Source organism: Actinoallomurus sp. NBC_01490, from assembly GCF_036227085.1.
Taxonomy (GTDB): domain Bacteria; phylum Actinomycetota; class Actinomycetes; order Streptosporangiales; family Streptosporangiaceae; genus Actinoallomurus; species Actinoallomurus oryzae.
The window spans coordinates 1470966-1583419 of sequence record NZ_CP109433.1; the positions used below are offsets into that span (position 1 = coordinate 1470966).

Below are 112454 nucleotides of genomic sequence, written 5' to 3' on the forward strand. Positions count from 1 at the left end.
CATCACCACGATCCCGCTGGTGCTGCTGTTCCTGCTCGCCACCAAGCAGATCGTCGCCGGCCTCACGGCAGGCATGACGAAGTAGCCCGGATGCCTACCGGGGCCCCGGGCGTAGTCCGTCGAGGATGAGCTGGGCGATATGTGCTGAGCGTTCGCGGCTCGTCTCCGCGCCGGCGTGGCGGATCGCGGCGAAGGCGCCGGCGACCAGTGCCATCACCTCGTCGACGGTGAGGTCGTCCCGTACGACGCCGGCCGCGTGCGCGCGATCCAGCAGGTCGGCGACCTGGCGGGTGAGGTCCGCCGCGACCTCCGGGGCGGCGGTGCGCAGGTCGAACTCGGCGGCCACGAGCGCGCTCTTCACCGCGACGTTCTCGGCGCCGCTGGACATCATCCGGGACAGCAGCGTGAACAGGGCTGCGGGATCACCGGTGGCGGCGAGCACTTCCGCCTCCGCCACCAACTGCTTCAACTGATCGGTCGCGACGGCGAGATACAGCGCTTCCTTGGCCGGAAAGTGCCGGTGGACGGTGCCGGGGCCGACGCCCGCGTGGCGGGCGATCTCATCCAGCGAGACACCCAGGCCCTCGGTCGCGAACAGCCGCTGCGCGGTCCGCAGGACCCGCTCGCGATTGCGGCGCGCGTCGGCGCGCAGCCTGCGGTCGCTCCGCTGGGTTGCCGGCTTCGCCGGTGTGGGATCGGGCGGTTGGCTGGACATCTCGTCCCTAGCATAACCGGGGCGCCGCACCGTATGCTTCGTGTAACCGGGGCGGCGCACCGCTTATGGCATGGCGTCGCTCTTCCTGACTCGGCCCGCGGGCCACGAGGAGACACGCCGATGACTACACGCGGGGACGCCGGCGACCTGGTGCGCCAGATGCAGGAGTGCTTCAACAACCGGCAGTTCGACAAGGGCGCCGACCTGCACACGCCCGACTTCTTCAGCCATCCGCTCGGCGCCACCGGATTCGAGGCGGGCAAGGAGGCCTGGCGCATGCTCGTTGCCCGGCATCCCGACATACGCGTCGTCGCCCAGGACATCCTGGTCGACGGCGACAAGGCCGCCGTCCGCTCGACTTTCGAGGGCATCGCGATGCCGGACGGTGACGCGCAGCCCATGCTGTTCGAGATCTTCCGCATCGACGATGGCCGGTTCGCGGAGATGTGGGGCGCCACCACGGGATTCCCCGCCTCGGCCAGCCCTGAGGAAGTGCTCGACTAGCCGGGGAGCTCAGGCGCCTCGTCGCTTGCGCGGGGAGATGGTGTAGCTGAAGGAGATCACGAAGTCGATCGCGAGCACGAGTCCCCAGGGGACCATCACCGACCACGGTTTCAGAGCGCGGTGAAGGTCACCGACGAGCAGCGTGAAGATGCCCAGGACGGCCGCTGCCACGACGTAGGCGAGGAGATGGCGAAGCCATTGGCCGCGTTCGTAGGCCGCGTGGGCCCGTCCGGTCCTGGGTGCCTTCGCGGGTGCGGGGCCGCCTGCGAAGCGATGGGCGAACCGCTGGTCGGCCCAGCGGATCATCTGGTGGCCGAAGGCGAGCGAGACGCCGATGTAGATCGCGGCCAGGCCGTGCACGGGTGATGCGGGTGCGCCGCTCCGCAGGTCGATGACCGAGGCCGCGAGCAGGACCACGTCGACCATTGGGACGCTGACCAGCAGGATGTTGCTGAGCCGCCGGGCGCGAAGGAGATAGCGGGTCGCGAGCCCGGCCACCAGCAGCGCCCAGAACCCGATCTCGCATCCAACGATCAGGAAGATCACGACGTCCCTTATTTCGCACGGCCGTACGAAAACGAAAATAACACGGCTGTGCGATAATGGCCAGATGCCGAAGATCGTGGACCACGAGGCGCGCCGGCTGGAGCTCGCCGACGCCGTCGGCCGCGTCATCGCCCGGGAGGGGGTGAACGAGGTCTCGATCCGCTCGGTCGCCGCCGAGGCCGGCTGGTCGTCCGGCGCGCTGCGGCACTACTTCACCACCCGCGCCGAGCTGCTGGCGTTCGCCTGCGAGCAGGTGGTACAGCGGGTCACGACCCGGATCGCCGGCCTGAGGCATACCGGCACCATCCATCAGGCGGTCCGCGACACGCTGCTGGAGACCATGCCGATCGACGCGCGGCGTCACACCGAGGCCGCCATCGCCTTCGCGTTCCTGGCGCTGGGCCTGAGCGATCCGCACCTGGGCGAGGTCCAGCGCACCCACTTCGACGGCATGTACGGGCTCTGTCTTCAGCTCATCGAGGGCCTGGACTCCGAGGGCCTTCTGGCCCCCCACACCGCCTCGACCGAACTCCTCGCCCGGCGCCTGCACGCCCTCGTCGACGGCCTGTCCATCCAGCGGCTGGCCGGCCACCTGCCCCCAGAGAGCATGGTCACCCAACTCGACGCCTACCTGGCCGAAATCACCCTGGGCGCCGGCGAGACCCGCGGATGAGATCCGCACTCCCGCGAGGAGGATCTCGGAGCGGTGGTGTTCAGTCGCCTGCCGCGCCGCTGGGTGTCTTGCTGACGAGTTTCCAGCCGTGTCCGCTGCATCCGTCCTGGAGCGGCGGAAACCGGTGTCCCTTCACGTCGGTCGACCACTGATGGCCACAGTCGGAGTCGCACTCATAGATGCCGCTGACCGGCACGACCTGGCCCGGTTGGAAAACGTCGCCTTCGCTGACCTGCTGGTTCGTCATGCCGGGGTGCTACCCGATCAAGTAGGCGACATGCGTCACCCGGATCTCGCGAGCCTGAGACCGCGGCCGGGTGTGCCACCATCGTGCCCGTGACCTTGGAGATTCCGGGTGATGAGCGGATTTTCGCCCTCCACGAGAAGCATGCGCCCACGAAGGAGGCGTTCGAGCTCGTTCACACCCACTGCCAGATCGTGTGCCGGATCGCCGAACAGCTCCTCGGCCGCGCGGGCGACGGCATCGACGCCGATCTGGTGCGGGCGGGCTGCCTGCTGCACGACATCGGCGTCTACCGCCTCTACGACGGTACGGGCGAGCTCGACCACGCGGCGTACATCCGCCATGGGGTGCTCGGCCACGAACTCCTCGCCGAGGGGGGATTCTCCGAGGCGATCTGCCGGTTCTGCTCGTGCCACACGGGCGTGGGCCTCGGCCCCGGAGACGTACGGCGTCAGCGTCTCCCGCTGCCGGCCGGGGACTACCGGGCGAGGTCGCGCGAGGAGCGGCTGGTGATGTACGCGGACAAGTTCCACAGCAAGAGCAGCCCGCCGACCTTCGTCAGCGCCGACACGTACGCCGTGGACGTCCGCCGCTTCGGCGCGGACAAGGTGGCGGTCTTCGCCGCGATGCGCGAGGAGTTCGGTGAGCCGGACCTGGCGGCGCTCCGTGCGGCGTACGGCCACGCACTACGGTAGGGAACGCTCGGCCGGGCGCCGTCCGACGCCGACCGGCGCGACTGGCTGCGGACCGGCGGCAGCGCGAGTGGACCGAGCGGCGCCGGGCGAACCCTCCAGAGGACCAGTGCCGCATCAAGCGGCGTTCGCTGACGCCCCGCGTTATCCGCCGGCCTCCTGGCGAACGGCCTCAATGCCCGCCAGCACGATGTGCAGGCCGTACTCGAAATTGTCGTCGCTGTCGACGGCGTGGAGCTCCTTCGTCACGCTTGCCGTCAGGGGATACCGGGTTTCGTCGATGGTCATCGCCTGCGCATAGGGGTTGGGGCCCTCGTAGTTCTCGCCCGTGCGCGCCTGTTGCTCGATCGTGAAGCCCACGACGTAGTGCAGGACGGCGGGGAACGCGCGGGCCGCCTCGGTGGCCGAGAAACCGGCGTCGGTGAGCGTACGCAGAACCAGTTCGAACGTGCGCCCGATGGACGGACCCGTCGAGTAGGACCCGGCGGTGACCCTGGCGCCGTCGCGGTAGCGAAGCATCGCGTCGCGCATTCTGCGTGCGAGGCCGGCGATCCATTGCTGCCAGGTCTCGTTTCGGCCGGGGCCTTCGACGCCGTCGGCCGCCTCGGCCGTGATCAGCCCGGCCATCAGGTCGAGCAGCTCGTGCTTGTTCTTGACGTGCCAGTAGAGCGTGGGCGCCTGGACGTCCAGTTCCTTGGCGACCATCCGCATGGTCAGGCCGTCGAGGCCCACGTCGTTCAGCAGCCGCAGACCGGCCCGGGCGATCAGGTCGGGAGTGATGGGCACGATTGACACTCTAGCATCGTTAGAGCTATATCTAACGACGTTCGAGATTCCTCTAATATTGTTAGGGAGTGATCATGGAGGACGTGGTCATCGCCGGCGCCGGCCCAACCGGCCTGATGCTGGCGTGCGAGCTGCGGCTGGCCGGGGTGGACGTGCTCGTGCTCGAAAGGCTCACCGAGCCCACGCGTGACTCGAGGGCGGGCGGGCTGCATCCGCGGTCGCTGGAAGTGCTCGACCAGCGGGGGATGCTCGACCCGTTCCTGGCCGAGGGGCGTCCGCTGCCGGGTACGCGCTTCGCCGGGCTGCCGCTCGACCTGTCGGGGCTGCCGACCCGGTATCCGTTCCTGTTGGTGATCGTTCAGCGCCGGATCGAGCGGCTGCTCGAGGCTCGCGCCCGGGAGCTGGGCGTGCGGATTCGCCGCGGGGTCGAGGTGACGGGCCTACGCCCAGGGCCGGCGGCGCCGGCCGCGGAGCCGGTCGTGGTCGAGACCACGGCCGGGCCCGTGGAGGCGCGTTATCTGGTCGGTTGTGACGGCGGCCGCAGTGTGGTGCGCCGGCTGGCGGGCATCGACTTTCCGGGCACGCCCGCGACCACCACGTCGATTCTCGGGGACGTCGAACTGGCCGACCCGCCCGCGGAGCAGTTCTTGCTCCAGCGAACGCCGCGGGGGAACTTCTCGGTGCTCGGCTTCGAGGAGGGGTGGCGGCGGCTGATCGTGGACGAGGCCGGGACGACCGTCGGTGACTCGACGGCCATCGGCTTCGAAGATCTGCGGGCGATGTTCGTCCGGGTGGCGGGCACCGATTTCGGAATGCACAGTCCACGGTGGATCTCGCGATTCACCGACGTCGCGCGGCAGGCGGCGTGCTATCGCTCCGGGCGTGTGCTGCTGGCCGGGGACGCGGCGCACGTCCACTCGCCGGCCGGGGGTCAGGGGCTGAACACCGGGCTGCAGGACGCGTTCAACCTCGGCTGGAAGCTGGCGCTCGTCGTGCGGGGGAGTGCCGATGAGGAGTTGCTCGACACGTACCACGAAGAGCGGCACCCCGTGGGCGCTCGGGTGCTGTCGAACACGCGCGCGCAGGGCGCGTTGAGCGCACCCGGCGTGCATGTGGATGCGCTTCGCGCGCACGTGGCCGACATCCTCGCGACGCCGGATGCGAACCGGAAGATCGCCATGATGATCACGGGGCTGGACATCTCCTATGGACTCGGACCGCGCGTACCCGACCGGGACCTGCCCGACGGGACGCGGCTGTTCGAGCACCTTCGCACCGGCCGCCCGATCTTGGCCGATGTCGCAGGCGAGCCTGTGGACAGCTGCCTTGTGAGCGAGCTCAAGGGATCGGGAGAACCGCTGCTGATCAGGCCCGACGGGCACCCGGCCTGGACGGGGTCGCTGGGCCGGGAAGCGTTGTCCACAGCCCTGCGACCCTGGCGTTGACATCGTTCGACCGGAGCACAAGAGACAGCCCGGGAACCCGCCCGTAGGGGGTTCCCGGGCTGTCCCCGGGGCCGCCGGGAGCCGGTGATCCTCCCGGCGGCCGGTCCGAGGGCGGCGACGACTAACAGCGGAAGACGGCCGCCTTGTTGTCGAAGCCGTTGTTGGCGAAGTTCTTGTCCTCCGGTTTTGGCTTCGCGTGATGAATCTCGTCGCTCTGCTCTTGCGTGTACGGCACGTCGTAGAGAATGACGCCGCAGGGCGTGGTGTTCTTCATCGAGCTCGCGCCATTGGCGGTCTTGCGCTTCGTGCCCTGCCCGTGGTTGCACGCCAGATCCCTGTCGTACCTGGAGCGGTTGTCCGCGGGTGTCGCGACGACCGAGCGCATGACGGAGTCCTTTCGCCTGGGGAGGCAGGAAGGGTGGCGCATTAAATAAACGTTATACATGTCGGTTATGTAAACGGCAACCACCCTGGTCCACGGCGTACGGCCACGCCCCGACGGTGGGGTGTGGCCGTACGGAACGGATCGCGCGTCAGCGAGCCGGGGGCAGCGGGGGAGCGCCCTTGGTGCCGGGCATGACCTTGGAGCAGTGAACGCCCTTGGGCAGCGGTCCGATCTTCACGGTGCCCTTGCCGTCCACGGTCGCCTTGGTGACCAGGGCGCCGGGCGGAGCCTTGCGCGGCTGCACGATCTTCCCGGGCTTCCCCAGGGGCTTTCCGGGCAGCTTCACGCGCGCCTCGTGCTTGACGCGCTTTCCGGCCTCGCCGCCGATGATGACCTTCCCCGGCTTGCCCGCGTCCGTCTTTCCGCCGGCCTTTCCGCCGGCCTTTTCGCCGACGCAGACGATGGCGATCGGGCCCTTCGCCTTCGCCGTGGCGGGGGCGGACGAGGTGGCCGGGGAGGCGCCCGCGGCGTACGCGGAGCCGGCCAGCCCGGTGAGTGCGATGCCGCCGGCCAGGACGCCGACGGCGATGATCCTTTTCCTCATGGTTCCTCCGGAAGGGAGTCGATCAGGACGCTCCGGAGTCTCGCGGCGGGGAGCTGAAGTCACGATGAGTGCGCTCTCAGACCGTCTTCATGGTGGCTTTAGGTACGGCCGGTCACGCTGGGCCGGTGCGGATACTCGTGGTGGAGGACGAGCGGCGCCTCGCCGAACTCCTGAAGGACGGTCTGGCCGATGAGGGGTTCGCGGTGGACCTCGCCTACGACGGCCGGGAAGGGCTGTGGCTGGCCACCGAGAACCCGTACGACGTGATCGTCCTCGACGTGATGCTGCCGCGGCTGAGCGGCGACGAGGTCTGCCGCCGGCTCCGCGAGGCCGGCATCTGGACGCCCATCCTCATGCTGACCGCCAAGGACACCGTGCAGGACGAGGCGCGGGCGCTCGACAACGGTGCGGACGACTTCCTCGGCAAGCCCTTCGCGTACGTGGTCCTGCTCGCCCGGCTGCGTGCGCTGCTCCGGCGCGGGGCACGTGAACGCCCGGCCGTGCTCACGGTGGGGGACCTCCAGGTCGACCCGGCGGGGCTGCGCTGTCGCCGGGGGAACGTCCCGATCACGCTGACGCCGAAGGAGTTCGCCGTGCTGCACGGCCTGGCGCGCCGGGCCGGCGAGGTGGTGTCCAAGACCGAGCTGCTGTCGATGGCCTGGGACTTCGCCTACGACGGCGACTCCAACATCATCGAGGTCTACGTGAGTGCCCTGCGGCGCAAGATAGACAAGCCGTTCGGGCGCAGCTCTCTCGTCACCGTACGGGGCGCGGGCTACCGGCTGGAGGCCTGACGATGCGACGTCCCCGGTGGATCCGCCCGCCGCGACTGGGCGGTGTACGGCTGCGCGCGACGGTGGCCGCGGTGCTGACCGTGGCCGTGGCGCTGGGCCTGGCCTCGGCGGTCCTGCTCCTGGCCCTGCGGCACTCCCTGGAGGACAGCGCCCGCGCCGAGGCGGCGGCCAAGGCCAAGGCCATGGCCGCCATGGTGAAGGTCGGGCCGCCCGCCGAGCGCGACGCACCGGGAGGGCCCGTGGGCGGTGACACCCTCGACGTCCAGGTGCTCACCAAGGCGCAGAGCCCGAGCTGGAAGACCGGATCCGGCTACGTCGTGGCCGGCGAGCAGGTGGCCACCAAGGGCGGGACGGTGGTGATCCAGGGCCGGTCCTCGCTGGCGCCGACCCAGCAGGCGATCACGACGCTGTGGCATCTGCTGCTGCCCGGCATTCCGGCGTTGCTCCTGCTCGTGGCGCTGCTGACCTGGTTCGCGGTGAGCCGCGCGCTGCGGCCGGTCTCGGCGATCCGCGCGAAGATGGCCGACATCACCGCACACGACCTGCACCAACGGGTCCCCGAGCCCGCCACCCGTGACGAGGTCGCGGCGCTGGCCCGTACGGTGAACGCCACCCTGGACCGGCTGCGGACCGCCGTCGAACAGCACAAACGGTTCGTCGCGGACGCCGCGCACGAGCTGCGCAGCCCGCTGGCGGTGCTCCGCGCCCGGCTGGAGCTGACCGGCCACCGCGTCGGCGCTTCGGAGCTGGCCGGCCAGGCGCTGACCGACGTCGAACGCATCCAGACGCTGACCGACGACCTGCTCCTGCTCGCCCGCCTCGACGCGGGCGAACCACTGCGCGAGCAGGAGGTCGACCTCGGTCAGGTGGCGGCCGAGGAGGCGGCGCGGACCCGCCCGCGGCCCGACGTGACGGTGACGCTGGACATCGCCACCGACGTGCTCGTCCACGGCTCCGGCGACCAGCTGCGGCGGCTGGTGGCCAACCTCGTGGACAACGCCGTACGGCACGCCGCGACCGCCGTCACGGTCCGTCTCGCCGAGGACGGCGACCGCGCCGTCCTGGAGGTCACCGACGACGGCCCCGGCATCCCGCCCGAACACCGCGAGGTCGTCTTCGACCGCTTCACCCGCCTCGACGAGGCCCGCGACCGGGACCGCGGCGGTTCCGGCCTCGGCCTGGCGATCGCCCGCGACATCGCCGTCGCCCACCGAGGCTCGCTGTCGGTCGCCACGACACCGGAGGACGAACCGGGCGCGTGCCTGCGCGCCGTCCTCCCGGTCGGTGCTCCCGGCTGACCGGCGTACGCCGTCGTCGCGCGGAAATTCGATGGCAGCCGGCCCGTCGAGGCCGTTACGCTCCGTGCATTATTGCCGGTCATGAGCGAAGTGGGTCATTTATGCCTGGTTCTAGGTATATGCCCCCGAATCGGGGGTAACGGCGGACGCGGTGCCGCATTTCTCCTCGGTCGGGGCTCGCCGGTACCGCGGCGGGTCCTCGACCGCGCCGGCGCGATCACGCCGGTAGTGCCGACCCGCGGAAAGAGCGGAGCGAACGCAGGGGGAAGTGATGAAGGCCATGACGTCGTCGGCCGCGATCCGTACCCGTGAGGACGAGACCACCGGCACGCCGCCGCGCACCACGAGGCGCGGCACGGTTCCGCCGTCCCGCGCGGCACGGCCCACCACGACGCCGACCGACGGCACGAGCACCGGCACTGTTCGCGAGCGGGCCGCTGGTTCCGGCGCGGCGGTCACGTCCCGGGCGGCGGTGTCGCGCGGCACGTCGCGACGGAGCACGCGGCACCGTGGCCTTCCTCCGTCCCGTACGGTGCGGCCGGTCACGGCTCCCGCCCGCGCCGTTCGTCCCGCTCGTTCCGGCGCGGCGCCGTTCGCCCTGCTGGTCGTGGGGCTGCTCGGCGGGGCGCTGGTCGGTCTCCTCCTGCTGAACACCGTGCTCGCCCAGCAGTCGTTCGAGCGCAGTGAGCTCCAGCAGGAGAACCAGCGGCTCGAGGAGCGCAAGCAGGCTCTCCAGGAGGACATCGCACGCGAGAGCAGCCCCGAGGTCCTCCACGCCAAGGCACGGCGCCTGGGCATGCGCGACACCGGCGACCAGGTCCTCACGGACCCGCGCACGGGCCGCTGACCGGCGGCGTCCTCGGGCGTGCGGACGGCGTTCCGCGCGCCCGGGGACCGGGGCTCAGGCGGACGCGGCCTCGATGATGGAGCGGACGCGAGCCGGGGTGGTCACCGAGCGGGTGGTCTCCGGCGGGTACAGCGCGCCGCCCATGTAGATGCCGGGCGCCTGGAAGCGGGTCCGCGACCGTACGGTCTCGCTCGCGGTGAAGTGGAGCTCTCGCGCGCCGGTCTGCGCGGCCACCCGGGCGGCGGTGCGTTCGTTGATGCCGCCCGCCGGCAGGACGATGATCCGGTCCGCCGCCTTCTCCACCAGCCGGGCGATCAGGTCGGCGCCCTCCAGGGCGGACGGTGCCGCGCCCGAGGTCAGCAGCCGGTCGACGCCCAGCGCGACGACGTCCTCGAACGCCGCCTCCGGGTCGTGCGTCACGTCGAACGCCCGGTGGAACGTCACGCTGAGCGGCCGGGCCGCCGCGACGAGGCGCGCGCACAGCTCCGTGTCGATCTCGGCGTCCTCGGTCAGCGCGCCGATGACCACGCCGTCGGCGCCGGCCGCCTTGGCCACCTCGATGTCGCGGAGCATCACCTCGGCCTCGGCGGGGCTGAAGATGAAGTCTCCGCCCCGCGGACGGATGATCACGTGGACGCGGAGGCGGCCCGCCGCGACGGCCACGGCCTGCTCGATCATGCCCTGGCTCGGGGTGATTCCGCCCTCGAACAGGGCGGCGCAGAGCTCCACCCGGTCGGCGCCGGCCTCCGCCGCGGCGGCGACGCCGTCGGCGGACTCCAGGCAGATCTCGTAGCGCATGGGTTCCTCTCGGATCGGTGTGGTCGTGGGGCCTCCTTCGGCGGCCCCACGACCACGGTGCTGTGTTTTCTGGTTCCCTCGCTGCGCTCGCTCACAGGAGTTCGGGCGTCAGGTCCGGGTCGGCCATGTCGGAGTCGAACGGGAAGAGCGGCCGCCGTACGCCGTGGTGCCCGAGGCGCAGCAGGTCCTGGTCGACGCCGCCCGGGGTGAGCGCGAGCAGCCAGTCCGCCGCGAGGTCGTACAGCTCCGGCTCGAGGTAGCCGATCTTGACGATGACCACGTCGGTGTCGGCCGGCGACAGGCCGAGGGCGGTGAAGTCGGAGATCACGTGGTACGGCTTGCGCCGGCTGGTCAGGATGACGTGCAGCCCGCCGGTCCTGATCACCGCGATGTCGCCGCCGACCGGGTCGCCCGGCAGCAGGGAGTGCACCGTGCCCGCGACGGCGACCGGCCCGGAGGGACCCGCGTCGATCCGGCCGCCGGCCCGCACCATCACCTCGGCGCCCTCGCCCGCGGCGAACGCCGCCGCGACCGCCTCGGGGTCGACGATGCTCGCGTAGATCGCGCTGGCCTTGCCGAGGCGCAGCTCCTCCACGACGAGCAGCCGGCTCAGCGTCCAGGACACGTCGCCGGCGCCGCCGGCGGTCGGGTTGTCGCCGGAGTCGCTGATCAGGAACGGCCGGGCGTCGCCGGCGAGCGCGGTCGTCAGGCACTCGTCGAGCGTGCCGGTCGGCGCCACGAACGCGAAGTCGTCGCGGGCCTGCCAGTACGCCTCGGCCAGCTCGCGCGCCTGCGCGGTGATGACCTCCTCGTCGTCGCCGGTCACGACCACGGCGGCGCGGCACCGGGGCTCGTCGGCCCAGGCGTAGCCGACCCAGATCGCCGCGTCGACGACGCCGGGCAGCGCCTCCACGGCCGGGATCCGGCCGTACAGGCTCTTGGCCGGTTCGACGCGGGTGCTGGTCTTCTCCCCGGGCAGCAGCACCGGGACCTGCACCCATGCCTTCCGCGGACGCCCGCCGTCGTGGAGGCGCTCGACCAGGTTGTACGCCGCGCGCTCGCGCGACTCCCAGGCGTCCTCGTGCGGGGCCATCCGGTAGCAGGTGATCAGGTCGACGGTCTCCGCCAGCTCGCGCGACACGTTGCCGTGGAGGTCCATCGAGGCGGAGATCAGCGTGTCCGGGCCGACGGCCTCGCGGATCACGGCCGCCAGCCGGGCCTCGGCGTCGGTGCGCCCGACGACGCTCATCGCACCGTGGATGTCGAAGAACAGGCCGTGGAGCGGGCCCGCCGCCTTGGCACGTTCCACGATCTCGGCCTCGAGCGCGTCGTACACCTCGGGCTCGACCGCGCCGCCGGGCAGCGACACGGCGTGCAGGAGCGGCACCCACTCGACGCCCGTCGTCCACGGCGCGCCCATCCACTTGTAGCGGGCGAGCAGGGCGTCGCCCCGCGTGACGGTGAAGTCCGCCAGGTGGGTGCGGTGCGGGGAGAAGGTACTCGACTCGATCGCGATGCCGGCGATGCCGATCCGCAGTGCTGTCACGGGAGATTCCTAACGGGGACGGCCAGGCCCTGGTCGATGAGGCGTCGGCCGATGCCGAGCAGGCCGGCGTCGGGTCCGGCGACGCTCTCCCCGATCTGCAGTTCCTGGGTGGTGAGCGGCAGGCAGCGTTCGTAAAGCGCGCCGCGCGCGGCGGCGACGAACAGGTCGCAGGTCGCCAGCGCGCCGCTGAGGATCACCGCCTGCGGGTTGAAGAAGTTGACGATGGTGACGAGGACCTCGCCGAGCTGGCGGCCGGCGAAGCGCAGCGTCGTGTTGACCGTCGGGTTGCCGTCGCGCGCCAGGCGTACGAGGTCGGCGGTGGTGGCGATGTCGACGCCGTCGGCGCGTACGGCGGCGACCAGGGCCGCTCCGCTGGAGATGGTCTCCAGGCAGCCGAAGTTGCCGCAGTTGCAGGGGCGGTCGCCGCCGGCCGGCACGCGGTTGTGGCTGACGTCGCCGGCGACGCCACGGGCACCGCGGTGCAGGCGGCCGTCGTTGACGAGCGCGGCGCCGAGCCCGGTGCCCGCCTTGACGAAGACGAAGTCGCGCAGCTCGGGGCCGCGTACGACCGCCTCGCCCATCGCCATGAGGTTCGCGTCGTTGTCCACGACGAGCGGCGCCTGGTAGTACTCGGCGAGCCGGCGCCGTACGGAGAAGCCGTTCCAGCCGTGCATCCGGGAGGAGCCGACCACCACTCCGTCGGAGTCGACCGGGCCGGGCAGGCCGATGCCCATGCCGAGCACCGGGCGTCCGGCCGCGAGCTCGGCGAGCGCGTCGGTGACCTGCGCGAGGATCGGCTCGGGCCCGGCCGTGATGTCGATCTCCAGGTCCTGGATCGCCTCCGGCCGTCCGGCGCGGTCCATGGTGGCGATCCTCGCGTGGTGACCGCCGAGGTCGGCGGCCAGGATGACGCCGTCGCCGGCGCGGACGCTCAGCAGCCGGGGCCGGCGCCCGCCGCGCGAGCGGCCCTCGCCGGACTCCTCCAGCAGGCCCGCGTCGAGGAGTTCCTGGACGTAGGAGGACACGGTCGAGGGCGCCAGGCCGAGCAGACGCGACAGGTCCGCTCGTGACGTGGCCTGGCCGGACGCCACCAGGCCCATGATCTGCGCGGCCGACATGGTGGCTCCTTCACTGCAAGTGATCACGGTTGCGGCGGCAACACTAGCGACCGAGGCCGATCGAACTAAGTCTGATACTTGGTTCGGGAACGAAGGTTGATGCGGAAACTTGGCTGGACCATAGCAAGCCGGCGCGGATGAGTCCACCGTCGATGCCCCGTAACACGGCGGTAATCAGCGGGTTTGTCCCGATCTTGGCCGGACACTTAATTCGTTCAAGGCTTGTCTTCGTTCGATACGGGCATGTATCGTCGCCGCCAACATCCCGCCGAAAACGGTGGAAGTCCCCCATGGAGCACCGATGAAGAGACCCCTGACGCTGGCGGTGTTCGGCGCGGCCGTGGCCTTGCTGGCCGCCGGCTGTTCCTCCGGCGGAGGAGGATCGTCCGCGAGCGGTGGCACCCCCCAGCAGGGCGGGTCGGTCACCTTCGCGATGCCCCCGAACGCCACGCCGAACTGGATCTTCCCGATCGGCACGCCGGGCCACCTCGCCTCGTTCAACGGCGCCATCCGGCAGGAGGTCTTCCTGCCGCTGTACGCCTACGACGGCTACAGCGGCACCGTCGCCCTGGACGAGAAGGCGAGCGCCGCCAAGGCGCCGGTCTACTCCAACGGCGGCAAGACGGTCGACATCAAGTTGAACCCCCTGACGTGGGCGAACGGCCAGAAGGTCAGCAGCCGCGACGTGGAGTTCTGGTTCAACCTGGTCAAGGCGAACAAGTCGCAGTGGGGCAACTACAGCGCCGGTGACATCCCCGACAACGTCGCCAGGTTCGAGACGGTGAGCGACACGGAGTTCAAGCTCCACCTCACCAAGGCCTACAACCCGGACTGGTTCACCGCGAACCAGCTGACCTACGTCACGCCGATCCCCCAGTCGGTCTGGGACGTCGAGAGCAAGGGCGGCAAGGTCGGGGACTACGACCGCACCACCGACGGCGCCAAGAAGGTCTTCAAGTACCTGACCGGCGAGGCGGGCAAGCTGTCGGAGTACGCGAACAACCCGCTGTGGAAGGCGGCGAACGGGCCGTTCACGGTGAAGGAGTTCACCACCACCGGCCAGGTCACGCTCGCCAAGAACCCCAAGTACACCGGCCCCGACCCGGCCCACCTGGACAGCGTGACGTTCAAGCCGTTCACCTCCGCGGACGCCGAGCTGAACGTCCTGCGGTCGGGCGGCGTCGACTACGGCTACATGCCGGCGCTGGCCACCAGCCAGCAGAAGTCGATCGAGAACCTCGGCTACCAGGTGAAGCCCTGGGCCGGCTGGGCGGTCACCTACATCCCGTACAACTTCAACAACCCGGCCATGGGCGCGGTGTTCAAGCAGCTGTACATCCGCCAGGCCGTACAGATGTCGATCGACCAGACGACGATCGCCCGGGTCATCTGGCACAACCAGAGCGTTCCCGGCTACGGGCCGGTGCCGCAGACGCCGGTGTCGAAGTACCTGTCGGCGACGCAGAAGACCAACCCGTACCCGTTCGACCTGAACAAGGCCAAGGCGCTGCTGACCTCGCACGGCTGGACGATCCAGAACGGCGTGGCCACGTGCGCGCAGGCGGGCTCCGGCGCGAACCAGTGCGGCGACGGCGTCAAGGCGGGCACACGGCTGAACCTGACCATCGACAGCCAGAGCGGCAGCACCGAGACCGACAACATGATGCAGGAGGTCCAGTCCTCCCTGTCGAAGATCGGCATCAAGCTGTCGATCAAGTCGGAGCCGCTGAACTCGGTGCTCGACCACACGGCGCAGTGCAAGCCGAGCCAGTCGTCCTGCTCGTGGCAGCTCTCCTTCTTCGGCACGGCGGGCAGCTGGTACTTCCCGGCGTACCCGAGCGGTGAGCAGATCTTCGGCAGCACCGGCAGCTCGAACCTCGGCAGCTACTCGGACCCGACGGTCGACGACCTGATCAAGAAGTCGACCAGCTCGTCGGACCCGGCAGCGATGCAGAACTACGACGCGTACGTGACCAAGAACCTGCCGGTCATCTGGATGCCGAACCCGGCCTACCAGGTGTCCGCGATCAAGAACAACCTGCGCGGCGTCGTCCAGGACCCGCTCGTCTTCATCCAGCCGCAGCGCTGGTACCTGGCGAAATGAGACCGGCCCGGGGCGGTGGCGGACCGCCGTCCCGGGCCCACCACTTCCCGGCGGAGGCATCCCGTTGACGCGCTTCCTGCTCAAGCGGATCGGGCAGGCGGTCGTGGTCATCTTCTTCGTGACCGTGATCGTCTTCCTGCTGCTGCACTCGGTGCCGGGCGGCCCGGCCCACGGCATTCTCGGCCCGAAGGCCAGCCCCCAGGCGATCGCGGAGTTCAACCGCGAGCACGGCTTCGACAAGTCGCTGGTCCAGCAGTACTGGGCCTACCTCAGTGAGCTGTTCCACGGCGACCTGGGCGAGTCGTACACGCTCAACCAGTCCGTCGCCTCGCTGATCGGCCAGCGGATCCCCAAGACGCTCGTGCTCACCGGCCTGTCCACGCTGGTCGCGCTCGTGGTGGCGATCCCGCTGGGCGTGTGGCAGGCGCGGCGCCGCAAGGGCCTGGCCGACTACGCCGTCACGACCGTGGTGTTCGTCGGGTACGCCACCCCGGTCTTCTTCCTCGCGCTGGTGCTGGTCATCGTCTTCACCCAGAAGACCCAGCTGCTGCCGCCGCAGGCGCCGCAGACGCAGTCGATCGGCGGTCTGTTCGCCGACTCGCGGGCGCTGATCCTGCCCGTGCTCGCCGGGGCGATCGCGACGATCGCGGCGTTCAGCCGGTACATGCGCTCGGCCGTGCTGGACAACCTCGCCGAGGACTACGTACGGACCGCGCGCGCCAAGGGCGCCTCGGAGCGGCGCGTCGTGTGGCTGCACATCATGCGCAACTCCCTGACGCCGATCGTCGCGATGCTCGGCTACTACCTGCCGGTGCTGTTCTCCGGCGCGCTGGTGATCGAGTCGGTGTTCAACTACCCCGGCATGGGGCTGCTGTTCTGGAACGCCGCGCAGACCTCGGACTATCCGATCCTGCTCGGCGCGGTGCTCGTCATCGCCCTGGCCACGGTCATCGGGTCACTGCTCGCCGACATCGTCCAGGCGCTCATCGACCCGCGGGTGAGAGGAACGATCAAATGAGCGAGCGGAGCGAGCGAATCAAAGAACACGCGCGCCTGGTCTCTCCTCCGACGAAGGAGGTCTCATGAGCGAACGCAGTGAGCGAATCGGCGACACAGCGCCCATGGTCACCCCTCCGACGAAGGAGGGCTCATGAGCCTTTCCGCTCCGGTCGCCGCAGAGCCGCCGCCCGTACGGGTCGCCGGGTCCTACCGGCGCATGGCGTCACTGTTCTTCGCCAACCGGCTCGCCGTCACCGGGCTGGTCATCCTCGCCCTGCTGCTGGTGTTCTGCTTCCTCGGCCCGCTGCTCCACCACACCGACCAGACGCACACGAACCTGTCCGCCGCCAACCTGTCGCCCGGCACCGGGGGACACCTGCTGGGCACCGACGACGTCGGACACGACGTGCTGGGACGTCTGATGGTCGGGGGCCAGACGTCCCTGGAGATCGGGGTGGCGGCGGGTCTGCTCGCCACCCTGATCGGCACGGTCTGGGGTGCCATCTCCGGCTACGCCGGCGGTTGGGTGGACGCGCTGATGATGCGCGTCGTCGACGCGGGCATCGCGATCCCGGCGCTGTTCCTGCTGCTGGTGACCGCGACGATCCTGCGGCCGACGGTGCCGGTGCAGATCCTCATCATCGGGTGCGTGTCGTGGCTCGTCCCGGCCCGGCTCGTACGGGCCGAGGCGCTGTCGCTGCGCAGCCGCGACTACGTGCAGGCCATGAAGGCGATGGGCGGCAGCCACCGCCGCGCGGTGTTCCGGCACATCATCCCGAACGCCATCGGCACCGTGGTGGTGAACGCGACGTTCCAGGTGGCGGACGCCATCCTGCTGATCGCCTACGTCAGCTTCCTGGGGCTCGGCGTGCCGCCGCCCAAGACCGACTGGGGCGGGATGCTCAGCAAGGGCATCTCCTACACCTACGACGGCTACTGGTGGCTGATCTTCCCGGCCGGTGTCGCCATCGTGCTCGTCGTGTGCGCGTTCAACGCGATCGGCGACGGGCTGCGCGACTCCTTCGAGGTCCGCCTGGAGGGACGTTGACGTCCTCCCCCGTCTGAAGGCGGGGGATTCCAACCCGACTCCGCTACGTAGAGGAGGGAACAGGTTGAGGTTCGCGGTTCAAAGCCCCGCCCAACGGCTGGAGGGCTCCCCGCGCTGTCACGGCACGTCCTGCCGCGATGTTCTTTGCCGCGTTCACATCCGCATGATCGGCATGCCCGCAGGCGCGACAACGAAAGACCGCTTGGCTCTCACGGTTCTCCGCTGCGCAGTGCCCGCAGGCGTTACAGGTTTGGGACGTGTACGCGGGATCGACCTTCTCTACCCGGCTCTCGGCTTTGTCCTGCAAGCGCTTTACCAGCCGCCCCCAGCCCGCCGCGTGGATGGCCCGGTTGAGCCCGGCCTTGGCCCGTACGTTCCTGCCCGGTGCATGGATGGTGCCGTGTGCGGAACGGGTCATGTTCTTAATCTTCAAATCTTCGACGCGAATGAGGTCGAAACGACGGGCCAGATCGGTGGAGGTCTGCTCCACCCAGTCCCGGCGCCGATCGACCTCACGAGCCATCAACCGACTGATCGCGGCCTTAACGCGGTTACGGCGTCTAGACCCACGCCGTGCCCGGGCCAGTCTCCGCTGCAGCCGCTCCAGTCGTTTGGCCTCGGTCTCGCGCAGTCCTGGCACGGACAATCGCTCACCAGTGGACAGCGCAGCCGAGACGGCCACACCACGGTCCACACCGACGAGCTCGCCTATACCCGGCCCGTCGATCGGCGGCGGGATCACTGCGAACGCGACATGCCAGCGCCCCGCCAGGTCCCGGTTCACTCGAAACGATTTGACCACGCCGGGTACCTGACGGGACCAGCGGAACCGTACCCAGCCGACCTTCGGGATCCGCACCTCGCCCACCCTGCGGGACAACCGGCGTACGTCCCATTGGCTGCCGCGACGGCCGACGATCCGAAAGCCCTCGTGGACGCCCGCCTTACGCCACCTCGGCCGCTGATGGGTCCCGGAGAAGAAGTTCGCCATGGCCTGGGCGAAATCCCGCAACGCCTGCTGCTGCACCGTCTGCGAACCCGCCGCCAGCCACGCGAACTTTCTCCTGGCCTCGGTCAACTGGCGGGACTGTTCGACATACCCCGGCGCACTCGCCCGCCCCGGCCGCCAATGCAGGTGCTGCTCACACGCAAGATTCCACACATATCGGGCGTGCGCGCAGTGCTCCAGCAACGCCTCCTCCTGGGCGGGCGTGGGTTGAAGCCGGAACCGCATGTGAGCACGCTAACGACCACCACTGACAGTTCGAGGGGGGAGCGGCGTTTCCTCCCCGGTCTGAAGGCCGGGATCTTCACGCCGCGCAGCCGATGACGTCGACGACAGAGCCGAGCGGGCCGATGAGCGAGTCGATGCCTACACTCGCGATCGAGGACCTGAGCGTCACGTTCAGGAGCGGCCGGGAGACCGTACGCGCGGTCGACGGCGTCAGCATCACCGTCGCCCCTGGAGAGATCGTCGCCGTCGTCGGCGAGTCCGGGTCGGGCAAGAGCGTCACCTCGATGTCCACGCTCGGGCTGCTGCCGCCGACCGCCAAGGTGGGCGGGACGGTACGGGTCGGCGGCGTGGACGTGACGACGCTCGACGGCGCGCGGCTGCGGGCGATCCGCGGCGCCGAGGTCGCCATGGTGTTCCAGGAGCCGATGACCGCGCTGAACCCGGCGTTCACCGTCGGCTGGCAGGTCGCCGAGGCGCTGCGCCTGCACATCGCCGACCTGTCCCGCAAGCAGGCCCTCGACCGGGCGGCCGAGCTGCTGGAGATGGTCGGCATCCGGGACGCGCGCCGCCGGCTCGGGCAGTTCCCGCACGAGCTGTCCGGCGGGCTCCGGCAGCGCGTCGTCATCGCCATGGCGATCGCCTGCGAACCCAAGGTGCTCATCGCCGACGAGGCCACCACCGCACTCGACGTCACCGTCCAGGCCGAGATCCTCGACCTGCTGCGCGACCTGCGGACCAAGTTCGGCATGGCGATGCTCGTGATCACCCACAACATGGGAGTGGTCGCCGACATCGCCGACCGGGTCGTCGTCATGTACCAGGGCAAGGTGGTCGAGCAGGCGCCCGTCGACGACCTGTTCAACCGGCCGGAGGCCGACTACACCAAGCGCCTGCTGGCCGCCGTGCCGCGCCTGACCCCCGGCGAGCGACGAGAGCGTGAGGTGCGGACCGAGGCCGCGCTGTCCCTGGAGAACCTCGTCGTGGAGTTCCGCGGCAAGGGCCGCAGCCGGGTCCGCGCGGTCGACGACGTCACGCTCACCATCGCCGAGGGCGAGGTGCTGGGGCTCGTCGGGGAGTCCGGCTCGGGCAAGTCCACGGTGGGCCGCGCCGCGGTCGGCCTGATCAAGCCCGCCTCCGGCACCGTACGCCTGCTCGGCGAGCCGCTGAGCGAGGCGCGGGGACGCGACCTGCGCCGGCTGCGGCGCCACTGCGGCATCGTCTTCCAGGACCCCGCGTCCTCGCTGGACCCGCGGATGACGGTCGGCGACTGCGTGGCCGAACCGCTCGTCATCAACGGCGTCGGCGACCGCACCGAACGCGTGGTCGCCCTGCTGAAGAGCGTCGAGCTGGACCCGGCGCTGCGCCTGCGCCACCCGCACGAGTTGTCCGGCGGGCAGCGTCAGCGGGTCGGCATCGCGCGGGCACTCGCGCTCGACCCGAGGCTCGTCATCGCGGACGAACCCACCAGCGCGCTGGACGTCTCGGTCCAGGCCGCCGTGCTGGAGGTCTTCCTGGAGCTGCAGGAACGCCTCGGCTTCGCCTGCCTGTTCATCACCCACGACCTCGCCGTCGTCGGCCGGGTGTCGGACCGCGTGGCGGTCATGAACCAGGGCCGCCTCGTCGAGGTGGGCGCCCGCGACGACGTCCTGTTCGACTCGCAGGAGGAGTACACACGCCGCCTCGTGACCTCCGCCCCGGTACCCGACCCGGTCGAGCAGCGCCGGCGACGGGCGGAGCGGCACCGGCTGTGAGCCCGGTTCGGCCGCCGGTGGACGGCATGCCTACCATCGAGGCCGTGACCGTACGCGGACTGATCATCGACTGGGGCGGTGTGCTGACCACGCCGCTGCGTGACGCGATCGCGGTGTGGATCGAGAACGACGACATCGACGACGAGACCTACCGCGTGGTGATGCGGGAGTGGTTCGCGCAGGCGTACGCCGGCGACGGTGCGGCCAATCCGGTCCACGGGCTGGAGGACGGGTCGCTGCCGCCGGCCGAGTTCGAGCGCATGCTCGCCGAGCGGCTGCGTACCCGTGGCGGCATGGCGGTCGCGGCCGAGGGCCTGCTGCTGCGGATGTTCGCCGCGTTCGAGCCCGTCGAGGAGATGTACGAGGCGCTGCGCCGGGCGCGGGCCGTCGGCGTGCGCACCTGCCTGCTGTCCAACTCCTGGGGCAACACCTACCCGCGCGAGTCGTTCGGCGAGCTGTTCGACCAGGTGGTGATCTCCGGTGAGGTGGGGCTGCGCAAGCCCGACCCGCAGATCTTCCACCACGCGCTCGACCTGCTCGGCCTGCCGCCGCGGGAGTGTGCGTTCATCGACGACATCGAGCAGAACATCCGGGCCGCCGAACGCCTCGGCATCGTGGGCGTCCACCACGCCGACGCCCCGACCACCGTGGCGCGCCTGGAGGAGCTGTTCGGGGTGTCGCTCGGGTAGTCCCCATCCGGTACTGGCACACTCTTGTAGGACATGCGCGTCTACCTTCCGACCACACTCAGCGGACTCGCCGGCATCCTCCGGGATCGCAAGCTCGAACCGGCGCCGCTGACCGGCTATGCCGTGACACCGGCGCTGCGCGAGTGGTACGCCTCGGCCGATCTGGAAGAGCTGGAGTACGCCGCGATGTCGGACGCCGCGCGTGACTCGCTGCGCCTGCTCGCCGCCGACCCCGAGGCGCCGTCGCGCCGCGTCGTGCTCGCCGCCGAGATCCCCGACGAGGCGGTCGTGCACAGCGGCGGCGACCTGGGCGGCCCCGGGGAGCGCGCCCAGGTGCGCGTGACCCAGCCGGTCCCGTTCGAGCGGATCGTCTCCGGTCACGTGGACGATGCCGAGGCCGAGGCCGACGTACGCGCGGCGCGCGCCGCGAGCGACGCCGCCGACGCCGGTGACGACGACGCCCGCTTCACCGTCGACGGCGCGGCCGGTCACGAGCTGCTGTGGTACGCCACCCAGGAGCTGCCGCACCTGTTCTCCTGACCGCGTCCGTTCTCCTGACGGGCGGCGTAGGAAACTCCGCACCCCCGTGCAAGAAAGGCGACACCGGAAGGGGTTACCCGGTGTCGGACCTACACAGCACACGTGAGAGGGGGTGATGGCGTGATCGTTGCCCGAGGTGAGGACACCGGTGATGACACCGGTGATGACGCCGCACGCTTCACGTCCATTTACCGGCGCAACTACTCGAGGGTGCTGAGCTACGCGCTGGCCCACGACCGGCGTGACGTCGCGGAGGACGTCGTCAACGAGACGTTCCTGACGGCGTGGCGCAAGCTCGGCGAGGTTCCCCAGGACGATCCTCTGCCCTGGTTGCTGCGAGCCGCTCGGAACCATCGGCTCAAACAGCGCGCCGCCGGTCGGCGGCGCGAGACGATCGCCCATCGCGTCGGGCAGTTGAGCGACGAACGCGACCTGGTGGCCTGGGACACCGGTGACCTGGTGGTCGAGCGGGACAGCGTCCTGGCCGCGTTCGCCTCCCTCCCGGAGGCCGATGCCGAGATCCTCATCCTGAGCGCCTGGTACGGGCTTGACGCGGCGCAGGCCGCGACGGTCCTCGGGTGCACGAAGGCCCTGTACTACGTCCGTGTCCACCGCGCCCGCCGGCGGCTCACCCGAGCGCTGCACAAGGAGACGGGCACGGCGGCGATGGTCCCCCTGGACCTGCTGGAAGGAAACCGCTCATGACCGGTCACCGCGTCCTGTCCGCCCTCAAGCCCGTGGCCCTCGACGACCTGTCCGAGACGGACCAGTCCGATGCCGGGATGGACGCGAGGATCGCCGCCATCGTCGCGAGCCCCCGGCCCGCCCGCGTCACGAGCACGCGTCGCCTCCCCGCGCGGCCGTGGCTGCTGCTCACGACCGGCGCCGTCGCGGCCGGGGCCGCCGCGGTCGCGGTCGCGGTCACCGTCGTGCCGGTCCGCGACACCGGCCGTCCCGCGGTCACCGTCGCGCCCGCCCCGCCGCGCGTACAGACGGCCGCGCTCTCCTTCACTCGGAAGGGCGGATACCTGACCGTGAAGGTGAAGGACCCGGTCGCCGACCCGGCGCGGTACAAGAAGGAGTTCGCCGCCCACGGCCTGAACGTCGACCTCCGGCTGGAGCCCGGCTCGGCGAGGAAGGCGGGCTCGGTCATCTTCCTGGAGGACGACGGCGGCGGCCGGGTCAAGACGATCACCGCGCCGGGGCACTGCGGAAGCGAGACCTGCGCGGTCGGCATCAAGATCCCGCTGACCTACAAGGCGTTCGTCCGGGTCGTCTTCGGGCGGACGGCACGGCCGGGCGAGCACTACAACACCGGTCCCGGAGACACCCCCGGCGAGGGCGTGGGGCTGAGCGACGTTCGGGGACGTACCGTCGCCGACGTGCTCGCCGAGGCCAGGAGGCGGCACATCGGCGGCATCGGGTACCGCTACCAGCCCACCAGCCCCGACGAGCAGGGCGACCGCCAGCCGTACCCCATGGGCGTCCCGGCCGACAAGGTGAAGGGCGACTGGCGCGTCTACGACGCCGTCGCCGGAGCGGGCGGTGAGGTCCTCCTGTTCGTCCACCCCCCGAACTGATCCACGTGACGGAGAGCCGGAACGACCGCCTCGCCGTCACGGGCGGGCCACCCATGACGGCGAGGCGGCGCCGGTCACGCGCCGTTTCCGGCGCACCGGCACGGCCGGGCCCGGCCGTACGGGTGCGCCCGGACGCGGCATCGGGGACGATAGGACGTCATGCACATCGTCTGGGACTGGAACGGCACGCTCTTCGACGATCGCGATGCCATTCTCGACGCCACCAACGAGGTCTTCGCCGGCTATGGGCTGCCGCCGCTGGGGCTGGACGGCTACCGCGCGGCCTACACGCGGCCGATCTGGACGTCGTACGAGCGCATCCTCGGCCGGGCGCTCGAAGACGGCGAGTGGGAGCGGATCGACGCCGCGTTCCACGACTCCTACCACCGGCTCATGGAGCGCTGCCGGCTCGCCGCCGACGCCCGCCGCACCATCGACGCGCTCGCCGGCGACGGGCACACCCAGTCGGTGCTGTCCATGTGGCACCACGACCGGCTCGCCGCGGCGGTGCGCAGGCTCGGTCTCGGCCTGGCCTTCCGGCGGGTCGACGGCCTGCGGCCCGACGAAGGGGGTGGGGAGAAGGCGAAGTTCATGGTGCGGCACCTGGCGGCGCTGGGCATCGACGCCGCCGACGTCCTCATGGTCGGCGACAGCGTCGACGACGCGGCCGCCGCGCGGCACGTCGGGGCCCGCGCGGTGCTCTACACCGGCGGTCTGCAGTCCCGCGCCGACCTCGCCCGGTTCGGAGTCCCGGTGATCGAACGCCTGGCCGACGTCGAACAACACATCTGACCTGGATCGAAGAGCTTTTTGTCGGGTATGGCAACCCGTGCTTACGATGCAGAACGACGATGACGTCGAACGCTGGGGAGTGTTCTCATGGATGCTGTCACGAACGTCCCGGTCCCGGTGAACGAGCCGGTCAAGACGTACGCTCCCGGCAGTCAGGACCGCACCGCGCTCGAGGCGAAGATCAAGGATCTGTCGGGCGAGCGGATCGACCTGCCCATGACCATCGGCGGCGAGAGGCGTCTCGGCGGCGGCGCGCCCATCGACGCCGTCGAGCCGCACAACCACCGGCACGTCCTCGGCCGCATGCACGAGGCGACCGCCGCCGACGTCACCGCGGCCGTCGAGGCCGCCCGCGCCGCCGCGCCCGCCTGGCGCGCGATGTCCTTCGACGACCGCGCCGCGATCTTCCTGCGCGCCGCCGAGCTGCTGTCCGGCCCGTGGCGCTCCACCCTGAACGCCGCCACGATCCTGGGCCAGTCCAAGTCGGTGCAGCAGGCCGAGATCGACGCGGCCTGCGAGCTGATCGACTTCTTCCGCTTCAACGTCTCCTTCGCCCGTGAGCTGATCAACCAGCAGCCGATCTCCTCTCCGGGCGTGTGGAACCGGCTGGAGTACCGGCCGCTGGAGGGTTTCGTCGTCGCGATCACGCCGTTCAACTTCACCGCGATCGCCGGCAACCTGCCGTGCTCGGCGGCGCTCATGGGCAACGTCGTGGTGTGGAAGCCGTCGCCGACGCAGACGTTCGCGGCGCACTTCACCATGCGGCTGCTGGAGGAGGCCGGGCTCCCGCCGGGCGTGATCAACCTGGTGACCGGCAACGGCCAGGCCGTCTCGGAGGTCGCCCTCCGCCGGCCCGACCTGGCCGGCATCCACTTCACCGGCTCCACCGGCACCTTCCAGCACCTGTGGCGCACGGTCGGGGAGAACATCGCGAACTACCGGAGCTACCCGCGCCTCGTCGGCGAGACCGGCGGCAAGGACTTCGTGGTCGCCCACCCCTCGGCCGACCCGCAGGCGCTCGCCACGATCCTGATCCGCGGCGCGTTCGAGTACCAGGGCCAGAAGTGCTCGGCCGCCTCCCGCGCCTACGTCCCGCGCTCGCTGTGGAACGGCATGCGCGACGACCTGCTCGCCACCGTCGAGTCCCTGACGATGGGCAACGTCGCCGAGGACCTGTCGGTGTTCATGGGCGCGGTCATCGACGAGCGGGCGTTCGCCAAGCACCGTGAGGCGATCGAGCGGGCGAAGTCCCACGACGGCATCGACGTGCTCGTCGGGGGCGGCCTGGACGACTCCGAGGGCTGGTTCGTCCAGCCGACCGTGCTGGAGAGCTCCGACCCGGCCGACGCCATCTTCACCAAGGAGTACTTCGGCCCCATCCTCGGCGTGCACGTTTACGACGACGGCGACTACGACACGATGCTGACGCAGATGGAGAACGCCGCGCCGTACGGCCTGACCGGCTCGATCGTCGCCCGCGACCGGGCGGCCATCGCGGAGGCCACCGACAGGCTCCGCTACGCCGCGGGCAACTTCTACGTCAACGACAAGCCCACCGGCGCGGTCGTCGGGCAGCAGCCGTTCGGCGGCGCGCGGGCCAGCGGCACCAACGACAAGGCGGGCTCGATCTGGAACCTGACGCGGTGGGTCAGCACCCGCTCGATCAAGGAGACGTTCGTCCCGCCGACCGACCACCGCTACCCGCACATGGGCTAGAACAACGCGACGGCGGCATCGCCGTACTCAGACTATTTGTCGACCGCCCGTACGAACTCGTCCATATCGCGGCTTGTCTTTTCGCCGGCGATCATCTTCGAGTACTGCTCGGCGAGCCGGTCCATGAGCTTGCGGAAGTCGGTGAAGTTGTCCGCCACCAGTGAGTCGTAGGTCTTCTTCATCTTCTGGTCGAACTCCGCGACCATGGCGCGGGCACGTTGATCGATCTTTGCGTTCTTGTCCGAGAAGAACCAATCTGACACCAGCCAGGCCCATGCTTCGTTCTCCGAAAGATCACGCTGGAGGGCGCAAAGGCGTGTGTAGGCGATGGCTCGGTAAGCGTCGATCGCCGCGGCCACGACGCCGAAGGCGGGGCCGATTTTCTTGACCGAATTCTGGATGTCGGCGATGTTCCGTCCGGGAAATTTACGCCAGAAGTCGAGGCAGCTATCGACCGCGGGCCCCTCGTTGGTCTTTTGCAGCGTCTTGACGCCGTAGCCCTGCTTCCCGTCTTCCGCCGTATCCTTCAGCCTCCCTGTAGCCTTTTGTACCGGCGCCGACGACTGTGCTCCGATCCCTCCCCATGTTGCCGCGTCCTGTGCGATGGCGTCAGTGAAATCGGCCGGCCATCGGAATTTCATCACCCTTCTGGAGGCCCACTCCTTCAAGATGTCATGGATCTCGTCGGGGAGTTCTCGCGGTTCTTGCCACGGCGCCATCTAGTCACTCGCTTCCAGCAGTTTTTCGATGGTCTGGATATCGCCGATGTTGGCGTCTTCGGCGTTCTTTGCATTTTTTGCCATGCGTCGGAGGCATGCACCGAAGTAATTCATCTCATCAGCCGTGGACAGCAGGGCGTCGACTAGGTTTCCCATCATGGCTTCGTACGGCTTCGCCAGTGGGCGTGCCAAAAATATCGCATAAGAGGAATCGTAGTCGGCGGGTGGTTTGTCGGGTTCGCCGGGTGCGTCGGCGAGCCTGTTCACGTCTTTGTCGGTGAACCCATTCAGGGCCCAGCCGTTGGGAATGGTATCTATGGCGCGGTCACATTCATCTGCTGCCGCATCGACCGAGCCCGCTGTCTTTTCCAGTGCCGTGGGATTGTATTTCATCGCACAAGGCCCCTTTTTCGTGGCAGGGATTCAGCTGTCGTGGAGCTCGGCCATCATCTGGCGGAGCTCGGTCAGGCGTCGTTCGAAGGCGGCCTCGGCCTCTGCCAGGTCCTTGCGGATCCTCTCCTGGTCGGGGGGCGCTTCGGGCCCCTTGTCGAGCTTCTTCCGGAACCAGGCCGTCTGTGCTTGACGTACGGTCGCCAGAACCAGCTCGGCGAGCTCATCGGAGCCGTTCCTCATCGCTCGGGGAGCGATGGAGAGGGCGCTCACAAGTCCGTTGTCCTCCACGGTGACACGAATCCGGCCATCTTCCGTCTCGGCGTGGCTGGAGAACGGCGTTTCGGGTTCGCGAGGCCGTTGAAAAGCCATCGCTCTCCCTTCTCGTCTTGGGTAAATAATTATGTCTATCGCAGTTAGCCTTTTTGCGCCTGAATATCGGCATGACTTGGCAATAAAATAACAAGTGTTGGTATATGGCTGGTTAATACTCCAGCCGCACTCGGCGAACTCGGTCTGCCGGCGTGCCGGGCGAGGACCACCAAAGCCTCGCCGCACAGGGGCCCGACCAACAGGGGCGATCACATCGCGACAGCGCACACGGCATCAAACCCGGTGAGCTAATCCGGCTGAGCTTGACCGGTTGATCCCGTACTCGATGCCGTGCCGCTGTTTGCAGCTTGTGCGCCTCTCCTTCTGGAAGGCGTACGGATGGCCGCCTGGGCTGAGTGCGGGCGGCGCATGGCCGGGGCGGCGTGCCGGCCGGTAACCGTGATCACGCCGCTGCCCCGGTTGAACAGCGGATTTGCGTACGCAGGGGCCTTACCGCGACGATTGACCGTCGCCCCGATTCGCCGCAGGAGTCCGCCATGCCCCGTCTCGTGCTGTGGAACGTCGATCACACGCTCGTCGACGTCGGCCGGGTGACGCGGGAGGCGTACGCCGAGGCCTTCCAGCAGGTGACCGGGCGTCCGCTCGTCCGGCTGGCGCCGACCGTGGGCCGTACCGAGTCGGAGATCATCTTCGAGACCCTGGCGTTCAACGACGTCGTGACCACCGAGGACCACCTCGCGCAGTTCATGGCGGCGCTGGGTGAGGCGTTCACCGCCCGTCGCAAGTCCATCCGCAAGGACGGCCGGGTGCTGCCGGGCGCCCGCGAGGCCCTCTCCGCGGTGGCCCGGCTGCGCGACGTCGTCCAGTCCGTCCTGACCGGCTCGATCGAGCCGAACGCCGTCGCCAAGCTGACCGCGCTCGGACTGGACAAGCACCTGGACTTCAAGGTCGGCGGGTACGGCTCGGAGACCTATCCCAAGGCCGCGCTGGTCGAGCTCGCGCGCAGCCGTACGGCCGAGAAGTACGGCGCCCCGATCGCGGAGGCCGCGACCGTGCTCATCGCCGACTCGGCCAACGACGTGCGCGCCGCCCAGATCGCCCGTGCCCGGACGATCGCCGTCGCCACCGGCAACGCCACCCAGGCCGAGCTCCGCGGCGCCGGCGCCGACGTCGTACTGCCCACGTTGACGGAGACCGAACAGGTGGTGCGCGCCGTGGAGTCGCTGACCCGCGTCGACCAGCCCTGAGCTATTCGGCGACGACCGCTTCGAGGTCGGTGAGCACCTCCGAGGCGGTCACCGGGTCGAGGTCGCCGAAAGTGTGCGGTGAGTCTTTCCGGGACCTGTGTGAGAAGGCGTCGGGCTCGGGCTCGTCGCCGATCCACACCACGTCGAGCGTCTGGTGACCGGACTGGCTCACGTTCCCGACGACCAGGCTATGCGCGAGTGTCACGACGACGTACCGTCCGCCGGGGACGGGCCGGACCAGGCACTCGATGCCGCCGTCGGAATTGATGGGGCCGCGTCGCCAGCCGCGTCGTTCCAGTCTCAGGACGTTGCCGAACGGCACGGTCACGCCCTCGAACCGCGTCAGCCGCCCGGCCGCCGACTCTTCTTCCGCCAGGGCGCGGACCGGCCGCCCGAGTTGCGGGAACGGCTGGGTGATCTCGTAGTCGGCGAACACCTCCTCCCACGCCTTCACCGACTCTCCCAGACGTACCGGGTGGGCGATGCCGATGACGGCGTCGTCGCTGATCGTGACCACGTCGTCGGACACGTCCGCGAACGTCCTGTCCTCGGCGAGCCGGAAGGCCGTCACGGCGCCGTCGCGCTCGGCCGTCCAGACGAGCCGCCGGGCGATGTGCCACACCAGCGGGTGTTCGACGAAGAACTCGCGGAAGTCGGCGAGGTTCCACGTGCGGCCGGTCGTCATCGCCAGTTCCAGCCGCTGGAGCTGGATGGAGGCGATCGCGCGGACGTCCTTTTTGAGATCGGCGAAACGCCGGTAGGCCGCGGGAGCGAGGTCCGCGTCGTCGCGCGCTCCGGGCTTGGGCAGGCTCGCGCGGCGTTTGCCGTCGTCGTCGATGACGTACGACTTGAGGGCCTCGTCGAATCCGGCGACGAACCGGCGTGGCCCGTAGTCGAGGACGAGCGTGCCCCGGGCGTCCAGTCCGAAGTCGGGCACCAAGCGGTCGCCGAGCTCTGCCGCGGTCAGGCCGCGTGCCGACGCGATCTGTTCGACTTTCTCCTGCGCGCGTGCTCTCAGGCCCTTGTACTTGCTCTTCTGGGCGATGCCGTGCATCTCCCGCAGGGCCAGCTCGCTGCCGATGAGGGTGAGGACTTCCAACCCGCGAACCGCGAGGTGGTGCCCTCCGTCGCCCGGCCAGGTCCGGATCAATGGGACGAGCGCGCGCACGGTCTCGTCATCGCCGAGCCAGGCCAAGGCGCTGAACTGCCACGCGTCCTCCGCTCGCAGCCCGTCCTGCCGCCAGTGCTCGAACAGGGCCCAGCCGAACTCCGCCAGCGAACGTTCGTCGCACACCTTCAGGACCGACGCCAGCTCGGGATCGGGCTCATCGAACGTGGAGATCGCCAGCAGGGTGAGCAGATGGCGGACCGACGACACCGGGAGCGCGCGTTTCGGTCCGCGCAGCAGCAGCTGAGGCAGGACGTTCGCGTCCACTCCCAGGCGGTCGGGGATGCTTCGTACGGGCGGTCGGCCGAGCAAGCCCCGCACCAGGTCGGCGACCTGATCGCCGAACGGCCGAGCGGCGGCGACGACCGTCTCGTCCCCCTCCTGCCGGGCCAGGAAGCACAGGGCGTTCTCCGCCGCGCTCCGGTTCCGTCCGGGTTCGCCCAGAGCCACCGGCAGCAGGTAGGGGACCACTGCGCAGCCGTGCCGTGCGAACCAGGCCGTCGTGGCCTCCCGCGTCGTCTTCAGCCGCAGCAACCGGTCCGCCATCATGACGGCGACCCGGCCGTCCAGGCACGGCAGCAGCACCTCTCCAGCGCGGGTGGGCCGGGCCTTCGCGAAACGCAACGCGAGCGGCAGCGCGTCCAGCTCGAAGCGTGCGATCAGGACCTTCAGCCAGCTCTCCGGACTCCACCACCCGCCTGGGCGCTCCCACTCCGCCGGTTTCCACTTCGCGAGCAACGGCCGGACCACCTCCGCGGGCCCCATGGCCAGCAGCCCGACCGTTCGAGTGTCCTCCTCGTCCTCGTCGGTGCGTCCAGCCTGGAGGTCCGCCGCCCAGCGGTCCCAGCGTTCCTCGCGCGGCTGAGGGGGCGGAACCTCGCTGACATCGCCCCACCCGCGTTCGCTCGGCGGCAGGTGCCAGCTTTCGGGGTAGGGGGTGAAGATCTCCGTGCGAAGCCATTCCGCGCGTTCACCGGACGCCCACTTGATCCGCCCCTGGTGCGGGGGCGTCAGATCCCGGAGGACGACGGGCTCGGGCTCCGGGCCGGTCCGTGCCCACGGCGGATCGACGAGCAACCGCGGCAACTCGTCCGCCGGCGCCTCCGGCACCCGATCGTCCGTCTCGGACAGCCTCGCCACGACCGCGCGCACTCCGGCGGGCAGGTCCGGCAGAACGCGCGCCACCAGTTCGGCGTTGGCTCGCAGATGCTCGTCCAGCAGTTCGTCCGCGCCGCCCTCCGCGAGAACGCGGATCGCCCGCACCGGGTAGCGTCGCATGGTCTCGCGCAGAGCCGCCCGCATGTGAGCGTTGCCGACGCGGTCCAGCATCAACCTGAACGCCTCGTCGCTCGGAAGCCGGCCCAGCACCTCCAGCAGCGCCTTACGCCGCCGGGGCTCGTCCTGGTATCCGTCGAACGCCGAGGCCAGGAGCGGCGCGATCACCACCCCCAAACCATCGGCCATGGTGATGAGGTTTTCGATGCAGTAACAGTCGGCCACCGTGAGCCGGGCCTGGTCGCCCAGAAGGCGCAAGTGCTCCGGAGTCCCCAGGGAAAGCAGCAGCAGTTGCCTGGGAAAAGTGTCGGCGGGGGCGGCACAGCATTCGTCCACCCATTCCACTTCGGTCGGCGCCAGATAGGCACTGAGGATCTGCCCTGTCGGTGTCGTCCGCCGCTCGGCGAGAAGACCTACGACCTCCTGGTATTCGGCGTCGTCCGCCGCGGCGACCAACGCCCGCAGCCGTTTGGCCGCATCCCCCAGACGCATTTCGTCGAAGTGCGCACGGTCGTCCTGATATGCCCGCAGACCTTTCACGACGGCGCCCTGACCAGGAAGGTCGAACGTGCAGCGCCACGCGAACGCCGCGACCGCGAATCGGAGTCCGTACGAGGTCACCCAGGCGTCCACGAACTCCGCGGCCATGTCACCGCTGTAGTACTCCGACCGGGGAAAGGCCGAGACGACCGCCGCCCCCAGGGGCGAGACGTCACCGGCCAGATGGGCTCGTCCCGCCGACGCCAGCTCCGCGTCCGTGTAGGGATGGGCGAGTCCCTTTTCCATCTCGCTCGCATGACGCGCGTGCAGTTCCTTCTCGGGCGAGGTAGCGAGCTTGATCTTCGCTCCCGGAACGCCGCCACGCCGCGGATGCAGATGCCGCTTCCACACCTTCGGCATCTGCAGAACGTCCTCGTCCGGAAGAATCGCACCTTCATTGGTCATGCCGCCGCACCGTAGTGCAACCGACCGACACAAATGGTCTTTATGCCGGCGGCGGGCCGCACACACTTTCGCTCATGCCCCTTCTCCTCGAACGATTTCGCTCGGTGGACGCGGTCGGTTCCGGTGTGCAGGCCGCCGCCCGCTCCACGCTCTCGCCGCCGTCCGTCCGCGCGTCACGCTCTCACCGCCGCGGCCCGCGTCTCCGGAAGACGGGTCGACACCGCCAAGGCGACGATGGGGAGCACGAGCAGGAGCGCGAGCGCCGTGCGGATGCCGTACGCGTCGGCGACCAGGCCCAGCAGCGGTGCGACCATCCCACCCGCGGACACCGCGAGGCCCAGGGTCACGCCGCTGGCGGTGCCGATCCGGCCGGGCAGGTACTCCTGGCCGAGCGTGGTGTGCACGGCGAACGGCACGTACAGGCCGAGGCCCAGCACGAACGCCGAGACGAACGCGACCGCCGGGCCGGGGGCGAGCAGCAGGCCGAGCAGGCCCGGAACGGTCAGGGCGTAGCCGACGCGTACGGCCGTGAGCCGCCCGGCGCGGTCCGCGAGCCGGCCGCCGAGCACCGTGCCGACCGCCCCCGTACCGGTGAAGACCGTGAGAGCGGCCGACGCCGTGCCCTTCGACAGGCCGAACCGGTGGATCAGCAGGAGGGCCAGGAACGAGGAGATTCCGAAGTAGGCCACCGACCGGCACACGACGACCACCGTCAGCCAGCCGAACGCCCGCCAGTCGTCGGCCCCCGCGTCGCTCGCGGCGCGGCCGCGGGCGGGCACGGGTTCGCGGCTTCGCCAGGCCACCGCGAGGAACAGGGCGGTCACCACGGCCGGGAGGGCGAGCAGGGGAGTGCCGGCCAGGCCCGTCACCCCGAGGATCGGGGCGACGACCAGCGGCGCGACCGCGATGCCGGCGTTCCCGCCCACCGCGAACACGCTCATGCCCTGCGCCGAGGCCCCCGCCGCCTGCCGCGCCGCCCGCGCGGCCTCCGGATGGTAGGCCGCGACGCCGACGCCGGACAGCGCCACCGCGAGCCAGGTCGTCCAGTACCCGCCGCCCAGCCCGGACAGCCCGATGCCGATGCCCGCGGTCAGCAGCCCGACGCCGACCAGCCAGGGTGCGCAGCGCCGGTCGGTCAGCACGCCGAAGCCCGGCTGCAGGATGCTCGACAGGAAGGTCGCGGCGAGGGTGATGCCGGTCGCCTGCGCGTAGCCGTAGTGCCGCTCGGCGACCAGGAAGGGCAGCAGCGCCGGCACCGCGCCCTGGTACAGGTCGTCGACGACGTGGGTCCCCACCAGCAACGTCAGCATCCGCCGTCCCGAAGTCATGATCGCGACGCTATGAGAAAGGGGGCATGCCGGGAACAGGCCATCGTGCCGACCGATATCGCGATTCGGCCGTCCGTACAGGGCCGTTCGTAAAGTGGCATCGTGGAGCTCTGGGAGTACGCGAGCCACGACGCGGTCGGGCTGCGCGACCTGATCACTTCCGGGCAGGTCACCGCCGCGCAGGTGGAGGACGCCGCGCGGCGGGCGCTGGAGTCGGCGGACGAGCGGGTCAACGGGCTGGCCCTGCCGGTGTTCGAGCCGGCGCTCGACCACGCGGACGACGGGCCGCTCGCGGGAGTTCCCTTCCTGATCAAGGACAGCGGGCCGATGGCGGAGGGCGTGCCGTTCTTCCTGGGCAGCCGGGCGATCCCGGGGGTGACCGCGCGGTACGACACGGACCTCATGAGACGCGTCCGCGCCGCCGGGCTGGTCACACTGGGCCTCACCACCGTCCCCGAGCTGGTGGTCAGTTTCGCCACCGAGGCGCTGCGGTACGGCCCCACGCGAAACCCCTGGAACCTGGACCGCGGCGTGGGCGGGTCGAGCGGTGGGGCCGCCGCGCTGGTGGCCGCCGGAGCGGTGCCGGTCGCGCACGCGAACGACGGTGCCGGCTCGGCCCGGGTCCCCGCCTCGTGCTGCGGGCTGGTCGGTCTCAAGCCGAGCCGCGGCCGTACGCCGTGCGGGCCCGACCTGGGGGAGGCGGGCTTCGGCATGGCCTGCGAGTCGGGGCTGACGCGGACCGTACGCGACACCGCCCGCTATCTCGACGCGATCCAGGGCCCGGTGGCGGGCGACAAGTACACCGCGCCGCTCCCGCTCCGCCCGTACGAGGACGAACTGGCGGCCGACCCCCACCGGCTGCGCGTGGCGGTGACCACGCGTGCCTGGTCGGGCACCCCGGTCGACCCGGAGGTGGCCGAGGCGGCGGTACGCACCGCCCGCCTGCTGGAGGAGATGGGGCACGCGGTGACGGAGGCGAGTCCGCAGGTCGACTGGGACGCCGTGCTGCGGGCGATCATGACCGAGATGGTGGCGCTCGTCGCCCCGGTCCTGCTGGCGCCGAGACGGCCGGACCCCGAGAGGATGGAGGCCGTCTCACGGCGGATCCTGCGGATGGCCGAGGAGTTGAGCGCGCTCGACCTGATCGCGGGCATGGACGCGCAGAACCGCCTCACCCGGGCGGTCGGGGCGTTCTTCACCGAGTATGACCTGCTGGTCACCCCGACGATCGCGCGCCTCCCGGCCCCCCACGGCACGTTCCGCTACGACTGCCCCGGTCACACGGTGGAGAGCTGGCTGCGGGCGGAGTTCGACTACGGCCCGTTCACCTCACTGTTCAACGTCTCCGGGCAGCCGGCCGTCAGCCTGCCGCTCGCCCAGAGCGGCGACGGTCTGCCGATCGGTGTTCAGCTCGCCGCGCCGTACGGCCGGGAGGACCTGCTGTTCCGCGTCGCCGCCCGGCTCGAAGAGGCCGTCCCCTGGCACGACCGCGTCCCGCCGGCGGGGCTCAGGCGGGCCGGCGGGCGGTGAAGTGCACGCGCTTGGGCTTCGGCGTGACGCGCACGTCCGTGAGGCCGGCCGCCTCCAGGCGCGAGGCGAGCGTCCCGGGGTCGACCGGCACGAGCGTGTCGCCCAGGTGGATCAGCCGGAACAACAGGTCGGCCCGCCCGTCGCTGCCGACGAACACCCCGCCCGGGCGCAGCACGCGGCAGGTCTCGGCGAAGAGCCGGTCCTGCAACTCCGGCGCGGGCACGTGGTGCAGCATCGTGAAGCACGCGACGGCGGTGAACGACGCGTCCGCGAACGGCATCGCCGACGCGTCGCCGTGCACGATCGTCACGCCGGGCTCCAGCTCATGCCGCAGCCGCTCGGCGTACGTCTCATCGATCTCCAGCGCGGTGAGCCGCGGCACCCGGCCGGCCAGCTCACGGGTGGTCACGCCCAGGCCGGGGCCGAGTTCCAGCACGTCGTCGCCGAGGTCGACGTCCCCCAGCACCACCGGGAACAGCTCCGTGCGCATGTACTCGGCCCACCTGGCCGAGCCGCATATCCGGTTGTGAAGCAGGTTCATGCTCGTGCACATTAGGAGCGGACGACGGTGGCGTGAACGACCAAGACGGTCAAGTGATGTCGAGAACCAGCCAACTCAAGACGCGGGGCGACGGGGCGATCCTCGTCGCGGCGTTCTCCTCGGCGGGGCGCCGGTACGACACGCACTGGCACACCGCGCACCAGCTGGCCTGGGCCTCCTCGGGCATCCTCACCGTGTCCTCGCCCGACGGCACCTGGGTGCTGCCGCCGACGCGGGCCCTGTGGGTCCCGGCGGGCGTCGAGCACGCCATGGACGCCGGCCGCCACACGTTCGTCTGCTGCCCCTACTTCGCCGCCGATCGAGGGCCGGGCTGGACCGCCCCGACCGTGGTCGCGATCAGCTCGCTGGCCCGGGAGCTGATCCTCCACCTGGCCGCCACCGACCCGCCGCGGGCCGCCCGCCGCCGGGCCGAAAGCGTCCTGTTCGACCAGCTCATGCCGGTGCCGGTGACCACCATCGCGGTGCCGATGCCCCGCGACCCGCGTGCCCTCGACGTGGCCCGCGGCGTGATCGACGACCCCGCCGACGACGCCACGCTGGACATCTGGGCCCGTCGCACCGGCACGAGCACCCGCACCCTCGCCCGCCTGTTCACGGCCGAGACGGGCATGCCCTTCGGCCGCTGGCGCACCCAGGTACGCCTGCGAGCGGCGCTGCCGCTGCTCGCCGAGGGCCTGCCGGTGGCCACCGCGGCCCGTCGCGTCGGCTACACGACCCCCAGCGCCTTCGTCGCCGTGTTCCGCAAGGCCACCGGCGTACCACCGGGCGCCTACTTCACCAGCCGCTGAGCGGCGGCGGGAGCCGCCGGAGGGTCTTACAGCGGTGCGCTCGTCTCGATCGCGGCGGCGCGGAGGGCCGCGGCGAGGTGGTCGGCGGGTTCCGGCAGGGGCCGCGGGAGCCGCGCGAGAAGGAGGCGCCGTTGTTCGCGCGGTCCGCCGCGGACCGGCAGGACGCGGACACCGGCGGGGACGACGGCGGTGAGCGAGGCCGGCACGGTGGTGATGCCGCAGCCGGCCGCGACGAGATGCAGCTTGGCCAGCCAGTCGCGGGCGGTGTGGGCGATCTCGGGCCGTTCGTCCAGGCCGGGCCAGACTCCCATCACCTGGTCATCGCCCGATCCGGCGATCCAGCGCCGGCCGTGCAGGTCGGCGATGTCGACGAACTCGCCCCGCGCGAGCGGATGGGTGTCGGGCACCGCGAGGCGCAGGCTTCGTTCGGTGAGGACCTGCAGCTCCAGGGCCGGCGTCTCGCTGTCGAGCGGGCGGAACGGCGGCGCCGAGGCCACCAGGGCGAGGTCCAGCGTGCCGGCGCGCAGCGCGCGTACGAGCGCGGGGGTGCTGCCCTCGCGACTGATCACGGTGATGGCCGGGTGCGTACGGCGCAACGCGGCCAGCGCACGGGGCACCAGCCCGGACCCCGCGCTCGCGAACCAGCCGAGCCGCACCGTGCCGTGCTCGTCGGGAAGGCCGGCCAGCTCACGCGCTGTCGCGTCGACCTGGTCGATCACCGTGGCGGCGCGGCGCACCACGACGTGCCCGGCGGGCGTCAGCCGCACGCCGTCGTGACGCCGCTCCAGCAGCGGCGTTCCGGCCGCGCGTTCCAGCGAGGCGATCTGGCGGGAGACGGCGGACTGGGTGTAGCCGAGCGCGGTGGCCGCGGCGGTGAGGGTGCCTCGCTCGGCCACCTCGCGGAAGACCCGCAGAGCGGTGAGGGACGCGTCGGTGAAGGCCATGACAGTTACGCATACCCTACCTGAGAAACTTTCGCTGGCGGCATGACCATCAGGCTCCTAACGTGGCCGGCATGAACCTGATCAACACACCGTCCGGGTCCGCCGACCTGACCACCACGCCGAAGGTCGCCCTGGTCACCGGGGCCACCCAGGGCCTGGGCCTGGCCCTGGTCGAGGGCCTCGCCGAGCGCATGGCCCCGCAGGACACCGTCTACCTCACCGGCCGCGACGCCGGCCGTGTCGCCCAAGCCGTCGAGGCCATGCCCGCCGGCGGAGCCCAAGTCCGCGGCGAGTTGCTCGACGTGGCCGACCCCGAGGCCGCCGGCCGCCTCGCCGCCCGGCTGAAGGAACGGCACCAGGGCGTCGACATCGTCTTCAACAACGCCGTGATGCGGATCGGCCCGGACGACGACCCGCGTCGGTTCGTCGACACCTACGCCGAGGTCAACAACTTCGGCACCACGCGGGTGCTGCGCGCCTTCGCCCCGCTGCTGCGGGACGGCGGGCGGCTGATCGTCGTGGCCAGCTCGCTGGGCAGGCTGTACCACCTGGCGCCCGTACTCCACGACCACTTCGACGGGCTCGCGTCCCTGGACGAGGTGGACGAGCAGGTCGCGGCCTGGCGTGACGCCGTCAAGGACGGCAGCGCCCGCGCCGGAGCCTGGCCCGGCTTCGTCAACATCCCCTCCAAGATCGGCCAGGTCGCCGCCGTGCGCGCGCTCGCGGCGCAGCGGCGCGAAGAGGACACCGAGCGCGGCATCCTGCTCGCGGCCGTCTGCCCCGGGATGATGAACACGCCGACCTCCGGCCTGTGGTGGGACGTCAGCGACGCCCCAAGCCCGGCCGAGGCGGCCCTGCCACTGCTGAGCCTCGCCCTCGACCCGGTCGACCCCGACCACTACGGCCGGCTCGTCCGGCATGGCGAGGTTCTGCCCTGGTCACCCGACGCACGATAATTCCCGCCGAGGGAAGGTGGACCTCTGGAGACTGCGCGGAGTGAGTCTCACCTCCTTGACCGGTCTGACTTCACGGGGCCTCGAAAGTGTTCCGCGGTCACATCGTTCCCAGGGGTTTCGTGGTGGTGTTCTATGTTGCAGTGCGTGGCCGCCACGCTGATGCTGGGATGGCCATCACTAGCGTTTGGGAGGCTGTGACGTGTCGGTTGCCGAGGGTGACCTGCTGTGGGAGCCGTCCGATGATGCGCGGCGGCGGGCCCGTGTCGGTGGGCTCATGGACGAGCGGGGCCTCGGTTCCTACGACGAGCTGTGGCGCTGGTCCGTCACCGAGCTCGACGCCTTCTGGGACACGGTGTGGTCCTACTTCGGCGTGCTCGGCGAGCGCGGCGACGGTCCGGTGCGCGAGGGGGCCGGGATGCCCGGCGTGCGCTGGTTCCCCGGTGCCACGCTCAACTACGCGCGCAACGCCCTGCGGGCCGACCGCGACCAGAACGCCACGGCGGTGATCTTCCGGTCCGAGAGCGGCGACGAGCGCACCCTGACCTACGGTGAGCTGGCCACGTGGGTCGCCGAGGCGCGTCAGGGCCTTCGCGAGCTCGGTGTGGCGAAGGGCGACCGGGTGGCGGCGTACGTGCCGAACATCCCCGAGGCGCTGGTGCTCTTCCTCGCCACGGCCTCGCTCGGGGCGGTCTGGTCCTCCTGCTCGCCCGACTTCGGGGCGCCCAGCGTGATCGACCGGTTCACCCAGATCGAGCCGAAGGTGCTCGTCGCGGTGGACGGCTACCCCTACAACGGCAAGCGCTACGACCGGCGCGACGTCGTACGCGACATCCAGGCGGCGCTGCCCACGCTCAGCGCCACCGTGCTGATCCCGTACCTGGGCACCGACGGCGTCGAGGACGCGATCTCCTACGACGACCTGCGCCGGCCCGGCGCGGCGCCGGGCTTTGAGGACGTGCCGTTCGACCACCCCCTGTGGATCCTGTACTCCTCCGGCACGACCGGGCTGCCCAAGCCGATCGTGCACGGTCACGGAGGCATCGTCCTCGAACACCTCAAGTCCCTCAGCTTCCACCAGGACCTCGGCCCCGGCGACGTCTTCTTCTGGTTCACCACGACCGGCTGGATGATGTGGAACTACCTGGTCGGCGGCCTTCTCGTCGGCGCGACCATCGTCATGTACGACGGCGCGCCCAACGGCGACGCGCTCTGGCGGCTGGCCGCCGAGACCGGGGTGACCTACTTCGGCGTCGGCGCGCCGTACATCCTGGCGTCGATGAAGACCGGCCTGGAGCCGGGCAAGACTTACGACCTCACCCGGATCCGCGGGATCGGCTCGACCGGTTCGCCGCTGCCGCCCGAGGGCTTCGCGTGGCTGTACGAGCACGTCGGCGCGGATTTGCTGGTCGGCTCGTTCTCCGGCGGCACCGACGTCGCCACCGGGTTCGTCGGGCCGTGCCCGCTGCTGCCGCTGCGCGCGGGCGTGATCCAGTGCCGGGGGCTCGGGGCCAAGGTCGAGGCGTTCGGCGACACCGGTGAGCCGGTCGTCGACGAGGTGGGCGAGCTGGTGATCACCGAGCCGATGCCCTCGATGCCGATCTACTTCTGGAACGACGAGGGCGGCGAGCGCTACCGGGAGTCCTACTTCGGCATGTACCCGGGCGTCTGGCGGCACGGCGACTGGATCAAGATCCTGCCCGACGGCGGCAGTGTGATCTATGGACGGTCGGACTCCACGCTCAACCGGGGCGGGGTGCGCATGGGCACCGCCGACTTCTACCGCGTCGTGGAGGCGTTCGACGAGGTCGCCGACTCACTCGTGGTCGATACGGGACAGCTGGGGCAGGACGGGCGGCTGCTGCTGTACGTGCAGCTCGCCGACGACGCCGAGCTGTCGGAGGAGATCGTCGCGCGGATCCGGGCGGCGCTGCGGTCGACGCTGTCGCCGCGGCACGTGCCGGACGAGATCCGTGCGGTGCCGGGCATCCCGCGCACGCTGTCGGGCAAGAAGCTCGAAGTGCCGGTGCGCAAGATGCTGCTCGGCACGCCCGTGGAGAAGGCCGCAAACCCGGACGCCATGGCGAATCCCGAGGTGCTGGCGCACTTCATGCCCACGTCAGGACACTAGTGGCAGGGTGATCCTCCCGTCCCCGAGTCGGCGAATCCCGGTTTTCGAGTTAGTGTGGCGGCCGTGAGCGCAACACCACAACGGCGTGGTGCGGCCGCTTCCGCTTCCGGTATGCCCGGAAACGGATATGGCGCACCGGGGCGTAACTTCGGTGAAGAAGGGGGGCGCCTCACCTACGGCGCCTACCTCCGGTTGCCGACCCTGCTCGAACAGCAGGTGCTCGAGTCCGACCCTCCCGCCCGCGACGAGCTTCTGTTCATCACGATCCACCAGGTCTACGAGCTCTGGTTCAAGCTGCTGCTGCACGAGCTGGGTGAGATCCGCCGGGCGATGATCGACGACGAGGTCTGGCTGGCCCGGCACCTGTTCCGGCGGGTGCACGCGGTGGAGCGGGTGATGGTCGACCAGATCCAGGTGCTGGAGACGATGACCCCGCAGGACTTCATGGCCTTCCGGGAGAAGCTGGCGCCCGCCAGCGGCTTCCAGTCCGTGCAGTTCCGCGAGATGGAGTTCCTCTCCGGCCACAAGGACCCCGGTTTCGTCAAACGGTTCCGCGGCCTCACCGACGACGAGACCGAACGCCTCGACCGCCGGCTCGCCGAACCCACGCTCTGGGACGCGTTCGTCATGCTGCTCCGCAGGCGCGGGCTCGCGGCCGGCGACGACGACGAGATCCGAGAGTCGATGGTCACCGTGGCGGGCGACCGCGACCGTTATGACGATCTGTGGCAGCTGTCCGAGGACCTGCTGACCCACGACGAGATGGCCGCGCTCTGGCGCCAACGCCACGTCCAGATGGTCGAGCGGCAGATCGGCACGAAGTCGGGCACCGGTGGCTCTACCGGCGCGCCTTACCTCCGAAGCAGGCTTGACCTGCGGTATTACCCGTTGCTGTGGGAATTGCGAACCCTGCTCTGAGAAGGCACTGAGGGAGATATGTAGATGAGCGGCGAACCGACGGCCCGGCCGGACGACGAAGCCGAGCGTGCCAAGGATGATCTGCTGCGCCGTGCGGCGGAGGCCTGTGCCCACCACACGTACGGCGCCAACCAGGAGACCGCGGACATTCTCGGCTTCCTCCGGCTCTACTATCGGCATGTCGCGGTGGAGGATCTCGGCTCCCGCGACCCGGCCGACATCTGGGGTCCGGCGATGTCCCACCGGCAGCTGGGCGAAGACCGCCCGCAGGGCCGGGCCAAGGTGCGCGCGTTCACGCCGACCGTCGACGACCAGGGCTGGGACCCCGGGCACAGCGTCGTCCAGGTGGTCACCGACGACATGCCGTTCCTCGTCGACTCGGTGACGATGGAGCTCAACCGGCACCAGCTGTCCACCCACCTGATCGTCCACCCGCAGCTGAACGTCCGCCGTGACGTGGCCGGCCACCTGCGGGGCACGGACGACGGCGACGGCCTGATGCTCGAGGAGTCCTGGATCCACCTGGAGATCGACCGGCAGGGCGACCGCACGGTGCTGCAGGACCTGGAGAAGGACATCCGCCGGATCCTTGACGACGTGCGCGCCGCCGTCGAGGACGAGGACAAGATGCGGTCCCTGTCCCGTACGATCGCGGCCGGGCTGCGCGAGAAGCGGCCGCCGTTGCCGGAGGAGGAGACCGGCGACGGCGTCGCGCTGCTCGACTGGCTGGCCGACGACCACTTCACCTTCCTCGGCTACCGGGAGTACACCCTGGAGACCGGCGAGGACGGCGAGCGGCTGCGCGCCGTCCCGGGCACCGGCCTGGGCATCCTGCGCTCGGACCAGCGCGAGTCGACCAGCTTCGCCTCGCTGCCGCAGGAGGTGCGCGCCAAGGCTCACGAGCCGCACCTGCTCGTGCTGACCAAGGCCAACTCCCGCGCCACCGTGCACCGCCCCGCCTACCTCGACTACGTCGGCGTCAAGCGGTTCGGCGACGACGGCAAGGTGGTCGGCGAGCGCCGCTTCCTCGGCCTGTTCACCCACGCCGCGTACAGCGAGAGCATCGAGCACATCCCGGTGCTCGACCGCAAGCTCCAGACGGTGCTGCACCGCGCCGGGCTCGCCCCCGACAGCTACGACGGCAAGGATCTCATCGAGATCCTGGAGACCTACCCGCGCGACGACCTGTTCCAGATCTCGGTCGACGAGCTGTTCCCGATCGCGATGAGCGTGCTGCGGCTGCGCGAGCGCAAGCAGCTTCGGCTGTTCGTCCGCAAGGACGCCTACGGCCGCTACATGTCGTGCCTGGTCTTCCTGCCGCGCGACCGCTACACCACGCAGATCCGGCTGCGCATCCAGGAGATCCTGCGCAGCGCCTTCGACGGCACGAGCGTCGACTACAGCGCGATGGTCGGCGACTCCGCGCTCGCGCGCCTGCACGTGGTCGTGCGCGGCGAGCGCGGGCGCCCGCTGCCCGACGACGTGGACCTGGCCGAGGTGGAGGCCCGGCTCGTCGCCGCCACCCGCTCGTGGGCCGACGACCTGGTCGAGGCGATCGTCGAGCAGTGCGGCGAAGAACGCTCCGGGGTGCTGACCCGCCGTTACGCCAACGCCTTCCCCGAGGGCTACAAGGCCGACTTCCCCGCCCGTACGGCCTGCGCCGACCTCAAGCGCCTGGAGGCGCTGACCGAGCCGGGCCAGATCTCCATCAACCTGTACGAGCCGTACGGCGGCGAACCCGGCGAGCGCCGGCTCAAGGTGTACCGGCTCGGGCCGCCGATCTCGCTGTCCCACGTGCTGCCGCTGCTGCACAACATGGGCGTCGAGGTGGTCGACGAGCGGCCGTACGGCATCGACCCCGAGGGCGGCCGCCGCTCCTGGATCTACGACCTGGGCCTGCGGTACGTCCCGTCGCCCGACGTGGACGAGGCCGACGTCAAGGACCTGTTCCAGGACGCCTTCACCGCGCTGTGGCGCGACGAGGTGGAGAGCGACCCGTTCAACACCCTCGTGCTGCGGGCCGGGCTCGCCTGGCGGCCGGTCATGGTGCTCCGCGCGTACGCCCGCTACCTGCGGCAGACGGGCACCACCTTCAGCGAGCGGTACATCGAGCAGGTGCTGGTCGACAACCCGCGCATCGCCCGGCTGCTGGTGCGGCTGTTCGAGTCGCGGTTCGACCCGCGTCTCAACTCGCGGCCGGACGCCGCGCCCGACGCGCACGAGGAGCTGGGCTCGGCCATCGCCGAGGAGATCGAGGGCGCGCTCGACGCGGTCACCAGCCTGGACCAGGACCGCATCCTCCGCAGCTTCCTGTCGATGATCCGCGCCACCCTGCGCACGAACTACTACCAGCGGACCGCGGGCGGCACGCCCAAGCCGTACCTGTCGCTGAAGCTGGACCCCGAGGCGATCCCGGACCTGCCGCAGCCCCGCCCCCAGTTCGAGATCTTCGTGTACTCCCCGCGGCTGGAGGGTGTGCACCTGCGGTTCGGGTCGGTGGCCCGCGGCGGCCTGCGCTGGTCCGACCGGCGCGAGGACTTCCGTACGGAGATCCTCGGCCTGGTCAAGGCGCAGGCGGTGAAGAACACCGTGATCGTGCCCGCCGGCGCCAAGGGCGGCTTCGTGTGCAAGCGGCTGCCCGACCCCAGCGACCGTGAGGCGTTCCTCGCCGAGGGTGTCGCGTCGTACAAGCAGTTCATCGGCGGCCTGCTCGACATCACCGACAACCTCGTACGGGACGAGGGGAGCGAGGGGACCCGCGGCCAGATGCGCGTCGTGCCCGCGCCGAACGTCGTGCGGCACGACGGAGACGACACCTACCTGGTCGTGGCCGCCGACAAGGGCACCGCGACCTTCTCCGACATCGCCAACGAGGTGTCCGCGTCGTACGGCTTCTGGCTCGGCGACGCCTTCGCGTCGGGCGGCTCGGTCGGCTACGACCACAAGGGCATGGGCATCACCGCGCGCGGCGCCTGGGAGTCGGTGAAGTACCACTTCCGCTCCCTCGGCGTCGACGTGCAGAACGAGGACTTCACCGTCGTCGGCGTCGGCGACATGTCCGGCGACGTGTTCGGCAACGGCATGCTGTTGTCGGAGCACATCCGGCTCGTCGCGGCCTTCGACCACCGGCACATCTTCCTCGACCCCGACCCGGACCCGGCCGCCTCCTTCCGCGAGCGCAAGCGCATGTTCGCGCTCCCGCGCAGCTCGTGGGCCGACTACGACACCTCGCTGATCTCCAAGGGCGGCGGCGTGCACTCGCGCTCGGCCAAGAAGATCCCGCTGACGCCGCAGGTCCGCGAGGCGCTCGGCATCCCGGGCGGGATCAACGCGCTGACCCCGCACGAGCTGATCCACGCGATCCTCACCGCGCCGGTCGACCTGATGTGGAACGGCGGCATCGGCACGTACGTCAAGGCCTCCGGCGAGACCCACGCCGAGGTCGGCGACAAGGCCAACGACGTGCTGCGGGCCGACGCGACCGAGCTGCGCTGCAAGGTCATCGGCGAGGGCGGCAACCTCGGGCTGACCCAGCGGGCCCGCATCGAGTTCGCCCTCGGCGGGGGCCTGGTCAACACCGACTTCATCGACAACTCCGCGGGCGTGGACACCTCCGACCACGAGGTGAACATCAAGATTCTGCTGGACCAGGTCGTCCGCGATGGCGAGCTGACCGACAAGCAGCGCGACACGCTCTTCCTGGAGATGACCGACGAGGTCGCCGACCTGGTCCTGCGCGACAACATCGCGCAGAACGTCGCGCTCGCCGCCTCGCGCAGCCAGGCGTCGTCCATGCTGCACGTCCACGGCCGCTACCTGCGCAAGCTGGAGCGCGACGGCAAGCTGAAGCGGCGCCTGGAGTTCCTGCCGGACGACAAGGCGCTCGCCGAGCGCCGGCAGGCCGGGATCGGCCTCACCGGCCCGGAGTTCGCCACGCTGCTCGCCTACACCAAGCTCACGCTCGAGGACGAGATCCGCGGCTCGGACCTGCCGGACGACCCCGACCTGGCCAGCCGGCTCGTCGAGTACTTCCCGACGCCGCTGCGCGAACGGTTCCGCGACTACATGGACCGGCACCCGCTGCGCCGCGAGATCATCGCCACCTCGGTGGTGAACAGCATGGTCAACGACAGCGGCATCACCTTCGCGTTCCGCATGGGCGAGGAGACCGGCGCGTCCGCCTCCGACATCACCCGTGCCTACCTCGTGGCGCGCGAGGTGTTCGGCATGGAGGCCTTCTGGCGGTCGGTGGACGGGCTGGACTACCAGGTCGACACCGCGACGCAGATCCGGATGCGGCTGGAGGCCCGCAAGCTGACCGAGCGCGCGGCCCGCTGGCTGCTGCACAACCGCCGCATGCCGTTCGACATCCGCGACACCGTGGACTACTTCGCCTCCGGAGCGGCGGCGCTCTCGGCGCACATGCCCAAGCTCCTGGTCGGCCGCGACCTGGAGGACTTCGAGGACCGCCGCGACCGGTTCACCGAGGCCGGCGTGCCCGACCAGCTCGCCGAGCAGGTGGCGATGATGGTCCCGGCGTTCTCCACGTTCGACCTGGTGGAGATCGCCCACAGCACCGGACGGCCGCCGGAGGAGGTCGCCGAGGTCTACTTCGACCTGAGCGAACGCCTCCAGCTGTCCCGCCTGCGCGAGCGCATCATCCAGCTCCCGCGCGACGACCGGTGGAACTCCATGGCCCGGTCGGCCCTCCGCGACGACCTGTACGCCGCGCACGCCGCCCTGGCCCGCGACGTCCTCGTCACCAGCGAGGCGGGGGTCGCGCCGGAGCAGCGGCTGGCGATCTGGTCGGAGAAGAACAGCGCCGCCGTCGCCCGCGCCGCCCAGACGCTCGGCGAGATCTGGGAGAGCGACAACCTGGGCGTCGCCACGCTGTCGGTGGCCCTGCGCGCCATCCGCACGCTGGTCACCGCCTCGACCCTCCCCGACTGAGGGACGGAAGAACGGGTCGGCCCGGCGCACCGCCGGGCCGCCTTCCGGCATGCGAGTTCGGGGGGAGGTGAAGGCTTGATGCCCAGACTGAGGCTGGACGGACAGACGGTGCGCCACGCGGTTGGCTCCTGGCAGCGCACCGCCCGCCTCTGCACGCTCTTACTGGTCGCAGGAACTGCTCCGTTGCTCAGCGGCGCAGCCGCGCTGCTCATCATGCGAGCGTTCGCACGCTAGCCCGAAGGCGCAGCGTGGTACTCAAGCCTAGCCGGTGCCGCGCTGCGGGATCTCCGCCGTGCGGCGCGGGCCGGGGAGGACGACCGGGGCGGCGTCGGTGCCGTCGGGCCACAGCCACAGGTGCGTCTCGCCCGGGTCGTCTTTGCCGTCGAGATGGTGCAGCAACGGCTCGCGGCGGGGGCGGAAGGCCAGCCGTGCCAGCCGCTTGCTCGCCTCCGGCAGCGGCACCCACGCGGCCTCCAGGACCGACCCGTCCGGGTCGGCGGGCGCCAGGTCACGTGCCGCCGCGGCGAACTCGAACGTGAAGACCGTCCAGACCCCGGCCCAGCCGGGATCGTCGGTGACGGTGTACTGGCACAGGAAGGCCAGCCGACCCGGGGCGGCCCGCAGGCCGGTCTCCTCGCGCAGCTCGCGTACGGCCGCCTCGTGCACCAGCTCGCCGGCTTCCACCTGGCCCCCGGGAAGCACCCAGCTCGGCTCCGGGTCGTCGCCGAGCAGCTCCCGTACCATCAGCACGTCCGTGCCGCTGCGGACGAGAGCCGCCACGAGCAGTCCACTGCGGGCCGCTTGGGGGAGTGGCACCGTGTGTCCCTTCCTGATTGCGAATTCGCACAGTAGTGGATCAGTCACTGTGCGAATCTGTCGGCATGCGACGACGACTGGCCGCCCTGACGGCCGCCATCCTCCCAGTGTCCGCGTGCGGTTCCCTCGGCACCGCCCATCCCGCGATCACCAAGACGCAGGCCCAGCAGGTGCTGGCCAACTACCAGACCGTCAACAACCGGGCCAACGCCAACCTCGACGGCGACCTCCTGGCCACGGTGGAGACCGGCGACCAGCTCGAGATGGACCGGGCCGGCTACCGCCTGCGGCAGGCCAAGAAGGACAAGTACACCCCGTTCACCTACTCCCACCCGGCGTTCTACATTCCGCGCCAGGACCACTACCCCAAGTGGTTCGCGGTCGAGGCGGTCTCGGGCCAGACCCGCCACGCCCTGCTGTTCACCCAGAGCCACGCGGGCGGGCCCTGGCTGCTGGCCGCCGACCCCTTCCCCTCCTCGCCGCTCAGCGGCATCTCCCTCGACAAGGACGGCTTCGCCACGGCCGTGAGCCCTTCCGACACCAACGCCGCGCTCCAGCCCCGCAGGGTGGCCGGCGCGCACGCCGCGACGCTGTCCACCGGGGCCGGCGGCATGGCGCCCGGGCCGTACACCTCCGACTCCCGCGACGCGCTGACCAGGGTCCAGGCCGAGCTGCAGAAGCGCGGCGTGACCCTGACCTCCGACTTCGCGCCCGACGGGCAGCGCATCTACGCCCTGCGGACCACGGGCGGCGGCGCCCTGGTCTGGTACGTCATCCGCCAGAGCGAGCGCTACGACATGGTCGACCCCGGCACGGTCAACACCAACGGCGACCTCGCCGGGCTGGTCACGGGGCGGGTGGGTCACCACCTCAGCTCCACCGCGCTCATCCAGTACCTCGCGGTCGTGCCCGATCACGGCGACACCCAGGTGATCGGCACCTACCGCAAGGCCGTGCAGGCCACGACGTCGTAGCCGGTGTCCCTCATGCGGACCACGCGACCCCGCGGGGGCGGCCCCTCGTACGGCCGAGGGGCACCCCCTCGCTCACTTGGTGGGCACGCTCGCCTTGATCGTGCCGCCGTCGGCGGCGATGATCACGGCCTTCTCCGTGCTCGTCGTGTCCTTCTTGGGCGCGGGCGGCACCAGCGTGGCGAACTGCAGCGTCTGGGTCACGTCCAGCTCGTTGTGCACGAGGTCCGACGCGACGAACGGCGCCGCGTCCTTGGGGATCGGCACGTGACCGGGCTTCTTCTTGGGCTTGGTCGACACGGCGTCGCGGCTCAGCGCGTACAGGACGATGCCGCCCCCGTCGGTCGTGGCCAGCGGGAAGATCGGGAACGACGTCGTGGCGTACACCGTGTCGACCTTCAGCCCCGAGCCCTTCTTCGGCTTGGTGGCCTTCTGGTCGGAGATGTAGTAGCTCGTGGTGTGCTTGCCGGTCGCCATGACCTTGGCCGCGACGTTGCCCGGGCCCTCCTCGGCGAGCGTGGCCTGGATGGAGGGCACGTCCCGTGGCGGGATCAGCAGGCCGGTGTCGAACGTCGCCAGCGGCTTGGCGTACCCCTGGTCATCGACCGCGATCTTCGGTGGCTTCTGCTTCTTGTCCAGCAGCGTGGCCAGGCTGAGGCGCCACCGCATGGTCGGCTTGCTCTTGACGAACCCCATCAGCACGGTGTGGGGGCTCTTACCGTTGGCCAGGCTGCGCCGCACGCTCGCCACGAACCACTGCTGTCCCTCCGGTTTCAGCCGCGGGACGTACAGCGTCGGGGTGCCGTACCGGTAGCGCGGCACCGGGTCGCCGGCCGTCATCGCCCGGCGGAACGCCGCCGCCGTCAGCTGCGACTGCCCCTCGCTGGTCCACCACAGGGCCAGCCTTTCGTCGCCGCTGGCCCGTGCGACGTCCTCGTTGATGACGAACGACTGGAACGCCTTCTTGGCCACCTCGGGAGTCAGCGGCACGGGAGGGGGAGAGGTGTCGGGGCTGGACTCCGCCGCCACAGGCTTGGTGCGGGCCTGCTCGTGCGAGCCGCCCGAGCACCCCGTCAGCGCGGCGAGGGCCACCGCCGTCGCCAGAGCCGACGCAACCGCTGTCCTCATGCTCCCCGGCCGATCATGTGTTACCGATGTGGGGCAGAGTATGCCAGGCGAATCCCAGTGCCCGAACGCGAGCCCGATCAGGCGGCGGCTCGCGTACCTCGCGGACCCGGCCCCAGGTAGGCTTTTGATCGTGGCAGCCATCGACCCGTCAGAAGAGATGAAAGAGCTCGGCGCGATGCTGGAGGGCATCGAGGCGGTGCTCGACCTCGAGGGCATGCGCCGTGACATCGGCGAGCTCCGTGAGCAGGCTGCCGACCCCGACCTGTGGAACGACCAGGAGCGGGCGCAGCAGGTGACCCGGCGGCTGTCCTACCTCGAAGGCGAGCTCGGGAAGGTCGAGGGCCTGCGGGGTCGGCTGGACGACGCCGGCGTGCTGCTGGAGCTGGCCGCCGAAGAGGGTGACGACGACACCCGCGGCGAGGCGGAACGCGAGCTGGGAGCCCTCCGCAAGGAGGTCGAGCAGCTCGAGGTCCGCACCCTGATGTCGGGGGAGTACGACGCCCGCGAGGCGCTCATCACGATCAACTCCCAGGCCGGCGGCGTCGACGCGGCCGACTTCGCCCAGATGGTGCAGCGGATGTATCTCCGCTGGGCCGAGCGGCACGGCTACCCGACCGAGATCTACGACACCTCCTACGCCGAAGAGGCCGGCATCAAGTCGACGACGTTCACGGTCAAGGCCCCCTACGCGTACGGCACGCTGCGCGGCGAGCACGGCACCCACCGCATGGTGCGCATCTCGCCCTACGACAACCAGGGGCGTCGGCAGACCTCGTTCACCGGCGTCGACGTCGTACCGGTGGTGGAGCAGACCGACCACGTCGACATCCCCGAAGACGACATCAGGGTCGACGTCTACCGCTCCAGCGGGCCGGGCGGCCAGGGCGTCAACACCACCGACAGCGCGGTGCGCATCACGCACCTGCCCACCGGCATCGTGGTGTCCTGCCAGAACGAACGCAGCCAGCTGCAGAACCGCGCCACCGCCATGACGGTGCTCCAGGCCAAGCTCCTCGAGCGCAAGCGCCAGGAGGAGGCCGAGCGGATGAACGAGCTGCGCGGTGAGTCGACCAGCTCGTGGGGCACTCAGATCCGCAACTACGTGCTGCACCCGTATCAGATCGTCAAGGACCTGCGTACCGGTGTCGAGGCGGGCAATCCCACGGCCGTGCTCGACGGTGACATCGATGAGTTCATCGAGGCCGAGATCCGCTGGATGCGCCGCCAGGAGGCCGGCGAGAGCTCAAGCTAGCTCAGCCCGAACTTCAGCGCGATCAGAAGGGTCAGCGCGAGGATCAGGGCGCCGATCAGCACCGGGGAGATGCCGAACGTCCCGGGGTAGTGGACCTCCGCACGTGCGGCTCTACAGGTGGGGCAGCGCCCCTCGACGACGGGTCCCGCGCACCGAGCACAGATCAGATGTTCGCAGCTCATCTGGCTCCTCTCCACGTTGGTCGGGCCATGTGATGCTCGGTTGCACCTATGGGTGTACCCAAGTTGGACGTTTCATGCCAGTGTCCCCCTTAGACTGCTGCTTGGCCAATCGGCCCCCGAGCCGCGAGGCCCTCGCGGGGCGCCTGTCCCACGAAAGTTCAGCCGCCTCCGTCCCCCACCCCCTAGACTGACACGTCGTGATGCAGCCGTGATCCACTTTGATAACGTCACCAAGGTCTACTCGCGCCAGAGCCGGCCGGCCCTGCAGGGTGTCAACGTGGCCGTCGAGAAGGGTGAGTTCGTCTTTCTCGTGGGTCCCTCCGGGTCCGGCAAGTCGACGTTCCTGCGCCTGATCCTCAAGGAGGAGCGGCCAACGCAGGGCGGCATTCACGTCGCCGGCAAGGAGCTGAACAAGCTCACCAACTGGAAGGTCCCCCACCTGCGCCGCCGCATCGGCTGCGTGTTCCAGGACTTCCGGCTGCTGCCGAACAAGAACGTCTACGAGAACGTCGCCTTCGCGCTGGAGGTCATCGGCAAGCCCCGGCGGTTCATCCGCAAGGTCGTCCCCGAGGTGATCGACCTCGTCGGCCTCGAGGGCAAGGCGCACCGCATGCCGGACGAGCTGTCGGGTGGTGAGCAGCAGCGCGTGGCGATCGCACGGGCGTTCGTCAACCGCCCGATGATCCTGCTCGCCGACGAGCCCACGGGCAACATCGACCCGGCGACCAGCATCGGCATCATGAAGGTGCTCGACCGGATCAACCGCACCGGCACCACGGTGGTGATGGCCACGCACGACGCGGCCATCGTGGACGCCTTCCGCAAGCGGGTCGTGGAGCTCGAAGACGGGCGTGTGGTCCGTGACCAGTCCCGTGGCGTGTACGGCCAGGCGTACGGAGGCGTGTAGCCTCTAGCCTCCGTTGGGAGATCGAGGCTCCCCTATATCGGCCCATAACGGACGACCAAGGACAGCGAGGCATGCGCGCACAGTTCGTTCTTCAGGAGATCTGGATCGGTCTCCGCAGGAACCTCACGATGACCATCGCGCTCGTCGTCACCGTCGCGATCGCCATGGCGCTGTTCGGCACCGGCGTCCTGCTCAAGATGCAGGTCGACAAGTCGAACAACTACTGGTCGGACAAGGTCGAGGTCTCGGTCTACCTCTGCAACAAGCTGAGCGCCAACCCGCAGTGCCACAAGACCGAGCCGACCCAGGACGCGAAGAACCAGATCAAGTCGCAGCTGGAATCGATGCCTCAGGTGGCCAAGGTCACCCAGGAGACCCAGCAGCAGGCGTACCAGCGCGCCAAGGAACGCTTCTCCAACACCCCGGGCTTCTCCGAGACCATCCAGCTCGGCGACATCCCCGACTCCTTCCGGGTGAAGCTGAAGGACCCCAAGCAGTACGCCGCGGTGGTCGCGCAGATGCAGAACCGCCCGGGCGTCGACCAGGTGATCAACGAGCGGGCGATCCTGGAGAGGTTCTTCAAGATCCTCGGCGGCCTCCAGTGGGCAGCGCTGATCATCGCGGCGATCCAGGTCATCGCGGCCGTGCTGCTGGTCGCCAACACCATCCGCCTCTCGGCCTTCAACCGCCGGCGCGAGACGGGCATCATGCGGCTGGTAGGGGCCTCCAACCTCTACATCCAGCTGCCGTTCGTCCTCGAAGGCGCCATCGCGGGCCTGATCGGCGGTGCCTTCGCGGCCATCCTGCTGGGCTTCTCCAAGGTGTTCCTGCTAGGACGATTGACGAAGAACCTCCAGTTCGCCACCCCACTCGACTGGTTCGCCGTCGCGGAGGTCATCGTGTTCGCGGTGTGCTTCGGCGTGGTCCTCTGCGCGCTGGCGTCCTTCCTCACCCTCCGCCGCTACCTCAAGATCTGAGTCACGATCGCACGGTGATCGCCAGATCGCGTACCTTCGGGAGGGGATCGGTACCGGTCCCGCCGGCGTCGGCGGGGAGCGTGGCCGATCCCGATGTCGCGGCCGACCGCGACCGTCCGTACGGGGAGAAGGACCGAGGCTGAGTTCCAGTGCCACGCGAACAGGGGCGCAAGCTCATCGCGCAGAACAAGCGCGCGCGCCACGACTACCACATAGAGGACACCTACGAGGCAGGCCTCGTACTCACCGGCACCGAGGTGAAGTCACTGCGGGCCGGCCGGGCCAACCTGACCGACGGATTCGCGCACATCCGCGACGGTGAGGTCTGGCTCGAGGGCGTCCACATTCCCGAGTACACGATGGGGACGTGGACCAACCACGCCGCGAGGAGGCCACGTAAGCTCCTGCTGCACCGGCGGGAGATCGGCAAGCTGAGCGGCGCGACGACCGAGTCCGGGCGCACCATCATCCCGTTGTCCTTGTACTTCAAGGACGGAAAGGCCAAGGTCGAGATCGCGGTGGCGCGCGGCAAGCGCTCGTACGACAAGCGGCAGGCCATCGCGAAACGGGATGCCGATCGAGAGATGCAGCGCGCCCTCGCGGCACGGCTGAAGAGGCGCTGAGGGTGGTCATGCGACGGTTCCGGGGAGCGCTGGCGGCCATGACCGGGATGCTGCTGGCGGTCTCCGGCTGCCGGATGTTCGCCGAGCCCTCGCCGCTGCCCACGGTGCGCAACTTCCTGGTGGCCTGGCAGAACGGCGACTACTCCGGCGCCGCCAAGCAGACCAACGGCGACCGCAAGACGGTCGCCGGCGCGCTCGAGGCGCTGCCGGGCCAGCTCGACCTCGCCTCGCTGCACCTCGCGCTCGGCCATGTGCACAAGGACGGCGACGATGCCACGGCCCAGTTCGAGGTCAGGATCGACCTCGGCGACAACGGAAAGCCCTGGGACTACGGCAGCCAGATGCACCTGCACCGCTCGGGCGGCCAGTGGAAGGTCGTGTGGAGCCCGTCGATCATCCATCCGAAGCTCGGCAAGGGCGAGCGGCTCGCCGTCGTCACCGAGACCCCGCAGCGGGCGTACGTCCAGGACTCCAAGGGCCAGTCGCTGACCAAGAAGGTCAAGGTGGAGGTCTTCGGCGTGCTGCCGGGCCAGCTGGCCAGGCCGGACGCCACTCTCGCGAAGCTGGCGTCGATCACCGACCTGGACAAGGACCGCGTCCTCGGGCGCGTACGCTCCGCGCCGCCGCATGAGTTCCTGCCGCTGGTGACGCTCCAGCTGCCCGCCCAGGCCGCGGAGGCCGCCAAGCTCGTGCAGGTACCCGGCGTGCAGGCCCGTACGCGGTATCTGCCGCTCGCACCCGCGGTCGCCGGTGACGTCGTGGGCCAGCTCGGCCCGGCCACGGCCGAGCGCCTCCAGCAGGTCGGCGCGCCGTACCAGCCGGGCGACACGATCGGCATCTCCGGTCTCCAGGTGCTCGACCAGCGGCGCCTGGCCGGCACCCCGACCGTGAAGGTGGTGGCCCAGACCCCGTCGGGATCGTCCAGCCAGGTGCTGTACGAGCTGCCGGGCGCGCAGAGCCAGCCGGTACGGACGACGGTGGACCGGCGGGTGCAGGAGGCGGCGGAGAACGCCCTGAAGGGGCTGCGCCAGCCCGCGTCGCTGGCCGTCGTACACCAGCAGACCGGCGATGTGCTGGCCGCCGCCAACCATCTGACCGACGGCAAGAACCAGGCCTTCGAGGGCCACTACCCACCGGGCATGACCTTCAGCATGATCACCACGCAGGCGCTGCTGGGCTACCACCAGAAGATGAACGCCGCCGTGGCCTGCCCGCCCACGTACAAGGTGGGCGACCAGGTGTTCCACAGCTCGTCCCCGCGCGGCAAGACGCTCCAGAGCAACTTCATGCGCTCCTGCCCCACGGCCTTCGCCTCGCTCTACGGCTCACTGAGCTATCAGGACCTGCGCACGAGCGCTGCCCGCTTCGGCATCGGCGTGCCGTGGAACATCGCGCTGCCGGCGTTCTCGGGCAGCGTGCCGCCGCCGAGGAACGAGGCCGAGCGCGCCGCGGAGATGGTCGGCCAGGGCCGCATCGAAGCGAGCCCCCTGGCGATGGCCCTGGCCGCCTCGACGGTGGGAAGCGGCACCTGGCGGCCGCCGAGCCTGGTCAAGGACCCGGCGCCCGCCCAGCCGATCCAGCCACGATCGCTCGACTCGGACTCGATCTCGACGCTCCAGCCGTTGCTGCGCGGCTCGGTCACCTCCGGCGCGGCCCACGCGGCGAAGACGGCGGGCAACAAGGGCACGGTCAGCGGCGTGGTCGCCCAGGTGCCGTACGGCTCGGGTAAGACGGTCTCGTGGTTCGTGGGCTTCCGCGGCAACGTGGCCTTCGCGCTGGCGGTCGAGGGAAAGGTCAACGCGGCGGCGGTCGCGGCGAGGTTCCTGCGGGCCGTACCGGGCTGATCCCCCGTGCCGGCCGGGGCGTCGGCGACTTTATGATCTCTTGACTCATCGGACACAACCTTCGCGGCGGTCACCGACGTCTTAACAGATGACTGAGACACCGCTTGGGGGGTTGCGGACTCAGTCGCCGTGATGAGACCAGAGCCTCGTCTCGGGGGAGGCTCTGCCGTCCGGACCGGCCCGACCCTGCCGGTCGCCCCCGTGGGTGTGCCTAGTCCACGCCCACGGGGGTTCTCATCCTTTCTCGCCGGTCACAGGCGCCCCATAGGCCGGCCGCCGCGCATCGTCCAGAGCCGATCGTCTCGTGGCGGGAATCGCGTTGGCGTGGTGTGTGTTGTACGTGTACGGTCGGTGTGGTGGGTGCTTCGGCGCCCGTTGACAACTGAACATGGGGGTGATCGGTTTCGACTTCGGTATGTCGAGACATGGGGAAGCGGGCCGAGGGTTGCGGTTGTAACCTCGTAAATCCTGTGACCGCAAAACAACAAGTGCCAACTCTAAGCGCACTGAGTTCGCCCTCGCCGCCTGAGGTTAGGTAGCGAACTCTGTCAGCCCGGGAGTGTCTCCGGCCCGGGATCTGGCATCGTAAGGAGACTCAACCTGTAGTTCCGGCCGCGGGAACGACAGGGAAACCAAACAGCGGCTGAGCCCGTCGGCGACACGCCTGCGTGAGCGCCGGGGCCGAGAAAACGCCAAGCAGGCTGCGCCCGGAGAAGCCCTGTCTTGGTACCGAAGGACGCGGGTTCGATTCCCGCCACCTCCACCCAAGCGGCCTTACTCGAACACCCGCCCGTCAGGGCGGTGGCGAGTAGGGCCGTAGTTGTATTGGCGGTGGTGTCGCTCAGGTGAGCGGCGCCGCCGCTTTCGCGTTGTTCGGCCCGGTGCACGGCGATGAGCGGCGCGAACGGGTCCGTCGGCTCGTCGTCGTGTACGCGTGCGGGTGCGTCGTCGGCGTCGACGTAGAGCCGCGTGAAGATCGCCTGGTTGAGGGTCCTGCGTCCTCGTTCGCTGGTGAGCCGGTAGAGCTTGTCGGGCCGTTCGAGCAGTTCCAGGACGGTACGGAGGGCGTTGGCGCCGGCCTCCAGGTCGGGGCGGTCCGCCTGTTCGATCTTGTGCTCCAGTCGGGCGCGTTCGTCGCGGATCTTGCGGAGGCGTTCGGCGATCTTGTCTTTGGGCCAGTCGGGATCGCCGATCAGGTCGAGGTACTGATCTTCCTGGCTGTCGAGCTTGGTGATCTGCTGCTTGATGCCGTCGATGAGTTCGGCGTTGGTCGTGGCGGTGGCGCTGAGTGCGCTATCCACACCCTTGTGGATACGCTCGCGCAGGTCGGCGGGGAGTGCCACGGTGGTGTAGTGGTCGGCGACGGCCTCTTCGACGTTGGCCACGGGCATGTAGGGGAGGTCGCACGTGTGGTTCTGCCGGCCCCGGCAGATGTAGTAGAAGTACACGTTGCCGCGTTTGCCCTTGCCGCGCATGATGATCAGGCGTCGTTTGCAGCGGTGACACCAGACGGTGCCCTTGAGGTAGTGGTTGTGCGTACGGGCGCGCGTGCCGCCGCCGCGTTGGCCGTCGAGGATTTCTTGGACGCGGTCGAAGAGCGCCTGATCGATTAGCGGCTCGTGGCGACCCCTGTATTCGACGCCTTTGTGGGTGACGTAGCCGAGGTAGTAGCGGTCGCGCAGGAGCTTGCCGATGGTGTGGAGCGAGATGGGGGTACCGGCCGGATAGCGCTTGTTCGGCTTGGTCCTGAGTCCGGCGTCGGTTAGAGCTTTGATGAGGTCGTGGAAGCCGTACGTTCCCGTCGCGTACAGCTCGAATGCCATGCGAATGAGAGGGCCGCGTACGGGGTCTATGGCGATCGTGCGGACTTCCCGTCCTTCGAATCGCTCTCGGACGTTGAGGTAGCCGATGGGCGCGCGTCCGACCGAACCGCCGTTGATGACTTTCTGGCCCATCTTGTAGGCGATGTCGGCGCCGGACGCGCGTGATTGGTATTCGTTGACGGCGTCGAGAACCGTGCCGACGAGATCGCCAATCGGGGAGTCCTCGGTGTAGTCGGTGACCGAGACGAGGACCGCGCCGGCGGCGCGTAGGTCGCGTTTGGTGATGGCCGCGTCGATGGTGTTGCGGTGCATCCGGGAGCGGGCGTAGACGATTACGTAGTCGATGTCCCGCTCAGCCTTGATCCGGGCCATCATCTCCCGGAACACCGGACGGGATTCCACGGTGGTGGCGCTGCGACCCGGTTCGATGTACTCGTCAACGATGTCCGCGCCGAGTTCGGCGGCTCGTTGCTGGCCGGCCTTACGCTGTGCGGGGAGTGAGATGCCTTCGGGGTCGTAGTCGGTGTTCACCTGGCCCCATGAGGAGACGCGCAGGTAGAGGACTGCCCGCTTACGTTCGTGCTGTGGCGGCATCGTCATCGCTCCTTGTTCGCGTGCTCGGCGATGATGGCGTGGATCTCGGTGATGGCCTCTTCAGGCAGGCCGTATTGGTTGCGGAGGAGGTCGTCAAGGTCGGGGTAGGGGAGGCCTGCGAGTGTGAACAGCTCGCTCGGGCTGAGATCCAATGCCTCGGCCAGGCGCACGAGAGTCGTCGGGGACGGTTCGGCGATCTCGCCTTTGATGAGCCGGTGGATAGAGGTCATGGGGATGCCTGTCACCTCGGCGAGCCTGCGCATGTTGTAGCCCGCTCGGCCTCGTGCCTCGTCAAGACGCTGGCCCAGTGCGGGGCCGGTAGACGCGTCGGGTGGCATGGGCACCTCCGCTGTATGTGGAGCCATCACGCTACTCCGCCTGTTCCGTTTTCGGAACACGCTTCGTGGAGTTCGGCGGCGATGAGAAGCAGTGCCTGCGTGAGCCTCTCTTCGTTGATGGTGGTGCGCTGCTTGCCGTGAATGCGGATGCGTCTGGTCACGCGCGTCACCTCCTCGGCTCGTCACTGTGTGTGGTCGGCGAGGCAGGCGGTCGTGCAACGTGCACGCGTGCAAACGTGCCCTATACACGCAGGCGCGTGCGAGGTTTGCACGTTGCACGACCGTCGTTCGGTCACGAAGCGTTGAGGTTGGCGCACCACTGGCCGCGTACGATCTGGACGGCGCGGCCGGCCTTGGCGTGTTCCTTGAGCCGGTAGTAGACCCATCGTCGGCTCTTGCCCGATTCATTCATCAGCGCGTCGACCGAGACGCCGTTCTCCGGCGCTGTGAGGAGAGCGCGCCAGAGTCGCTCTTCGGCCGTTGGCTGTGAGGTCGGCGAGGGATGCGGAACAGCGTTGTGTGGCTCTTCTTCGGCTGGTGGCTGCGGTGGGTTGAGTACCGGCCGTGTGGCGCCGTGTGCGTGCGCTGTGGCCGCGACGTCGTTGTCGGTGATGAGGTACGCGCGGGCGCGTTTGGGGTGTGGGTGTTCGGGCGCGGAGATGAGGAGCTTGCCGGGAGCGTCGAGGGTGTGAGCATGCCAACCGGCGTTGTACATGCCCTGCCCAAGGACCAGGTCGACGTCGCGGCGCTCTCGTACGCGCAGGCAGATGCGTACGTCCATCTGTGAGCGGGTCGCCCCGTGCCCCATGGCTTTCTGCGTGGGGCGTTGGGTGGCGGCGAGAAGGGTCACGGCGACGGCGCGTCCGCGTCTGGCGATCGAGTCCGCATAGGTCATCGCGTCTTCTGGTAGTTCGGCGTACTCGTCGATGACGATGACCAGCGCTGGCCGGCGGGTCGTGGGCTCCCATACCCGTGCGCCGTCGTGGCCGGACTCGTCCGCGCGCCGGTCCAGTTCGGCGACGGCGTCGCGGAGGAGGTTAGTGGCCTGTTCGGGCGTGGTGGCGAGCCGCCCGAGTGCCTTGGTCCAGGGGCGGAGTTCCATGCCGCCCTTGAGGTCGATGCCCCAGATCACCACGTCGTGACAGGCCGCGAGCGCGGCGAGGATGACGTTGAGGACACCGGACTTGCCCGACCCGACGACACCGCCGATGAGGGCGTGCCTGCGTAGCAGGAGGACGGTGGCGGGTGTGGCGTCCTCGAACACCCCCAGTGGGATCGGGCGCGTGATGGTCCGAACGTCGGACGCCTGCCACGGGACGGGTCGTGAATGCGGGTCGGTGTGCAGGACACGCATGAGGAAGTGGTCCGCGCGGGCGGTGTCGGCTTCGATCCGTACGGCTCCGGGTCGGGTACCGAGCGCGGATTCGATCGCGGGAAGCTTGGCGATCGCGTCGGCAACCGTGTGGCCTCTGCGGAGCGCCATGCGGGCGGTGTAGCCCCAGGCGTCGACGACCGCCGACAGGACCCGTGAGCCTGCCAGGCCGATCGAGTCGGCGACTTCGGGCCAGGCCGCGAGCTTGCGTTCCACGCTGACTCGGGAGCGTCGGCGACGATGCGCCCACCAGGGAACCGCCAGGATCAACGCCCCGAGCAGCAGGCGGGGCATGGGCGGTGACAGCGGTCCGAACGCGGTCGCGGCGGCGCACCAGGAGCCTGCGGCCATGGCCACCGCGGTGGCATAAAGGCGTTCGCTGCGGCGTGCCAGGCCGACGCGGTGGCCGAGACCGGTGAGTGCCGAGCCGGCGACCGTGGAGAGTATGAGGAGAAGCGGCCACGCGTGCGGATGCGTGGTGTGCAGCAGCCACCCGGCGGCCAAGGTGCCGAGGGTCAGATAGAGCGGGACGAGTTCGGAGCGGTACCGCCACAGCCAACGGCCGATGAGGACGATGACCAGGTCGGGAAGCTGGTCGCCGTCATTGATGACGATCATGGGCTGAAGCCCGGCGCGCCTCATCTTCCGGGTGTGCCGCCGCATCTGATGGGTTCGCATCAGACGCGGCCTCCTTCGCTCGGGGGCAGGAAGCCTTGGGCGCTGAGTTCGTCGCGGAGGTAGTAGAGGGGATCGGGTTCTTCGTCACGGTGGGAGTTGAGCGTGGCGTGCGCGGCGGCGACGAGGTTCGCGAGGTTCAGGCGGGTTGCCGCTACCTCGGATGCGAGCCGCTTGACCTCGAAGACGAGGAAGGGAACGTCATCGATCGCGATGTTCAGGTAGTGCAGGAGGTTCGTGAGGTGGGGGATCGAGTCGGACAGGTTGGCGAGGATCGCTTTCGCGGTGCGGTTGCGGTGACGAACCTCCTGGATGTCGATCCTGACGTGCTGTGGAGCGTTGGGCACTAGGCATCACCTCTTTCGGGTCACTACTGGGAGAGGCTTCGGACGATGGCGGTGACGAGTTGGCGGATCTGTGGTGCTGCGCTGGTCGCTGCCAGGAAGAACCCGAAGAGCAGGCACACGGCGATGTGCCAGGCACGCAGACCCATGTAGCGCCAGGCGATCCAGACGATCGCGCCGAGGATGGCGATGAGCGGGATGGAGACGGTCACGAGTTGCCTCACCTCCTTTCCGCGTCGGCTGGGCAGGGGACTAGCGCTCACTGGCCGTCGGTTTTGCCGGTCTCGTCGGGTGTGGCGGTCTCCGGGACCTGGAGGCGCCGGCGGAGTTCGGTGGCGCGCGGAGTGCTGATCCGTAGTTCGGTCCTGAGCGCGTCCCGAGTGATCGGCTTTCCGTGAATTTCTTGGTACCGAGCGGATGCGGTACGAGCGGCGGCTAGTAGGTCGTCCTCCGTGCGATACCGGGAGCGGCGCCTGCGCGCGGGACGGCGGCTCGCCGGTTCGCGGACGTTCTGCGGTTCGTCCTCACCCCCGTCCTTGTCGTTGTGAGCGGCATCGGTCCTGCTGCGGAGCGCGTGGAGATGAGCCGTGAGCCCGAGGACGGCGGCCGGTACGGCGCCGACGAGTACGACGATCGGCCACGTCATGTTGATCAGACCGGTACCGATGGCGTGGTAGGTCGCGTTGCCGGTGATGCTCATCCCGATGGCGCCGAGAGCGTTGGATCGGGCGAAGCGACGCGCGGCGGACGAACGGGTTGTACTCGCCAGCCAAACGCGTGCCGAGGTCATCGCGTGTGCGTCGAGGGTGAGTGGGAGCAACCACGCCAGCCGTACGGGCCAGCCGGTGAGGGTGGCCAGCCCGTAGAGGCCGGAGAAGCTTGCGACTGCGGCAGAAGCGGCGGCGATGGTCATGCCGATCAGGACCCACCAGTCCCGTACCGGCTCCTGCGGGGGTGGCTTCGGGACGGCGGTCGGTACCGAAGCCGGAACGGTGTCGGTCGTGGGCATCGGATGTCCTCTCAGATGTCGTTGATGAACTTGCGGCGGCGCCAGCGGGCGCGGTACCGGCACTTACGGCACCGGCGGGCGGCGGCTTCGGTACGCGCGCCGCACAGGCAGGCGTCACGTCGGATGTCCTTGGGAATGCGCATACTCACCTCGTCAGGCTGTGGCGGTCGGGGGTCTCGTCCGGGGTCTGGGTTCGGACCGTGACGCCGAGGCATCGGCGGGTCGCCGACGTGGCCGGGGTCCGGGCGGTAGTGGTCAGGCTCAGCCGGCGTTCCTCGGTGTGGATGCCGACAAGCAACGTCACGAACGCGCCGGCCGCGCCACCGGCCAGGAAGACGGCCAGGAGCATCACGAGGCATCCGGTGATGGTCATCGCTCACACCTCCTGTGAGGACGTGTCGGGGGTGACGGCGTCGGCGTAGGTCTGCGCGGCCTTATGCCGGGCGCGGCAGTCGTTGCTGATCGCGGTGATCGAGTACGTCACGGGTCCGAAGTGGCGGCGCATCGAGTAGTGGCCGTGGCCCAGCGATTCGGTGTCGATCTCGGCACCGAACAGAGCGGCGAAGCGGTCCACCTCGGCGCACTTGGCCTTGTCTGTACCGCTCGGGAACACGTACAGGTCGGCGCCGAGGGGGACGGGGGCAAGGGGATTTGCCTCCAACCAGCCCGCGAGGGCACGAAGACCCGCGATCAAGTGCAGGCGCTGGGGGTCGTCGGTGTGGGGCATGAAGATCACTCCTTCGGTAGTGCGCCTTCCGGGGGCGGCGCCTCTCCATAGTGTGCGCGCACAGCTGTGCGCGTCAAGACGTTCGCACACATCTTCGCGCGTTAACCTGAACGCGCACAGCCGTGCGTGTACGGTTGGACGTACACACGTGTGCGCGCTACAGTGCGGAAAGGCGCGGGTCCGCGCAGGTGAAGGAGCGGAGAGACCATGGCTGGGGCCACATCGCCAAGCGGCGACGAGAGCACCACGGGCGCGAAGAAGGAACCGTCCCTGTGGGAGACGGTTCGTGATCAACTCATTGCAGAGATCGAGTCGGGCGCTTACCCGGCCGGCGCGCTCCTGCCGTCCGTACGCGAACTGACGGCGAAGTTGACCGTCAGCACCACCACGGCGCGCAAGGCTCTAGCGGAACTCGTCAGCGCTGGCTACGCCCGTTCCGAGGGAACGCGCGGCCATGTCTCGGAAGGCCCGAATGCCGGACGGGTAGACGTCCCCCCGGCGGCCCTAGACGTGGGGCCACGAGCGGGCACGCACGCCGTGAGCGGAACCGTAATCGTTCGTACCGCGGTACGTATCCCCGTAGACGGCGCTGTGCCTGGACAACCGCCAGGTATAGATGTTCGCAGTGAAGCGGCTCCTGCCGAGGTAGCGCTAGCGCTGCGCTTGCCCGATCCGACTGTTCCCTTGATTGTGCGTCGTCGTCTCACAGTGGATGCGCACGGCGTTCCGTCGCAATTGCGAGTCAGTTACATTGCCCCGGCGTTCGTGGAGGGAACACGACTTGCCGAGCCGGACCTGATTGAAGAGTCGTGGCAATCGGCCCTAGCGCACGCTCGTGAACTCGACGTCAAGGTGATCGAAAGTTACGTGACCGCGCGTCACCCTAACGACGCAGAAGCGGCGATGCTTGGCCTCACTCCTACGTCGTGTGTGCTGGTACGAGTCGATGTCACCCAGGCGACCGGACCCCTTGACGGACAAGAGGGAACACGGCCGATCGACTACACGATCACTGTCTGGCCAGCGGACAACACACGCCTTGATCTGGAGATTCGCCAATGACTGAGGGAACTGAACCGCAAGTACTTTGTCCAGAGTGCGGATCATCCGAGATAGGGACGACTTCGGTGATCGAGTTCGGTGAAGAGATCGGCTGTCGCCAGTGCCAGGCGTGCGGCCGCATCTTCGACTGTGGACGGGTCGAGGCGCCGTAGAACGCTCTCCGCGTTAGCCGATTTCAGTCCGATACTGGAATTCGTACCGGTCAGCGCGATAGAGGATCTTGGCAACCTCTACGGGAACGTCTCCCGCCCAAAACGTCTGCCAGATCTGGACCACAGGGGTGTCGGATTCGATGCCGAGACGAATCGCCTCATGAGGAAGAGGCATCCGGACCTTGAGAAACTCTTCTTCCGCATCAACGCGGATCCCGATCGCATCAAAGCGTGGGACGATTCCCTTGCCGCTGTGTGGCCCGTCGTGTGGCGACTCGATGGCCGTACCCTCGGTGATCGACAGCGGTTCCCACGCGACGCTGAACGAGACCGGTTCGCCTCCCATGCTGATCGCATAAGAGGTCTCGGTCACTGGATCGCCCTCGTTGATCCCGAGCCGCTCCGCTACCTCCGCGGGCGCCTCTGCGCGCTCCGTCTCGTGCTCGACATGCAGCTCCATGCCTGCGCGCGCGGACTCCTGCCGATATGTCGGTCGGCCGTCATGGCGACGCTGGAATCGATCCCAATGTACCCGGACAAGTGGCGGATCTTTCACAACAAACGCATCTTGGCCATTTACAAAGCGGATTAGTCCCAAGCTGCGGAGGGCGATCAACGCTCGTCGGACCGTGGCCGACGGGCAACCCCACTGCTCGCTCAGCTCCTGGAGGCTGGGCAACTGAGCATCTGTGGCCAGCTCTCCGAGCTTGATCTTGCCTTGGATGTCGTCAACGATGGCCTTGAACGGGGGATTCTGCGGATCAGGCTCGCCCATGCGCGAATTCTCTCACAGCACGAGAGGACTCATCCGCTGAGTTGATGGAGCGTCTTCGCGGCAGGGACACATCCTGGGGTCTCGGTTCAACGACATGCGCCTCCGCGACCTCTCACGGTCGTGTTCTTCATGAGGAACCGGCGCATCGTTCCGTAGCTGACTTCGAACTGCTCGGCGACGCGTCGAATCGACCAGCCTTGTTCGTACAGGCGTACGGCGTCCTGCTCGCGTTGCTGCTGTTCACCTGAATCGGTGGGTTCGGAGTTCAGTACGGCGATGATCTCGCTTCGACGGTAGCGGCGGTGCCCGCCGGGCGTTGCGAGAGCGGAGAGGACTCCGTCGCGTGCCCAACGGGCGATGGTGGTGGTGCGTACGCCGAACAGTTCGGCGACTTCACGTGGCCGGAGCAGGTCGTCTTCGGGTGAGGAGCCGGGGTAAGGCACGAGGGGGCCGTTCTAACTCGAATTTTGAGGAGAGGGAGACATACGACGTGCTGTCAGGGGCGGCGTAGTGGCGGTTTGCGGGCGATCCCGCCGAGGATGCGTAGGGTCGTGGGGAGCCCGATGCGGCCTGGCCACTGCGTGACGCTGGCCACGCCGGGCTGAAGGAGTTCCAGCCCGGCGAACCAGGACGTGATGTGCTCGGCGGTCCGGAAAATCACCGGCGCGGTCGCGTCCTTGTAGGCGTCTCGGATCTGGGCGATCAGAGTGGGGTCGGTGTCGCTGGAGGTCACTGCCGACAGGGCGAGGAAGCTTCCGGCCGCTATGGCGTCGGTGAAGGCGGTGATGATCCGCTGCGGTTCCTCGGCCTCGGTGATGAAGTGCAGGACCGCTGTGCACAGCACCAGGACCGGTTGCGATAGGTCGATGACGTCGTTGAACCCCGGGTCGGCCAGGATCGACCAGGGTCGTCGTATATCGCCTTCGATGATCGTGTAGCCGCCGCGGGACACTGCCGCGCGTTGGTGGCTCAAGACCACAGGGTCGTTGTCCACTCCGATCACGCGTACGTGCGGATTGGCGGCGCAGGCGATCTCAGCGACGTTGGGTGAGGTGGGGATTCCCGTGCCCAGGTCGATGATCTGCTCAACGCCGGCCTCGACACAGTCCCGTACGGCGCGCAGCGAGAAACCACGGTTCGCCCGCGCTAGCCGTGGCGCTGCGGGAAATGCATCGATGACCTTCTTTCCGGCCTCACGATCGGCGGCGAAGTTGTCCTTGCCGCCCAGATAGAAGTCATAGACCCGCGCCGGGGCTGCCTTGATAGCACTGAATGCTGGCGTGGAATAAGAATCAGGGCGCATGGGAGGTGTAGCTCTTTCCGGTCACGGGATCAATTCAGGTGTGAACGGTCTAACCGAAGTCGCGTCACGGTGAATGGGCTTGAAACTGTCGATGAGTGTGGGGGTGTGGTGGAGTTCGGCCTGCCGCATCGCATCCAGCAGCTCAGCAGAGGTTGGCTCATCCAGCACGAGTCGATCAGGAGCGAAGCAGCCGAACGCGGTGAACGTCTGATGCCAGGCGGACCACATCACCACCCAGCGACGGTTTCGCTCCTGAATTCGCTGGGCCTCTTCCCGGCATCGGGCGTCCCTCGACTTCTTCTGGGGTCTGTCGGATCTGGTCGGCCGGGCCAATAGCCCCGACGGGTCTCGGCCGGCTGACCTTCCGGCGCAGATCATCATGCCTCGACTTCCTCTGGCGGAATGATGCCGAGGTACTGCGCTCCCAGCCGTGCTATGCCCTCCGCTTCGATGATCGGACGGCTGCGTTTGGCTTCATGGAGCATGTAGTACTGTCTCGACGCATCAACCGTGAACGCCAAAGGCGTAGGCCCGAACGACACGAGCGCCAGCCGCGTGCACAGCGAACCTCGCTCGACCCCGGCGTCCTCCAGGGTGTGACACAAGCGGGAGAGGAGTTTGAACTCCGCCCGCCAAGGACCACCGTTAGGGCCGCCTTCGTTTTCTTCTCGACGTAGATCGAACGGGCATAGCGAACCCGGACCGGCAGAAATTCCATGGTGATTCATGAGTCGTTCCTCTCTGGACGGTCGGGAAACAATGTGTTGTGGAAGATCCGTGCGACGCCCGCCGGATCAATGACCGGGTGCCTGCATTGGCCCTCACGCCAAACGAAGTACTCGCCCGTCTCATCTACCGTGATCAACAACGGGCCGATATCGCTATGACGGACTATGGCCGCCGGCTTCGCGTCGCTCATTCCGACGTTCAGTCCGGCCTTCGCCAACTCCTTACATAGCTGGACAATGAGCTCTAGGTTTAGATCGCGACTTAGCTCACGGAACACATGCTCACCAACTTTCATCCCCCCGCATGAACTGGGCCGGTGCGTCTGGCGCCAGCCTCCGAAGGGTGGGTATCTGGCTCCGTGCCCTACCTTCGCGGCTTACTCCTGCCGAATGCCAGGTCCATCCGAGTTCGCGCGAGCGACTGGGTGAACCTTCCGTTCTGAAGAGCGTTCTGATCGAGTGAGTTGCCTCGTCAGGCGTGGCCAGAGTGCAGTCTGATCGCGTAAGCTCGCATCGAGACCAGTTGGCGGCTGTGAGGTGTTCTGATTGGCTCACGAGAGACGGCTCAGCCCGAACGCGCGCCTGGCCGATTTGATCAAGACATCCGGTCTCTCGTACGCGGCCTTGGCGCAGGCCGTCAATCGCCTCGGGTACCTAGCGGGCAAGACGTTGAATTACTCCAAGTCCGCTGTATCCCGCTGGATCGCAGGGGAGCAGCCCAGAAATCCGGTACCCGAACTCCTTCTTGAGGTCTTTCGCAAGAAGTTGGGCCGTGAGTTTACCTATCGGGATCTTGGGTTCGATATTGCGGAGGCGGACATCGAGATACGGAGTCTTTGGTATTCCGACCTCAGTACGACTCTGGACGTAGCGCCTTTGATGTGGAGCCATGACGTGTTCCGTCGCGATCTCTTAAAGTCCTCCGCTGTCGCGGTAGGCGCCATGACCGCGCCAGCACGAAACTTCCTTCCCTTCGAGCCGGACAGGTGTAGATCCCGCACTGGGTCGATCCCAGTCAGTCTGGGTGACGTAAAGATGATCAGGGAAGTCGCTCATCAATATTGGCGCTGGGATTCAAAATATGGAGGAGGTAGGTTCCGTGAGCAACTGGTCTACTTCCTTCACAGTCATGTCGCACCTTTGCTTGGCGGCCGTTACGGCGAGAAAGTGGGTTGCGGCCTGTTCTCTGCGGCCGGAGAGGCGACCATGTTCGCCGGATGGATGGCGTATGACATGGCCAGCCTCGGATTAGCGCAGCGGTACTACACTCAGGCGCTGCGCATGGCCCAGGCTGCGGGCGACCGCCAGCTTGGCGGAGAGATTCTGACGTGTATGGCTTATGTGGCCAATTCTGCTGGCGCTCCAGACGATGCGATACAGCTTTGCGAATACGCGCTCGATATAACTAAGGGGCGCGTTCCGCCTCGCGTGCAGTCTTATATCTACTCAGTCTTGAGCCGATGCCTGGCAAGCGCGCCCAGCTCGCCTCGGAACCGTCCTGCGGCCCTAACGGCTCTCAACGCAGCCGAACGCCACTTCGCCCGGCCTCTGGATGGTTCAGAGAACGCTTGGGTGGCGGGAATCGACTTCCGGGGGCTCCAGACGCAAGCAGCGCATGTACTGTCTGAGCTTGGAATGACCGGTCGTGCGCACGAGGCGATTTCGGTTGCTCTGGACGGACGAGATGAGAGTCACCGGCGCGCAGTAGCCTTCTGCAAACTGTATCTGGGAATGGTGCACGTCAAAGAAGACGACGCAGAGGCGGCCGTTGCGGCTGGCGATGAGGTGCTGAACCTCCTACCCGGCTTGGAAACAGCCAGAGTTCAACAGGGGCTTGCGCGCCTTCAGCGGGAGATCAACAGCTTGGGCGATACGGATCCGATCCGCACGTTCAACGAACGCGCCCGCACCCTAGGCGACCGATCTTGAGTGGGGCGCCCGCGTTACGAGTGCGTGACCAATCCGCGTCCGCCGGCCCTTGGTGGACGGCGCTCCACCGCTACCGGATGCCAGGCATTCGCGTAAGTCCGAGCGAGTCCGAGTGATCTCCCCGGAACGACAGAAGCCGCCCCGCCCCTTCGAAGATATGCGAGGCGGCCGGTGAGTGGCGCGAGCTGGATTTGAACCCGCGACCTGCAGATTATGAGCCCGGCGAGCCGGTCACGAGGGCTGAGCGACGACCGCCGGCGAGCCGATGACGAAATCGGGGTCGATCTGGGCTTCCAGGTCTTGGCCGATCGCGGCGTTGGCCCAGGCTCGGGCGTTCTTCACGTGGAACTCGATGGCCTGGCGGGTGAACTTGTCCCAATCCTTCGTCTGGCCGTCGACGGCGGATTGGAGGGTGGCCAGTGCCGAGCGGTCGTCCGGGGACAGGTCGGCGATGTCGAGGGGGCGGCCCTGCTCCATCGCCCGTACGGCGGCGGACTGGCCCACGCAGCACAGCAGTGCGTCGCCGACGCTGTCGCGGAGGAATGCCACGTCGTCGGCGTCGTGGACCTTGTTGCCGATGACGCGCAGGGCGACGTCGTAGTCCGCGGCGTAGTCGACCCACTGGCGGTAGACGGCGACGCCCTTCCTCGTCGGCTCGGCTACGAGGAACGTCAGGTCGAAGCGGGTGAACATGCCCGAGGCGAAGGACTCGGCGCCGGCCGTGCAGTCGACCACCACGTATTCGCCCGGGCCGTCGACGAGGTGGTTGAGGTACAGCTCGACGGCCCCTGTCTTGGAGTGGTAACACGCGACGCCCAGGTCATCGTCGGTGAACGGCCCGGTGACCATGAGCCTGGCTCCGGCGACCTCGGTGGACAGCCTGGCGTGGATGGGGTCGTCGCCGCCCGGCCGGAGCAGGCGGGAGCCGGTGCCGGGCGGAGTCGTCTTCACCATGGACGCCGTGGAGGCGATGCGCGGGTTGGTCCCCCGTAGGTACGTCTTGATCTCCGACAGGTGCTCCCCCATCGCCGGGATCGCGGCCGCCGCCTCCTCCGACATGCCCAGCGCGACCCCGAGATGCTGGTTGATGTCGGCATCGATCGCGACCACCGGCGCACCCGTGGCCACCAGATGCCGCACGAACAGTGAGGACAACGTCGTCTTTCCGCTGCCGCCCTTACCGACAAAAGCGATCTTCACGGTCCCTCCCAGGACGGACGGGCGCCGACGGCTCGCCGGCGCGTCGCCATGCATGGCCCATGGCTAACAGTGCACAACTGAATCGACAACTACTTACGGTGACAGTGAGGAGGTCAACCGGGATAGCCATTGTCACCGACTGTGGCCGAGTGGCGAGGGCACTCTATCGAGAGCGAAAACCGTTTTCAGCCACTTGACGCTCGAATGAGATCGATGTTGACGGATTCCTCCGGATCTTTGCGTTACTCGGCGGATCTATCCATTGATCCTTCCGCAAAAACGGTTTCGGTCCAGCCGAATCCGGCAGATGGATTGAGTCTGGAAACAGTGGGCTATCTAGGACAACCTAGGGGGGTGGTGCACCGTCGAGTATGTGCAAGATCTGGCTATTGAGCGCATCGCTGTGCCTGTCGCTCAGAGAGTGGAGGAGCGGAGCTTGGCCGACCGTGGAACCAACTTGACGGATGTGGCGCCTGGCGCTGGCCAGCTGCTGCGTCCTGTGGCGTTTGGGTTAAGGCATCAATGTCTCTAGCGACTGGGCCTGGCAGCTCCGCTCGGCGAGCTCGACGTGGCTATCGTTATCAGGATCTCCGGACTGTCGGCTACTGCCTAGGTCTAATAGACGAGACCTGGGATGAGGTAACCCCCGAAAGTGAAGAGGACGTAACTTGTCGCGGGCACCGGCCTAGCCTTACCCGCCACATCCAGATAAAGACCGTGGAGAAGCCGAATACGCTATGGTCCATCAGTTACGTCTGCCGACCGGAAACCGAGGGAAAGCCGGAGACCAGCATTCTAGGTCGGCTATTTACCGAAAAAAAGAGACTGGGAAAAGACGTACACTTCCATCTCGTCGTAAATGAAATAACAGCTGCCAATCTAAGGCCTTTTATTGTCGAACCGGCCGAGCAGGGTGATCCAGATACCGCAAGAAAATCTCAGTCCATCCAAGATGTATCACTGAGATTGAAGGATCTGCGGCTAGAGGACGGTCAGACGGTTGACGAGCTCCTCGGGCGCTTCACAATCGAGGTATCTGCTCGCGACAATGAGCAGCTTATGCTTGTTATCGCAAGTCAGGTCTCTGTGGTTTGCGGAAAATGGAATGAAGCATTGCTGCATGAAGAAGCATGCGCAATAGCCAAAATATTGGCATCGGAGATCGCGGACATCTCGCAAAGTCCAACTGTTCAAAGTCTTACTCGTGGTAACTTCGAGCCTATGTTGCGCGATGCTATAAGACAGGCGCGCGGTGAGCTTACCAGTCCTCCTAACATGCTGGACAAGCCCCTAAAGTCAAAACTTGCAGCCGCAAAGCTCGAAAGAGAGCGCATCCTGGAAGCGCAACAATATCGAGTTACATACAATCGCCGCCGGCGCGCCGCTATGGGAAGTCGCAGCGACGCGTTCCGCCGCCTTCAGGAAGACGTCTACTATGCGTGTGAGCTGCTGCAATCAAAACGTCAGCTAGGAGAAATCGGAGCTGGTCCGGCCGCTTATGCGGCCACTGTTACAGAAGTCGCACGCCTTATGAAAGAGGGCGACTATTTCAAGGAAGGGCTTAGTATTGCAGACGGCATGGGAACGCTTCATGATATCACTGCCCGATGCGTGAATCGTTATGCCTAAGAGCAAAAATGCACGAAGCATTCCGCCGCGAGTGGGCCTCGGGGTTGTCCCTCCGCTATGGGATCAATTTGATCCAGACGAGATTGTCGACTTTCATGCGGCGCGCCTATTAATCCTCTTGAATGAGTGCGGTGCCGGCGCCGTCTCGAAGCGGATAGATGGAAGAACGAAGTTAGTAAAGCTTGACTTTTTCCTTCGCTATGGCCATTTCCTAGAGCGGGCGCATCAAGAACTTGTTCAAAGAGGCCAGATTGACTCTCCATACGTCGCCGACGTTGATAAGCCGGAAGCGCCGATGATCCGATACCTATTTGGCCCGTGGGATCCACGTTATCGACGATTTATAGCATTCCTTGAGGCTCGTGGCCTAGTGAGGGTGGGGGGAACGAAGATAGAGCGTGTTTCGCTGACTAGAGTTGGCAAAGTACACGCAGAGAGACTTGCCAACGAGGCCAGCTTTGCGACCATCGTTGCACGGGCGCGAGCAATGCGCGGGAACATGGCAGATTGGACTGGCACGCAGCTTAAAGAATTTATATATGAAGTGCTGCAGGAAGAAGTAGCTGACCTAGAGCTAGGTGAGGAAATCTGATGAGCATGCCGGAAGATCACGAGCGACTGACGCGCACGCTCAGACTGAGCAACCTTAGTCTGGTTCGCAGAGATGGAGAAGTTGAGGATATTATATTCGATCCGTATTTCACGCTCATCAGAGGCGGTCGAAACTCCGGTAAGACGACCCTTTTACGCTGGATAGACTATATTCTTGGTGCTTCGCAGAGCCGACTTCCGGTGGAAAGATTCGGCTCATCCGTCGTTAGTTCCTACATTTATGGCAGTCTCCGCCTTTCAATAGTTGATCCAAGGGAAGACGAGCCTGAGGAGCACGAGATATTGCGTGCGCTGGAAGACCTTCCGGATCTTCCGCGGCAAAGTCGCGTCCAAGTGGATGGCGAGGAACTAACGCTTCCCAAGCTTGCCTCGCGCTTGATGGAGTTCCTGGACTGGCCGACGCTTCGGATACCGAAGGGCCGAAATGCTCGACGAGCTACCGAGCTAGTTACCCTTAGCTTTCGAAATATGCTTCGGCATCTGTATAGGCGAGAGGATTCTTGGCAGGTTTTTGCGAGTAAGGAAGAGGAGTACCATCGGAAGGCTGTGCTTGCCTTTTTCCTTGGATTCGCGGAGTCCCTGTATTCAGGAGAGGAATTTGAAGCTGGCGCGGCCGCGCGGAAAGTCGTTGAACTTGAGTCGCGGCTACAGGAAATAACCGTCCAGTCTCAACGGATGCTGGATGCTGTGACTGAACGGGCGCACCTCCCTAAAACCACGTTGGAGCAAATCGACGAGCGGCGCATCGAAATAGCCGAACGCAGGAAGGAACTTACAAGGCGACGCAAAGAGGTCAGCTCTGGAGTGAATCGCACCGAAGGATTCCATCCGGAGCTTGGCGAACTTTATGCAGGCATTAATTCGCGGCTTAGGCAAAAGCGGGCTCGGCGTGAGGAAATCCGATCAGCTCTTGCCAACTATCATGAATCGCTGGAGTTTGTCGAGGCTGAGGTTAGCCGACTACAACGCGCGGGTGCCGCGTTGGCGCTCTTTTCCGAAGTCCCTGTAAACGAATGTCCGTCCTGCCAACAATCGGTCGTCGCTAAGCAGGATCGTATAGATCCAGGCCATTGCTTTCTTTGCGAGCAGCCGGTCGAGCCTGACGCGCGTCGTCGCCGCATTGAGCTTGAGGAACGGGCGCTAGCTACTGAGACTGAAGATCTAGAGGACGTTATCTCTAAAACACTCGCCGAGCTCAATGAGATTGACGATGATATAAGCCGCACTGAGAGAAGCGCCCAAGACCTAGCTCGCAGGCTCAACCAAGAGCGTGCCTCGACGCTGTCGCCGTTCGTTGCGGAACTAGAGTCACTCGCAGGGGAAGTGAGTTACCTAGAACAGCAAGAGGCCGCCCTTCTGGCGGTGTCTGATGCCCTTAGGGCGCGTGAGCATCAGAAGCGATTGCTGAAGGCTGCGCAGCAAGATTTGGTAGAAGCTGAGACTAGAGCACAAAACCATCATGGGGTGTCTAAGAAAGAGATCACGAGACGTTGTAGTCTATTCGCTCATCATATGACGACATTCCTTCGTTCTCTTAAAACAGACCCCTGGCGTTTTGGTGATGTAACACTTATTGCCGATGACCTTACTTTTTATGTTGGCGAGGGTCCATGGGAAAGTGAGCTCGGTGGCGAGTCGAAGGTTTTGTTCCTTTTTGCTTACCAGTATGCGATTCTTGCGATGACCCGTGAGCTGGGTGAAATTTCTCGCGTGCCAGGATTTGTCTTGCTCGATAATCCAATTCAGCAGGGCCTTCGCGATGATGTGGTTGGCGAGGTAATGGATAAGTTTGGGCATGCCGCTCGTGATCTAGGTGTTCAAATTGTTGCTACGGTAGCTCGCGATATCCCTGTAACTGCTCCGAGAAATGAAATCGCGATGTCCGGGCAATTTGGAGGTGGTCGGATGTCGTGATGCCCACCTCTTTAGGTAAGGGACGTGGGCGTCATGCGTGATTTCATCTGGCGTGTGACGTCGCAACGTTACGCCGGCTAAGTGTCATAATCGGACACTGTGCATCGAGCAGGACAAGTTATCTTGCCGGTCGTGCTGTGAGCACGCCACTCCTATGCATGCGGTCGCACGCCGAATGTAGCAGTACAAATGGAGGTCATATGTGCGGCTTAAGTACTGTTTTGTACGCAGACTTCAGGCTAGAGCGCGTTCAAGCTCTTCGAAGCTTGCGTCACATCCCCTAACGAATCCGCTGACCAATCTTATAAGCCGGGATGAGCTCTCCCTATTCACGCCGAGGCGACTAGCGGCGGCTTCCTGCGGGGTTCGCTTGTGAACGAGGCGTTCGTACACGACAAAGTCAAGCTGCCGAGGAAGTGCGCGTGCTGCCGGGGCGTCGCTCTTCAGGCGCCAGCAAAGCTCGGCGAAAGGCTCAGCGTAGTCCGGCGGCGCAGGGAGGAAAGCTCCGATAGCGCGCGTTCGCACTTCGGGTGATGCGTCGGCGGCAGCCAGAATTCCAGCGACGAACTTGTCGACCGAATCTGACAGCTTACGCATCTGATGCATCGGCACCGAGCCCTCTGCTAGCCGCTCGCACACATAGGAATCCCAGTCCTTGCGGTCGAGTGTCATTGCTGCACCGGAGATGGTTACGAGGTTGAGTGTCAGAACACTCATGGCCTCAGCTGCCAGCCATCTCGAGGCAAGTTCCTCGTGGTCATGAAGGCGGGGAGTCCAAAGCTGGCGGAGCCGACGTAGCAAATCGATGAGCTGCTTGGATGCGAGGAATGGATCAAGAAACAACACTTCCCCGCGTAGGAAGTTAAACGCGCGCTCCAGGTCGGTCTCTCTTTTACAGATATCTCGGACCGTGCTTTCGAGAATAAATGCCTGGACGCCTTGAGAGCCAAGCTCCTCGCACCGCCCAACAGCGTCGTGCTCTCGGCGCTCGAAATCTTCGACAGTCTGCGCAGAGATGCCTAGGCCGCGGCCAAGCGCACGAGCCTTCCCTGAGACTTGGGTCGCGATAGTCAGCTCTCCAGCATCCGCCCCAACGAGCGCACGAAGTCCGCTGAGCCATACGATACGGTCCAGAGCCTTCGGAGCACTTTTTCCGGTTCCAGACTTCACCTCACCAATGTATCGACGGACCGTCAGCTGAGGATTGAAATCGAATGCAAGAAGGTCAAGATCTGTGACCTGAAGAGGTTCTTGGTAGTAGCGCTGGAAATCTACTCCTCTCCGCGTGTAGAACCCCTCCCAATACCAGGTTTGCGCCACTCGTGCTTCGAGGCGATCACCGGCCGAAGGGACTCTGGTAGCGGACTGCACGCTGGGCTTCCTTCCTCAACTCAAGAATTGTCGACGTCATGATCTCCTCAGACGCCGCGTCGTCAGGGATGGTAGTCCGGTCGCGTTCGGGCGTCACGAACCTGCCTGGGACGTTCTGAAGCCTTGTCAGCTCGGAGGATCCGCCCGTAACGCTTCCCAGGCTAGCCTTCAGCCAGTCTAGACCGTCACGGACGATGTCTTCCTTGATGAGTTTTAGATACGCCCGTTCTCCGGGGTCTCCTTCGACTCTTACCACACCAGCGGCTTCGAGCATGTGATAATCGGTCCCGATGTTAGTCGCTGGACCGACTTCTTTTCGCTTCAAAAGCTTCTCTACCAGCACCACGGGGTTGCCGATTCGTCCGTATCCCAGTGTGGCTTTCTCCTGGCCAAATAGGATGTGAGCCAAGAAGAGCTTCCGAAGATGGAGCGCCTCGGTCGTGGTGGCGTGGTCATCTTCGGTCTGGATGAGGGGAGAGAAGACGTAGGTCTGGCTAAGCGGCCGGCCTAGCGCGTTGGACTTGACCGTAGCAGCCTGGATGAGTCCTACCTTTCGAGCACCGGTGACGACACGCGAATCTCCGCCGATGGCATTTAGGGTTGATCCGGGCTTTGCTGTGACCGCCTCGCAGATACCCAAGAGAGCGTCGCGCTCGCTGGGAGGAAGGTTGCGCAGAAACGTGGCGATCTGTACCTGTCCGGTCCCCCACACGTGCGGATTGAAGACGACCTCTTCGTTTAGTTCTCGTGAAGAGATACGCTGGTTTATGCCAATCGCAAGGGCGAGGTTATATCCCCGCTCTGCGGCCTCATCGCCAACTCCTGTCCGCGCCGAGATCTGGTCGATATGCTGGGATCTGGTGAGGGGGGCCCAAGCTGCAATTTCGATACTGTGCAGGAGGGCAATCTCGTGGTCGTTCGGGTCGAGTCCGTCTAGCACCTTGAACGTCTGTGCGATGATACTCCCGGTCACGCCCACAAGCTCTTCTACGTACTCTAGCTGGCCGTGGACGTCGACAGCATAGTCAATGACATCAGATCTCTTCAGGACCGGAAGCACGTCCTGGTAAAGCTGCCGCTCGGAGGTCCCGGCTAGGCGAGCGAAGTTCTTGACTAGCTCAGGGTTGGTGATCCTGTTGAAGCCCTTGAGTCGCGATGCGAAATCCATAGCCTGGCCGGCTAGGAGCAGCGTCTCGATGTCCGCGCGGACAAGAGGGTCGCTGATCACAGGCGCCTGCTGCCACAGGAAGAGCGCGGCTCGGCCCAGCCGAGCCTTAGTCGGGTGGGGGCTGCTGCTGGACCCAAAGGTGTTCACTATGAGTTCTCCGATACGCGGGCTCAATGAGTGACTCAACCGGTCCATTCTGCCCCATCCAACCCAAACCCGGATCTACTTTTTTGAACTGGGGCTTTGGTGGGTGCCAACCCGGTGTAACACGACGGCATGCCATGACGGACGGTCGTCGCGGGACGCATGCCTCCCAGCCGCGCTCGTAGCGAGCGCGGCTGGGACACGTGCTTACGACCTGCTTGCGTCCGACGGCTCCGAGGTCGTCAGCGGGGTGCCGAACCTGGATCGCAATGCACTGACCTGGTCGTTTGTGTTCGAGTAAGCGGTCGTTATGTCCACGCGTGCCGGCCCGGGGGGACGACCCCCCGGAACCCCCCGATGTGGGGGGCTCCGCCCCCCACAGCCCCCCGCGGGCTGGGGTCGGAAGAGGCATCCTTGTTCATTCGACGGCGTTGCTCGTCCATCTGCTCTTCGGGGCGGTGGGGAGTGGCGCCGTTGTTGTTTCTGCGCTCCCTGCCAGCCCGCGCTGACTCCAGCCGATACGGCGGTTGGCCATTAGGCGATGCTTGCAACCCGGGGTTCAGCGGCTCAGCCAACCCCGCCCCTGATACGAACATGGCCGCGCCCTTCGATCGGTCGGGAACTCCACCTCCGGCAAGAACGTGGCAGCGCCACGAACTTTCCAACGACGAAGAAGTATGTATGTCCGAGCGGGACCGCCGCCGGAGTGGGAACGGGTGGATGACGAGGGTGGAGTGCCAGCCTGGAGGCATCACACCGATCCTGTGCGGGTCACCACCTGAGACTTCGATCTGTTGCGGCATCTGGGCATGGCCTTGGTCCGCTATGCGGATATGGGCCTGAGCGCCACCGCATCGGTGTTTCCCGCGCCTCCGCTCGGCCCGAACTGCTATCGAACCGACTTCAAGAACAGCTCATGAGTGGCGCTTACCCGGAACACGCCCCATGGTCGCCCTCTCGCTGATGTGGCAGCCGAAGAGCTGAGGGCGATCGCTGACGCGCCGCTTCTGGTGCACGGCCGTGGGCGGCCTTGTGCTCCGGGTCGAGCTCACTCCGGGGGTGAGGGCAACCGGCTGTCGCCCCTGCGAGTGGTCATCAACCGGTTGTGCTTTGACGGGCCGGGGGCTAGATTGAGCGCTTACTGGGCGCTGAGTAGTCAGCAAGCGCTCATAAGTGCTGAGTGGAGCGGCTCATGGTGGACGGACTGGATGTGAAGGCGGCGCGAGAGGCGGCCGGCCTGACACAGGCGGACGCGGCCAGGGCTGCGCGCATCTCGGTGGCGACCTGGCGGCGAGCTGAGGACGATCCCTCGTCGGTTTCGGCTAAGACCCGGGCAGCTGTCGAAAGGGTACTGAAGACCTCTAGGCGCAAAATGCAGGGGAAAGCGCGGGAGGAAGTTGAGATAGCCGAGCACGTACGGAGGCTCAACGCATGCTTCGGAGTGGACGGGAGCGCTCTGACGCCAGCCACGGCCGCACAACTCGCCGTTACCAGCGATTCGCTCCAAGATCTTGATGGGCAGGACTGGTCGGAGGCTTCGGGCATGACGGAGCAGCTATCTCAAGCGGTGCTGTTCCGAGTCTACGGAAACCAAGCATGGCTAAAGAGGCTCGGCGATACGTTCGAGGAGATGGCGGTTCGGATCGGTCGTGGTGCTTGGCCGTGGCCTCGCACCATGGCGGACGAGTTCGTACTTCACACGTCCATCGAATGGGGGCGCGGGACGTGGGATGATATGCCGCCTTGGGAGTACCTCAATGGACTGGAGCGTCGTGCCGACGATGGCGATTGGCGCGGCGTTATGATGGAGCTCTCCCACTTTCCGCTCGGCTTTCCTGATCTCGCTGAGGACGAGATGTCGTCGCGTGTGACTGACGGCCGTGTCTACTTGTCGAGACTGCATCCCTACCGCTGGTGGGAGCCGCTGGAGATGGCACTGGAGGAATGGCGTGCGGCTTCTCCGGAGGGAGTGGCTTCTCCGGGTTTCATTACTCGCATGCTCTTCGACTTCCTCAAAATCAACAGGGGCGTCGTCGACGAGATCTTCGAGGGTGATCTATATGGTTGCGATCTCGACGTGGCCCGTAATGCGGTCCTATTGCGGGATGCATCAGGGTTCACGGCAGTGTTGAACGTGGCGCACCCGGACGATGAAATTCGGACACGCGACGATCCCCTCCAGGCGCAGAGGTACGCTTATGCGTTCCTTCAACATCTGTTCCTTAGCCGCGAGGAGCAACTCGCGGCTAAGTGCGGGGCGTGCGGAAAATGCGATGAATGCGACCTTGGTGACCCTTTGAGTGACGATGTTGAAGGCCGGAAGGCATGGAGGAGGAGCACCGGCCTGTTGGCAGCCCCGATGCTCGTCAACGGTGTAGAGATCGAGAGCAGCGGCCAGGCGATCGGGATTAAGTTCAATGACGAGGCGGTGATCAGGGTGACGATCGTCAACAGCAGTTGAGATCGTCAGAAAGCCTGGCGGTTCCTCGGCTTCGCGCGTTCGATCGATGGTGACGAACTTGGATGGCTGACCAAGGGGAGTCCTGACGATTGGCCGTTGATCGTCTTTCCCGCCGTGACGATCAGGGTCCACCGTTGCCGGCCAACCTGACGGACACACTGTTGGAGTGGCTTCGTGGCCGCTTCGCCACCCCCGGAACCCCGGTGTGAGGCGCTCCGCCCCCCCACCCCCCCGCGGGCTGGGGTCGGGGATCAGCTTTGACGGCGTCGTTAGTGTTCGCTCTGGAGAGCGAGGACAAGCGGCGCCGTTCTTGTTTGTCAACGAAGCTGCCCGGGTGGATTGAAACACTTGAGCGTCTCGCTCGACGCAATGATCAGCATTCTAGGTAGGCACGGAATCTCCAATATGTGAATGTCGGGCTTGACTGTAATCTCGCAAGGTAGGCTCAGCGAGTACCACCCTGTCACGAGGCCGTCCGGTTCCTCTTCGGAGGGGCCGGGCGGCTTCTGGTGCCCATGGCAGCGAAACCGTTGCACCGGGTATTAGTAGGCATTGATATTTGAATATGGATCTAGGTTCGGAGCGTAGATCATTCGGGCGGTACATCAGGGAGCGCAGAGAGTCGGCTGGCTTAACGCAAGGGGAGTTGGGGGCTGCGGTGGGTGCCAGCCAGCCGACGGTCTCGGCGTGGGAGCGCGGAGAGTTGGCCGAACGGGGGTACTGCTCGCCGTTTGTCTGAAGCTCTCGGGGTCAGCCTAAAACGCCTCCTCATGGAGTGGCATGGGTTGGTCGATCCCGTGGAACAACGCGGCCGCCTCGGAGGACGCCACGTTGCGCCCCATGTAGACGTCCTGGGTCATAAACGGCTTCGCGTGCCCGAGGTGGTCGGCGATCTGCCGGGCGCTCAGCCCGGCATCGTCCAGCCGGGTCGCGACCGTCCGGCGGCACGTGTGGCTCGTCACCCACCCGAACGCGTCCGCGTCGATGCGGTCGAGGACCTCGCGGATGTCCCGATTGGCGTTGCTCGGGTTCCGTACGCCTCCGGCCAGGCCGGGGAACAGCAGACCGAGGTCGCCCGCCGCGCGCTGGCTGACCTTGCCGTCGCCGGTGACAACCGTGATCTCCCGGTCGCCGTGCGGCCAGGACATCGCCATGCGACGGCGGCATCGCTCGACGACGTGAGGGGGCAGGGCGATCACCCGCCAGCCGGCTTCGCTCTTCGGGCGCAGCTGGAGCACCGTGCCCTTGCCCTTCAGGCGAACGGCCGTCGCGCACACCTCCAGCACGTCGGCCTCCAGGTCGATGACCTCGGCGCGCACCCGAGCGCCTCGCCGATCCGCATCCCCGTACCGTCGAGGAACTCCAGCAGGTCCGGCACGTCGAGTTCGGCCGCCGTCTCGTCGGTCGCCACCTTCGTCAGCATGGCGGCCTCCTCCTCGGGCGTGAGCGCCCGCGGCCGGGACCGTCGGCCGGTCGAGATCTTCGCGACGTCACGCATCGGGTTCGCACTGAGGGCGCCGTGCCGGACCGCCATACCGAGCAGAAGCGACAGCACCGACTTGGCGGACTTGGCCGCCGACGGACCGTGGTTCTTCCGCACGGACTTGATGAACGCGTCCGCTCGCGGGACGTCGACCTCGCGCAGGAGGAGACCGCCCAGAGCCTTGACGATGCGGTTCAGCGTGCGCTCGTAGATCTCCTTCGTCTGCGCGCTCAGGTCGTCCGACTCCTCGGCCTCCGCCCACCACAGCTTGGCCGCGTAACTGAGCCTCGTGTCCGCAGTGATCTCCCCATCGGCCGGGGCGCCGGCGCGGTCGCGCAGCGCCTCCTTCAGCCGCCGCTCGGCCGCCGCCTGGGTCGGGCCGAACCGGGTGACCTCGCGGGTCTCGCCGTCGTAGTCCCGGACGTTCACCCGGGCGCGCACCCGGTGCTTCCCGAGCGTCATCGGCCTGTGCCCGTGCGCGGGCCGCCCCAGCCGGGACGAGCCGCCGCCCCGGCGCGATCGACCCGCCGGGGACACCGCACCGGACGTCGCCGCCGAGCTCGCCGCCACCAAGGCCAAGCTGCGATCACTGCAGGCCAGCCCCGCCGAGACGGGCCCGTTCACCATCGCGCGCCATCGCTCGGTCTCGACGCCGTTCCCGACTTTGTCGGCTCGGCTGCTGTGGCGTTCGGCCCGTGAGGGGGCATTGGAAGGAGAACGCACCCACTCCGTGAGACCAACCGTTCGCCCCGCCACCTGGGCAATAGAAGGGCATCAGATGACCTGATCGGGAACCGGGACGGGTAGGAAAGCACACATGAGCGAAGACGTACAGGGTATGCCCGCCATTCCCGAACCGAATGAGATGGATTCCAATACAGGCGGGCCTCAGGTCGCCGCAACGATAGGCGCCGACGGTGGCATCTGGTTCAACTCGGGAATCGCCTCTGTCACACACAACGAGCCGGGCCGTTACACCCTCCACCTGGTGGAAGGCGCGTGGAAAAGGTTTTCGGTGCCGCTCGCCACGCTGGAAAAAACCGCCGATTGGCACGGCGAGATCTACGCCAGAGTATACGACAGCAGCGCGATCGAGATCTTGACCGGCGCTAACGGCGAAGCCTCCGATCAACCGTTCCACTTCGTGCTGCCCTAACCCCCCAGCATTGCGCGGCCGGAGAACTGCTCCTTCCCCCGCCCCCTTCTCTTTAACCGGGCAGGCCCTGGCTGGTGTGGCTGCTCCGGCGATTGCCTCCGCGGCGGCTGTCATCGAGGCGTTCAGCTGCGCGAGGGCGCTGACGGGTGTGTGCTCGCCGCCGGGTTCAGGGTTCGGCATGTCGGGCTCCTGCCACTCGGCTGCGTCCCGGGCGATCGTAGCCCCGGCGCCTGGCCGCTCTGGTGGGCATGATCACCACGCCGATAGTGTTACCGGCGGTAACACTCGGGGGTGGTGGAGATGGCCGGCAGACAGGCCGACGGCCCATGACGGTGCGCGGGCTCGGCGACGTGATCATCTATCTCGGTGCGGTCGCCGGTGCTCTCACCGCGGTGGGTGTCCTCGCCCGCTGGTGCGTCGTGCGGCCCCTGAAACGGTGGCTCGCAGCCGAGGTCGGCGCCCCCCTGCAGCAGGCCCGGCAGGTAGCTGAGGACACCCACAGCAAGACGACGGCGATCGAGGCTGAGGTGTCCCACAACCACGGGACGAGCCTCAAGGACGCCGTCACGCGCACCGAGCAGAAGGTCGACACGTTGTCCGCCCGGTTCGACGATCACCTCCGCACTCACCACGAGAGGTAGCGATGATCGACATCCTCGACATCTGCGAAGGCATGGTCGGCACGCGCGAGGCCGCCGACGGCACGACCACTCCCGGGCGGTGGCTCGACGCGCAGGCCCCAGCCACCCACGACTACGCAAACGCGGACTGGTGCGCCTCGTCGGTGCTGTACGCGATCGCCAAGGTGCCGGGCGGCCTGGACGCGATCGGCGGCCTGCACAAGTCCGACGCGTACGTCCAGTCGATGCACAACCGGCTGCGGGCCCTCGGCATCGTCGACGACAGGCCCGCCGAGCGGGCGATCGTGTTCTTCAACTGGGCGGGCACGGGCGTGGAAGACAACCACGTCGGGATCGTCAAGAAGCGCGAGGGACGCACGCTGTGGGTGTATGAGGGCAACCACGACAACAAGTACGAGCTGGTCCGCCGGTCGCTCGACAGCCAGGTGACCGGGTTCGCGCACTGGTGGCCGCGCGTGGTCGACGACGACGTCGCGATGGTGGTGAGCGTCGGTGTCAACGGCTGAAGGGCTCGACTACGCGTTCGGCCGGCCCACGCTCGCCGCGCTGAAAGCAGCCGGCGTCAAGTTCGTGTGCCGATACCTGTCCCACAGCCCGAGCAAGAACCTCACCGCCTCAAAGGCGCGGCAGCTCAGCGACGCAGGGATCTGGATCGTGGTCGTGTGGGAGACCACCGCCCAGCGGGCCCTGGACGGTGCAGCGGCCGGCGCGGGGGACGCCGCCGACGCTCAGGCCCAGGCGCAGGCCTGCGGGATGCCCGCCGGCCGCCCGGTCTACTTCGCCGTGGACTGGGACGCCTCGTCGGGTCAGCAGAGCGCCATCAACGCCTACCTCGACGGTGCCGCCTCGGTGCTCGGCCGCGACCGGGTCGGGATCTACGGCGGCTACGGGCCTGTCAGCCGCGCGCCCTCCAGCGGCCACGCGACGTGGGCCTGGCAGACCTACGCCTGGTCCGGCGGCCAGTGGGCCAAGGGCGCCCAGCTCCAGCAGTACAGCAACGGACACACGCTCGGCGGCGTCGGCTGCGACTACGACCGGGCCACAACCAGCGATTTCGGGCAGTGGCGCATCGGCGTTACCCCAGCAGGAGAAGGAGACGACATGGCGCAAGTGACGAGCGTCGGTGCGGAGAAGACCGCGGCACCCCAGACGATCCCGGCAGGCGGCGACGGTCACGCGCTCCGCTAGACCAAGCAGTTCACCGACCATCACGACCTGTTCAAGCCCGACAAGGACGGCGGCGCGTACAGCATCGTCATCCTTTCCAAGGACGACGGCAGCCTGTGGGCGATCTGCGACGCGATCTTCGAGTTCCACGGCCTCCAGCCCGGCGACAGCGTGATCGTGTCCTGGGACCGTATGACGTCGCCGGCCAAGGACGGCGACTCTTCGCAGCTCAGCGACAACGCCTGGGACAAGCCCTTCTTCGCGGACAAGAACGGAGTCATCCGCGATGAGCCGCACGGCCAGTTCAGCCTGGACGCGGATGTGCGGCTCCGTCTCCGCGTCTACAACCCCAACCCCTACCCGATCACGGTCATCGGCAACGACGACACCGGGCGGCCGCGCACGATGGCGAAGGTTTCCCTGCTCAAGTACTGACCCCTGGTCCGCCAGGAGCCGACATCCCCCGAGGAGGGACCACATGTTCACGACCGTGCTCCGGTACGCCAAGGCGGTCACCGCGGCGGCGATCCCCGTGTTCACCGTGATCCAGGCGGCGGTGACCGACAACCAGATCACCACGGCCGAATGGGTCAACATCGTCGTGGCAGTCGCCGGCGCGTTCGGTGTCGCGCTGGTGGCGAACGCGCCGGCCAAGACGCGGGAACTCCCGTAAGGCCCACGAGCCGCGAGGTCCTCCAGTGCGCGACCGTGTAGCAGGGCGTCAAGGTAAGCGAGCTATCCAGCGCTTCACAAGAGAGCCGCCGTCCTCCTCCGGGATGGCGGCGGCCGTCATGTCGGTGGCCAGGCGCATACTGACCGGTGTGACGTACGACTTCCCGGATGACCTGGTGCCACTCCAGCGCGACTGGTTCGCTGTCGACCGCGACCGTACGGCCGCTGCCCGCGCCGGCGATGACGAGGCGTTCGAGTCCGCCGGCGTGCGCTTCCAGACCCTGTCCATCGCCCTTCACCGGCACCCGTGGATGCAGGCGTGCGAGACGCGCTTCCAGGCCCGTATGGCGCTGCGCGAGGCCGCAGCCCCGGCCGATTAGGTCAGCGGGCGGTTTATGCCCCGGCGTCGTGGTCGTACGCGACGACCCAGCCGCCGGCCGACGCCACCACGCGCGCCGCGAGATCGATGTCCGGGTGGGTGAGGTCGAGCATCACGACCCACAGCTGGCCACGCTCGGCCGCGCGCGCCGCGACGTCCTTGGGCAGCCAGCCGGTCTCGGTGGTGTGGAGGGTGACGGCGGTGGCCCAGGCGCGGGCGCTGTCGAGGTCGGGTAAGGTCGGCTTAGCCCATGACCAAGAGTAGCTGCACCGCTCCACACGGTAGTCGACGAGAGGGAGTCATGCGCTTGTCATTGCCCCTGACCCTGGGCGTCGCCGCGTGCGTGCTGACCCTTGTCCCTGACACTGCGGCTTCAGCTGCGCCCCACAAGCGTCCGACCTACACCTGCAAGACCGTTCGCCATCTTAAATTCATCATCTACCCGGTAACCGTGCGCGGCACAGAATGCCAAGCCTCCAACGGTGCCCCCACGGCTGGCTGGGTCAACGGCCCTTTCAAGCTGGCCTCAAGCACCAACGCCTGGGTATGCCGGGCTGGCGAAGTGGACCCCGATCTCACCGGCGGCATCAACGTTTTGGGCAGTGACTGCCGGCTCGTATCGGTCGCCGGGGCCAAAGAGAATTCCTCGAACCGAGCCGCGGATCCACTGCTGCGGGCCGTAGCCGCGGCTGAGCGTGATGACCTCAACCACGCGTCCGTACCTGTCGACCATGCGCCCGCCCACGGGCGCCAGCGTACATGACCTGTACAACCGTGGTACGGCGTTACCAGCCGTGGACCGCGAACGGCGCGCCGGCGAGGTAGGACCGGATACCGGTCGCGGGGTAGTCGATCGTGTTGCTGGGCAGTACGGCCGGGTCACACCACAGCAGCTTCCCGCACTTGTGCGGCTCGGCGTTGTACGGTTCGCCGTCCCATCTGTCGGTGGCGAAGAACATCCCAACGCGCGCGAGGTCGATGCGCTGCCGGTGGTGCACGACCGCGACGAGCCGAAGGTCTGCCGGGTCGATGCGCACGCCGATTTCCTCAAGCGCCTCGCGGGCGGCGCCGTCGGTGAGTGTCTCGCCCTCGTCGAGGTGCCCGCTGGGCAGGTGCAGCATCCCGTCGCAGTACCCGGTGCCCCGCCGCTCAAGCAGCAGGATCTCTTGCCCGCGTCGCAGGATGACGTGCACATCGATGATCGACCGGTAGCGCTCGTGCATAGGGTCCTCCAGCTGGCGAGGTCACTGGTGCGGCTGTGACCGTAGCGTCTGGATGGCGGTCTCGTGACGCTCGGTTACCAGAGCATCGGAGTCTGGTTCGTCCTTTCACAGCGGTCCGCGTCGTTGGTCGTGGGGACACCCGCCAGTCGCTGCAGTTCAGCGAGCGGGAGTGTGTGGTTGGCATCCAGGTGGTCGATGAGCGTGGGCAGCAGCATCGCGACGCCGATGGTGTCCCACATGGCACGGTGTGGCTGGCTATCGGGGGCGCACTGGGTGACATCTTCGGTGAGCCCGTAGCGTTCGAGAAGCGCCGTGAGGCTCTTTCGGTTGTCGCCAGGGTGAACATGGCGGGCGAGCCGAAGCGTGTCGATCAGGCCGGCGGGCCGGACGGTCGGGCAGCAGCGGTGCAGCAGCCGCCAGTCCACTGTGATGTTGTGGCCGGTGATCAGCCGGCCGTTGAGACGGCGGGCGAGTTCGGGTTCCACGTCGGTCAACGGTGGGGCGTCGGCGAGTGCCGCGTTGGTCAGGCCAGGGGATATCCATGGGCGCTGCTGGATACGCCGGCCGGAGTTGAGCAGCGTCGTGTAGGCGTCGGGCAGAGACGGGCGGCCTCCCGTGATGGGGACAACGGCGATCTCAAGGATTCGTTCGTCCTCGCGGTCTTGGGCGCCGGTGCCTTCCAGGTCTAGTGCGACGAGGGGAGCGTCCGTCCACGGCATGTCCGCGGTTGTTGTCATGGGGCCGCCCGTCTCGGTGCCGTCAGTGCCTAGTCCTCTTCATCAAAGCGGGTCGCGGCCACGAAAACGTGCAGCGCGGGCTGTGCGGGGCCTGGCCCTATCGGCTGACCGTTCCCGCATCACGCAGAGTGCCATTTCGGCCGACGGTTCCGAGCACCGTGGCGGGCTCATCGAGCCACAGGACTTGTCCCCGAACCGAGACGATGAGGCCGAAGCGGTCGATGCCCGGCCGCCCGAGCTCGACCCAGCGGGAGTACGCGGTGGCGTACTCATCCCACAGCCGCCGCGGGCCGTACTGCGTGACCTCGGAGGTGCCGTCCGTCGGCTCGTAGTCGCACGCCGCCCAGGAGCCCTCGGGATGCCCCACCTCGTACAGCAGCAGGCTGAACGACCCGTCGTCTCCGACGCTGCGGAAGACGCCCACGCCGGGCGCGAGCGCGGTGGCCGTAAGGATCAGGCCGTCGCCGGCCTCGTCGACGGATCGGGGGTCGATCGTCGTCGCGGTGACCTCGGCCTCGTCGGTGTGGTGCGCCCTCCACATGACCTCCGCGCGCTCGCTGCGGAGCAGCATGTAGCTGCACCGGCCGCCGAACTTCCCGAAGGCGGCCCCACCGGACTTGGTGAGCCGGACCTTGAAGCCGTCGGCCCGTCCGGGCTGCCACGGTGCGGCGATGACCCCGCCCTGGCGGGTCTGCTCGACCCAGGCGTAGGGGATCTCAGCGACCCCGCACGTGGCGTGGACGTGAGTGAATGGGGCGCGCTCTGGGCAGCCGGCCGCCCCGTCGCCGACGACGACTTGTGGTGCGAACCCGGCTGCCGTGAGGTTGACGGTGGCCTGTGCGGAGACGTCCGGGTCGACCTCGACGGTGGTCACGTTCTCCTCGCCGAGCCGGGCCGCCAGGACGGCGGAGGTGTATCCGGTGCCTGTGCCGATGTCCAGCACCTGGTGCCCGTCGCCGATCGGTGACAGCAGATCCAGGAACGCGAACGCGACACCGGGAGCCGACAGGGAACTGGACGCCAGGCCGGCCGTCGCGTCGCTGGGGTCGCCGTGGCCGTCCGCGCGTTGGGTGATGATCGCGGTGTCGGAGAACACCGCGTTCCGCCATTCGTCCGGCCGGGCCCGCCGGTCGATCGGGTACGGGGCGCCGCCCTCCGGGCATGCCAGCGCGGTGTCGGGAACGAACGCCTCGCGCGGCACGCGAAGCATGGCGTCGCGCCAGTCGGTGAGCCCGAGCAGGTCGGCGAGCTTCTCGTTGCTGCTCATACGCCCTTCTCCAACAGGTCGGCGACTGCTGCGGCGAACGGCAGTCCGGTCTCCTCTCCGAGCCAGCCGAATTCGCCGCGCTGGTTCGTCTCCAGGAACACCCAGCGCTCGCTGGTGTCGCACGCCAGATCGACGGCCCCGTACACCAGACCAAGCCGGTGGTGCAGTTCTACCAGCGCGGATGACACGGAGGCGGGCAGTTCGATCGGGGCGTAGGTGAGCGAGTCGTAATCGGATCGCCAGTCCTCGCGGGCCGTGTCACTACCCGCCTCGATCCGCACGGCGATGACCTTGTCCCGGACGACCACGGCCCTGGCCTCGTACAGCTTCTCCACCCGTTCCTGGAACAGGTGGGCGGTCAGCCGGAGCCGCTGTCGGAGGAGGGCCACATTCGTTCGACGGCGTTGTTCGTCCACGGTTCGTGAGAGCGGTGGGGAGCAGCGCCGTTGTCGTGTTTCTGCCGTTCGCGGATCAGCTCGGGCTGGCCGTCACCGACTCTCCTGGGTGAATCGCCCAGAGCAGCGCGGTGACCTGGTCATTTGTTCGAGTAGGCGGTCGTTAGGTCCACTGCGGACCTGGGGCCGGTGTGGTCGGCGACTTTGTCGCCTTTCCCATTGGTCCTTCGTCCTGTCTGCTCAGGGGGCGACCCCCTGGAACCCCCGATGTGGGAGGCTCCGCCCCCACATATTGTTGTCGTAGGTGGGCATTTTCTTTACATCGGGAGTTCTTGCTGGGAGTAACGTACGGCGGCTGATGTCACCGGCACAGCGATCGGATATAGCCAGGGAAGCCTGGGAACTCCGCTTCTGCGGCCGCTTTGATCTCCTCATTCGAGCGACGCCTCTCTGGAGCGTGGCGCTCTGCGATCAAACGCAACGCCTCGTTCGGCTGAGCGTCGTAGAGGAACCCGTTCGCGAAGTACCAGAGGAGGTCGCCGAGATCGCGAGCTATCACGCTAGGGTCTCCGTCGCTCCCGAAGTAGACGACAGGCTGCTCGTCGACCGGCGAACCGGACCGGACGAGCCAGAACCCGAGTTTGTCGCCTGCTCCCGTGGATCCGAAAATGCGAAACTCGCTTCCATCGACCTCATCGTTGCCAGTCCACAAGTCGAACGCGAACTCGTCTGGCGTCATGAACCGTTCATACGGTTCAAAGTCGATATAGGCGCCCTCTTCGTCAGGATTGTCAACATCGTCGTCCGGTGGCTCTTGCGCATAGAGCACTTGGGTGAGTTCGGTCAAAGCGGCGGGAAGGGTCAATTCTTTGCTAGTCTCTTTTGGCCCCGCCTGCCAGGGGAAAAGTTTTGAATTCGCCATAAGTAGAGATATTACAGGGTGTAGCCTCCTCTATCTGGCAGTCGATCGATCCGTGGACCGCGGTGCTGGACATCCTGCGCGGCTCGATCCTGCCGTCCATACGGGTCGGCTGTCACCGGCTCTGCTGGGTTAATCGCCCATGGAGCCCTGAGAGCAGCGCTGTGACGTCGTCGTTTGTGTTCGAGTAAGCGGCAGTTAGGTCCACTGCACAAACAAGGCTCGGCCGTAACTGGAGTTACGGCCGAGCCTTTTGCTTGTGTCTGACTATGCGTTGAGTTCGGTGAGACCAGAGCCGGAGACCCGGCAGCATCCTCTTCTGTCGATGAGCGAGTGTCGATTCCGAAACTGGCGGAGTGGGCAGGCGGATGGATCGCGTTGTCTCGAACCGCTCCGCCACGCCTGACGCGCTATCGGGCAGTGAACGCCTGCGCGATTCGCTGGAGTTCGGGCAGCGGGTGGCGGGTCGGATGTCGTGGGCTGTGCGGTCCGAGGCAGACCGGCACCTCATGCACGGTGTCCCACTCGCACCGGCCCCAGAACCGTTCGCAGGCGCGTAGCAGTTCTGAGGCGATCTCCTGCTGCTGACGCCGAGCCCCGACGGCGGCCACGGCCGCCGTCACCAGGTCGGCGGCCAGAAGGTCGGCATCCCCCACTGCCGGCAGGAGCAGGAGGAGACGTTCGGCAGGCCCACGCTCTCCGTCAGGCTGGCCGGCCATCGCGATCAATTCCGCCCATGACAAGCCGGGCCCACGGAAATGCCCATCCAGTACGGCCAGCTCGGTCGGGGTGTCAGACCCGGCTGCCGTGAGCAGGTAATCCCAGCCGGAGTCATCCTCGAAGTTACGCCAGACCAGGAAGACGCGGCTGTCTCCAGCAGCATTGATCGACATCACCGGCCACCGTTCCGTGCGGTGCAACGTCTCCAGCATGGTTTCGACGTCGGCCGGGTCGACGTCGAAGGCCCCGGCGGCAGCGTGCGATCCGCCAACCGACCACAGGAACGCCGGCCACCATCGTGGATCGTCCATCCACTCGGACGCCGCAACCAGGACCGACTCGTCGACGGGAGGTTCGTAGCCGTCGAGGTAGCCACGCAGCATCATTTGATCATTCTCGCAGTACCGTTGACGAGTCCAGCCGCAGACATGCTTATATCCGCGAATACAGCTCGCGGGGCTTGCCATGGGCCGTTCGCCACTATGGCAGGTGGTCTCTGACTACCGATCATCCTCTTCTGCCGCAGACCGCGCGCTCGGTCCAGCCGTCGGTTTGGGCCGGCAGTCACCAGCTCTACTGGGTGAATCGTCCATCGAGACCTGAGAGCAGCGCTATGAGCTGGTCGTCTGTGTTCGAGTAAGCGGTCGTTAGATCCACTGGTGCCCCTTGGGGGGGACGACCCCCCAATCCCCCCGATGTGGGGGGCTCCGCCCCCCAGGGCCCCTCGCGGGTTGTTGTCGGAGGAGGGGCACATTCTTTGACGGCGGTGGTGTCGCTCAGGCGGTGGGGCCGGTTGAGGTCATAGCATCGGCCAAAGAGCGAGTACGACACTCGTGACCATAAGCATCAAGGTGACGTCCCAGCTTGTGGTGTAAGAGATCGGGCTCCTCGGCGTGGTGGCCACGCGCCAAGGAGCCACCGTGTGATGGTCGGCAAGACCCACGCCAATGGTTCTCGCGAAAGGGACACATCACACGATGGCTCTGGACCAGTCTGCCCTGCTGGAGGTCTTGGATGCGCTCAAAGGCGCTGATGTCGAAGACCGGATCCGTCAGGCGGCCACCACGATCTACCAGGCTCTGATCGAGGCGGAGCTGACCTCGGTGATCGGTGCTGCACCGCATGAGCGCACCGAGGCCAGAACCGGTTTGCGGAACGGGCACCGGCCCAAGACGATCACCACCACCGCGGGTGATCTGCAGTTGCAGATCCCCAAGCTGCGGGCCGGGTCGTTCTTCCCCTCCCTGCTGGAACGCCGCCGGCGGGTCGACCAGTCACTGTTCGCCGTGATCATGGAGGCCTACCTGCACGGCACCTCCACCCGCAAGGTCGATGACCTGGTCAAAGCGTTGGGTGCCGACACCGGCATCTCCAAATCCGAAGTGAGCAGGATCTGCGCCGAGCTCGACGTCGAGGTCGCGGCGTTCCGCGACCGGTCGTTGGCCGATCAGCCGTTCCGCTACGTGTTCTTGGACGCGACCTACTGCAAGGCCCGGGTCGACCATCGGGTGGTCTCCCAAGCCGTCGTGGTCGCGACCGGCGTGGCCGCCGACGGACGCCGCGAAGTCCTCGGCTTCGACGTCGGCGACAGCGAAGACGGCGCGTTTTGGACCGCGTTCCTGCGCACCTTGAAGACCCGCGGGCTGCACGGAGTGCAGCTGGTCATCAGCGACGCCCACGCCGGCCTCAAAACCGCGATCCAGGCCGTGCTGCTCGGCGCGGCCTGGCAACGCTGCCGGGTTCACTTCCTGCGCAACGTCTTGGCCCAGGTCCCCAAAGGCCACGCCGAGATGGTCGCCGCTGCGATCCGCACCATCTTCGCCCAGCCCGACCCTGATCACGTCCGTGAGCAACTCACCACCATCGCCGGCATGCTCGGCCGTCAGCTCCCCAAGGTCGAGACCATGCTCACCGAGGCGGCCGATGACGTGACCGCCTTCGCCGACTTCCCCCTCTCCCACTGGAAGAAGATCTGGTCCACCAACCCGCTGGAGCGAGTGAACAAAGAGATCAAACGCCGCACCGACGTCGTCGGTGTCTTCCCCAACCCCGCCGCCCTGCTCCGCCTGGCCGGCTCGGTGCTGGTCGAAACCCACGACGAATGGCAGGTCACCGACCGCCGCTACCTATCCGAAAGCTCCATGGCCCTGCTCGACCAGCCCGCAAAAGCCAGCAAGGAGGTGGAAACACCCGCACTGCTCACGGCATGATCAGCATTACTCGCTGACCCGCACACGGTGACGATCACTTACACCACCACGCGGGACGCCACCAGCATCAAGGCGGCAACCTCTAGCAGGAGGGCGAGGAACAGCGCTCGGGCACGTTTCCGGTTCGCTCTCCTCAGCTCGATCAGTAGCTGAGCTTGGATCTCGTAACCTGCCCGCGAGCTTTCCGGGTCAGTGATGTTCCAGTCGGCCTGTATAGCGACATCTGCCAGATCGTTGGCATCGACGACCGGGGTCCGAGTAGGGAGATTGACGAGCAGGCCGGCGGCGGATGCGGCAACGAGACTAATGAGGGCCATTACGAGTACGAGCATGACCGCTGGCTGGAGTGTGTAGGACTGGCTTCGTGTCGCGAGTGCGACGAATCCCAGAGTGATCGTAACCAGGGTCCCCGATGTCGTGATGACGGCGATACCGCGTTGCTCGAGCGATCCCTTCTTGGTCCGTTCGTCCCCGAGTTGATCGAGGAGGAGCGTTTGATGGCGACTCTGCGGGAGGTCGTTGTTCGTCATGCGCGTTCGAACCGGAGGGCTGGGTTGTTCCGCTTCGGGCGGGCAAAGGCGGAGATGGGCCAAGATGATCGCCGCCAATCCAGGAGACCATGCGAGTCGGCCGGCTGCAAGCCGAGCTGTTCGGCGGCGGCCGCTACCGCAGGGCCCAGTCGAAGTTCGCCGTATATTTCGTGCAGCTCGGTTTTCAGTTTCATCACCGTTTCTTGGCTGGCTCGCTCGCTCAATGCCGCTTGTCGGATGTCGTCTTCGCCCGGATCAACGAGCGCGAACCCCATCACCTCTGGACGCTGACCGGGATAGCCGCTGTTCAGCTTGGCCAGTGTTCGCCGCAGCCTTCTATTCAGCGACTGTCGCTGCCTTCTTGGCAGGCTGCCGAGCCTGCCGTGCAGCAGTTCCAACAGCCTCTGCGCACGGGCGTCCTCGTCAGGGACAAGTGGATTGTTGTCGCGCAGCCGGGAACCCATCCATCGGCACAGCTCGGACTCTTCGCGATCGCATCGACCGGCGGCTTCCGCCAGTTCCTGCGCGAGGCGGTTCCTGTGCTAGCGCCACTCGCGGTAGGCAGTCATGGCTTGGTGATGACCCTGTTCGCGACGCCAGGCCGTTGTCGCGGCAGCGAGTTCAGCTTCCTTCTGGCTGATTTGTGCCGCCACAGGCTCTATCGATGTCTTGATCAGCTTGAGAAGGCTGTACACAGTGATATGGCTCGCCAGTTCGACTGCGAAAGCCGCCTGCTCCTGCGGGCAGACGATCACGGCACACGGCACAAGAGACTCAGAGACTCCGAAGAATTCCTGCACCGACCACGTGATCGCCTGGCGCGCCACCCACACGTCCCGAACGCCGCCGCGGCATTGGCCGACGCCACCGGGCGAGCGCTGGGACGCGCCCGCGTCCATTTGGCTGAGCCGTCTCGGTGGTCGGCTTTATGCTTTTGTTCAGCGGCGTTACTCAAAGGCTTTGATGGCCTTTTGAGTGGCGCCGTTGTTTTGTTTTTAGCCGTTGCATCCGCACCTCTCGGCGGGTTGCCGTGATCAGCGCGAGTCCTCCCAGTGCGAACCGGGGATTCCACAGGATGAGGCTCCAGTGCATTTCCAGCGGCTCGGCGCCCCGCGTCCTCGAATGCCGGCACCTCCCGGATTTATCTTCAGGCCCGACCAGCGAACGGTCGGACGACGGGCGTTCCGCCGGCGACCAGGCCCCGGCATGCCCACCAACAATGCGGAAGCAGGGCAGCAGAGCCGCCTGCCTTTCGCGTCACAGCTCCCACGATCGGGCAGGAGTGTCGACCGGACAGGTCGCGGACCGCGGGCGCCGAAAGAGACCCCGGTAGGTCTCCGAGTGGGCGGCCGGCTGCACAGCGTGCGCACGACCGGACGAGCAAGTGATAGTCTCACTATCAATTGATAGTGAGACTATCGGCTAGTGGTTTGGTTGCCGTGCAACGGTGGCTCTGACGGCGGAGAGAGTTCTTATGATCGACACCGGCACCGGTTCCGGGCACACCTCGACCACCGTCGCCGAGCGGATCGCAGATTGGGTGACCGCCCTGCGGTTCGATGATCTGCCTGCGGAGGTGGTCGAGCGTACGAAACTGGTGATCTTGGACCAGCTCGGCGTGCAGTTGCTCGGCGCGAGCCTGCCGAACGTGCAGCCGGTGCTGCGGCTGGCCGAGGGTCAGGGCGGCATGCCGGAGGCGACTTTGGCGCACTCCGGTGCGCTGACGACGGTCTCGCGGGCCGCGTGGGTGAACGGCACGCTCGGCCATAGCTGCGAGTACGACGACGCCCACGCGTTGGGCTGGCACACGGCGTCGGCGGTCGTTCCCGCCGCGCTCGCGCTCGCCGAACGCGACGGCGCGTCCGGGAGTGAGGTGATCGCCGCCGTCGCGGCCGGGATCCAGGTGATGGCGCTGCTCGGCGCGGTGACCGCAGGAATGGTCACCACCGGTTGGCACGGTTCCAAGGTGCTCGGTGTCTTCGGTGCCGCCGCGGCAGCCGGGGTGGTGCTCAAGCTGAGCGCGCCCGAGATCGTCAACGCGTTCGGGATCGCCGCCAGCGATGCCGGCGGGACCATGGAGTACGACCAGAGCGGCGGGGAGGTCAAGCGCCTGCACGCCGGGTCGGCGTCGCGGTCGGGGCTGGAGGCCGCCGAGCTGGCGCGGCTCGGGCTTACCGGACCGCCGACCATTTTCGAAGGTCACCGTGGGATCTTCCGGCTCTTCGGCGGTACTACGTCCGTCGCGGCGCTGGACGCAGCGTGGGACCGCTGGCACGTGCTCGACACGATTTTCCGGTTTTACCCGGCCGTGGGCACCGTGCACGCCCCACTGGATGCCGTAAGGCACCTGCGCGAGACGCACGACATCAAGCCTGCCGACATCGAGAAGATTCGCGTCGGGCTCGTCGACTTCGCCGTCGGCCACGGCGCCGCGATCACCCGGCCCACCGACGCGATCTCCGCGCAGTTCAGCCTCGCGTTCGGTACCGGCCTGCAGTTCGTCACCGGCCACAACGACCCCGCCGACTACCTCGATGCGGCCCGCTGGGCCGACCCGGAGATTCTCGCGGTCGGGGACCTGGTGGAGCCCTACGCGATGCCGATCCCCGACGGTGACCCTGCTTTCAGCGCCAAGGTCGACATCATCCTGCGTGACGGCACCGCGCTCAGCCACTACCAAGCGGGCTTCCGAGGCCACCCCAGCCACCCGGCCACCGCAGCCGACATCGAAAGCAAGTTTCGCGAGAACACCCGCGGGCTGATCACCGGTGAGCACGCCGACGCGCTGGTGGCCGCGGTGGAAACCCTGGAAACCTGCGACACCGTACGCTCGGTGACCACCCTCTTGGGCATCAACCACTGATCCAGGTCGCTGGAAAGGAGAGTCCATTGCCTCGTTCACCGACGCCGCCGGCAGGCTCGCAGCAGCCGGCCGGCGAGGGACTGCGCCGCGACGCCGCCGAGAACCGTGCCCGATTGCTGGCCGCGGCCGAACGTGTCTTCGCCGAACGAGGGACAAGCGTCAGTCTCGAGGACATCGCCCGCGCCGCCGGAGTGGGCCCGGCCACCCTCTACCGGCGTTTTGGCAACAAAGACGCCCTCGTCCGCGAGGTCCTGTCCGCGTTCTTCACCCGTCTGATCGACCTCGCCCACCAGGCCTACGCCGAACCGGCGGCGACCTGCCTGGACGTCTACCTCCACACCGTCGGCTGGGGGTTGGCCGCCAACCGCGGCTTCATGCACGGAATGTGGGGCGATCTCGCGCCCGCACCGCTCGTTGGGGAACTGGAGGAGTTGACCACGCGGCTGCTGGCCAAGGCCCAGGAGGGTGGTGTCAGCGGCGAGGTGACGGTCGGCGACATCGCGGCCGCGGTCTGGGCCTTGCGTGGCATCATCTCCACCAGCGGTGAGATCGCCTCGGACGCCTGGCGTCGGCACGTCACCTACCTGCTCGCCGGTTTCCGGACTCCGGTTGACCACGCCGCGACCACCCTGACCTCCCAGCAGATCGCCGCGGCCGCGGCCGCAGACCGACCTGCCCCGTGACGTCACAAGGCGTCCATCGGTGATGTGATTCGACGCGCTCATCTGTGCACACCGATAACCGGCCCGAGTAGTTGAGCAGCAGCCAGGCTGATTGAGTTCTCACATGGTGGGATCGAGGGTGACGAGTGGGCGGGTGAAGATCATTTTGCCGTATGGACTGGATTTCGGCCCACCAAGCGGGGTCGGCGCCCAGGTGCGCACCAGTGAGGGGCGAGGCCGCGCGGCCTCGCCCCTCACTCATGCGGCCGAGACGGGTTCGTGGCCGAGGGCCAATCCGCCTGGACCGGGAACCTTTATTACGTGCGTGACCCGTTCACAGCGCTCGATGCCTGAGCTATTTGATCCAGAGTTGTACAGTAAAAGCCTGGTCATAGCAGTAGTATTGCCAGCCCTCGCGCTCGTATTGCTGGCCCGCATCCACACACTCGAAACGGCTCGTATAGTTATCGACCAGTATCCACGGTGGACCCGGCACGAATTCCGAGGAGCCGCCGATCTGCGGGGCGGCCGCCTGGGCGGTCGTACTCAGTCCGCTGACCGCCAGGATGGCGAGCCCGGCACTCACGGCTGCTTTGCGTAGTCGCATCTGCGTCTTCCTTCTCGAGGGATGTTGGACTCGGATCGCGTCAGTCGTTCCACCCAATCGCCCGTGCTCACTCAATCCGCTGGAGAGCGGTTCAGCGGATCAGTCCAGTGATCGGTTAGTAAGGCGATCCGGCGGAGCGATCTTGCCGCCAAGAACGAGTAATGACTATATAAGATTCCGCGTACAAGAGTTATCGGCGACTCTATGGTTCGTCTCCATAGATGCGACCGCTCGCTACTCATCCCGCTGGGGGCACTAGCGGACAACAGGGAGCCCGGCCGTGCGGTGTCACGGAAACGGTCGGCTGCCTGCGGTGGTACGCCGTTCAGCGGCTGCGGGGGCGTGCCTTTCGCGCCGGACAGGTGTTCCCAGGGGCTGGACTCGTACGCCCGGAAACCGGCAGCCACAGCAACGACGTGACGGTGAAGAGCTTCCCTACGATAATCGGCGCGATGCCCGCCAAGCTGACCTGCGAAGATATCCTTGAGGGCGGTAAAGTGCTGGGCAACACGTACCCGAACGGTGAGGACTTCTTCCTGCAGAGCTGCAAGCAGGTGCCGCGGAAGTAGTGCCGGTACCCGGCGGCCGTGCCAGACGGACCCGCGACGTACCTGAGCCCTAGGCGCAGCAGCCCAGTGTGGCGATACCGACGAACATGAGCTCGTCGAAGGTCCTGTTCACCGGGAGCGGCGGGCCATCATGGGGACAGAATCGGGTCGTTCCTCGTGACCACCGGGTGCCTCACGGCGCTGGTTCTTGATAGGCAAGCGAGTCGAGCATCGATCGTAGCGCTGTGACCTGGTCGTTTGTGTTCACGAGTAAGCGGTAGTTAGGTCCACTGCGGACCTGGGACCGGTGTGGTCGGCGACTTTGTCGCCTTTCCCGCTGGTCCTTCGTCGTTTCTGCCCAGGTGGGCGACCCCCTGGAACCTCTGATGTGAGGGGCTCCCCCTCACAGCCCCTGCGGGGCTGGGGTCGGAGGGAAGGCAGGCATCAGCGGCGTTGCCTGGATTGTTCAGAGGAGCGATGGAGGGGGGCGCCGTTGTTGTTTCCCCGGCGGGTGATTTCGCGACCCGGTGGATCCGCATGGTGGGACCGCGGGCCCACCTCGGCCGCTAGCATCCTCTTCTGCCGATGAGCGGACGCCAAGACGATGACGGCGAAGAGCCCGTCTTTATGGTGGACGTCAGGGTTCGACGTTCGCATGTGTTGATCCCTCAGGCTGGTCCGCGGCTGTTCTTCCAGCGCGTTCCCGAGGGCAAGGTGGTCAAGAATCGGGTGCATCTTTGCGTGCGGGTCGGCACGGGGCGCGTGGGTGAAGAGCGACTGGCCGCGCTTGAGGCCGAATGCGCCTGACTGGTCGCGCAGGGCGCGGTGCGCGCGCGACCGCTGCTTGCCGATGGCTTCAACGAGTCGTGTCTCGTGGTGCAGGACATCGAGGGCAGCGAGTTCTGTCTCGACTGAGCTGACCGCGTGCCGGACGCTGATCTCCAGTGGAAAAGCGCTCCGGCCGATAAGCGATCGTCCCAGCGCCCCACTCGCGTGGTGTCAGCCGGCGATGAGTGTGGCGATCGCGCCGCCGGAGGTGACGGTGCGGCCTGTCGTGTGCTGATAGCGCCGGACCAGGCCATGATGGCGCGATTGCCGACCGAGCCGGCGTTCGGCGCGCAGCAGCAGGTTGCGTTTCGGCGGGGGAAAGGCGTCCGCGAGGTCGGTGAGGAGCGCCGGGGTATCGACGCCTACGGCGGCGAGTACCCATGCCGCGCCGGGATCGAGCGCGATGAGGGTGAGTGCGAGATGTTCCGGCCGGTGTTGGCGATCTCGGCGTGCGAGGGCGAGCCGGAGTGATGCTTCGTAGGCCGCCTGAGCGTCAAGACCGAGCGGCGGAGTCACGCGGGAGCACCGCCGGCGCGCCCTGGCCGCGGCGAGAGGTAGCAGCGGTTCGCGTGCGACCGGCAGATCCAGAACCGCTGGACTCAGACGTGACAGGAAGCGGTCGGCGTCGACGCCGAGCCGGGTCAAGATGTCGCGGTCGGCGGCGGCGCCGGCGCCCAGGGGCGCTGCCTGGTGCGCCGCGTCGAGGACGGCCGCCTCGGTCGCGCCGTGCCGACCGAGTGCGGCGCTGACGGTGCCATTCGCCGCGCTCAGGGCGAGCAGCAAATGCTCACTGCCGGTACGGGGATGGCCGAGGTCGCGAGCCATGGCCAGGCCACGGCCCAATGTACGGCGCAGGTCGGGATGATCACCTTGGAACATCAGAACTCCTCGTGGCGGCGGTGCTTGCGGTGCACGGTCTGTTTGGTGACGCCCAGCCGGGCGGCGATGTCCTGCCAGGACCAGCCGGCTCGGCGCGCGGCCACGACCTGCTCGGTCTCCAGCTGTTCCACGAGGCGGCGAAGACGGGCCACCGCCTGCAGTGCGACATCGGGGTCGCTGCCGTGTGCGGCGCGGTCAAGTTCGGCGATCGTCGACATGGCGTCAGCATATGCTGACGTCGTTGGGTTCCGTCAACATATGCTGACGCAGAACATCGCGACGCACGCTCTTGCCGCACAGCGGCGTCAGTCGGTCCAGTCCAGTCGATGGTCCGGCACGCCGACTGTCCTGCCGTAATCAGCGGCGGTGGCCCTGCCGCTCTGGTCGCATCGGCGATAGCGGAAGATCTTGTCGGCGAACACGACCATGTGGACGTCGCCGACGGTGAAGTCGGTGTACCAGCCGCCGTCGTCGAGCAGTGTGTCCGCCGGCGATTGTGCGAGCGGGTCGGCTAGGTCGTCGGCTCGAAGCCCAGGAACGGCCAGACGGACGGCTTGGGCGGCCGAAACCGAGGCTGACACATCGCGACGAGTCGGTCGCGTCACTCGCAGACCCGCGACATCCAGGGCGGCGCCGATTCGCAGGCTTTCCGCCAGCAGGGTTCCCTTCGGCATGCGCCGAGTCTGCCCGCGCCCTGTGACGCCCCGGCGTGCGCGGACTCCCATCGAGATACCCGGGGCCTTTCTGGCGAACGCCGTACTCTCATGCAGCAGACCGCGCGCCCGGTCCAGCCGTCAAGTTTGGAGCGGCTGTCACCGACTTTCGTCCGCGAATCGCCTATCGAGTCCTGAGAGCAGCGCTGCGACCTGGTCGTTTGTGTTTGAGTAAGCGACAGTTAGGTCCACTGGTGCCCCTTGGGGGACGACCCCCCAATCCCCCGATGTGAGGGGCTCCGCCCCCCACAGCCCCCCGCGGGTTGTTGTCGGAGGAGGGCCACATTCGTTTGACGACGTTGTTGTCCACGGCTCTTGAGGGCGGTGGGGAGCAGCGCCGTTATTGTGTTTCTGTAGTTCGTGGTCGGCGTTGCCTCGGTGAGGCAGCCGTCGCGGTGTGGTGCGGCTCCTGCGCACTAGAAGAGCTATTGAAAGCGCTGGCCCACGAGCCATGCGCCGCGAGTCGCGGTACGGTTCTGACCGGCAGGTGGTTTTGGGGGGCGGCGTGGCGTGAGCGGAGCGTTCCGAATGGACGCGGCTCAGATGGGTCTGCGCCGGTACTGGCTGGCCCGGGGCGAGTTGAACGGTGGGTGCTTCGAGGCGCCGGACGGTGACCTCGATGTCAGCTTCACTCGTGCCCGGATGGTCGACGTCGACTTCTCCGGGCTGAGGCTTTTCCGCTTTGCGGCGCACGACTCCGTGTTCGAGCGCTGCGACTTTTCCCGGGCCGTGTTCGACAACGTCAGCTTCGGCGCCACTGCCGCGGATGGGCGGTGGGACCAACTGACCTGGCCGATGACAGTGTACCGAGAGTGCGTCTTCGCTCGCACTCGGATACCCCCGCAGGCCTTTTTTGGCAACGTCCGATTCGAGCGCTGCATATTTGACGGCGCCCGCCTGCGCGACTTGATCCATACAAATACGGCACAGTTCGTCGAGTGCAGGTTCCGCGGCAAGATTCAACACGCGAACTTCTGGGGTACACCCACAAAACACACGTCGGCGCTCGGCCGAGACCGCAACGCCTTCACCGGTAACGACTTCACGGGCGCGAACTTGATCGATGTTGGGTTCAGACACATCGACCTGCACGCCCAAAGATTTCCCGGCCTACCCGACTACGCTGTCCTGGACCGCATTGATCAGCGTGTAGAGGGCGCGCTGGCCGCCATGGCTGATTGGCCGGACGCCGAGATCAGGACTAAGGCGGCACGGTCTCTGCGGTTCCAGGCCGACTGGGCGATCACGTACAACAACGGGCACGCCGTGGTGTCTCGGAACTGGGTCGATCGGCGGCTGCCACCCGATGTCCGAGATCAGATCTTCTGGATGCTCGTCGACGACGGCGAAGAGCAGCAGTAGATGTCCGGACCGTTCGACCTTGCCGACCTTGCCAGGTCCCGTAGCCGGACATGCCAGAGGGCTACCTACCCGTCCATAAGCTCATCCTCGGCCAACCGCTCGCCGGAAACGCCGGCCAACGCCAAGGCGACCTGCGGCCGCATCCGCGTGAGCCACGGCCCGTCAGCATCGGCGGAGACCACGGTGTCGTCACCGCAATCGCTGGGATATCGACCGGTCAACTCCGCGACCCGACCGGTATCCACTTCCACCGGTCGACGGGCGGCCAAGATTCGACCGCAGGGCCGCGACCTGTTCGAGTAAGCGGTAGTTAGGTCCACGCGACTCCGGTGACCTGTGCCCTTGCGGGCCGGGTCGTCGCTTCATGTTGGCCCAGGGGGCGGCCCCCTGGAACCCCCGATGTGAGGGGCTCCGCCCCCACGGGTTGTTGTCGGAGGAGGGCCACATCCGTTCGACGGCGTTGTTCGTTCACGGCTCGTGAGAGCGGTGGGGAGCAGCGCCGTTCGTTGTTTCTGCCCGATTGTGGCGGCAGCGCTAGCTGGCGGGCCGGTCGGCTGGTCAGCACGTGAGTGACCGCTGGATCGGGTGGCGCCGGAGCAGGGCGCGGGCCTGTGCACGGGACAGGTTGAGGCCGGTCCATGAGTCGCCGTGCTGAAGGGCGTCAGCGAGGTGGTGCAAGGCGCAGGAGCGCTGTGGTTCGGGCAGGCGGTCAAGGGCGGGGGCCGCGTCGGCGGACAGGCCGGACAGGTAGGCGAGGTCGGCTCTGCCGGTGTGTCGGAAATGGTGTACGTCGCGGGCGGCGATGAAACCATCCGGGTTGAGCAGGCCCAGGGCCAGCAGGCCGACGGCACCGCTCGTAGCGATCGCACGGGGCAGCCAGGCCGCCCTGAGGTAGATGCCGGCGATGGCGATGAGCACGATGACCAGGCCCATCCAGAGCTCGAAGGCGTGCACCCACAGTCGCAGCCTGGTCCAGCCGTACGCCTCCTCGTAGAGGTACAGCCGGCGCAGTGCCACCGCGACGATCACCAAAGTCAGCATGCACAGCAGGCCGAGGACTGTGCGGACGGTGGTGCGGTCCGCCCGGTTCTTCATCGGGGCGTATCTGACGGCGACGGCCACGACCATCAGGACCAGGCCGGTGACGATCAGAAGCTGCCAAAAGCCCTGCCTCGCGTACTCCGCGTACGACAGGCCGGTGGAGCGCAGCAGGCGGTCCTTGTCGGGGGCCAGCAGCACGTCGGCCTGGACCGCGACGAAGCCGAGAAACAGCAGGTCGAGCGCGGCGATCGGGAGGACCCAGGGAGCACGGCCTACATGGGAGGCCGCGGGCAGCCGGTTGAACCGTGGCGGGGCGACGGCGAGGAATGCTCCGGTCAGGACGACGGCGGTGATACAGCCGAAGATGAGGACGCGCAGGAGCAGCGGCCCCACCGAAAGATTGGGAATCAGCCCGCTGATGGCCCGGCTGAACGCGACGTCCGCAGTCGCGAACAGCGAGCCGAACACCCCGAGCAGCGTGCCGGCGATGAGGATGGAGCGGACCATTCGCCGGGTCGGCCGCCTCCCGGCTCCCGCGAGCCCGGCCAGGCCGCGACCCGCCCAGGGCACCGAGTGCGGGGCGGCCAGCAGGAGTGCGAACCCCCCGCCGAGCAGATCGATCCAGGAGCGACCGCCGGTAAGGGCGTACGAGCCGAGCGGCACGGCCAGCGCGATCGCCAGGGCGGTCACCCAGCCGGCATCCACCAGAGCGGGCAGCGCCAGCAGCGCGACCGCGAGCGCGCCGAACACCAGCGACGTGCGGCTACGGCGAGCTACCGGGAACAGCGTGGCCAGCGTGGCCACCCCTACGATCAGCACGTTCAGGCCCGGTCGTCCGGGGAAGCACATCGCGGCCAGCGTCCCCGCCACCGCAGCCCCGGCCGCCGTCGCCGGAGAGACCGGCCGTGGTGCCTTGGGCCACTCCACCAGCAGTGGCCGGTTTCGCGGTGCCCGGGCCATCGCGGCCGGATCGGACCAGGCCACCTTGGACGGAACCGGGCCGGCGTGGGCAGGGTCGGGCTGTTTCCACGGGGGCGACGCGGAGGAGGAACCTGGCCCGGGGGACTGCGGGAGATCGGTCATGACGGTCCTCCGGGAGGTTGCGGAAGTACGACGCGGATGAAGCAGCCGGTCGGGGAGTCGGCCACGGCGATCTGTCCGCCGTGCAGGTCCACCGCCCAGCGGGCGATGGCGAGTCCCAGGCCGGTTCCGCCCCCAGGGGAACCGACCTGCGAGGCGGAGCCTCGGGAGAAGCGTTCGAAGACCTGTCCCCGTTCTTCGGCCGGGATACCGGGGCCCTCGTCCCGTACGTGGAGGAGAAGCGTGTCGGCCTGCGGCTTGGCGGTCACCGTGACCGCGCCACCGGGCGGGCTGTGCCGGGCCGCGTTGTCGAGCAGGTTGGCGACGACCTGGTGCAGGCGGTCGCGGTCCGCGCGGACGGTGAGACCGGATTCGGCCCGTACCGTGAAGACCGGATCGGGATGGGCGACCTTGGCATCCGCGACGGCGGCCTCGAGGAACGGGCCGATCTCGAAGCACGCCAGGTCCAGAGAGACCGCGCCGGCCTCGACACGGGACAGGTCCAGTAGCTGGGTGACCAGACGGCCAAGGCGTTCGGTCTGCGCCAGGGCTCCTTCGATCACCTCCGAGGTGGCAGGGGTGATGCCGTCCGCGACGTTCTCCAGGACCGCCCGCAGGGCGGTGATGGGAGTGCGAAGCTCATGGGACACGTTCGCGACGAATTCCCGGCGATGTTGTTCCACCTCGGCGAGATCGGCGGCCATCCGGTTGAAGGCCCGGCCCAGCTCGCCGACCTCGTCCCGAGAGGTCGCCCGCACCCGGCGGCGGTAGTCGCCACGCGCCATCGCCCGGGCCGCGGCCGTCATCTCGCGCAACGGCGAGGTCATACCGTGTGCCAGTATCTGGGTCACCAAGACGGAGATCAGCAGCGCGACGGGCAGCGTGATTCGGCCCCGGAACCCCAGGCCGTACCCCCACACCATCATCAGCCCACCGACGCAGGCGTTGCAGACGGCCAGAAGGCCGAGCTTGATCTTGATGGACCGCATCGGGTCCAGGGGCCGGGGCAACGCCGTCCACAACCGCCGGAGGAGATTCATGGAGTGGTCTCCAAGGCGTAGCCGACGCTGTGGACGGTACGGATGAGGTCCGCGCCGAGTTTGCGGCGCAGCGCCTTGATGTGGCTGTCGACCACCCGGGTGCCGGAGCCGTCGGCCCAGTCCCACACCTGTTCGAGCAGGACCGCCCGGGTCAGCACGGTCCCCGGTGTACGGGCCAGGCTGTCGAGCAGTGCGTACTCGGTGGGCGTGAGGTGCACGGGGACCCCGTCCACCGCGACCTTGCGGGCGGCCCGGTCGATCTCCAGCGGACCGAGCCGTACGACATCCCGGACGGGCGCCGCCGCCGCCAGCGCGGCGGCGTGTTCCACCCGGCGCAGCAGCGTCCGGACCCGAGCCGTCAACTCGCGCATGCTGAAGGGCTTGGTCAGATAATCGTCGGCTCCCACCGCCAGCCCGACGAGCAGATCGGTCTCATCATCCCGCGCGGTCAGCATCAGGACCGGGACCGGCCGTTCGGCCTGGATGCGACGGCAGACTTCTAGCCCGTCCAAGCCCGGCAGCATGAGATCGAGGAGCACCAGATCGGGGCCATACGCCCGAAACTCCCCGACCGCGGCCGGGCCGTCGGCCACCACCCGCACCTCAAAGCCTTCGGCGCCCAGGCGGGCGGCGACCGCCTGGGCGATCGTGGGCTCGTCCTCGACCACAAGGATCCGTTGCATGACCGCGACACTAGAAGCCCGTCGCGGAGATCACGCGGACGATCTGTGGGGATTCTGTGAAGATTGCGCCCGTCGCCGCTGCGCAAATGAACGATGTGGAAGTCATCCTCACGCGCCGTGGGCCTACATCGCACCGAGCCGATGCTCCAAGCCCGGCAGGTGTGTCGCGCCCTCATGGCGCCTGGCCCACCAGCCCCGTGCCCGAGCAGCGCCGGCGACTCCCACCGCGTCGGTCGAAGTCCTGGATAGTGTCGACATCGGCGAGTCCGCACCGACGTCCCAGTCGAGCGACGGAGCGGCCGTCGCACGAGACGAGAGCTGACAGCCATGAAGTATGTGATCCTCATCCACTCCAATCCGCAGCCGTGGGGGCACCCCACCAGCGACTACCTTGCTGCTCACCAGGGACTGCCCGACGATGTGCGTAAGCGGCTGAACGCCGAATTCGAGCAGGTGATGTCCGAACTGCGGGCCAACGGCGAACTGATCGGCGGCGAGGCGCTCGGCGACCCTGTGGCGGCACGGCTGTACCGGTGGCAGGACGGCTCCCCACTGGCGAGCGACGGCCCATACTCGGAGGCCAAGGAGCATCTGGCCGGGTTCTTCCTCATCGACGTGGAGGACCGGGCTCGCGCAGAAGCGGTCGCCGCGAAGTTCGCCGGCCCCGGAGAGACGGTGGAACTGCGGTCGGGGATGTGGCCGGGCGGCGACGACCAGTAGCGATCTCAGGCGGATCGTATGGTGCAGCGGATACTCGCGGACGTGTGGCGTCGGGAGGCGCCACACGTCCTCGGCGCGCTTCTGCGGAGGTACGGCGACCTCGGCGACTGCGAGGACGCGGCCCAGGAAGCCGCGGAGGCCGCTGCTTCCCAGTGGCCCGTCGACGGGGTTCCGGACAATCCGAGGGCGTGGCTGATCCGGGTCGCGTCGCGGCGCCTGATCGACCGGGCGCGGACCGAGTCGGCCCGCGCCCGCCGCGAGGCGCTGGACCTGGCACGACGGCCGGATGACGCCGGCGTGGCGCCTGGAGCGGACGAGGTTCCCGGAACCGAGGTCGACGACACGACCCGCCTGCTCTTCCTGTGCTGTCATCCTGCGCTGAGCAGGCCGTCGCAGGTGGCGCTCAGCCTGCGAGCGGTGGCCGGGTTGAGCGTGGAGCAGATCGCGGCCGCGTATCTGGTACCGGCCCGCACGATGACCCAGCGCCTCAGCCGCGCCCGCGCGACGCTGCGTGGCGCAGGCGCACGGTTCGCGATGCCGTCGGAAGAGGAACTACCGGCCCGGGTCGCAGCCGTGCTCGACGTCTGCCACCTGGTGTTCACGGAGGGCTACACGCGTACCTCCGGCGAGACACTGGTCGACGTCGAGCTCGCCGAGGAGGCGATCCGGCTCACCCGTCAGGTGCACGTCGAACTGCCCGACCATGACGAGGTGACCGGCGCACTGGCGCTGATGCTGCTGACGCACGCGCGGCTGCCGGCGCGGACCGACTCTGCCGGTGATCTGGTGCCGTTGGCCGAGCAGGACCGCTCCCGCTGGCGGCGCGGTCTGATCGCCGAGGGTGTCGCGCTGTTGGAGGAGACGCTGCCGCGGGGGCACGTCGGCCGTTACCAGATCCAGGCGGCGATCGCCGCGGTCCACGCGGAGGCACCGACCTACCAGGCCACCGACTGGATGCAGATCAGCGTTCTCTACGACATGCTGAGCCGAGTCGCTCCTGCCCCGACCGTGACGCTCAACCATGCCGTCGCCGTTGCGATGGCCCACGGCCCGGCGGTCGGCTTGGCCCTGCTCGATCCGCTGCTGACCGATCCCGCGATGCAGCGGCATCACCGGCTGTACGCCGTACGTGCCCATCTGCTGGAGCGGAACGGCGATGTGGAGGCCGCGGCCGAGAATTACCGGCGGGCCGCGCAGGTGACGACGAGCCTGCCGGAGCAGCGCTATCTCAACCGGCGACTGCGCCGGCTGGCCTGCTCCGCTGCTGCGTTCCCACGGCGGTGGTAGTGCTCAGGTGGTGGGGGCGGGCCTGGGCGTTCGTTCAGATCGGGTCGGCGAAAGCGTGGCTTTGAGCCCTATGATCTGCTCCCGGTGGCCTCGCCGAGGAGTGACGCGGTCAGGCCGTCGTCCTGCAGGCGGTCGGGAGGTTCGAGAATGGGTGTTGCCTTGTTCACGCTGGGCGGCACGATATCGATGGCCGGCCATGCACATGGCGGCAAGGCGGGGCCGGTGGTCACCCGGTTGAACGGGGCAGATCTGACCGCGGCCGTACCCGGGCTTGCCGAACTCGGAGTGCCGTTGGACATCCACGACGTCGACGCGGTTCCCAGCGCGAATCTGACCTTCACGCAGGTCCTGGCCTTGGTGGAATCCGCGTCACAGGCGGTGCGGGCGGGAGCCTGTGGGGTGTTGGTCACCCAGGGGACCGACACCCTGGAAGAGACCGCTTTCCTCGTTGACCTGGTCTGGCCGCACGTTGAGCCGTTCGTGTTGACCGGCGCCATGCGCAACCCGACACTCGCGGGACCCGACGGGCCGGCGAACGTGCTCGCGGCCGCCCGCACCGCCGCCGCGCCCGCCGCCCGTGGCCTGGGTGCGCTGGTCGTCTTCAACGACGAGATCCACGCCGCCCGCTGGGTGCGCAAAACTCACAGTACGAGCACCGCCACCTTCGCCTCCCCCAATACCGGCCCGATCGGCCACGTCATCGAGGGCGACACCCGAATACTCACCACCCCCGCACGGCACCAGGCGCTGGACCCGCGGACCGAAGCACTGGACGACATCCGGGTCGCACTGCACACAGTCACCCTCGACGACGACGCCGGCACCCTCGCCGCCGTCGCCGAGGCGAGCCAGGGGCTGATCATCGCCGGCTTCGGTGTCGGTCACGTCCCGGCCAAACTCGTCGATTTTCTGGAAGTCTTGGCCGAACGCATGCCGGTCGTGCTCACGTCACGCACCGGCAGCGGATCCGTGCTGCGCCGCACCTATGGCGCCATCGGCTCAGAGACCGATCTGCAACGCCGCGGACTCATCAATGGTGGCCTCCTCGACCCCTACAAGGCCCGGATCCTCCTCCGTCTCCTGCTGGCCGACGGCGCCGATCGAGAGACCATCACCGCAGCCTTCGCTGAGCACGGCTGATCGCAGAGCCGGGCGGCAACCGATGTCTGCACCGCCCAGGTCGGACCCCGGCCTGTGGATCTCACCAAAACATCGGCGATCGTTTGGTCTCGGGCCCCGGGGCGGGAGCGGGCGCCGGCACGAGAATGGCCGCGTCCGGTTGTCGAGTCGGTCTGCGGGAAGCGAGGTCTCATGGCCGTGCGGGATTGGGAGGTCGACGGCTCGGCGCCGTTCGTGATTCGAGGCGCGGAGGTTGTCGACGGCACCGGTGCGCCAAGTGCGGAGGCGGACATCGTCGTCGATGCGGGGCGCATCCGGGGCCTCGCCGCACCCGGAAGTGTCGTGCTGGACTCCGGAGCCGTCCTGGACGCCCAGGGGCTTGTGGTCAGTCCCGGGTTCATCGATGTTCACTCCCACGCCGACAACGCCCCGCTGCTGGCCGAAGACGATCTGACCAAGATCAAGCAAGGCGTGACGACGGAGGTCACCGGCAACTGTGGCTTCTCGCTCGCTCCGATTCCGGCAGGGGAATCGGCGCGTGAGGCCACGTCCGCGCTGCGGAAGCTGTTTCCCATCGACGAGGTGACGTGGGGAAGCGTCCCGGAGTTCTATGCGGTGGTCGACGACCGCGGCACCGTGGTGAACGTCTGCCCGCTGGTCGGGCACGGAGCCCTGCGGGTGGCCGCGATGGGGCCGGGGGCGCGTGCCGCCGAGCCCGCGGACATCGACCGGATGCGGGTGATCCTTCAGGACGCGTTGGAGGCCGGGGCGTTCGGGATGTCCACCGGCCTGTTCTACGCCCCCGGCGTCTATGCCGACGCCGAGGAACTGGTACAGGTGGCACGGGTCCTCGGCCCGGACCGGGTCTACGCGACGCACATGCGCAACGAGAGCTTCGACCTGTCGGCCAGTCTGACCGAATCGGTCCAGCTCGCGCGCGCGGCCGGGTGCCGGCTCCAGATCTCCCACCTCAAGGTGACCGGTCAGGCCAACCACGGGGCGATTCCACAGGCGATCGCGTATCTCGACGCGGCCCGGGACGACGGCGTGGCTGTGACCCAGGACATTTATCCCTACACCGCCGCCTCGACGATCCTGGCGGCCTGCCTACCGCCGTGGATGCACGATGGCGGCGACACGAAACTGCTCGCCCGGCTGGAGGATCGGCAGGTGCTGGCTCGCGCCCGCCGCTTCCTCGAGTCGCCGCAGGCGCAGGACTGGGAGAACCCGATCCGCGACGCGGGCGGGTACGACGGCATCCTCATCGCCTCGACGGCATCACACGACTACGAGGGCATGACCCTCCGCCAGGTGGCAGAGGAGCTCGGGCTTGAGCCGTTCGACGCCTTGGTGCACGTGCTGGTCGCCGAGCGGCTGCGTGTCACGATGGTCGAGTTCTCCATGGCCGACCAGGACCTCGACGACGCCTTCCGTTCGCCGTTCACCTCGGTGGGGTCGGACGGGCTGGCGCCGGGTTCGGGTGGCAAGCCGCACCCACGGCTCTTCGGCACCTTCCCGACCGCGATCAGCCGGTTCGTCCGTGAGCGGCAGATCGTGGACCTGGCCGAGGCGGTGCGCCGCATGACCTCCTTGCCGGCGGCGGTCTTCGGCGTTCCCGACCGGGGCGTCATCGCTCCCGGTGCGGTCGCGGACCTGGTGTGCTTCGACCCACTGACGATCAGCCATCCGGGCGACTACGCGACGCCTGACCGGCCTGTCGCCGGCGTCGAGTGGGTCATGCAGGAGGGGCGCCTCGTCGTACGGTCAGGGCGGTGGCTCGGGGTCCGGCGCGGACGGAGACTGCGACCCCAGTGAGAAGAATGACCCCCTCGTACACTTCTGCGAGTGGAATACTCGCAGCTCATCGGACCTGTTGCCCCCTTGGCCGGGGTCCTCGAGTCGATCGATCGGGAGGCCGTCGTCGTGGCGCCCGGCACGGCGGTCACCGACCAAACCGTCTGCGACTGCGTGGTCTGGGACCCTCTCGAAGAGCTTCCTTCCGCCGTGGGCGGAGTGCTGCTGCTCGTCGGGGCGTCCGTGATGCACCCCCAACTCGGCTCGCTCCTCATGGACGCGGGCGAGGCCGGTTACGTCGCGGCCGTCATGAAACGACGCGGGCAGGACCTCACCGGGATCGTTGAGACGGCACGACGAGCGGGTCTCGTCATGCTCGTCGCGCATGACGAGCTTCCGTGGAGCGTCGTGGAGGCCCTGCTGGCAGGCGCGATCGCCTCGTGCGCCACGACGGTGCGGCGCGCCGGTTTCGAAGCGACCGACGACCTGTTCGGCATGGCGAACGCCATCGCGTCGATCGCCGGCGCGGCGGTCACCATCGAGGACCTCGAACGCCGGGTTCTCGCGTATTCGAGCATCGAGGGACAGGCCATCGATGCCGTACGCCAAGACTCGATTCTTGACCGCAAGGTGCAGGCGATTCCGGAGTACGACGCCGAATACCTCGCGGTCGCCCGCGCCGAGCGCCACGTCTGGTTCCCATCGCAGGCAGATCACGAACTGGCGCGTGTCGTGGTCCCCGTGCGGATCGGCGGCCGCCTTCTCGGCTCGATCTGGGCCATTGATGACGGCGAACCCGGTTCCACGAGCCGCGCCGTCGCAGCGCTGGAGATGGCCGCTCCCGCCGTCGCGTTGGCGATCATGTCGGCGGGGTTCCGCGAGGACGCGGCCCGGCGGCACCGATCCGAGCAGCTCGCGGCGCAGCTCGGCGCCACCGGATCGGACCAGACGAGCACGCTGCGCGATCGGCTACCCCTGGCGATCATGGGTTTCGGTCCGCTGACCGACGCCCCTGACCTCGATGAGCAGCGCATCACCCAGATCATCCGGCTCAATGTCGAGCGTATTTCGCCCGAGGCGGCCTGCGCCCGGGTGGAGGACGCGATCTTCGCTCTGGTGCCCAGGGCGGCCGGGTGCTCGTCGGCCCGGCTCAGGCGGCTCGCCGAGGACGTCATCAGGTCGGCCAACTCGAGCAACGGCGGGAGGCTGGGTTGTGCCTTCGTCACCGCGATCAACGAGACCGATCAGGTGATCAGGGCGCGGCGGGACATCTCCACGGCCCTGAAGGCGATGCAGGGCTCACAACACGCTGTCATCGACGTCGATGAGCAGCGCCACCTGGTCATTCTCGAGGAGATTCGGCGTTCGGGCGTTGCGGACGCCGATCGTCTCGTCCAGGACGTCCGGGACCTTCTCGGGTACGACGAGCGGCATCAGACGGCGTATGCGGCGACATTGCTGGCTCACTTCGATCACTTCGGCGATGCCCGCGCCGCGGCCAAGCAGCTGGGGATTCACGAGAACTCCCACCGGTACCGGCTCGCCCGTATCAAGGAGAAGTTCGGCTTTGACGCGAGTGATCCGCGATTGCGTCAGGTGATGTGGCTGCAGCTACGGTTGCTGTGGGATCGGCACCGGTCGGCCGACCAACGGTCGATCTGACCGGTGCCGTTCTCCGGGTGCTCGATCAGGTACCGCCGTTGATCTTGGCGCTTTTGTTGCTACAGCAGTCCTTGAGGCCCCATGTGTCCATGATTCGGTCATAAGTGCCGTTCTCGATGAGCTTCTTCAGCGCAGCCTGAACGGCCTTGACGAGTTCGGGGTCGGACTTCTGGACGGCGATGCCGAGCGCACCGGGCTTGGTGGGTGCGTCCGGAGGGGCGCTGGTGACGAAGAGGGGGCCGGTCTGCTTGACGATCGCCGCCGTGGAACCGCCGGTCGACACCCCGACGTCGGCCCGACCGCTCTGCACGGCCAGGACCACCTCGTCCTGGGTGCGGAAGTTGTTGATCTTGATGGCTCGCTTTCCGGCGGCGGTGCACTTCTTGGTGACGGCTTGAGCGTCGTCGGCCATCGATGTACCGGTCTGTACCGCTATCGAGTAACCGCAGGTATTCGCCCAGGTCGGGAACTTGCCCTTGTTCTCGGCCTTGACGAAGAACATCGTGCTGTTCATCGCGTAGTCGACGAAGTCGATGTGCTCCCGGCGTGACGGTCGGTCAAGGATGCCGGAGACGGCGACGTCGAACTTTCCCGCGGCTATTCCCGGGACGATGGCGTCGAAGCTGGCGTTCTGCAGCCCGGCCCTCAGGCCGAGCAACGAGGCGATCTCGTTGATGAGATCGATGTCAGCCCCTTCGATCGTCTTGTTGTCCTTGGCCACCGACTCGAACGGTGGGTACGTCGCGTCGGTGGCGACCCGGATCGTGCCGGCCGTCCTGATCTTGGCCGGCACCATCGCGCTCAGCGTCTTGTCGGCCGCCTGGGCGGAGAAGCTGGGCTTGGCCTTCGCCGTCGAGTTGGTCTCGGATGCGTTGGTGCACCCGGCGCCGAAGGCGAGCGTCACCGCTGCCGCGAGAGCAGCGGCCATGTGCGATGTTCTTTTCATCGATCTCCCTGATGGACGTGCATGCGTTACTCGCATGTGGTTCAGAGGCCGAGTGACACGGTGCGCCTGTCGATGGTGAGTTCCTCGACGATGTCGAGATCCACATCGACACCCGTGCCTGGCCCGGTGGGCACGGCGAGGCATCCGTCCTCGAGTTCGAACGAGCCGGCGATGTCCTTGGCGTAGTAGCGGCTTGTCGCCGATATGTCGCCGGGAAGGGTGAAGCCGGGCAGGCCGGCCAGGGCGAGGTTGGCCGCGCGTCCCACGGCGGTCTCGAGGGTGCCTCCGCAGAAGACGGGTATGCCGTTGGCCTGACAGACGTCGTGGATCGCCCGCGAGTTCAGGTATCCACCCACCCGGCTCGGCTTGATGTTCACGACATTCACCGCGCCCAGGCGGATCGCGACCACCGTGTCATGTACCCCACTGATCGACTCATCCAGGCAGATAGGCGTCGTCGAGGCGGCGGCGAGGGCCTGGTGCGCGAGAAGACGGTCGCGGCCGAACGGCTGCTCCAGGAGGAGCAGGTTGAACTCGTCGAGGCGGCGCAGGTGGGGGATATCGCTCGGCTCGTACGCCTGGTTGGCGTCCACCTGCAGCGGCAGGTCGTCCCCGAACGTCGCCCGTACGGCGCGGACCGGCTCGAGGTCCCATCCTGGCTGGATCTTGAGTTTGATCCGGGAGTAGCCGTCCCTGAGGTAGCCGCCGACCCAATCGATCAGTTCGTCGATGGAATCAGGGATGCCGACGGAGACGCCGACGGGGATGCGGCCCGCGGCTGCGCCCAGGAAGTCCACCAGCGGCATGCCATGTCGGCGCAGTTGGGCATCGAGCAGGGCCGACTCGACGAACGCCTTGGCGATCGGGTTGCCGGGTACGTCCTTCAGGACGGATCGGAGCCAGCCGACCGTCGTTCCCGAGGGCGGCGGCGGGCTGCTCTCCATCGCCGGTACGATCACCTCCAGGAGCGTTGTACGGACGCTCGCGATGTACTCGGGGAAGTACGTCGGCTCTGGGTCGGCGGCCGATTCCGACCAGCCGTCGACGCCGTCCTCGGACCAGCGCAACACCATGACGTGCCGTGTCTCGTCCACGCTCTTCGACGTCCGGAACGGCCGCACGAGCGGCATGGCGAGCGTGCGGATCTCAAGCGTCACGCGAGGCATGTCATTCACCTGTTCTGGTCAGCCGATAGGCGCCGTCTGAGCCGAGGCGGGTCGGGCGGTATCCCAGCGTGAACGCGTGTTCGAACACCTGGCGGGCCGCGAGTCGCCACTGGAGCGCGAGGTCGGCGTCGGCTCGGCGCATCGCCTCGATGTCCGGAGGAATCCAGACCCGGACCGTCTTGGATGCGGGAAACGCCGGAATCGACGGGGCGCCGTGCGCACCCTGCTCAAGAGCGGGTGGGGTGGCGGCTTCCGCATCCTGAATCTCCTGCGCGGGTGGAGCCTCGTCGAGGCGC

Annotated in this window: 114 protein-coding genes, 1 other RNA gene and 1 pseudogene (2 of these 116 cut by a window edge); 58 read left to right on the forward strand and 58 right to left on the reverse strand. The window is 67.6% G+C overall.

Annotated features, from left to right (window positions below):
• Positions 1–85: the 3' end of a carbohydrate ABC transporter permease gene (locus OG417_RS07455; RefSeq protein ID WP_329251634.1), read on the forward strand. The gene continues 791 nt to the left of window position 1, outside the view; the window shows 85 of its 876 coding nt (coding positions 792–876); the start codon falls outside the window, past its left edge; it ends in the stop codon at positions 83–85.
• Positions 86–94: 9 nt separating this feature from the next.
• On the opposite strand, the gene OG417_RS07460 is transcribed toward OG417_RS07455, so the two are convergent.
• Complete coding sequence (locus OG417_RS07460; protein ID WP_329251636.1) at positions 95–715, reverse strand: TetR/AcrR family transcriptional regulator; 621 nt, start codon at positions 713–715, stop codon at positions 95–97.
• Between the two features lie 120 nt (positions 716–835).
• Between OG417_RS07460 and OG417_RS07465 the strand changes: the two genes are divergently transcribed.
• Positions 836–1219: an ester cyclase gene (locus OG417_RS07465; protein WP_329251639.1), complete on the forward strand. Its 384-nt coding sequence runs from the start codon at positions 836–838 to the stop codon at positions 1217–1219.
• A gap of 9 nt (positions 1220–1228) precedes the next feature.
• Here the strand turns inward: OG417_RS07465 and OG417_RS07470 are convergent, their stop codons facing one another.
• Positions 1229–1765, reverse strand: a complete 537-nt coding sequence (locus OG417_RS07470; RefSeq protein ID WP_329251642.1) for a hypothetical protein — start codon at positions 1763–1765, stop codon at positions 1229–1231.
• A 64-nt stretch (positions 1766–1829) separates the two neighbouring features.
• Here OG417_RS07470 and OG417_RS07475 point away from each other — a divergent pair, with 64 nt between their 5' ends.
• Positions 1830–2438, forward strand: coding sequence for a TetR/AcrR family transcriptional regulator (locus OG417_RS07475; RefSeq protein WP_329251644.1), 609 nt, complete (start codon positions 1830–1832; stop codon positions 2436–2438).
• 40 nt (positions 2439–2478) lie between these two features.
• Here the strand turns inward: OG417_RS07475 and OG417_RS07480 are convergent, their stop codons facing one another.
• Positions 2479–2685 carry a hypothetical protein gene (locus OG417_RS07480; RefSeq protein ID WP_329251647.1) on the reverse strand — a complete coding sequence of 69 codons (207 nt, stop codon included), beginning with the start codon at positions 2683–2685 and terminating at the stop codon, positions 2479–2481.
• 95 nt (positions 2686–2780) lie between these two features.
• Here OG417_RS07480 and OG417_RS07485 point away from each other — a divergent pair, with 95 nt between their 5' ends.
• On the forward strand, positions 2781–3377 hold the full coding sequence (locus tag OG417_RS07485) for an HD domain-containing protein (protein WP_329262180.1): 597 nt from the start codon (positions 2781–2783) through the stop codon (positions 3375–3377).
• Between the two features lie 141 nt (positions 3378–3518).
• Here the strand turns inward: OG417_RS07485 and OG417_RS07490 are convergent, their stop codons facing one another.
• Positions 3519–4160, reverse strand: coding sequence for a TetR/AcrR family transcriptional regulator C-terminal domain-containing protein (locus OG417_RS07490; RefSeq protein ID WP_329251649.1), 642 nt, complete (start codon positions 4158–4160; stop codon positions 3519–3521).
• Positions 4161–4234: 74 nt separating this feature from the next.
• Between OG417_RS07490 and OG417_RS07495 the strand changes: the two genes are divergently transcribed.
• Entirely contained in the window at positions 4235–5605 is a 1371-nt protein-coding gene (locus OG417_RS07495) for an FAD-dependent monooxygenase (RefSeq protein ID WP_329251652.1), read from the forward strand.
• Positions 5606–5726: 121 nt separating this feature from the next.
• On the opposite strand, the gene OG417_RS07500 is transcribed toward OG417_RS07495, so the two are convergent.
• Positions 5727–5990 carry a hypothetical protein gene (locus tag OG417_RS07500; RefSeq protein ID WP_329251655.1) on the reverse strand — a complete coding sequence of 88 codons (264 nt, stop codon included), beginning with the start codon at positions 5988–5990 and terminating at the stop codon, positions 5727–5729.
• 148 nt (positions 5991–6138) lie between these two features.
• On the reverse strand, positions 6139–6594 hold the full coding sequence (locus OG417_RS07505; RefSeq protein ID WP_329251658.1) for a hypothetical protein: 456 nt from the start codon (positions 6592–6594) through the stop codon (positions 6139–6141).
• A 125-nt stretch (positions 6595–6719) separates the two neighbouring features.
• Here OG417_RS07505 and OG417_RS07510 point away from each other — a divergent pair, with 125 nt between their 5' ends.
• The 3 genes from OG417_RS07510 (at position 6720) to OG417_RS07520 (ending at position 9533) form a co-directional block, all read left to right on the forward strand.
• Entirely contained in the window at positions 6720–7388 is a 669-nt protein-coding gene (locus OG417_RS07510) for a response regulator transcription factor (protein WP_329251660.1), read from the forward strand.
• A gap of 2 nt (positions 7389–7390) precedes the next feature.
• Positions 7391–8686, forward strand: a complete 1296-nt coding sequence (locus OG417_RS07515; RefSeq protein ID WP_329251663.1) for a HAMP domain-containing sensor histidine kinase — start codon at positions 7391–7393, stop codon at positions 8684–8686.
• Positions 8687–8957: 271 nt separating this feature from the next.
• Positions 8958–9533 (forward strand): septum formation initiator family protein, encoded by a 576-nt coding sequence (locus OG417_RS07520; protein ID WP_329251667.1) that lies wholly within the window; start codon positions 8958–8960, stop codon positions 9531–9533.
• Between the two features lie 54 nt (positions 9534–9587).
• On the opposite strand, the gene OG417_RS07525 is transcribed toward OG417_RS07520, so the two are convergent.
• The 3 genes from OG417_RS07525 to OG417_RS07535 all read right to left on the reverse strand — a co-directional run bounded on the left by OG417_RS07525 (position 9588) and on the right by OG417_RS07535 (position 12995).
• Positions 9588–10331, reverse strand: a complete 744-nt coding sequence (locus tag OG417_RS07525; protein ID WP_329251671.1) for a copper homeostasis protein CutC — start codon at positions 10329–10331, stop codon at positions 9588–9590.
• A gap of 91 nt (positions 10332–10422) precedes the next feature.
• Entirely contained in the window at positions 10423–11877 is a 1455-nt protein-coding gene (locus OG417_RS07530; RefSeq protein WP_329251674.1) for a M81 family metallopeptidase, read from the reverse strand.
• The gene (locus OG417_RS07535; protein WP_329251677.1) at positions 11874–12995 is read right to left on the reverse strand and encodes an ROK family transcriptional regulator; all 1122 of its coding nucleotides are present in this window, start codon (positions 12993–12995) and stop codon (positions 11874–11876) included. The genes OG417_RS07530 and OG417_RS07535 overlap by 4 nt, the downstream gene beginning before the upstream one ends.
• Before the next feature lie 301 nt (positions 12996–13296).
• Here OG417_RS07535 and OG417_RS07540 point away from each other — a divergent pair, with 301 nt between their 5' ends.
• The 3 genes from OG417_RS07540 to OG417_RS07550 all read left to right on the forward strand — a co-directional run bounded on the left by OG417_RS07540 (position 13297) and on the right by OG417_RS07550 (position 17146).
• The gene (locus OG417_RS07540; protein ID WP_329251679.1) at positions 13297–15099 is read left to right on the forward strand and encodes a peptide ABC transporter substrate-binding protein; all 1803 of its coding nucleotides are present in this window, start codon (positions 13297–13299) and stop codon (positions 15097–15099) included.
• Positions 15100–15163: 64 nt separating this feature from the next.
• Positions 15164–16117 (forward strand): ABC transporter permease, encoded by a 954-nt coding sequence (locus OG417_RS07545; RefSeq protein WP_329251681.1) that lies wholly within the window; start codon positions 15164–15166, stop codon positions 16115–16117.
• 132 nt (positions 16118–16249) lie between these two features.
• A complete protein-coding gene (locus OG417_RS07550) occupies positions 16250–17146 on the forward strand; it encodes an ABC transporter permease (protein ID WP_329251683.1) in 897 nt (298 codons plus the stop codon).
• Positions 17147–17189: 43 nt separating this feature from the next.
• Here OG417_RS07550 and OG417_RS07555 read toward each other — a convergent pair whose 3' ends face one another.
• Positions 17190–18380, reverse strand: a complete 1191-nt coding sequence (locus tag OG417_RS07555; protein WP_329251685.1) for an RNA-guided endonuclease InsQ/TnpB family protein — start codon at positions 18378–18380, stop codon at positions 17190–17192.
• Between the two features lie 134 nt (positions 18381–18514).
• Between OG417_RS07555 and OG417_RS07560 the strand changes: the two genes are divergently transcribed.
• The 7 genes from OG417_RS07560 to pruA all read left to right on the forward strand — a co-directional run bounded on the left by OG417_RS07560 (position 18515) and on the right by pruA (position 25448).
• Positions 18515–20131 (forward strand): ABC transporter ATP-binding protein, encoded by a 1617-nt coding sequence (locus OG417_RS07560; RefSeq protein ID WP_329251687.1) that lies wholly within the window; start codon positions 18515–18517, stop codon positions 20129–20131.
• Positions 20132–20157: 26 nt separating this feature from the next.
• Positions 20158–20820 (forward strand): HAD family hydrolase, encoded by a 663-nt coding sequence (locus OG417_RS07565; protein WP_329251690.1) that lies wholly within the window; start codon positions 20158–20160, stop codon positions 20818–20820.
• Between the two features lie 33 nt (positions 20821–20853).
• The gene (locus OG417_RS07570; RefSeq protein ID WP_329251693.1) at positions 20854–21360 is read left to right on the forward strand and encodes a DUF6912 family protein; all 507 of its coding nucleotides are present in this window, start codon (positions 20854–20856) and stop codon (positions 21358–21360) included.
• A gap of 120 nt (positions 21361–21480) precedes the next feature.
• Positions 21481–22065, forward strand: coding sequence for an RNA polymerase sigma factor (locus OG417_RS07575; RefSeq protein WP_329251696.1), 585 nt, complete (start codon positions 21481–21483; stop codon positions 22063–22065).
• Positions 22062–22940, forward strand: a complete 879-nt coding sequence (locus OG417_RS07580; protein ID WP_329251699.1) for a hypothetical protein — start codon at positions 22062–22064, stop codon at positions 22938–22940. The genes OG417_RS07575 and OG417_RS07580 overlap by 4 nt, the downstream gene beginning before the upstream one ends.
• Before the next feature lie 159 nt (positions 22941–23099).
• Entirely contained in the window at positions 23100–23732 is a 633-nt protein-coding gene (locus OG417_RS07585) for an HAD family hydrolase (RefSeq protein WP_329251701.1), read from the forward strand.
• Between the two features lie 87 nt (positions 23733–23819).
• Positions 23820–25448: an L-glutamate gamma-semialdehyde dehydrogenase gene (gene pruA / locus OG417_RS07590; protein WP_329251704.1), complete on the forward strand. Its 1629-nt coding sequence runs from the start codon at positions 23820–23822 to the stop codon at positions 25446–25448.
• 32 nt (positions 25449–25480) lie between these two features.
• Here pruA and OG417_RS07595 read toward each other — a convergent pair whose 3' ends face one another.
• Genes OG417_RS07595 through OG417_RS07605 form a run of 3 tightly spaced genes read right to left on the reverse strand, consistent with a single transcriptional unit; the run spans position 25481 to position 26929 of the window.
• Positions 25481–26167, reverse strand: coding sequence for a hypothetical protein (locus OG417_RS07595; RefSeq protein ID WP_329251707.1), 687 nt, complete (start codon positions 26165–26167; stop codon positions 25481–25483).
• Entirely contained in the window at positions 26168–26560 is a 393-nt protein-coding gene (locus OG417_RS07600) for a hypothetical protein (protein ID WP_329251710.1), read from the reverse strand.
• Between the two features lie 30 nt (positions 26561–26590).
• Positions 26591–26929, reverse strand: coding sequence for a YbaB/EbfC family nucleoid-associated protein (locus OG417_RS07605; RefSeq protein ID WP_329251713.1), 339 nt, complete (start codon positions 26927–26929; stop codon positions 26591–26593).
• A 497-nt stretch (positions 26930–27426) separates the two neighbouring features.
• Between OG417_RS07605 and OG417_RS07610 the strand changes: the two genes are divergently transcribed.
• Positions 27427–28137: an HAD family hydrolase gene (locus OG417_RS07610; RefSeq protein WP_329251716.1), complete on the forward strand. Its 711-nt coding sequence runs from the start codon at positions 27427–27429 to the stop codon at positions 28135–28137.
• A gap of 1 nt (position 28138) precedes the next feature.
• Here the strand turns inward: OG417_RS07610 and OG417_RS07615 are convergent, their stop codons facing one another.
• Both OG417_RS07615 and OG417_RS07620 read right to left on the reverse strand, forming a co-directional pair.
• Complete coding sequence (locus OG417_RS07615; RefSeq protein ID WP_329251719.1) at positions 28139–31525, reverse strand: DUF4132 domain-containing protein; 3387 nt, start codon at positions 31523–31525, stop codon at positions 28139–28141.
• Between the two features lie 173 nt (positions 31526–31698).
• Positions 31699–32853 (reverse strand): MFS transporter, encoded by a 1155-nt coding sequence (locus tag OG417_RS07620; RefSeq protein WP_329251722.1) that lies wholly within the window; start codon positions 32851–32853, stop codon positions 31699–31701.
• Between the two features lie 102 nt (positions 32854–32955).
• Here OG417_RS07620 and OG417_RS07625 point away from each other — a divergent pair, with 102 nt between their 5' ends.
• Complete coding sequence (locus OG417_RS07625; RefSeq protein ID WP_329251724.1) at positions 32956–34383, forward strand: amidase; 1428 nt, start codon at positions 32956–32958, stop codon at positions 34381–34383.
• On the opposite strand, the gene OG417_RS07630 is transcribed toward OG417_RS07625, so the two are convergent.
• Complete coding sequence (locus OG417_RS07630; RefSeq protein WP_329251726.1) at positions 34361–34924, reverse strand: class I SAM-dependent methyltransferase; 564 nt, start codon at positions 34922–34924, stop codon at positions 34361–34363. The genes OG417_RS07625 and OG417_RS07630 overlap by 23 nt on opposite strands.
• A gap of 56 nt (positions 34925–34980) precedes the next feature.
• Between OG417_RS07630 and OG417_RS07635 the strand changes: the two genes are divergently transcribed.
• Entirely contained in the window at positions 34981–35733 is a 753-nt protein-coding gene (locus OG417_RS07635; protein WP_329251729.1) for a helix-turn-helix domain-containing protein, read from the forward strand.
• A 26-nt stretch (positions 35734–35759) separates the two neighbouring features.
• Here OG417_RS07635 and OG417_RS07640 read toward each other — a convergent pair whose 3' ends face one another.
• A complete protein-coding gene (locus tag OG417_RS07640; RefSeq protein ID WP_329251732.1) occupies positions 35760–36677 on the reverse strand; it encodes a LysR family transcriptional regulator in 918 nt (305 codons plus the stop codon).
• 71 nt (positions 36678–36748) lie between these two features.
• Between OG417_RS07640 and OG417_RS07645 the strand changes: the two genes are divergently transcribed.
• The 4 genes from OG417_RS07645 to OG417_RS07660 all read left to right on the forward strand — a co-directional run bounded on the left by OG417_RS07645 (position 36749) and on the right by OG417_RS07660 (position 45629).
• Positions 36749–37633, forward strand: coding sequence for an SDR family NAD(P)-dependent oxidoreductase (locus tag OG417_RS07645; RefSeq protein ID WP_329251735.1), 885 nt, complete (start codon positions 36749–36751; stop codon positions 37631–37633).
• Positions 37634–37832: 199 nt separating this feature from the next.
• Positions 37833–39761 carry an acetoacetate--CoA ligase gene (locus tag OG417_RS07650; RefSeq protein ID WP_442875664.1) on the forward strand — a complete coding sequence of 643 codons (1929 nt, stop codon included), beginning with the start codon at positions 37833–37835 and terminating at the stop codon, positions 39759–39761.
• Between the two features lie 111 nt (positions 39762–39872).
• Positions 39873–40679 carry a tryptophan 2,3-dioxygenase gene (locus OG417_RS07655; protein ID WP_329251738.1) on the forward strand — a complete coding sequence of 269 codons (807 nt, stop codon included), beginning with the start codon at positions 39873–39875 and terminating at the stop codon, positions 40677–40679.
• A 24-nt stretch (positions 40680–40703) separates the two neighbouring features.
• Positions 40704–45629, forward strand: coding sequence for an NAD-glutamate dehydrogenase (locus tag OG417_RS07660; protein ID WP_329251741.1), 4926 nt, complete (start codon positions 40704–40706; stop codon positions 45627–45629).
• A gap of 261 nt (positions 45630–45890) precedes the next feature.
• Here OG417_RS07660 and OG417_RS07665 read toward each other — a convergent pair whose 3' ends face one another.
• Entirely contained in the window at positions 45891–46445 is a 555-nt protein-coding gene (locus tag OG417_RS07665) for an NUDIX hydrolase (protein WP_329251744.1), read from the reverse strand.
• A 65-nt stretch (positions 46446–46510) separates the two neighbouring features.
• Here OG417_RS07665 and OG417_RS07670 point away from each other — a divergent pair, with 65 nt between their 5' ends.
• Positions 46511–47419, forward strand: a complete 909-nt coding sequence (locus OG417_RS07670; protein ID WP_329251746.1) for a hypothetical protein — start codon at positions 46511–46513, stop codon at positions 47417–47419.
• Positions 47420–47491: 72 nt separating this feature from the next.
• Here the strand turns inward: OG417_RS07670 and OG417_RS07675 are convergent, their stop codons facing one another.
• Complete coding sequence (locus OG417_RS07675; protein WP_329251749.1) at positions 47492–48544, reverse strand: hypothetical protein; 1053 nt, start codon at positions 48542–48544, stop codon at positions 47492–47494.
• A gap of 130 nt (positions 48545–48674) precedes the next feature.
• Here OG417_RS07675 and prfB point away from each other — a divergent pair, with 130 nt between their 5' ends.
• Complete coding sequence (prfB, locus tag OG417_RS07680) at positions 48675–49796, forward strand: peptide chain release factor 2 (protein WP_329251751.1); 1122 nt, start codon at positions 48675–48677, stop codon at positions 49794–49796.
• Here the strand turns inward: prfB and OG417_RS07685 are convergent.
• Complete coding sequence (locus OG417_RS07685; protein ID WP_285578978.1) at positions 49793–49978, reverse strand: hypothetical protein; 186 nt, start codon at positions 49976–49978, stop codon at positions 49793–49795. The genes prfB and OG417_RS07685 overlap by 4 nt on opposite strands.
• Before the next feature lie 208 nt (positions 49979–50186).
• On the opposite strand from OG417_RS07685, the gene ftsE reads away from it, so the two are divergent.
• The 5 genes from ftsE to ssrA all read left to right on the forward strand — a co-directional run bounded on the left by ftsE (position 50187) and on the right by ssrA (position 55095).
• The gene (gene ftsE / locus OG417_RS07690) at positions 50187–50885 is read left to right on the forward strand and encodes a cell division ATP-binding protein FtsE (protein WP_329251754.1); all 699 of its coding nucleotides are present in this window, start codon (positions 50187–50189) and stop codon (positions 50883–50885) included.
• 71 nt (positions 50886–50956) lie between these two features.
• Entirely contained in the window at positions 50957–51862 is a 906-nt protein-coding gene (gene ftsX, locus OG417_RS07695; protein ID WP_329251757.1) for a permease-like cell division protein FtsX, read from the forward strand.
• Between the two features lie 149 nt (positions 51863–52011).
• Entirely contained in the window at positions 52012–52485 is a 474-nt protein-coding gene (gene smpB / locus OG417_RS07700) for an SsrA-binding protein SmpB (RefSeq protein WP_329251760.1), read from the forward strand.
• Positions 52486–52493: 8 nt separating this feature from the next.
• Positions 52494–54329 (forward strand): penicillin-binding transpeptidase domain-containing protein, encoded by a 1836-nt coding sequence (locus OG417_RS07705; protein WP_329251763.1) that lies wholly within the window; start codon positions 52494–52496, stop codon positions 54327–54329.
• Positions 54330–54719: 390 nt separating this feature from the next.
• Positions 54720–55095: a transfer-messenger RNA gene (gene ssrA, locus OG417_RS07710) on the forward strand.
• A gap of 643 nt (positions 55096–55738) precedes the next feature.
• On the opposite strand, the pseudogene OG417_RS54240 reads toward ssrA, so the two are convergent.
• The 10 genes and pseudogenes from OG417_RS54240 to OG417_RS07760 all read right to left on the reverse strand — a co-directional run.
• Positions 55739–56752: pseudogene (locus tag OG417_RS54240) on the reverse strand (recombinase family protein); the annotation flags it as partial.
• Complete coding sequence (locus OG417_RS07720; protein WP_329251768.1) at positions 56749–57084, reverse strand: helix-turn-helix domain-containing protein; 336 nt, start codon at positions 57082–57084, stop codon at positions 56749–56751. The pseudogene OG417_RS54240 and the gene OG417_RS07720, both read right to left, overlap by 4 nt.
• A gap of 26 nt (positions 57085–57110) precedes the next feature.
• Complete coding sequence (locus tag OG417_RS07725; RefSeq protein ID WP_329251770.1) at positions 57111–57245, reverse strand: hypothetical protein; 135 nt, start codon at positions 57243–57245, stop codon at positions 57111–57113.
• A 131-nt stretch (positions 57246–57376) separates the two neighbouring features.
• A complete protein-coding gene (locus tag OG417_RS07730) occupies positions 57377–59134 on the reverse strand; it encodes an FtsK/SpoIIIE domain-containing protein (RefSeq protein ID WP_329251773.1) in 1758 nt (585 codons plus the stop codon).
• Positions 59134–59478: a hypothetical protein gene (locus OG417_RS07735; protein ID WP_329251775.1), complete on the reverse strand. Its 345-nt coding sequence runs from the start codon at positions 59476–59478 to the stop codon at positions 59134–59136. Before OG417_RS07735 ends, OG417_RS07730 begins: the two co-directional genes overlap by 1 nt.
• A 23-nt stretch (positions 59479–59501) precedes the next feature.
• On the reverse strand, positions 59502–59699 hold the full coding sequence (locus tag OG417_RS07740) for a hypothetical protein (RefSeq protein ID WP_329251778.1): 198 nt from the start codon (positions 59697–59699) through the stop codon (positions 59502–59504).
• A 35-nt stretch (positions 59700–59734) separates the two neighbouring features.
• Positions 59735–60484, reverse strand: a complete 750-nt coding sequence (locus OG417_RS07745) for a DUF2637 domain-containing protein (protein ID WP_329251780.1) — start codon at positions 60482–60484, stop codon at positions 59735–59737.
• 11 nt (positions 60485–60495) lie between these two features.
• Positions 60496–60633 (reverse strand): hypothetical protein, encoded by a 138-nt coding sequence (locus OG417_RS07750; RefSeq protein ID WP_329251782.1) that lies wholly within the window; start codon positions 60631–60633, stop codon positions 60496–60498.
• Entirely contained in the window at positions 60630–60857 is a 228-nt protein-coding gene (locus tag OG417_RS07755; RefSeq protein WP_329251785.1) for a hypothetical protein, read from the reverse strand. Before OG417_RS07755 ends, OG417_RS07750 begins: the two co-directional genes overlap by 4 nt.
• Before the next feature lie 3 nt (positions 60858–60860).
• Positions 60861–61211, reverse strand: coding sequence for a hypothetical protein (locus tag OG417_RS07760; RefSeq protein ID WP_329251787.1), 351 nt, complete (start codon positions 61209–61211; stop codon positions 60861–60863).
• A gap of 207 nt (positions 61212–61418) precedes the next feature.
• On the opposite strand from OG417_RS07760, the gene OG417_RS07765 reads away from it, so the two are divergent.
• Complete coding sequence (locus tag OG417_RS07765) at positions 61419–62273, forward strand: GntR family transcriptional regulator (protein WP_329251790.1); 855 nt, start codon at positions 61419–61421, stop codon at positions 62271–62273.
• A gap of 165 nt (positions 62274–62438) precedes the next feature.
• Here the strand turns inward: OG417_RS07765 and OG417_RS07770 are convergent, their stop codons facing one another.
• The 5 genes from OG417_RS07770 to OG417_RS07790 form a co-directional block, all read right to left on the reverse strand.
• Entirely contained in the window at positions 62439–63200 is a 762-nt protein-coding gene (locus tag OG417_RS07770; protein WP_329251793.1) for a GntR family transcriptional regulator, read from the reverse strand.
• A gap of 86 nt (positions 63201–63286) precedes the next feature.
• Positions 63287–63643, reverse strand: a complete 357-nt coding sequence (locus tag OG417_RS07775) for a helix-turn-helix domain-containing protein (RefSeq protein WP_329251796.1) — start codon at positions 63641–63643, stop codon at positions 63287–63289.
• Positions 63644–63696: 53 nt separating this feature from the next.
• Positions 63697–64503, reverse strand: coding sequence for an SAM-dependent methyltransferase (locus tag OG417_RS07780; protein ID WP_329251800.1), 807 nt, complete (start codon positions 64501–64503; stop codon positions 63697–63699).
• A gap of 21 nt (positions 64504–64524) precedes the next feature.
• On the reverse strand, positions 64525–64737 hold the full coding sequence (locus OG417_RS07785) for a hypothetical protein (RefSeq protein WP_329251803.1): 213 nt from the start codon (positions 64735–64737) through the stop codon (positions 64525–64527).
• 143 nt (positions 64738–64880) lie between these two features.
• Positions 64881–65231 carry a hypothetical protein gene (locus tag OG417_RS07790; protein ID WP_329251806.1) on the reverse strand — a complete coding sequence of 117 codons (351 nt, stop codon included), beginning with the start codon at positions 65229–65231 and terminating at the stop codon, positions 64881–64883.
• A gap of 591 nt (positions 65232–65822) precedes the next feature.
• On the opposite strand from OG417_RS07790, the gene OG417_RS07795 reads away from it, so the two are divergent.
• A complete protein-coding gene (locus OG417_RS07795; protein WP_329251809.1) occupies positions 65823–67160 on the forward strand; it encodes a hypothetical protein in 1338 nt (445 codons plus the stop codon).
• 231 nt (positions 67161–67391) lie between these two features.
• Here the strand turns inward: OG417_RS07795 and OG417_RS07800 are convergent, their stop codons facing one another.
• Entirely contained in the window at positions 67392–68360 is a 969-nt protein-coding gene (locus tag OG417_RS07800) for an ATP-binding protein (protein ID WP_329251812.1), read from the reverse strand.
• 522 nt (positions 68361–68882) lie between these two features.
• Between OG417_RS07800 and OG417_RS07805 the strand changes: the two genes are divergently transcribed.
• From OG417_RS07805 to OG417_RS07815, 3 genes are read left to right on the forward strand one after another with little or no spacing between them, the layout of a single operon-like run.
• Complete coding sequence (locus OG417_RS07805; RefSeq protein ID WP_329251814.1) at positions 68883–69989, forward strand: dsDNA nuclease domain-containing protein; 1107 nt, start codon at positions 68883–68885, stop codon at positions 69987–69989.
• 31 nt (positions 69990–70020) lie between these two features.
• Positions 70021–70581, forward strand: coding sequence for a hypothetical protein (locus tag OG417_RS07810; RefSeq protein WP_329251817.1), 561 nt, complete (start codon positions 70021–70023; stop codon positions 70579–70581).
• Positions 70581–72515, forward strand: coding sequence for a hypothetical protein (locus OG417_RS07815; protein WP_329251820.1), 1935 nt, complete (start codon positions 70581–70583; stop codon positions 72513–72515). Before OG417_RS07810 ends, OG417_RS07815 begins: the two co-directional genes overlap by 1 nt.
• A gap of 234 nt (positions 72516–72749) precedes the next feature.
• On the opposite strand, the gene OG417_RS07820 is transcribed toward OG417_RS07815, so the two are convergent.
• Together OG417_RS07820 and OG417_RS07825 are read right to left on the reverse strand one after the other, a co-directional pair.
• Entirely contained in the window at positions 72750–73886 is a 1137-nt protein-coding gene (locus OG417_RS07820) for a hypothetical protein (RefSeq protein WP_329251823.1), read from the reverse strand.
• Positions 73852–75114: a hypothetical protein gene (locus OG417_RS07825; RefSeq protein ID WP_329251826.1), complete on the reverse strand. Its 1263-nt coding sequence runs from the start codon at positions 75112–75114 to the stop codon at positions 73852–73854. The genes OG417_RS07820 and OG417_RS07825 overlap by 35 nt, the downstream gene beginning before the upstream one ends.
• A gap of 1276 nt (positions 75115–76390) precedes the next feature.
• Between OG417_RS07825 and OG417_RS07830 the strand changes: the two genes are divergently transcribed.
• Complete coding sequence (locus OG417_RS07830) at positions 76391–77659, forward strand: helix-turn-helix domain-containing protein (RefSeq protein ID WP_329251828.1); 1269 nt, start codon at positions 76391–76393, stop codon at positions 77657–77659.
• A 565-nt stretch (positions 77660–78224) separates the two neighbouring features.
• Positions 78225–78398: a helix-turn-helix transcriptional regulator gene (locus OG417_RS54245; RefSeq protein WP_442875665.1), complete on the forward strand. Its 174-nt coding sequence runs from the start codon at positions 78225–78227 to the stop codon at positions 78396–78398.
• Positions 78399–78414: 16 nt separating this feature from the next.
• On the opposite strand, the gene OG417_RS07835 is transcribed toward OG417_RS54245, so the two are convergent.
• A complete protein-coding gene (locus OG417_RS07835; protein ID WP_329251831.1) occupies positions 78415–78978 on the reverse strand; it encodes a tyrosine-type recombinase/integrase in 564 nt (187 codons plus the stop codon).
• The gene (locus OG417_RS07840) at positions 78912–79712 is read right to left on the reverse strand and encodes a site-specific integrase (RefSeq protein ID WP_329251834.1); all 801 of its coding nucleotides are present in this window, start codon (positions 79710–79712) and stop codon (positions 78912–78914) included. The genes OG417_RS07835 and OG417_RS07840 overlap by 67 nt, the downstream gene beginning before the upstream one ends.
• Before the next feature lie 247 nt (positions 79713–79959).
• On the opposite strand from OG417_RS07840, the gene OG417_RS07845 reads away from it, so the two are divergent.
• The 7 genes from OG417_RS07845 (at position 79960) to OG417_RS07875 (ending at position 83158) form a co-directional block, all read left to right on the forward strand.
• Positions 79960–80298 (forward strand): hypothetical protein, encoded by a 339-nt coding sequence (locus OG417_RS07845; RefSeq protein ID WP_329251837.1) that lies wholly within the window; start codon positions 79960–79962, stop codon positions 80296–80298.
• A 326-nt stretch (positions 80299–80624) separates the two neighbouring features.
• The gene (locus tag OG417_RS07850; RefSeq protein ID WP_329251840.1) at positions 80625–80939 is read left to right on the forward strand and encodes a hypothetical protein; all 315 of its coding nucleotides are present in this window, start codon (positions 80625–80627) and stop codon (positions 80937–80939) included.
• A gap of 2 nt (positions 80940–80941) precedes the next feature.
• Positions 80942–81445: a CHAP domain-containing protein gene (locus tag OG417_RS07855; protein ID WP_329251843.1), complete on the forward strand. Its 504-nt coding sequence runs from the start codon at positions 80942–80944 to the stop codon at positions 81443–81445.
• Entirely contained in the window at positions 81432–82127 is a 696-nt protein-coding gene (locus tag OG417_RS07860) for a glycoside hydrolase domain-containing protein (RefSeq protein WP_329251846.1), read from the forward strand. The genes OG417_RS07855 and OG417_RS07860 overlap by 14 nt, the downstream gene beginning before the upstream one ends.
• Before the next feature lie 156 nt (positions 82128–82283).
• Positions 82284–82541: a hypothetical protein gene (locus tag OG417_RS07865; RefSeq protein WP_329251849.1), complete on the forward strand. Its 258-nt coding sequence runs from the start codon at positions 82284–82286 to the stop codon at positions 82539–82541.
• A 43-nt stretch (positions 82542–82584) separates the two neighbouring features.
• Positions 82585–82779 (forward strand): hypothetical protein, encoded by a 195-nt coding sequence (locus OG417_RS07870; protein ID WP_329251852.1) that lies wholly within the window; start codon positions 82585–82587, stop codon positions 82777–82779.
• Positions 82780–82927: 148 nt separating this feature from the next.
• Positions 82928–83158 (forward strand): hypothetical protein, encoded by a 231-nt coding sequence (locus tag OG417_RS07875; protein ID WP_329251855.1) that lies wholly within the window; start codon positions 82928–82930, stop codon positions 83156–83158.
• Between the two features lie 13 nt (positions 83159–83171).
• Here OG417_RS07875 and OG417_RS07880 read toward each other — a convergent pair whose 3' ends face one another.
• Entirely contained in the window at positions 83172–83435 is a 264-nt protein-coding gene (locus tag OG417_RS07880; RefSeq protein ID WP_329251858.1) for a hypothetical protein, read from the reverse strand.
• A 29-nt stretch (positions 83436–83464) separates the two neighbouring features.
• Here OG417_RS07880 and OG417_RS07885 point away from each other — a divergent pair, with 29 nt between their 5' ends.
• Positions 83465–83920: a hypothetical protein gene (locus OG417_RS07885; RefSeq protein ID WP_329251862.1), complete on the forward strand. Its 456-nt coding sequence runs from the start codon at positions 83465–83467 to the stop codon at positions 83918–83920.
• A gap of 22 nt (positions 83921–83942) precedes the next feature.
• Here OG417_RS07885 and OG417_RS07890 read toward each other — a convergent pair whose 3' ends face one another.
• From OG417_RS07890 to OG417_RS07915, 6 genes are all read right to left on the reverse strand, one after another.
• Positions 83943–84380, reverse strand: a complete 438-nt coding sequence (locus OG417_RS07890) for an NUDIX hydrolase (RefSeq protein WP_329251865.1) — start codon at positions 84378–84380, stop codon at positions 83943–83945.
• Between the two features lie 74 nt (positions 84381–84454).
• The gene (locus OG417_RS07895; RefSeq protein WP_329251868.1) at positions 84455–85117 is read right to left on the reverse strand and encodes a 3'-5' exonuclease; all 663 of its coding nucleotides are present in this window, start codon (positions 85115–85117) and stop codon (positions 84455–84457) included.
• A gap of 97 nt (positions 85118–85214) precedes the next feature.
• Positions 85215–86384: a methyltransferase domain-containing protein gene (locus tag OG417_RS07900; protein ID WP_329251871.1), complete on the reverse strand. Its 1170-nt coding sequence runs from the start codon at positions 86382–86384 to the stop codon at positions 85215–85217.
• The gene (locus OG417_RS07905; protein ID WP_329251874.1) at positions 86381–86773 is read right to left on the reverse strand and encodes a hypothetical protein; all 393 of its coding nucleotides are present in this window, start codon (positions 86771–86773) and stop codon (positions 86381–86383) included. The genes OG417_RS07900 and OG417_RS07905 overlap by 4 nt, the downstream gene beginning before the upstream one ends.
• A gap of 367 nt (positions 86774–87140) precedes the next feature.
• The gene (locus tag OG417_RS07910; protein WP_329251876.1) at positions 87141–87701 is read right to left on the reverse strand and encodes an SMI1/KNR4 family protein; all 561 of its coding nucleotides are present in this window, start codon (positions 87699–87701) and stop codon (positions 87141–87143) included.
• Positions 87702–88108: 407 nt separating this feature from the next.
• Complete coding sequence (locus OG417_RS07915) at positions 88109–88804, reverse strand: hypothetical protein (RefSeq protein WP_329251878.1); 696 nt, start codon at positions 88802–88804, stop codon at positions 88109–88111.
• A 591-nt stretch (positions 88805–89395) separates the two neighbouring features.
• Here OG417_RS07915 and OG417_RS07920 point away from each other — a divergent pair.
• Positions 89396–90628: an IS256 family transposase gene (locus OG417_RS07920; protein ID WP_329237621.1), complete on the forward strand. Its 1233-nt coding sequence runs from the start codon at positions 89396–89398 to the stop codon at positions 90626–90628.
• A 38-nt stretch (positions 90629–90666) separates the two neighbouring features.
• Here the strand turns inward: OG417_RS07920 and OG417_RS07925 are convergent, their stop codons facing one another.
• Positions 90667–91158 (reverse strand): hypothetical protein, encoded by a 492-nt coding sequence (locus OG417_RS07925; RefSeq protein ID WP_329251882.1) that lies wholly within the window; start codon positions 91156–91158, stop codon positions 90667–90669.
• An 89-nt stretch (positions 91159–91247) separates the two neighbouring features.
• Here OG417_RS07925 and OG417_RS07930 point away from each other — a divergent pair, with 89 nt between their 5' ends.
• From OG417_RS07930 to OG417_RS07940, 3 genes are all read left to right on the forward strand, one after another.
• Positions 91248–92192, forward strand: a complete 945-nt coding sequence (locus tag OG417_RS07930) for a hypothetical protein (protein ID WP_329251885.1) — start codon at positions 91248–91250, stop codon at positions 92190–92192.
• A gap of 440 nt (positions 92193–92632) precedes the next feature.
• Positions 92633–94021 (forward strand): MmgE/PrpD family protein, encoded by a 1389-nt coding sequence (locus tag OG417_RS07935; RefSeq protein WP_329251889.1) that lies wholly within the window; start codon positions 92633–92635, stop codon positions 94019–94021.
• 26 nt (positions 94022–94047) lie between these two features.
• The gene (locus tag OG417_RS07940; RefSeq protein WP_329251893.1) at positions 94048–94704 is read left to right on the forward strand and encodes a TetR/AcrR family transcriptional regulator; all 657 of its coding nucleotides are present in this window, start codon (positions 94048–94050) and stop codon (positions 94702–94704) included.
• Positions 94705–95038: 334 nt separating this feature from the next.
• Here the strand turns inward: OG417_RS07940 and OG417_RS07945 are convergent, their stop codons facing one another.
• On the reverse strand, positions 95039–95290 hold the full coding sequence (locus tag OG417_RS07945; RefSeq protein WP_329251896.1) for a hypothetical protein: 252 nt from the start codon (positions 95288–95290) through the stop codon (positions 95039–95041).
• A gap of 1133 nt (positions 95291–96423) precedes the next feature.
• Between OG417_RS07945 and OG417_RS07950 the strand changes: the two genes are divergently transcribed.
• A complete protein-coding gene (locus OG417_RS07950) occupies positions 96424–96645 on the forward strand; it encodes a VOC family protein (RefSeq protein ID WP_329251899.1) in 222 nt (73 codons plus the stop codon).
• Positions 96646–96837: 192 nt separating this feature from the next.
• On the opposite strand, the gene OG417_RS07955 is transcribed toward OG417_RS07950, so the two are convergent.
• From OG417_RS07955 to OG417_RS07965, 3 genes are all read right to left on the reverse strand, one after another.
• Positions 96838–97491 (reverse strand): Clp protease N-terminal domain-containing protein, encoded by a 654-nt coding sequence (locus tag OG417_RS07955; protein WP_329251902.1) that lies wholly within the window; start codon positions 97489–97491, stop codon positions 96838–96840.
• 53 nt (positions 97492–97544) lie between these two features.
• The gene (locus tag OG417_RS07960) at positions 97545–97763 is read right to left on the reverse strand and encodes a helix-turn-helix domain-containing protein (protein ID WP_329251905.1); all 219 of its coding nucleotides are present in this window, start codon (positions 97761–97763) and stop codon (positions 97545–97547) included.
• 87 nt (positions 97764–97850) lie between these two features.
• Positions 97851–98219 (reverse strand): hypothetical protein, encoded by a 369-nt coding sequence (locus OG417_RS07965; RefSeq protein ID WP_329251908.1) that lies wholly within the window; start codon positions 98217–98219, stop codon positions 97851–97853.
• A 567-nt stretch (positions 98220–98786) separates the two neighbouring features.
• On the opposite strand from OG417_RS07965, the gene OG417_RS07970 reads away from it, so the two are divergent.
• A complete protein-coding gene (locus OG417_RS07970; protein ID WP_329251911.1) occupies positions 98787–99620 on the forward strand; it encodes a pentapeptide repeat-containing protein in 834 nt (277 codons plus the stop codon).
• A 558-nt stretch (positions 99621–100178) separates the two neighbouring features.
• Here the strand turns inward: OG417_RS07970 and OG417_RS07975 are convergent.
• From OG417_RS07975 to OG417_RS07985, 3 genes are read right to left on the reverse strand one after another with little or no spacing between them, the layout of a single operon-like run.
• Positions 100179–101744 carry a DUF4153 domain-containing protein gene (locus OG417_RS07975; protein ID WP_329251914.1) on the reverse strand — a complete coding sequence of 522 codons (1566 nt, stop codon included), beginning with the start codon at positions 101742–101744 and terminating at the stop codon, positions 100179–100181.
• On the reverse strand, positions 101741–102781 hold the full coding sequence (locus OG417_RS07980; RefSeq protein WP_329251917.1) for a HAMP domain-containing sensor histidine kinase: 1041 nt from the start codon (positions 102779–102781) through the stop codon (positions 101741–101743). Before OG417_RS07980 ends, OG417_RS07975 begins: the two co-directional genes overlap by 4 nt.
• Entirely contained in the window at positions 102778–103464 is a 687-nt protein-coding gene (locus tag OG417_RS07985; protein ID WP_329251920.1) for a response regulator transcription factor, read from the reverse strand. The genes OG417_RS07980 and OG417_RS07985 overlap by 4 nt, the downstream gene beginning before the upstream one ends.
• Before the next feature lie 327 nt (positions 103465–103791).
• Between OG417_RS07985 and OG417_RS07990 the strand changes: the two genes are divergently transcribed.
• From OG417_RS07990 to OG417_RS08010, 5 genes are all read left to right on the forward strand, one after another.
• Positions 103792–104184, forward strand: coding sequence for a YciI family protein (locus OG417_RS07990; RefSeq protein ID WP_329251923.1), 393 nt, complete (start codon positions 103792–103794; stop codon positions 104182–104184).
• 42 nt (positions 104185–104226) lie between these two features.
• Positions 104227–105471, forward strand: a complete 1245-nt coding sequence (locus OG417_RS07995; RefSeq protein ID WP_329251926.1) for an RNA polymerase sigma factor — start codon at positions 104227–104229, stop codon at positions 105469–105471.
• Between the two features lie 147 nt (positions 105472–105618).
• Positions 105619–106611 carry an asparaginase gene (locus OG417_RS08000; protein WP_329251929.1) on the forward strand — a complete coding sequence of 331 codons (993 nt, stop codon included), beginning with the start codon at positions 105619–105621 and terminating at the stop codon, positions 106609–106611.
• A gap of 171 nt (positions 106612–106782) precedes the next feature.
• Complete coding sequence (locus OG417_RS08005) at positions 106783–108405, forward strand: N-acyl-D-amino-acid deacylase family protein (RefSeq protein WP_329251931.1); 1623 nt, start codon at positions 106783–106785, stop codon at positions 108403–108405.
• Between the two features lie 351 nt (positions 108406–108756).
• Entirely contained in the window at positions 108757–110046 is a 1290-nt protein-coding gene (locus tag OG417_RS08010; RefSeq protein ID WP_329251934.1) for a PucR family transcriptional regulator, read from the forward strand.
• A gap of 25 nt (positions 110047–110071) precedes the next feature.
• On the opposite strand, the gene OG417_RS08015 is transcribed toward OG417_RS08010, so the two are convergent.
• The 3 genes in view from OG417_RS08015 to OG417_RS08025 are tightly spaced (at most 41 nt apart) and all read right to left on the reverse strand, a layout consistent with a single transcriptional unit that may run on beyond the window.
• Positions 110072–110992 carry an ABC transporter substrate-binding protein gene (locus OG417_RS08015; protein WP_329251937.1) on the reverse strand — a complete coding sequence of 307 codons (921 nt, stop codon included), beginning with the start codon at positions 110990–110992 and terminating at the stop codon, positions 110072–110074.
• Between the two features lie 41 nt (positions 110993–111033).
• The gene (menC, locus tag OG417_RS08020; RefSeq protein ID WP_329251940.1) at positions 111034–112158 is read right to left on the reverse strand and encodes an o-succinylbenzoate synthase; all 1125 of its coding nucleotides are present in this window, start codon (positions 112156–112158) and stop codon (positions 111034–111036) included.
• A gap of 1 nt (position 112159) precedes the next feature.
• Positions 112160–112454, reverse strand: partial view of a GNAT family N-acetyltransferase gene (locus OG417_RS08025; RefSeq protein ID WP_329251943.1) — the 3' portion only. The gene runs 497 nt beyond the window's last position; only the last 295 of its 792 coding nucleotides appear in the window; its start codon lies off the right edge, out of view; it ends in the stop codon at positions 112160–112162.

Coding starts and splice junctions, on each gene's coding strand:
- OG417_RS07460 (WP_329251636.1), bottom strand. CDS start 715: ATGTCCAGCCAACCGCCCGATCCCACACCGGCGAAGCCGGCAACCCAG.
- OG417_RS07465 (WP_329251639.1), top strand. CDS start 836: ATGACTACACGCGGGGACGCCGGCGACCTGGTGCGCCAGATGCAGGAG.
- OG417_RS07475 (WP_329251644.1), top strand. CDS start 1,830: ATGCCGAAGATCGTGGACCACGAGGCGCGCCGGCTGGAGCTCGCCGAC.
- OG417_RS07480 (WP_329251647.1), bottom strand. CDS start 2,685: ATGACGAACCAGCAGGTCAGCGAAGGCGACGTTTTCCAACCGGGCCAG.
- OG417_RS07495 (WP_329251652.1), top strand. CDS start 4,235: ATGGAGGACGTGGTCATCGCCGGCGCCGGCCCAACCGGCCTGATGCTG.
- OG417_RS07500 (WP_329251655.1), bottom strand. CDS start 5,990: ATGCGCTCGGTCGTCGCGACACCCGCGGACAACCGCTCCAGGTACGAC.
- OG417_RS07505 (WP_329251658.1), bottom strand. CDS start 6,594: ATGAGGAAAAGGATCATCGCCGTCGGCGTCCTGGCCGGCGGCATCGCA.
- OG417_RS07515 (WP_329251663.1), top strand. CDS start 7,391: ATGCGACGTCCCCGGTGGATCCGCCCGCCGCGACTGGGCGGTGTACGG.
- OG417_RS07520 (WP_329251667.1), top strand. CDS start 8,958: ATGAAGGCCATGACGTCGTCGGCCGCGATCCGTACCCGTGAGGACGAG.
- OG417_RS07525 (WP_329251671.1), bottom strand. CDS start 10,331: ATGCGCTACGAGATCTGCCTGGAGTCCGCCGACGGCGTCGCCGCCGCG.
- OG417_RS07535 (WP_329251677.1), bottom strand. CDS start 12,995: ATGTCGGCCGCGCAGATCATGGGCCTGGTGGCGTCCGGCCAGGCCACG.
- OG417_RS07540 (WP_329251679.1), top strand. CDS start 13,297: ATGAAGAGACCCCTGACGCTGGCGGTGTTCGGCGCGGCCGTGGCCTTG.
- OG417_RS07550 (WP_329251683.1), top strand. CDS start 16,250: ATGAGCCTTTCCGCTCCGGTCGCCGCAGAGCCGCCGCCCGTACGGGTC.
- OG417_RS07555 (WP_329251685.1), bottom strand. CDS start 18,380: ATGCGGTTCCGGCTTCAACCCACGCCCGCCCAGGAGGAGGCGTTGCTG.
- OG417_RS07560 (WP_329251687.1), top strand. CDS start 18,515: ATGCCTACACTCGCGATCGAGGACCTGAGCGTCACGTTCAGGAGCGGC.
- OG417_RS07565 (WP_329251690.1), top strand. CDS start 20,158: ATGCCTACCATCGAGGCCGTGACCGTACGCGGACTGATCATCGACTGG.
- OG417_RS07570 (WP_329251693.1), top strand. CDS start 20,854: ATGCGCGTCTACCTTCCGACCACACTCAGCGGACTCGCCGGCATCCTC.
- OG417_RS07580 (WP_329251699.1), top strand. CDS start 22,062: ATGACCGGTCACCGCGTCCTGTCCGCCCTCAAGCCCGTGGCCCTCGAC.
- OG417_RS07585 (WP_329251701.1), top strand. CDS start 23,100: ATGCACATCGTCTGGGACTGGAACGGCACGCTCTTCGACGATCGCGAT.
- pruA (WP_329251704.1), top strand. CDS start 23,820: ATGGATGCTGTCACGAACGTCCCGGTCCCGGTGAACGAGCCGGTCAAG.
- OG417_RS07595 (WP_329251707.1), bottom strand. CDS start 26,167: ATGGCGCCGTGGCAAGAACCGCGAGAACTCCCCGACGAGATCCATGAC.
- OG417_RS07600 (WP_329251710.1), bottom strand. CDS start 26,560: ATGAAATACAATCCCACGGCACTGGAAAAGACAGCGGGCTCGGTCGAT.
- OG417_RS07605 (WP_329251713.1), bottom strand. CDS start 26,929: ATGGCTTTTCAACGGCCTCGCGAACCCGAAACGCCGTTCTCCAGCCAC.
- OG417_RS07610 (WP_329251716.1), top strand. CDS start 27,427: ATGCCCCGTCTCGTGCTGTGGAACGTCGATCACACGCTCGTCGACGTC.
- OG417_RS07615 (WP_329251719.1), bottom strand. CDS start 31,525: ATGACCAATGAAGGTGCGATTCTTCCGGACGAGGACGTTCTGCAGATG.
- OG417_RS07620 (WP_329251722.1), bottom strand. CDS start 32,853: ATGACTTCGGGACGGCGGATGCTGACGTTGCTGGTGGGGACCCACGTC.
- OG417_RS07630 (WP_329251726.1), bottom strand. CDS start 34,924: ATGAACCTGCTTCACAACCGGATATGCGGCTCGGCCAGGTGGGCCGAG.
- OG417_RS07635 (WP_329251729.1), top strand. CDS start 34,981: ATGTCGAGAACCAGCCAACTCAAGACGCGGGGCGACGGGGCGATCCTC.
- OG417_RS07640 (WP_329251732.1), bottom strand. CDS start 36,677: ATGGCCTTCACCGACGCGTCCCTCACCGCTCTGCGGGTCTTCCGCGAG.
- OG417_RS07645 (WP_329251735.1), top strand. CDS start 36,749: ATGAACCTGATCAACACACCGTCCGGGTCCGCCGACCTGACCACCACG.
- OG417_RS07655 (WP_329251738.1), top strand. CDS start 39,873: ATGCCCGGAAACGGATATGGCGCACCGGGGCGTAACTTCGGTGAAGAA.
- OG417_RS07660 (WP_329251741.1), top strand. CDS start 40,704: ATGAGCGGCGAACCGACGGCCCGGCCGGACGACGAAGCCGAGCGTGCC.
- OG417_RS07670 (WP_329251746.1), top strand. CDS start 46,511: ATGCGACGACGACTGGCCGCCCTGACGGCCGCCATCCTCCCAGTGTCC.
- OG417_RS07675 (WP_329251749.1), bottom strand. CDS start 48,544: ATGAGGACAGCGGTTGCGTCGGCTCTGGCGACGGCGGTGGCCCTCGCC.
- OG417_RS07685 (WP_285578978.1), bottom strand. CDS start 49,978: ATGAGCTGCGAACATCTGATCTGTGCTCGGTGCGCGGGACCCGTCGTC.
- ftsX (WP_329251757.1), top strand. CDS start 50,957: ATGCGCGCACAGTTCGTTCTTCAGGAGATCTGGATCGGTCTCCGCAGG.
- OG417_RS07705 (WP_329251763.1), top strand. CDS start 52,494: ATGCGACGGTTCCGGGGAGCGCTGGCGGCCATGACCGGGATGCTGCTG.
- OG417_RS07720 (WP_329251768.1), bottom strand. CDS start 57,084: ATGCCACCCGACGCGTCTACCGGCCCCGCACTGGGCCAGCGTCTTGAC.
- OG417_RS07730 (WP_329251773.1), bottom strand. CDS start 59,134: ATGCGAACCCATCAGATGCGGCGGCACACCCGGAAGATGAGGCGCGCC.
- OG417_RS07745 (WP_329251780.1), bottom strand. CDS start 60,484: ATGCCCACGACCGACACCGTTCCGGCTTCGGTACCGACCGCCGTCCCG.
- OG417_RS07755 (WP_329251785.1), bottom strand. CDS start 60,857: ATGACCATCACCGGATGCCTCGTGATGCTCCTGGCCGTCTTCCTGGCC.
- OG417_RS07760 (WP_329251787.1), bottom strand. CDS start 61,211: ATGCCCCACACCGACGACCCCCAGCGCCTGCACTTGATCGCGGGTCTT.
- OG417_RS07765 (WP_329251790.1), top strand. CDS start 61,419: ATGGCTGGGGCCACATCGCCAAGCGGCGACGAGAGCACCACGGGCGCG.
- OG417_RS07770 (WP_329251793.1), bottom strand. CDS start 63,200: ATGGGCGAGCCTGATCCGCAGAATCCCCCGTTCAAGGCCATCGTTGAC.
- OG417_RS07780 (WP_329251800.1), bottom strand. CDS start 64,503: ATGCGCCCTGATTCTTATTCCACGCCAGCATTCAGTGCTATCAAGGCA.
- OG417_RS07790 (WP_329251806.1), bottom strand. CDS start 65,231: ATGAATCACCATGGAATTTCTGCCGGTCCGGGTTCGCTATGCCCGTTC.
- OG417_RS07805 (WP_329251814.1), top strand. CDS start 68,883: ATGTCTCTAGCGACTGGGCCTGGCAGCTCCGCTCGGCGAGCTCGACGT.
- OG417_RS07815 (WP_329251820.1), top strand. CDS start 70,581: ATGAGCATGCCGGAAGATCACGAGCGACTGACGCGCACGCTCAGACTG.
- OG417_RS07830 (WP_329251828.1), top strand. CDS start 76,391: ATGGTGGACGGACTGGATGTGAAGGCGGCGCGAGAGGCGGCCGGCCTG.
- OG417_RS54245 (WP_442875665.1), top strand. CDS start 78,225: ATGGATCTAGGTTCGGAGCGTAGATCATTCGGGCGGTACATCAGGGAG.
- OG417_RS07845 (WP_329251837.1), top strand. CDS start 79,960: ATGAGCGAAGACGTACAGGGTATGCCCGCCATTCCCGAACCGAATGAG.
- OG417_RS07850 (WP_329251840.1), top strand. CDS start 80,625: ATGACGGTGCGCGGGCTCGGCGACGTGATCATCTATCTCGGTGCGGTC.
- OG417_RS07855 (WP_329251843.1), top strand. CDS start 80,942: ATGATCGACATCCTCGACATCTGCGAAGGCATGGTCGGCACGCGCGAG.
- OG417_RS07870 (WP_329251852.1), top strand. CDS start 82,585: ATGTTCACGACCGTGCTCCGGTACGCCAAGGCGGTCACCGCGGCGGCG.
- OG417_RS07890 (WP_329251865.1), bottom strand. CDS start 84,380: ATGCACGAGCGCTACCGGTCGATCATCGATGTGCACGTCATCCTGCGA.
- OG417_RS07895 (WP_329251868.1), bottom strand. CDS start 85,117: ATGACAACAACCGCGGACATGCCGTGGACGGACGCTCCCCTCGTCGCA.
- OG417_RS07900 (WP_329251871.1), bottom strand. CDS start 86,384: ATGAGCAGCAACGAGAAGCTCGCCGACCTGCTCGGGCTCACCGACTGG.
- OG417_RS07910 (WP_329251876.1), bottom strand. CDS start 87,701: ATGGCGAATTCAAAACTTTTCCCCTGGCAGGCGGGGCCAAAAGAGACT.
- OG417_RS07915 (WP_329251878.1), bottom strand. CDS start 88,804: ATGATGCTGCGTGGCTACCTCGACGGCTACGAACCTCCCGTCGACGAG.
- OG417_RS07920 (WP_329237621.1), top strand. CDS start 89,396: ATGGCTCTGGACCAGTCTGCCCTGCTGGAGGTCTTGGATGCGCTCAAA.
- OG417_RS07925 (WP_329251882.1), bottom strand. CDS start 91,158: ATGACGAACAACGACCTCCCGCAGAGTCGCCATCAAACGCTCCTCCTC.
- OG417_RS07930 (WP_329251885.1), top strand. CDS start 91,248: ATGCGAGTCGGCCGGCTGCAAGCCGAGCTGTTCGGCGGCGGCCGCTAC.
- OG417_RS07935 (WP_329251889.1), top strand. CDS start 92,633: ATGATCGACACCGGCACCGGTTCCGGGCACACCTCGACCACCGTCGCC.
- OG417_RS07945 (WP_329251896.1), bottom strand. CDS start 95,290: ATGCGACTACGCAAAGCAGCCGTGAGTGCCGGGCTCGCCATCCTGGCG.
- OG417_RS07950 (WP_329251899.1), top strand. CDS start 96,424: ATGAGCGGACGCCAAGACGATGACGGCGAAGAGCCCGTCTTTATGGTG.
- OG417_RS07955 (WP_329251902.1), bottom strand. CDS start 97,491: ATGGCTCGCGACCTCGGCCATCCCCGTACCGGCAGTGAGCATTTGCTG.
- OG417_RS07960 (WP_329251905.1), bottom strand. CDS start 97,763: ATGTCGACGATCGCCGAACTTGACCGCGCCGCACACGGCAGCGACCCC.
- OG417_RS07965 (WP_329251908.1), bottom strand. CDS start 98,219: ATGCCGAAGGGAACCCTGCTGGCGGAAAGCCTGCGAATCGGCGCCGCC.
- OG417_RS07970 (WP_329251911.1), top strand. CDS start 98,787: ATGGACGCGGCTCAGATGGGTCTGCGCCGGTACTGGCTGGCCCGGGGC.
- OG417_RS07975 (WP_329251914.1), bottom strand. CDS start 101,744: ATGACCGATCTCCCGCAGTCCCCCGGGCCAGGTTCCTCCTCCGCGTCG.
- OG417_RS07980 (WP_329251917.1), bottom strand. CDS start 102,781: ATGAATCTCCTCCGGCGGTTGTGGACGGCGTTGCCCCGGCCCCTGGAC.
- OG417_RS07985 (WP_329251920.1), bottom strand. CDS start 103,464: ATGCAACGGATCCTTGTGGTCGAGGACGAGCCCACGATCGCCCAGGCG.
- OG417_RS07990 (WP_329251923.1), top strand. CDS start 103,792: ATGAAGTATGTGATCCTCATCCACTCCAATCCGCAGCCGTGGGGGCAC.
- OG417_RS08000 (WP_329251929.1), top strand. CDS start 105,619: ATGGGTGTTGCCTTGTTCACGCTGGGCGGCACGATATCGATGGCCGGC.
- OG417_RS08005 (WP_329251931.1), top strand. CDS start 106,783: ATGGCCGTGCGGGATTGGGAGGTCGACGGCTCGGCGCCGTTCGTGATT.
- OG417_RS08010 (WP_329251934.1), top strand. CDS start 108,757: ATGCTCGTCGCGCATGACGAGCTTCCGTGGAGCGTCGTGGAGGCCCTG.
- OG417_RS08015 (WP_329251937.1), bottom strand. CDS start 110,992: ATGAAAAGAACATCGCACATGGCCGCTGCTCTCGCGGCAGCGGTGACG.
- menC (WP_329251940.1), bottom strand. CDS start 112,158: ATGCCTCGCGTGACGCTTGAGATCCGCACGCTCGCCATGCCGCTCGTG.